81 protein-coding genes and 1 pseudogene (1 of these 82 cut by a window edge) are annotated in these 84,879 nt (G+C 67.5%); 38 read left to right on the top strand and 44 right to left on the bottom strand.

Going from position 1 to position 84,879, the window contains the following annotated elements; all coding sequences use genetic code 11:
* On the top strand, positions 1-1,217 hold the 3' portion of the coding sequence (locus tag AC3FOF_RS24680; protein WP_488728072.1) for a filamentous hemagglutinin family protein. Its footprint begins 11,236 nt before the window's first position; only the last 1,217 of its 12,453 coding nucleotides appear in the window; the start codon falls outside the window, past its left edge; the stop codon is at positions 1,215-1,217.
* Positions 1,218-1,418: 201 nt separating this feature from the next.
* Complete coding sequence (locus tag AC3FOF_RS24685; RefSeq protein ID WP_488728073.1) at positions 1,419-2,087, top strand: RNA polymerase sigma factor; 669 nt, start codon at positions 1,419-1,421, stop codon at positions 2,085-2,087.
* Between the two features lie 439 nt (positions 2,088-2,526).
* Here the strand turns inward: AC3FOF_RS24685 and AC3FOF_RS24690 are convergent, their stop codons facing one another.
* Complete coding sequence (locus AC3FOF_RS24690) at positions 2,527-3,732, bottom strand: substrate-binding domain-containing protein (RefSeq protein ID WP_488728074.1); 1,206 nt, start codon at positions 3,730-3,732, stop codon at positions 2,527-2,529.
* A gap of 275 nt (positions 3,733-4,007) precedes the next feature.
* On the bottom strand, positions 4,008-5,207 hold the full coding sequence (locus AC3FOF_RS24695; protein ID WP_488728075.1) for a substrate-binding domain-containing protein: 1,200 nt from the start codon (positions 5,205-5,207) through the stop codon (positions 4,008-4,010).
* Between the two features lie 584 nt (positions 5,208-5,791).
* Between AC3FOF_RS24695 and AC3FOF_RS24700 the strand changes: the two genes are divergently transcribed.
* The 3 genes from AC3FOF_RS24700 to AC3FOF_RS24710 are packed head-to-tail and all read left to right on the top strand — an operon-like array spanning position 5,792 to position 7,946.
* The gene (locus AC3FOF_RS24700; protein WP_488728076.1) at positions 5,792-6,508 is read left to right on the top strand and encodes a hypothetical protein; all 717 of its coding nucleotides are present in this window, start codon (positions 5,792-5,794) and stop codon (positions 6,506-6,508) included.
* Positions 6,505-7,485, top strand: coding sequence for a type II secretion system minor pseudopilin GspK (gspK, locus tag AC3FOF_RS24705; protein WP_488728077.1), 981 nt, complete (start codon positions 6,505-6,507; stop codon positions 7,483-7,485). The genes AC3FOF_RS24700 and gspK overlap by 4 nt, the downstream gene beginning before the upstream one ends.
* The gene (locus tag AC3FOF_RS24710) at positions 7,485-7,946 is read left to right on the top strand and encodes a lytic transglycosylase domain-containing protein (protein ID WP_488728078.1); all 462 of its coding nucleotides are present in this window, start codon (positions 7,485-7,487) and stop codon (positions 7,944-7,946) included. Before gspK ends, AC3FOF_RS24710 begins: the two co-directional genes overlap by 1 nt.
* Before the next feature lie 17 nt (positions 7,947-7,963).
* Here the strand turns inward: AC3FOF_RS24710 and AC3FOF_RS24715 are convergent, their stop codons facing one another.
* Genes AC3FOF_RS24715 through gspG form a run of 6 tightly spaced genes read right to left on the bottom strand, consistent with a single transcriptional unit; the run spans position 7,964 to position 12,052 of the window.
* Positions 7,964-8,656, bottom strand: coding sequence for a type II secretion system protein M (locus AC3FOF_RS24715; protein ID WP_488728079.1), 693 nt, complete (start codon positions 8,654-8,656; stop codon positions 7,964-7,966).
* The gene (gene gspL, locus AC3FOF_RS24720; RefSeq protein WP_488728080.1) at positions 8,653-9,951 is read right to left on the bottom strand and encodes a type II secretion system protein GspL; all 1,299 of its coding nucleotides are present in this window, start codon (positions 9,949-9,951) and stop codon (positions 8,653-8,655) included. Before gspL ends, AC3FOF_RS24715 begins: the two co-directional genes overlap by 4 nt.
* 60 nt (positions 9,952-10,011) lie before the next feature.
* Positions 10,012-10,686, bottom strand: a complete 675-nt coding sequence (locus AC3FOF_RS24725; RefSeq protein WP_488728081.1) for a PulJ/GspJ family protein — start codon at positions 10,684-10,686, stop codon at positions 10,012-10,014.
* Positions 10,664-11,059 carry a type II secretion system minor pseudopilin GspI gene (gspI, locus tag AC3FOF_RS24730; RefSeq protein ID WP_488728082.1) on the bottom strand — a complete coding sequence of 132 codons (396 nt, stop codon included), beginning with the start codon at positions 11,057-11,059 and terminating at the stop codon, positions 10,664-10,666. Before gspI ends, AC3FOF_RS24725 begins: the two co-directional genes overlap by 23 nt.
* Before the next feature lie 25 nt (positions 11,060-11,084).
* Complete coding sequence (gene gspH, locus AC3FOF_RS24735) at positions 11,085-11,582, bottom strand: type II secretion system minor pseudopilin GspH (protein WP_488728083.1); 498 nt, start codon at positions 11,580-11,582, stop codon at positions 11,085-11,087.
* 17 nt (positions 11,583-11,599) lie between these two features.
* Complete coding sequence (gspG, locus tag AC3FOF_RS24740) at positions 11,600-12,052, bottom strand: type II secretion system major pseudopilin GspG (protein ID WP_488728084.1); 453 nt, start codon at positions 12,050-12,052, stop codon at positions 11,600-11,602.
* A 161-nt stretch (positions 12,053-12,213) separates the two neighbouring features.
* On the opposite strand from gspG, the gene AC3FOF_RS24745 reads away from it, so the two are divergent.
* The 3 genes from AC3FOF_RS24745 (at position 12,214) to AC3FOF_RS24755 (ending at position 15,755) form a co-directional block, all read left to right on the top strand.
* On the top strand, positions 12,214-12,786 hold the full coding sequence (locus tag AC3FOF_RS24745) for a hypothetical protein (RefSeq protein WP_488728085.1): 573 nt from the start codon (positions 12,214-12,216) through the stop codon (positions 12,784-12,786).
* A 504-nt stretch (positions 12,787-13,290) separates the two neighbouring features.
* The gene (locus AC3FOF_RS24750) at positions 13,291-13,626 is read left to right on the top strand and encodes a hypothetical protein (protein WP_276267779.1); all 336 of its coding nucleotides are present in this window, start codon (positions 13,291-13,293) and stop codon (positions 13,624-13,626) included.
* On the top strand, positions 13,626-15,755 hold the full coding sequence (locus AC3FOF_RS24755) for a putative bifunctional diguanylate cyclase/phosphodiesterase (protein ID WP_488728086.1): 2,130 nt from the start codon (positions 13,626-13,628) through the stop codon (positions 15,753-15,755). Before AC3FOF_RS24750 ends, AC3FOF_RS24755 begins: the two co-directional genes overlap by 1 nt.
* A 57-nt stretch (positions 15,756-15,812) precedes the next feature.
* Here AC3FOF_RS24755 and gspF read toward each other — a convergent pair whose 3' ends face one another.
* The 4 genes from gspF to AC3FOF_RS24775 form a co-directional block, all read right to left on the bottom strand.
* Complete coding sequence (gene gspF, locus AC3FOF_RS24760; protein ID WP_488728087.1) at positions 15,813-17,018, bottom strand: type II secretion system inner membrane protein GspF; 1,206 nt, start codon at positions 17,016-17,018, stop codon at positions 15,813-15,815.
* A 15-nt stretch (positions 17,019-17,033) separates the two neighbouring features.
* Positions 17,034-18,536 (bottom strand): type II secretion system ATPase GspE, encoded by a 1,503-nt coding sequence (gspE, locus tag AC3FOF_RS24765; protein ID WP_488728120.1) that lies wholly within the window; start codon positions 18,534-18,536, stop codon positions 17,034-17,036.
* The gene (gspD, locus tag AC3FOF_RS24770; protein ID WP_488728088.1) at positions 18,536-20,815 is read right to left on the bottom strand and encodes a type II secretion system secretin GspD; all 2,280 of its coding nucleotides are present in this window, start codon (positions 20,813-20,815) and stop codon (positions 18,536-18,538) included. Before gspD ends, gspE begins: the two co-directional genes overlap by 1 nt.
* Positions 20,816-21,094: 279 nt before the next feature.
* Positions 21,095-21,349, bottom strand: a complete 255-nt coding sequence (locus tag AC3FOF_RS24775; protein WP_017230652.1) for a type II toxin-antitoxin system Phd/YefM family antitoxin — start codon at positions 21,347-21,349, stop codon at positions 21,095-21,097.
* Between the two features lie 644 nt (positions 21,350-21,993).
* Here AC3FOF_RS24775 and AC3FOF_RS24780 point away from each other — a divergent pair.
* Genes AC3FOF_RS24780 through metC form a run of 5 tightly spaced genes read left to right on the top strand, consistent with a single transcriptional unit; the run spans position 21,994 to position 26,462 of the window.
* The gene (locus AC3FOF_RS24780; protein WP_017230653.1) at positions 21,994-22,842 is read left to right on the top strand and encodes a transporter substrate-binding domain-containing protein; all 849 of its coding nucleotides are present in this window, start codon (positions 21,994-21,996) and stop codon (positions 22,840-22,842) included.
* Entirely contained in the window at positions 22,842-23,588 is a 747-nt protein-coding gene (locus AC3FOF_RS24785; RefSeq protein ID WP_488728089.1) for an amino acid ABC transporter permease, read from the top strand. Before AC3FOF_RS24780 ends, AC3FOF_RS24785 begins: the two co-directional genes overlap by 1 nt.
* Positions 23,575-24,387, top strand: coding sequence for an amino acid ABC transporter permease (locus AC3FOF_RS24790; protein ID WP_488728090.1), 813 nt, complete (start codon positions 23,575-23,577; stop codon positions 24,385-24,387). Before AC3FOF_RS24785 ends, AC3FOF_RS24790 begins: the two co-directional genes overlap by 14 nt.
* Positions 24,374-25,234, top strand: a complete 861-nt coding sequence (locus tag AC3FOF_RS24795; RefSeq protein WP_276267650.1) for an amino acid ABC transporter ATP-binding protein — start codon at positions 24,374-24,376, stop codon at positions 25,232-25,234. The genes AC3FOF_RS24790 and AC3FOF_RS24795 overlap by 14 nt, the downstream gene beginning before the upstream one ends.
* Before the next feature lie 34 nt (positions 25,235-25,268).
* Positions 25,269-26,462 (top strand): cystathionine beta-lyase, encoded by a 1,194-nt coding sequence (gene metC / locus AC3FOF_RS24800; protein ID WP_488728091.1) that lies wholly within the window; start codon positions 25,269-25,271, stop codon positions 26,460-26,462.
* A 139-nt stretch (positions 26,463-26,601) separates the two neighbouring features.
* Here metC and AC3FOF_RS24805 read toward each other — a convergent pair whose 3' ends face one another.
* The 6 genes from AC3FOF_RS24805 to AC3FOF_RS24830 form a co-directional block, all read right to left on the bottom strand.
* Positions 26,602-28,014 (bottom strand): NCS2 family permease, encoded by a 1,413-nt coding sequence (locus tag AC3FOF_RS24805; RefSeq protein WP_017230659.1) that lies wholly within the window; start codon positions 28,012-28,014, stop codon positions 26,602-26,604.
* Positions 28,015-28,373: 359 nt separating this feature from the next.
* On the bottom strand, positions 28,374-28,673 hold the full coding sequence (locus AC3FOF_RS24810; protein WP_017230660.1) for a hypothetical protein: 300 nt from the start codon (positions 28,671-28,673) through the stop codon (positions 28,374-28,376).
* A gap of 14 nt (positions 28,674-28,687) precedes the next feature.
* Entirely contained in the window at positions 28,688-28,891 is a 204-nt protein-coding gene (locus tag AC3FOF_RS24815) for a hypothetical protein (RefSeq protein WP_017230661.1), read from the bottom strand.
* A gap of 127 nt (positions 28,892-29,018) precedes the next feature.
* A complete protein-coding gene (locus AC3FOF_RS24820; protein ID WP_488728092.1) occupies positions 29,019-29,447 on the bottom strand; it encodes a YkgJ family cysteine cluster protein in 429 nt (142 codons plus the stop codon).
* 16 nt (positions 29,448-29,463) lie between these two features.
* Positions 29,464-30,609: a DUF1275 domain-containing transporter gene (locus tag AC3FOF_RS24825; protein ID WP_276267646.1), complete on the bottom strand. Its 1,146-nt coding sequence runs from the start codon at positions 30,607-30,609 to the stop codon at positions 29,464-29,466.
* Positions 30,610-30,696: 87 nt separating this feature from the next.
* On the bottom strand, positions 30,697-31,512 hold the full coding sequence (locus tag AC3FOF_RS24830) for a fused MFS/spermidine synthase (RefSeq protein ID WP_276267645.1): 816 nt from the start codon (positions 31,510-31,512) through the stop codon (positions 30,697-30,699).
* 236 nt (positions 31,513-31,748) lie between these two features.
* Between AC3FOF_RS24830 and AC3FOF_RS24835 the strand changes: the two genes are divergently transcribed.
* Positions 31,749-32,462 (top strand): hypothetical protein, encoded by a 714-nt coding sequence (locus AC3FOF_RS24835; protein WP_488728093.1) that lies wholly within the window; start codon positions 31,749-31,751, stop codon positions 32,460-32,462.
* Here AC3FOF_RS24835 and AC3FOF_RS24840 read toward each other — a convergent pair.
* The 4 genes from AC3FOF_RS24840 to AC3FOF_RS24855 form a co-directional block, all read right to left on the bottom strand.
* Positions 32,453-33,529 carry a tetratricopeptide repeat protein gene (locus AC3FOF_RS24840; RefSeq protein WP_488728094.1) on the bottom strand — a complete coding sequence of 359 codons (1,077 nt, stop codon included), beginning with the start codon at positions 33,527-33,529 and terminating at the stop codon, positions 32,453-32,455. The two genes, AC3FOF_RS24835 and AC3FOF_RS24840, sit on opposite strands and share 10 nt — an antisense overlap.
* 81 nt (positions 33,530-33,610) lie before the next feature.
* Positions 33,611-34,777, bottom strand: coding sequence for a CaiB/BaiF CoA transferase family protein (locus tag AC3FOF_RS24845; protein WP_488728095.1), 1,167 nt, complete (start codon positions 34,775-34,777; stop codon positions 33,611-33,613).
* A 57-nt stretch (positions 34,778-34,834) separates the two neighbouring features.
* The gene (locus AC3FOF_RS24850) at positions 34,835-35,806 is read right to left on the bottom strand and encodes a tripartite tricarboxylate transporter substrate binding protein (RefSeq protein ID WP_017229160.1); all 972 of its coding nucleotides are present in this window, start codon (positions 35,804-35,806) and stop codon (positions 34,835-34,837) included.
* A 77-nt stretch (positions 35,807-35,883) separates the two neighbouring features.
* Positions 35,884-36,648 carry an enoyl-CoA hydratase/isomerase family protein gene (locus tag AC3FOF_RS24855; protein ID WP_488728096.1) on the bottom strand — a complete coding sequence of 255 codons (765 nt, stop codon included), beginning with the start codon at positions 36,646-36,648 and terminating at the stop codon, positions 35,884-35,886.
* 73 nt (positions 36,649-36,721) lie between these two features.
* On the opposite strand from AC3FOF_RS24855, the gene AC3FOF_RS24860 reads away from it, so the two are divergent.
* The 4 genes from AC3FOF_RS24860 (at position 36,722) to AC3FOF_RS24875 (ending at position 39,540) form a co-directional block, all read left to right on the top strand.
* Positions 36,722-37,405, top strand: coding sequence for a GntR family transcriptional regulator (locus tag AC3FOF_RS24860; RefSeq protein ID WP_017229162.1), 684 nt, complete (start codon positions 36,722-36,724; stop codon positions 37,403-37,405).
* 186 nt (positions 37,406-37,591) lie between these two features.
* Complete coding sequence (locus tag AC3FOF_RS24865; RefSeq protein ID WP_276267641.1) at positions 37,592-38,212, top strand: flavin reductase family protein; 621 nt, start codon at positions 37,592-37,594, stop codon at positions 38,210-38,212.
* Positions 38,213-38,454: 242 nt separating this feature from the next.
* Positions 38,455-38,934 (top strand): nuclear transport factor 2 family protein, encoded by a 480-nt coding sequence (locus AC3FOF_RS24870; RefSeq protein ID WP_488728097.1) that lies wholly within the window; start codon positions 38,455-38,457, stop codon positions 38,932-38,934.
* Positions 38,935-38,979: 45 nt separating this feature from the next.
* Positions 38,980-39,540: a helix-turn-helix domain-containing protein gene (locus tag AC3FOF_RS24875; RefSeq protein WP_017229165.1), complete on the top strand. Its 561-nt coding sequence runs from the start codon at positions 38,980-38,982 to the stop codon at positions 39,538-39,540.
* Positions 39,541-39,567: 27 nt separating this feature from the next.
* Here the strand turns inward: AC3FOF_RS24875 and AC3FOF_RS24880 are convergent, their stop codons facing one another.
* From AC3FOF_RS24880 to AC3FOF_RS24900, 5 genes are all read right to left on the bottom strand, one after another.
* The gene (locus AC3FOF_RS24880; RefSeq protein WP_276267638.1) at positions 39,568-40,209 is read right to left on the bottom strand and encodes a LysE family translocator; all 642 of its coding nucleotides are present in this window, start codon (positions 40,207-40,209) and stop codon (positions 39,568-39,570) included.
* A gap of 130 nt (positions 40,210-40,339) precedes the next feature.
* A complete protein-coding gene (locus AC3FOF_RS24885) occupies positions 40,340-41,452 on the bottom strand; it encodes an NAD(P)H-dependent flavin oxidoreductase (RefSeq protein ID WP_488728098.1) in 1,113 nt (370 codons plus the stop codon).
* Between the two features lie 50 nt (positions 41,453-41,502).
* Entirely contained in the window at positions 41,503-42,702 is a 1,200-nt protein-coding gene (locus AC3FOF_RS24890) for a YbfB/YjiJ family MFS transporter (RefSeq protein ID WP_488728099.1), read from the bottom strand.
* Entirely contained in the window at positions 42,695-43,582 is an 888-nt protein-coding gene (locus tag AC3FOF_RS24895) for a LysR family transcriptional regulator (RefSeq protein ID WP_276267635.1), read from the bottom strand. The genes AC3FOF_RS24890 and AC3FOF_RS24895 overlap by 8 nt, the downstream gene beginning before the upstream one ends.
* A 153-nt stretch (positions 43,583-43,735) precedes the next feature.
* Positions 43,736-44,659: a LysR family transcriptional regulator gene (locus AC3FOF_RS24900; RefSeq protein WP_488728100.1), complete on the bottom strand. Its 924-nt coding sequence runs from the start codon at positions 44,657-44,659 to the stop codon at positions 43,736-43,738.
* A gap of 147 nt (positions 44,660-44,806) precedes the next feature.
* On the opposite strand from AC3FOF_RS24900, the gene AC3FOF_RS24905 reads away from it, so the two are divergent.
* The gene (locus AC3FOF_RS24905; protein ID WP_488728101.1) at positions 44,807-45,820 is read left to right on the top strand and encodes an aldo/keto reductase; all 1,014 of its coding nucleotides are present in this window, start codon (positions 44,807-44,809) and stop codon (positions 45,818-45,820) included.
* A gap of 12 nt (positions 45,821-45,832) precedes the next feature.
* Here the strand turns inward: AC3FOF_RS24905 and AC3FOF_RS24910 are convergent, their stop codons facing one another.
* From AC3FOF_RS24910 to AC3FOF_RS24920, 3 genes are all read right to left on the bottom strand, one after another.
* Positions 45,833-46,147: a CppA family protein gene (locus tag AC3FOF_RS24910; RefSeq protein ID WP_276267632.1), complete on the bottom strand. Its 315-nt coding sequence runs from the start codon at positions 46,145-46,147 to the stop codon at positions 45,833-45,835.
* A gap of 534 nt (positions 46,148-46,681) precedes the next feature.
* Entirely contained in the window at positions 46,682-46,909 is a 228-nt protein-coding gene (locus AC3FOF_RS24915; protein ID WP_017227100.1) for a helix-turn-helix domain-containing protein, read from the bottom strand.
* 6 nt (positions 46,910-46,915) lie between these two features.
* Positions 46,916-47,494 (bottom strand): DUF2975 domain-containing protein, encoded by a 579-nt coding sequence (locus AC3FOF_RS24920; protein WP_488728102.1) that lies wholly within the window; start codon positions 47,492-47,494, stop codon positions 46,916-46,918.
* A 234-nt stretch (positions 47,495-47,728) separates the two neighbouring features.
* Here AC3FOF_RS24920 and AC3FOF_RS24925 point away from each other — a divergent pair, with 234 nt between their 5' ends.
* Complete coding sequence (locus tag AC3FOF_RS24925; RefSeq protein WP_017227098.1) at positions 47,729-48,124, top strand: DUF4156 domain-containing protein; 396 nt, start codon at positions 47,729-47,731, stop codon at positions 48,122-48,124.
* 161 nt (positions 48,125-48,285) lie between these two features.
* Here the strand turns inward: AC3FOF_RS24925 and ppk1 are convergent, their stop codons facing one another.
* A complete protein-coding gene (gene ppk1 / locus AC3FOF_RS24930; RefSeq protein WP_488728103.1) occupies positions 48,286-50,421 on the bottom strand; it encodes a polyphosphate kinase 1 in 2,136 nt (711 codons plus the stop codon).
* Between the two features lie 361 nt (positions 50,422-50,782).
* On the opposite strand from ppk1, the gene AC3FOF_RS24935 reads away from it, so the two are divergent.
* From AC3FOF_RS24935 to yedA, 3 genes are all read left to right on the top strand, one after another.
* Positions 50,783-51,607: a HEAT repeat domain-containing protein gene (locus tag AC3FOF_RS24935; protein WP_488728121.1), complete on the top strand. Its 825-nt coding sequence runs from the start codon at positions 50,783-50,785 to the stop codon at positions 51,605-51,607.
* A 150-nt stretch (positions 51,608-51,757) separates the two neighbouring features.
* Positions 51,758-51,943: a hypothetical protein gene (locus tag AC3FOF_RS24940; protein WP_035811931.1), complete on the top strand. Its 186-nt coding sequence runs from the start codon at positions 51,758-51,760 to the stop codon at positions 51,941-51,943.
* A gap of 431 nt (positions 51,944-52,374) precedes the next feature.
* Positions 52,375-53,253 (top strand): drug/metabolite exporter YedA, encoded by an 879-nt coding sequence (gene yedA / locus AC3FOF_RS24945; RefSeq protein ID WP_017227095.1) that lies wholly within the window; start codon positions 52,375-52,377, stop codon positions 53,251-53,253.
* Between the two features lie 42 nt (positions 53,254-53,295).
* On the opposite strand, the gene AC3FOF_RS24950 is transcribed toward yedA, so the two are convergent.
* Complete coding sequence (locus AC3FOF_RS24950) at positions 53,296-53,988, bottom strand: GntR family transcriptional regulator (RefSeq protein WP_488728104.1); 693 nt, start codon at positions 53,986-53,988, stop codon at positions 53,296-53,298.
* A gap of 456 nt (positions 53,989-54,444) precedes the next feature.
* Here AC3FOF_RS24950 and AC3FOF_RS24955 point away from each other — a divergent pair, with 456 nt between their 5' ends.
* A complete protein-coding gene (locus tag AC3FOF_RS24955; protein WP_488728105.1) occupies positions 54,445-55,464 on the top strand; it encodes a zinc-binding alcohol dehydrogenase family protein in 1,020 nt (339 codons plus the stop codon).
* Between the two features lie 322 nt (positions 55,465-55,786).
* Here AC3FOF_RS24955 and AC3FOF_RS24960 read toward each other — a convergent pair whose 3' ends face one another.
* The gene (locus AC3FOF_RS24960) at positions 55,787-56,767 is read right to left on the bottom strand and encodes an alpha/beta fold hydrolase (protein ID WP_488728122.1); all 981 of its coding nucleotides are present in this window, start codon (positions 56,765-56,767) and stop codon (positions 55,787-55,789) included.
* A gap of 231 nt (positions 56,768-56,998) precedes the next feature.
* Positions 56,999-57,607, bottom strand: coding sequence for a TetR/AcrR family transcriptional regulator (locus AC3FOF_RS24965; protein WP_017228922.1), 609 nt, complete (start codon positions 57,605-57,607; stop codon positions 56,999-57,001).
* Positions 57,608-57,873: 266 nt separating this feature from the next.
* On the opposite strand from AC3FOF_RS24965, the gene AC3FOF_RS24970 reads away from it, so the two are divergent.
* The 6 genes from AC3FOF_RS24970 to fahA all read left to right on the top strand — a co-directional run bounded on the left by AC3FOF_RS24970 (position 57,874) and on the right by fahA (position 64,847).
* Positions 57,874-58,266, top strand: a complete 393-nt coding sequence (locus AC3FOF_RS24970; protein ID WP_017228923.1) for a helix-turn-helix domain-containing protein — start codon at positions 57,874-57,876, stop codon at positions 58,264-58,266.
* A 694-nt stretch (positions 58,267-58,960) separates the two neighbouring features.
* Positions 58,961-59,920 (top strand): MBL fold metallo-hydrolase, encoded by a 960-nt coding sequence (locus AC3FOF_RS24975; RefSeq protein ID WP_488728106.1) that lies wholly within the window; start codon positions 58,961-58,963, stop codon positions 59,918-59,920.
* A 102-nt stretch (positions 59,921-60,022) separates the two neighbouring features.
* The gene (locus tag AC3FOF_RS24980; RefSeq protein ID WP_488728107.1) at positions 60,023-61,801 is read left to right on the top strand and encodes an FAD-dependent oxidoreductase; all 1,779 of its coding nucleotides are present in this window, start codon (positions 60,023-60,025) and stop codon (positions 61,799-61,801) included.
* Positions 61,802-61,821: 20 nt separating this feature from the next.
* The gene (locus tag AC3FOF_RS24985) at positions 61,822-62,061 is read left to right on the top strand and encodes a DUF2783 domain-containing protein (RefSeq protein ID WP_488728108.1); all 240 of its coding nucleotides are present in this window, start codon (positions 61,822-61,824) and stop codon (positions 62,059-62,061) included.
* A 72-nt stretch (positions 62,062-62,133) separates the two neighbouring features.
* Positions 62,134-63,474 carry a homogentisate 1,2-dioxygenase gene (gene hmgA / locus AC3FOF_RS24990; RefSeq protein ID WP_017225367.1) on the top strand — a complete coding sequence of 447 codons (1,341 nt, stop codon included), beginning with the start codon at positions 62,134-62,136 and terminating at the stop codon, positions 63,472-63,474.
* A 110-nt stretch (positions 63,475-63,584) separates the two neighbouring features.
* A complete protein-coding gene (gene fahA, locus AC3FOF_RS24995) occupies positions 63,585-64,847 on the top strand; it encodes a fumarylacetoacetase (RefSeq protein ID WP_488728109.1) in 1,263 nt (420 codons plus the stop codon).
* Positions 64,848-64,907: 60 nt separating this feature from the next.
* Here the strand turns inward: fahA and AC3FOF_RS25000 are convergent, their stop codons facing one another.
* The 9 genes and pseudogenes from AC3FOF_RS25000 to AC3FOF_RS25040 form a co-directional block, all read right to left on the bottom strand.
* Complete coding sequence (locus AC3FOF_RS25000) at positions 64,908-65,369, bottom strand: ApeP family dehydratase (protein ID WP_488728123.1); 462 nt, start codon at positions 65,367-65,369, stop codon at positions 64,908-64,910.
* A 4-nt stretch (positions 65,370-65,373) separates the two neighbouring features.
* On the bottom strand, positions 65,374-66,177 hold the full coding sequence (locus tag AC3FOF_RS25005) for a beta-ketoacyl synthase chain length factor (RefSeq protein WP_488728110.1): 804 nt from the start codon (positions 66,175-66,177) through the stop codon (positions 65,374-65,376).
* Positions 66,178-66,185: 8 nt separating this feature from the next.
* Positions 66,186-67,394: a beta-ketoacyl-[acyl-carrier-protein] synthase family protein gene (locus tag AC3FOF_RS25010; protein WP_488728111.1), complete on the bottom strand. Its 1,209-nt coding sequence runs from the start codon at positions 67,392-67,394 to the stop codon at positions 66,186-66,188.
* A gap of 109 nt (positions 67,395-67,503) precedes the next feature.
* Entirely contained in the window at positions 67,504-68,352 is an 849-nt protein-coding gene (locus AC3FOF_RS25015; protein WP_488728124.1) for a polysaccharide deacetylase family protein, read from the bottom strand.
* A 23-nt stretch (positions 68,353-68,375) separates the two neighbouring features.
* Positions 68,376-70,847 carry an MMPL family transporter gene (locus tag AC3FOF_RS25020; RefSeq protein WP_488728112.1) on the bottom strand — a complete coding sequence of 824 codons (2,472 nt, stop codon included), beginning with the start codon at positions 70,845-70,847 and terminating at the stop codon, positions 68,376-68,378.
* Positions 70,844-71,437, bottom strand: a complete 594-nt coding sequence (locus tag AC3FOF_RS25025) for a LolA-related protein (protein ID WP_430869592.1) — start codon at positions 71,435-71,437, stop codon at positions 70,844-70,846. The genes AC3FOF_RS25020 and AC3FOF_RS25025 overlap by 4 nt, the downstream gene beginning before the upstream one ends.
* Before the next feature lie 75 nt (positions 71,438-71,512).
* A complete protein-coding gene (locus AC3FOF_RS25030; RefSeq protein WP_017226118.1) occupies positions 71,513-72,484 on the bottom strand; it encodes a lysophospholipid acyltransferase family protein in 972 nt (323 codons plus the stop codon).
* Positions 72,481-74,285: pseudogene (locus AC3FOF_RS25035) on the bottom strand (ApeI family dehydratase). The gene AC3FOF_RS25030 and the pseudogene AC3FOF_RS25035 overlap by 4 nt, the downstream one beginning before the upstream one ends.
* Before the next feature lie 25 nt (positions 74,286-74,310).
* Positions 74,311-75,060, bottom strand: coding sequence for a COG4648 family protein (locus tag AC3FOF_RS25040; RefSeq protein ID WP_488728113.1), 750 nt, complete (start codon positions 75,058-75,060; stop codon positions 74,311-74,313).
* Positions 75,061-75,441: 381 nt separating this feature from the next.
* Between AC3FOF_RS25040 and AC3FOF_RS25045 the strand changes: the two genes are divergently transcribed.
* From AC3FOF_RS25045 to AC3FOF_RS25075, 7 genes are all read left to right on the top strand, one after another.
* Positions 75,442-75,702 (top strand): phosphopantetheine-binding protein, encoded by a 261-nt coding sequence (locus tag AC3FOF_RS25045; RefSeq protein ID WP_017224059.1) that lies wholly within the window; start codon positions 75,442-75,444, stop codon positions 75,700-75,702.
* Positions 75,703-75,798: 96 nt separating this feature from the next.
* On the top strand, positions 75,799-76,542 hold the full coding sequence (fabG, locus tag AC3FOF_RS25050) for a 3-oxoacyl-ACP reductase FabG (protein ID WP_017224058.1): 744 nt from the start codon (positions 75,799-75,801) through the stop codon (positions 76,540-76,542).
* A gap of 29 nt (positions 76,543-76,571) precedes the next feature.
* Positions 76,572-77,927, top strand: coding sequence for an NAD(P)/FAD-dependent oxidoreductase (locus tag AC3FOF_RS25055; protein WP_276266330.1), 1,356 nt, complete (start codon positions 76,572-76,574; stop codon positions 77,925-77,927).
* 11 nt (positions 77,928-77,938) lie between these two features.
* On the top strand, positions 77,939-79,066 hold the full coding sequence (locus tag AC3FOF_RS25060; protein WP_488728114.1) for a chorismate transformation FkbO/Hyg5 family protein: 1,128 nt from the start codon (positions 77,939-77,941) through the stop codon (positions 79,064-79,066).
* 94 nt (positions 79,067-79,160) lie between these two features.
* Positions 79,161-79,976: a lysophospholipid acyltransferase family protein gene (locus AC3FOF_RS25065; RefSeq protein ID WP_488728115.1), complete on the top strand. Its 816-nt coding sequence runs from the start codon at positions 79,161-79,163 to the stop codon at positions 79,974-79,976.
* 106 nt (positions 79,977-80,082) lie between these two features.
* Positions 80,083-80,874: a glycosyltransferase family 2 protein gene (locus tag AC3FOF_RS25070; RefSeq protein WP_488728116.1), complete on the top strand. Its 792-nt coding sequence runs from the start codon at positions 80,083-80,085 to the stop codon at positions 80,872-80,874.
* Positions 80,875-81,027: 153 nt separating this feature from the next.
* A complete protein-coding gene (locus AC3FOF_RS25075; RefSeq protein ID WP_488728117.1) occupies positions 81,028-82,116 on the top strand; it encodes a Rieske 2Fe-2S domain-containing protein in 1,089 nt (362 codons plus the stop codon).
* 16 nt (positions 82,117-82,132) lie between these two features.
* Here the strand turns inward: AC3FOF_RS25075 and AC3FOF_RS25080 are convergent, their stop codons facing one another.
* Positions 82,133-82,879 (bottom strand): IclR family transcriptional regulator, encoded by a 747-nt coding sequence (locus AC3FOF_RS25080; RefSeq protein ID WP_035816543.1) that lies wholly within the window; start codon positions 82,877-82,879, stop codon positions 82,133-82,135.
* Between the two features lie 749 nt (positions 82,880-83,628).
* Here AC3FOF_RS25080 and gltA point away from each other — a divergent pair.
* Positions 83,629-84,879 (top strand): citrate synthase (gene gltA, locus AC3FOF_RS25085; protein ID WP_488728118.1); only part of this gene is annotated, 1,251 nt, incomplete at its 3' end.

Here is an 84,879-nt window from a genome sequence, read left to right on the forward strand (position 1 = left end):
AACGCTACCTCGACCCCGCCAACCGGTTGCCAGCCGCCACGCCGCTGGACGGCTCGGGCAAGGTCGCCAGGACCTACGAAGGCGAATTGGCTGCATGGCTCACGGAGCGCTACGGTTATGCGGGCACCGGTGCCGAGGCCCTGGCTTATTTCAATGCACTCGCACCCGAGCAGCAAAGCGTGTTCCTGCGTGAGGTCTACTACGCCGAACTGAAGGCCGGCGGGCGCGAGTACAACGATCCCGACAGCCGGCGCTATGGCAGCTACCTGCGCGGGCGCAACGCCATCGCGGCGCTGTTCCCCGAGCGCGATGCCCAGGGCGGCAAGATCGCGCGCACGGGGGACATCACGATGTTCGGCGGCTCAGGCATCCGCACGCTGTTCGGCGGCGGCATCCAGATGCTGGCGCCGGCAGGCCAGATCGTAGCGGGCGTGCAGGGCACGGTACCCCCGGCATCCTCTGGCATCGTCACGCAAGGCGCGGGCGACATCGATCTGTACTCCAAGGGCAGCGTGCTGCTGGGCCTGTCGCGCATCATGACCACCTTCGGCGGCAGCATCCTGGCGTGGTCGGCCGAAGGCGACATCAACGCGGGGCGGGGCTCCAAGACGACGGTGGTCTACACGCCGCCCAAGCGGGTGTACGACGACTACGGCAACGTGAAGCTGTCTTCGCAGACGCCATCGTCGGGCGCCGGTATCGCCACGCTGGCGCCGATTGCCGACGTGCCGGCCGGCGATGTGGACCTGTACGCCCCGCTGGGCACGATCGATGCCGGCGAGGCGGGCATCCGCTTCTCGGGCAACATCAACCTGGCGGCGCTGCAGATCGTCAACGCGGCCAATATCGTGGGGCAGGGCAAGGCAACGGGCCTGCCGACGATCGCGGCGGTGAACGTCGGTGCGCTGACCAATGCGAGCGCGGCCGCGGCGCAGGCGGCGACGGCGGCGCAGGACGCAACGCAGCGCGATCGCGCCGCGGCCCGTCAGAATCTGCCATCCATCTTCACGGTGCGGGTACTGGGCTTTGGCAACGAGCAATCGCCGCCTACTGAAGGCGAGCAGAGAAACGTGCCGCCGCGTTCCGGGCAGCTCGGCCACATCCCCTACGACGCAACGAGTCCGGTGCAGTTCGTGGGCGTCGGCGGGGACTTCGATGTCAGGCAGGTAGCGCGTCTGACCCCGGAGCAGCGCCGCCAGTTGCAGCAAGACCGCTAGGGCGGGTATCGGACGTGCCTTTCCCGGCCTGTCGCCGCACTCGCGAGACAGGGCTTGGGATCGCTTCGCCCTTGATTCAGGCATGGCTTGCTATTGCAACCGCTTGCCTGTCGTCGGGATGTCATCGGGGCGGCAACGTCCGCTTTCGGTGCCGGTCATGCGGCAGGCTTTGTCGATATGGAAGATGGAGGCAGATCCGTCATGGACCTGAATAACGAATCCTGCGTGGAGGGGGGCGACGCGGTTGCCGACGCAGCCGGCGCCACCGCCGTCGAGGGCAACCGCGGCGTGATGCTGCGCGAGTTCCTGGTGACGAACTATGACCGCCTGCACCGCCGGCTCCTGCGCCATCTGCGGTGTCCCGATCTGGCCAGCGAGTCCCTGCACGATGCCTGGCTGCAACTAGGCAACCGGAGGGTCTGCGCGCAGATCCAGAGTCCCGAGGCCTATGTGTACCGCGTGGCCCGCAACCAGGCGGTGGACCGCCTCCGCGCCGACCGGTCGTGGCAATATACCGGTGACGCCGACACCGAGCTGGAGTACATCGTGGACGCCGCGCCCGGTCCGGCCACCATTGCCGAGGCCCGCTCCGATCTTGTGGCGGTGGTCGATGCCCTTGGGCGCTTGCCGTATCGCCATCAGGCGGTCCTGGTCGCGCTGCGCGTCGAGGAGCAGACCCGCCAGGAGGTGGCGGCCTTTCATCGCCTGTCGATGCGCCGCGTTGACAATATGCTGAGGCGGGCCCTGGACCTGTGCGCCGAGGGTACTGGACGGACCGTGACGGCGGGCGCGAACGCGTCCCGCTGTGCGTTGCCGCGATGGCGGATCAAGCGGGGCGCCGCCGGCGTCGCGATCTCTCCGGTAGAGTAGCCACGAGATGAAGGTCGGCCGCGGCTGGGTTTGAGGGGCTGTGGTGCCATGTCTAACTGCCAAAGCGCTCTCGGTTTGCATGCGCCAGCTCGACAATTGAGTTGCAGCAGACACTACAGCGCATCGATACGTAACCAAAACCGATCTTCCGAATCCGCCCCGCCGTGTTGCCTTCGACAGCACGGTCATCCAGCGCCGCACAATCCGTGCACGTCAGGCGTTGAATGGATGCAATCTTTGCTCGCCGTCATCTTTGTCTGCCGTTCCATATGTTCGCTTTCCAAATCCGATTATTGAGTTGTCTCTGCAGCGAGTCTAAAAGAAAGAGGGCTATGAGGACTGGCGTCGCCACAAACAGAAACCCCACACTCGAACGGTGTGGGGTTTGTCAGAGAGCTGCCGGCATTGCACCGGCAGCTACTGCATCAATCCGCGCGTATCAGCGGCCGGCCTTGCCCGAGCAGGCCGTGGCGTTGCCCAGGTTCAGGTTCTTGCTGCTGTTGTTGGTCAGCAGGTTGTCGCGGACCGCGGTAACGATGGTGATCGGCAGCTTAACGAAGCCGTTGCCTTCGATACGCGACGTATTGTCGTTGACGCCGCTATAGGTGTAGTGACGGTCCAGGAAACCCAGGATCTTGCTCAGCACGCTGCTGTTGCTGTAGCACGTCACGTGGTCGAGGAAGGTCAAGCCCGAGATCGGGTAGCCGTCGGACGGGTTGGCGACAGTCGGAGCCCAGCTAACCGGGTCGGCGAGATTGAGGCCCAGCGTCAGGTTGGTCAGAGCCAACGCGGTGTTGGCGGATGAGGGCGTGTAGCGTACGAGGCTGTTCTTGTTGCGCAGCATTGCAGCCATCAGATTCTTCGTAGCCGCGGTCGAAGTCGGTGCTAGTGTCGTGTTGATGTATGCCGGGCTGAGGTAGCCGATGACGTTGGTGCCTGCATCGACCGCATCACGTACACCGGCGCTCAGGTTGGCGGCAGAGAAGCGCAGCTTCGCCGACGCGGAAAGGAGATTCACCACGTTCGAGAAGCTGGTGGTGACTGGGAAGGCCACATCCGAGTTGCCGGTGGCACCGGTGGTGCAAACCGCGTTCAGATGGCGCGTGAAGATCTCGGTGGTGCCGCTGCTGTCGCCGCGGTACACGACGTTGATCGGCGAGTTCGGTAGCGAGGCGAGCACCTGGTTCCACGTGCTCAACTTGCCGGAGAAGATGCCGCACAACTGGTTGGTGTTCAGCGTCAGCGCGCTGGCGCCCGTGATCTTGAAGGGAATACCGACGGCGGTGCCAACCGACGGCATTTGCACCACGGCGCCGTCGATGGCGAAACGGTTCATCATGAAGGTGCTAAGTTCGATCGACGACAGCACGGAATTGCTGCCGGCGAAGTGAACCACAGCATCGTTGCGCGGCGGCGAGTAGGTGTCGTTGAAGGCGGTCGCCACGTTGGTCAGCAGGGCCATCTTGCCGGCGCCGCTGCCGGTGGAGGCGTACAGGTAATCCGGAGCAAAGGCGCCGATTTCAGCTTTGTACAGGAACTCGGGCGCCGATGCGCCGCCGCCGACCACGTTCTGGGCCATGGCCGACGAGGCCGAGAAAGCGACGGCCAGGCAGGCCGCGTTGATCAGTGCGTGCGTCAGTTTCACAGTGCAACTCCCGTTGATTGGGTGCATAGCGTTGATGTCGATGCATGGCCGCCATTGGTGGCCACTCGAGTGCTTGGACGGATTGGCTCGTGTGGTGACGATAGGCTTGAATTTGCGCGGCTTTCTGGCGGAATGCAGATGTATCATTATCTTGCTGTCGTCTGCCGCCAACACCAATCGCCATGTACGGAAACGTAGAGATTGGCCCGGCGATACGCCGGGCCAATCCTGTCTGCCGGCATTGCACCGGCAGCTACTGCATCAATCCGCGCGTATCAGCGGCCGGCCTTGCCCGAGCAGGCCGTGGCGTTGCCCAGGTTCAGGTTATTGCCGCTGTTGTTGGTCAGAAGGTTGTCGCGGATCGCGGTAACGATGGTGCTCGGCAGCTTGGCGAAGCCGTTGCCTTCGATACGCGACGTGTTGTCGTTGACGCCGCTATAGGTGTAGTGACGGTCCAGGAAGCCCAGGATCTTGCTCAGCACGCTGCTGTTGCTGTAGCACGTCACGTGATCGAGGAAGGTCACGCCCGAGATCGGGTAACCACTGGCCGGATTGGCGGCCGTCGGGGCCCAGCTATTCGGGTCGGCGAGGTTGGTGCCCAGCGTCAGACCAGCCAGGGCCAGCGTGGTGTTGGCGGAATTGGGCGCGTAGAACGTGCTGTTGTTCTTGTTGCGCAGCAATGCGGCCTTCAGGTTCTTCGTGGCGGCGGTCGACGACGGCGCCAGCGTCAGATTGATGTAGTCCGGGCTGAGATAGCCGATGACGTTGGTGCCTGCATCGACAGCGTCACGCACGCCGGCGCTCAGGTTTGCGGCGGCGAAGCGCAACTTCGCGGACGCCGAAAGCAGATTCACCACGTTCGAGAAGCTGGTGGTCACCGGGAAGGCCACATCCGAGTTGCCGGTGGCACCGGTGGTGCAAACCGCGTTCAGGTGGCGCGTGAAGATCTCGGTGGTGCCGCTGCTGTCGCCGCGGTACACGACGTTGATCGGCGAGTTCGGCAGCGAGGCGAGCACCTGGTTCCACGTGCTCAGCTTGCCGGAGAAGATGCCGCACAGCTGATCGGTGCTCAGCGTCAGCGCGCTGGCACCCGTGATCTTGAAGGGAATGCCGACGGCGGTGCCGACGGACGGCATCTGCACCAGATTGCCGTCAGTGCCCGCGCGGGTGTAGCCGCTGATGTCCGTCGACGACAGCACGGAATCGCTGCCGGCGAAATGAACCACCGCGTCGGTGCGCGGCGGCGTGTAGGTGTTGTTGAAGGCGGTCGCCACGTTGGTCAGCAGGGCCGTCTTGCCGGCACCGCTGCCGGTGGAGGCGTACAGATAGTCCGGAGCAAAGGCGCCGATTTCCGCCTTGTACAGGTACTCGGGCAGCGATGCGCCGCCGCCGACCACGTTTTGGGCCATGGCCGACGAGGCCGAGAATGCGACGGCCAGGCAGGCCGCGTTGATCAGTGCGTGCTTCAGTTTCACAGTGCAACTCCCGTTGATTGGGTGGAAAGCATTGATGGATCGATGCATGACTTCACTTGCCGCGGGCGCCGTTTGGACGGTGCTGAAGAGATCGCCGCCCGCCAGGAGATTGTTGGCTTGCGGGATGAAGAAGGCGGGTTGAAACGGTGAAGAGACGACGACGCTGGCTCATGCAGTTTCGTCATTTGGCGAGCGGGTAACAGCGCGTGCCGGATATGAAGCGCGTTCGTTGTCGTGGCGCGCGGCATGTGCGTATCGCTATGGCTGCGAGGCAGGCCTTGTAGTTCCTCGGCGCTCATGGAATTGCGGAGGCACTGCGCCGGATGCTGCCGGGGCTCCGATACTCTCCGCACGGACGCGATCTTCGCAGATTTCGTCACGGGTGTGCAAATCTTGCTTTGTAAATTGGCGACGACGCGGCCGATACGAGCCGCCGGATACAGGGTGCTTTTGGAGGTAGGGGTAGCGGCCGCGCCTTTGCGAATCGCGTTGCGCCATGCACCGGGGCATTCGGGGAGCGCTGCGGGCACTCTGGCATAGAGGTCCGTTCAATGAAGCTGGCATTGCATCCAAACGAGGCGCGCATGATCACCGTGCAGTCGTATCTGGACGAGTTTGGCGATGGACTGGCGCCCGGCCGTTTGCCGCAGGCGCGTTGTCCGATCTGTCATCGGCCGCTGCTGCTGATCGCCGCGCGCAGCGCGCGCATCCGACCGCGCTTTAGCCACGATACGCACAAGCGCGCGCGTTGTCCGCTGGTGCGCAATGGCGATTCGCCCGAGGAGATCACGGTAGCGGCGCAGCCCGACAGCCTGCTGGCGGAGCGGAATCTCAACCGGTTCCTGGGCAAATGGCAGTGGCACCTGGACTTGATGCGCCACGCGCATTGTGTGCCTTCGCTGACGATACATCGCTTTATTTCCCTGATCGATGTGGCGACGCATCGCAATCTCTGGGCCTATCCGGACCTGCGCGAGGAGTGCGTGCCGTTCGTGCTGCTCTCCTACGCGGGTTTCATGCGCGGCGAGCGTGGCTATCGCACCGGCGGCAGCTGGGTGCGCTTCTGGTTCGACGCCAGCGTGCGCGATGTGAGCGATCTGCATGTGCCGCGCCCGCACCCGCCGCTTTTTTTCCGCACGCACTATGCGCGGCCGCGCGCCACTCCGCTGCCTGCGCAGCACCATCTCTTCCATATCGAGGAGGTGAGCCTGGCGCCGGGTTTTCTCGACAGGCCTGTGCCGCAGGTATCCGTGACCGATATGGAGGCATTCTGGGCACGCCTGGCGCGCCGGCGGTCATGAGGCGGGCGCAGCGGGGGGCGGCGGTGGTCACGGCGCTGTTGATCGTCGCGCTGGCCACCACGCTGGTGGCCACCATGTTCGCGCAGCAGCAGGCGGCCACGCGCTCGGTGGAGGCGCATCGCCTGCGCGCGCAAGGGGAGGCCATGCAGGGCATCGTGGTGGAGCGGGCGCGGCTGTTGCTGCGCGACAGCAGCCGCACGGCGTCCGTCGACCACTTGCGCCAGCGCTGGGCGCAACCGTTGCCGCCCACGCGCGTGGCGGCGTTGCTGGGGCCGCAGGCCGCGCGGCTGGCCGGCTTCGCCGACAGCGGCCAGGCGATGACGATCGGCTCGCGCGTGCTGGATGCGCAGGCGCGCTTCAACCTGGCCACGCTGATCGCGCCGGCGGAAGCGGGCAGGCCGGCCAGCGTGCGTGCCAGCGGCGTCGCCTTGTACCAGCGGCTGTTGACCTCCTTGTCGCTGAATCCGTCGCTGGCATCGGTGACGGCCGCCTACGTGTTGAAGAGCCTGTCGGGCACCGGCGGGGGAGGGCAGCCGTTGCCGCTTGCCCGGATGGCGGACCTGCTCGCCATTCCCGGCTACACGCCCGATGCGGTGCGCGCGCTGATGCCCTATGTGGCGATCCTGCCGGTGCCGACCTCGGTCAACCTGAACACCGCCGGCGCCCAGGTGCTGGCGGCGGCGATTCCCGGTCTCACCGTGTCGCAGGCCGGTGCCCTGGTGGCGGACCGGGAGCGGGCGCATTTCCGCGATGTGGGTGACCTGAGCATCCGGCTCAAGGCGATTGCGCCTGGATTGCCGGAGCCGCAGGGCTTGCTGCTGGAGACGCGCAGCCAGTATTTTCTGGTGGAGGGGGAGTTGCGCAACGAGCGGGCCCGGCTGCGGCTGGAGGCCCTGGTGCGGCGCGACGGGATTGGCGAGGCGGTGCGCACGCAGGTGGTGTGGTCCGCCGATCCCGCCACGCAGGAGCTGGAGTGATGCGCGGGCCGTGCTGCATCGGCCTGGCGCTGCTGGCGGCGGCAGGCGCGCCGGCGCGTGCGGATTGCTTCGAAGGCGCGGGCGTCTACCACGGCGTGAACCCGGTGATCCTGCGCGCGATCGCGTGGCAGGAGTCGCGTTTCCGGCCCGATGCGGTCAACCGCAATGCCAACCAGTCGGTGGACATGGGGCTGATGCAGATCAACTCCATCCACCTGCCGGAGCTGAAGCGCTATGGCGTCGACGCAAAGACGCTATACGACGGCTGTGCCAGCATCTATGTCGGGGCATGGCACCTGCGCCGGAAAATGAACAAGTACGGCAACAGCTGGGCGGCAGTCGGCGCCTACCATTCCGAGACGCCGGCGCTGCGGGATGGCTACGCGGCCTCGATTGTGGCGATTATCCGCAAATGGTCCGCGCAGCCCGGCGGCGCGCAATGGCGCCCGCCGGCAGACTGAACCGGCCCCCGCCACGGCTAGCGGTTGCCTTTGCCGGGCGGCGCCAGTTCCGCATTCAGCGCGACCTGCCCCGCTTGCGCGCCGGGCAGCGCCTTTGCCTCCAGTTGCACGGGCTTGATGCCATATTCCCTTCGCACGGCTTCCAGCCATTGCATCCATGCGTGGAAGGAGGCGCGGGGCACCTGGACCCGCAGCGTGTCGTCCCCAGGCTCCACGCTGGCGCCCGCGATGCCGTGCTGCATCAGCGACGCCGCCAGTGCGGCCTTCCATTCGGCGGGGCGGTGCGCGGGTGGATCGGGCAGCGCGCGCAAGGTGGCGGCCTGGGCGCCAAGCGCCTGCATTTGCACGGCCTGTTCGCGCTGGCGCGGCAAGTCGCGCTCGAGGCTTGCGATGGCGTTGGCCGCCGGCTCCCAGCCGCCCAGCCAGCCGGCGGTGGCGCCGACCACCAGCGCGCACAGCAGCAGCGCGCGCCGCTCGCGCGGGGCGCGCGCCAGCCAGGCGGCGCGTGCCCGTGCCAGGTGCGGGGAAGCGTGGTCAGCAAGCCCGCGCAATCGTTCACGGGGCGATGTGGCGCGATCACGTGCTGCGGCAGCCGATCCGGGCGGATCGAAGGCATCGCGGGACGTGCCTGCCGCAGCGGCGGTCGGGTTGCGGGCGCCAGGGTTGGCCGGCAGCATGGCAAGCCGCTTGTCGTCGGCGGGGGTGTTCATGTGCGGCTCCTCAGGATCCATTGGCCGTCTTCCACGCGCGCGCTGAGGCCGGCGTTTTCAAGGCGGGTGCGCAGCGCCTGCGCGTCGATCCGGATGTCGTTTCCGGAGGCGCTGCCAAAGCGCACGCGCAGGCTGCGCTCGCGGTAGTCCAGCTCGCTGACCGCGGTGAGCGGCACCGGCGCCAGCGCCTGCGCGAAGCGGTCGGCCAGCACGGCGAAGTCGCCGGGCGCGGGCTGGCCCTTGGCCTGGCGCAGCAGATCCAGTTGCTGCCGCATCTGTGCCGGCGCGTCGACGATGGGGCTGGCCTTGGGGAAGTGCTCGCGCAGCACGCCGTTCATGGATGCTGCCAGGGCATTGTGCTGGCGCTGCAGGGTCCACCATTGCGCATTGACGCCGGCCAGGCAGAGCAGGACGGCGGCCAGCGCCAGACTGAGCGGCCACGCGAGCGATGCCGTGCCGGGCGCGCCCCCGCGGCTGTTGGCCGCCAGCGCGAACTGGCAGGCATCCATCTGCGGGAGCGCGCGCGCGCCGGCAATCCACAGCGGCCAGCCGGCGGCCCGTGCCTCGCGCCCGGCGGGGAGTTGCGACAGCAGCGTCTCGCCGGCGTACAGCGCGGCGCCGGCCAGCGGGCCGCGCAGCCAGGCGAGGGCTTCGTCGGGCGCGAGGACGATCCCATAAGCGCCGTCGTCGGGCTGGCGTACGGTGAGCAGCCAGCAAGGATGGTGCGCCTCGGAGCCGGCAGCGGGCGCGTTGTCGGCGCCGGCTTCGGTGGCCGCGGCTGGCGGCACGGCGGCAGGCGCTGGCTCCACCGCGACAGCGCCTGCCGCGTGGCCGCTGGCCGGCAGGCATAGCGCCGCCGGCAGCAGGCGCAGGCGCCGCCGGCCAAAGGCCTCCAGCAGCAGGCCCAGCCAGGCGGCGCCGGTGACCGCGAGCGTGGCCTGGCCATCGGGATGACGTGCCAGCACGGCGATATGGCAGTGTTCGGCGTCGCGGATCAGGTGCTCCTCGACCAGTCCCGGCAGGGTCTCGCGCAGGCGCGTCCCGGCAACGGCCGGAAGCGGTACGCGCAACAGCAGGACATCGCGCGGGTCGGCCAGGAGTACCGTTTCGCGCGCTGGCGGCAGCTCCGCGGCCACGGCGTGGCCGCTCCGCAGCAGTTGGCCTTCGGCGTTGGCGACGGCGTAGGGCAGCGCGTAGCGCCCCGGATCCGGCAGGCTGGCCCCGGGGCGTGCGGACGATAGCGGCGCGGGACAGGCGGGCAGGCGGACGTAGCAGGTGGCGGCGGACTCGGTCATGGGCTCGGTGCTCGCGGCGGCGGTGGCAGGCGTAGAGGGATTGGGGGGAGGGCAGGCGGCCTATGGGCCGGGCGCCAGGACACGGCGGTAGGCCGTAGGGGCGGCGCCTGCCAGTACCACGATCTCCAGGCCGGATACGCGGTTGAGCGGCAGCGCCGGGGCCGTGCCGGCCAATAGGGGCGGCGGGCGGACGCCCCCGTCCCGCGCGGCCCAACCCGCGCCGGACATGCTGCCGGTGTTTTCGCCAGGATCGATCCAGCCACGTATGCGCAGGCTGGCGGCGCGCTCCAGCAGCGGCTGCCGTTGCGCGGGGGTGGCATCGAGCGCGGCGCGCGCGCCTTCGCGGCTGGACAGCGGGGCGGAGAGGCTGCGCCAGAGGATGCCGTCGGCGACGCGGTAGCCCACCACCTGCCAGCGCGTGGGCTGGCCGGGCTGGCGCAGGGCGCGCACGATGCGCAGCTGCGCGCCGTCGAACTGGATCGCGCCGGCGCCCAGCTGCGCGTCGGGCACGGCTTCGGCGAGGTCGTAGCCGAGCTGCGCGAACAGGCGGTCCAGTGCGCGCGTATCCGCCATGCTGTCGCCCACGGCATGCTGGCTGCGGATGATGCCGTCGAGCGAGCGCCAGGAGACCACCGCGATGATGGCGAGGATGGCGATGGCGATGATCATCTCCATCAGCGTGAAGCCGCGGCGCGGGCGCGCGCGGCCGCGCCTACCGCCCTGGGCGCGAGCCATCGGTCATCACCGTTGCGAGCTGGGCCAGCCGCGTGCCCGCGTCGTCGTTGCCGTTGCCTTCGGGGTTGCGGTAGACCGAGATCACCACCAGCCGCAGCAGCGGGTCGGCGGTGCCGCTGACGATTTCCTCGCAGCGCAGCGCCACCCGGCCCTGGTCGCAGGCAAAGCGGCGCGTGCCGGGTTCCGGCCAGCGCCTGAGCAGGCGCAGCTCGGCCAGGCGGTTGGCCGCGCTCCATTCGGCCACGGTGCGCGCGCGCAGGCTGTCGCTGGTGTCGGCCAGCAGCCCCGCCGCGCGCAGGCAGGCGCCCAGCGCGACGGCGACGATGGTCAGCGCGACCAGGACCTCGATCAGTGTGAACCCCGTTGCCGGCATGGGCGGCGGCGCCGTCGGCGTTCGCTTACTGCACCACATAGCGGCCCGGCGCGGTGGTGAGGATGCTGGCACGCGCGCCATCGCGCTCCAGCGTGATGGTGAGCGTGGGTTCCACCGGTTCGCGTCCAAGCACGACCCTGACCGCGCCTGCCTGCGGCGCGGCATCCGGCTGGGCGACGATCAGCGCCGAAAGCGGCGCCCCCCAGTTGCCGGCGTGCAGCATCTCATCGCGCAGGGGCTGCCAGCGTTCGCCGTCGCGCAACAGGAAGCGGTAGCCCCGCGGCGTTGCCTCCCACGCGATGGGCTGCGCGCGCAGCCTGGCCTCCTCGTGCGCATTCTGCAGCAGCGGGATCAAGCGCTGGGCCTGCTGTTCCAGCAGGTTGCGCGGGCTGGGCTGCGCATTCACCACGACAAGCCCGCTGACGATGCCGATGATGACCACGACCACCATCATCTCCAGCAGGGTGAAGCCGCGCACGGTCCGGCGGACCCGCGGGCGGGCGATGACGCGGCTGCCTGCCATGGGGCTCACGGCGCGGCCTATTCCCATGAGCCGATGTCGGCGTCGTTCCCGGCGCCATTGGGCTGGCCATCGGCGCCGAAGCTGAAGATGTCGATCTCGCCCCGTACGCCGGGATTCATGAACTGGTATGGATGGCCCCAGGGGTCCTTGGGCAGCTTCTCCAGGTATCCGCCGCCTTTCCAGTTGGCAGGCACCGGCTCTACCGCAGGCCGGGCGATCAGCGCCTGCAGCCCCTGATCGCTGGTGGGGTAGCGGGCGTTGTCGAGCCGGTACAGCTTCAGCGCCTGCATGATCGAGGCGATATCCTGGCGGGCCGCCACGCGGCGCGCCTCGTCCGGCCGGCTCATGATCTTGGGCACCACCAGCGCCGCCAGCACGCCGAGGATGACGATGACCACCATGATTTCGATGAGAGTGAAGCCGGCGGCGGAACGTGTCCGCATTGCCGTTGGCGCCTTGGGCGAATTCATCGTAGTTTCCGCAAGAAGTCTGTCATGCGTACGCGGTACAACAGCGGCTGGGGCCATGTACCGGAACGGGCCAGGGTGATTCTGTCGAAAGCGTGGGGCAAGCCGGTTACGCGCCCTGCGCGGGTTTTGACACCAAAATTTCATATGAGAGGCTTGCCGCCATGATCCAGCCGAACATCCCGCGCTTGCCCGGCGCAGCACGCCTGGCCCGCCTTGCGCATGCGGCGGTCTGGCGCGGGCGGCTTCTTACCGCGGCCTGCGCCCTGGCCTGCCTGGTGGTGGCGGGATACTGGGCGATGCGCTTGCACGCTGCCCGGCAAGCGGGCGCGCCGCCGGCCAGGCCCGTGGCGGCGCCGCTGGTATCGGGGGAGGGCGCGCGGCTGTTCGGCGCTCGCCCGGCCGAGGATAGCGACCTGCCGGTGATCGTCAGCGGCGTCATTCGTGCCGGCAGCGATGGCGGAATGGCGGGCGGCGCCGCCGTGCTGGCGGTGGATGGCAAGCCGCCGCGGCTGGTCGTGGTCGGACGCGAAGCAGCGCCGGGCCTGGTGCTCGTGGCCGTTGGCGAGCGCCTGGCCGTGCTGTCGCGCAACGGTGTGCGGCGGGAGGTGCGGATGGTGGCACCGGCGAGGGTGCCGGTACTGGCGTTCACGGCGGGCGGGCGCGAGCGGGATGGCGGCGTGCCCGCCGTTGCGAGCAATGTGGCGCGGGCGGGCTCGAGCGCCGCCGTCAAATAGCCGGTTGGCTTCCGCCTCCTGCCCGCAACCTTGACACAATGCAAACCGGCGCCAGATTCTTTTAATCGCCGGGGAGTACCGGCGGTAGAATGATTCCCGTGCGTGCCGGCGCGTTCAGGATTTTCTCCCGATATTCCTGCTGCCGCGCGAGATGCTGGCCGACAGGGGTTGTCCACGTTTTCGCCCGGTTTTCTCACCCGGTTGCGCAACGCTCCCGGGCGGTTTATGCGCGATGCGCGGTCATGGAGCGCGGCCATCCGTTCCTGCGGTGGCTACCCGCTTTCAGAGAGGGTGGCATCCCGATGTGGGGTAGTGAATCGGGATGATTTGTGCTAGAACTCGTCCGGACAAGCAGGAGCCGTTTGCCGGAAAGCCTGCGTCGGCAGGAACCCTGCGGATAACTTTGCCGTCATGCGGCCAAGGTTAGGCAATGGGGAGCATATTTGATCTCCGCCATGTGCCCCACCCGGGTGGAAGTCAAAATCAGAAAAGGAAAATCTCCGAATGGAGAAGCGTCGCCATATTCTGTTTCGCGCCCACATCAAAGAGTTCGTGTTACCGCCGATCAGCGATGGGCTTGTGCTGGGGCGCCGGTCTCCAATCGGGCATGTGGCGGTTGGCCGGGCACTCGATCTCCTGTCCACGACACCGTTCGAGCATGTCGAACTGGACGACGACGTGATCGCCGATCTGCTGGTGCGTCGCGCCATTCTGCGCAAGGTGCCCATTCATCAATTGAAGGCTTTCGTGCTTGAGGAGATCAAGCCTACGATGGGCGTGGAAGAAATCATCCACTTCAGCCTTGAAATCGAAATCATCCTTGACCATAAGCTAACGTAATGACCGGACTGCAGGCTAAGGATTGCATCGACCCATGCGGCTGGCCGGTGGATGCCTATCAGCGGTATCGCGATATTCGCGAGAGCCTGCCGGGAAGCGTCCGCGTGTTCCCGGTATTCGCGGAGACGGGCACATTCCAGGGGCTGGTGACGGATCGGCAGGCCATGCTGTTCCCGGGGAGAATATTCGCGGACCTGCTGGTGCGGCGCATGCCGGCACCCCTGCACCCGGACGATGAGCCGGTTCGCGCGCTGCACCGGATGCGCGAAGAGAAGCTGGACTACCTTGCCATTGTCGACGCCCATGGCGCCTACGTCGGTGTCATCTCGATGCAGAGTGTCCTGCTTGCGTTGTCGCAACGCGAGGAAGCGCATCATCTGGAGCGGGAATCGCTGATCGATCAGTTGCAAGGCGAACTGGTCAATCGCCGCATCGCCGCCGACATCGTCGAGTCCGCCAGCGACGGCGTGATGGTGACAGACCAGGCGTTGAAGATCCTGCTGGTCAATCGGGCTTTCCTGGAGATGACCGGGTATCCCGAGGACAGCATGCTGGGCCGCCGGCCCGGATTTCTCCAGTCGCGCCGGCACAATTCCGCTTTGTTCCGGGACATGCTGTCGGCCGTCGGCAGGGATGGCCAATGGGAAGGCGAGGTATGGCTGCGCCGCGCCGACGGCTCGATCTGCCCCGGCTGGGCCACGATCAAGAGCGTCGTCTGCGATATCGCGGGAAGCCGGAACTATGTCGTCATGTTCTCCGATATCGACCGGCGCGAAAGCCTTCGTGCCCAGTACCTGAGCCTTGCCTATTACGATTCCCTGACCGGATTGCCGAATCGGCAGCTGTTTCAGAACAGGCTCGACCACGCGATCGAGCATGCGCGCCGCAACGGGGTTGGCTTCTCATTGCTGTTTCTTGATCTCAACCATTTCAAGGACGTCAACGATGCACTGGGCCACACTGTCGGCGACCGGCTCCTGAAACACGTGGCGGAGCGGTTCAAATCGCTGGTGCGCGACGTCGACACCGTGGCGCGCCTGGGTGGAGACGAATTCACGTTCATTCTCCACGGGACCGTGGAACCGGCGCATGTCACGGGCCTGGCGAAGCGCATCTTCAGGGCGCTGGCTGCACCGGTCGTGCTGGACGGCATGCAGATCTACGCGTCCGCAAGTATCGGTGTCAGCCGCTACCCCGTGGACGGTACCACGGCGGAAGCCATTGTCATGAATGCCGATGCGGCCATGTACAAGGCGAAGGACGAGGGCAACGGGGTGTGCCGTTTCTACTCGACGGCATTCCACGACCGGCTTTCGGAACGGCTGGATATGACCAACGCGCTCCATCGCGCCCTGGAGCAGAACGAATTCTCGCTGGTCTGGCAGCCGCAGATCGCCCTCGCCGACGGGCGCGTGGTGGGTGCCGAGGTGTTGCTGAGATGGGCGCGCGATGGCAGCAGGATGATTTCCCCGGCGCTATTTATTCCCATTGCCGAAGAGACCAGCCTGATCGGCGCCATCGGCGAGTGGGTGCTGGAGGAAGCGTGCCGGCAGGCGAGGCAGCTGCGTGCGCTGATGCAAGACCGCGATTTCCGTATTGCCATCAATTTCTCCCCGGTGCAGTTGCGCTCGCACGGAGAGCAATCCGTGGCGGATGTGATCCGGTCGCATGGGCTGGACTGCGCCCGCTTCAAGATCGAGGTCACGGAGAACTCCATCTTCTCGTCGCAGGACGGCATGCTTGCCTTTGTCCGCGAGCTCGATGCCGCCGGCATCGCCATATCGATCGACGATTTTGGTACGGGCTACTGCAACCTGTCGGCCCTCAAGCATTTGCCGGTGCACGAGATCAAGATCGACCAGTCCTTCATCACGGACATGTCGACGTCCCCCAGCGATCGGCAAATCGTGATCGCGATGATCAAGATGGGCCATACGCTTGGCCTCCAGGTCGTCGCGGAGGGGGTGGAAGACGCCAGCCAGCTGGAATTGCTGAGGGAGCTTGGCTGCGACATCGGGCAGGGTTACCTGTTTGCCCGCCCGATGCCGCTGGATGAGCTTGTGGCGTTCCTGTCGTCCGCGCAGGCCGGGCGTGGCCCCGTGTCTGTTCCGGAGCAGGCGCAGACGTAGCGCGTTGCGCGGGTGAGGGGAACGCTCTGCGCGGACCGCAGCGATATGACGCCCGCGTCAGCGCACCATCTGGTTGATTTCCAGGATCGGCATCAGCACCGCAAGCACGATCATCAGCACCATCAGGCCCATGCCGAGGATCAGGGCGGGTTCGAGCAGGCCGGTGATGAACAGCGTGCGCCGCTCCAGCTGGCTGGCCTCGCCCTCGGCGGCGCGCTCGAGCATCTCGGGCAGCTTGCCGGTGGCTTCGCCGGAGCGGATGAGGTGGATCAGCACGGGGGGAAACTGGTTGGCGGAGGCCAGCGCGCGGGCCAGCGAAGTGCCCTCGCGCACGCGCGAGATGGCGTCTTCCACGTTTTCGCGCAGGGCCACGTTGTTGAGCGTTTCGCCGGCCGCCTGCAGGGCGCGCAGGATAGGCACGCCCGCACTGGTGAGAATCGCCAGGGTGCTGGCGAAGCGTGCCGTGTTGTAGCCGCGGACCAGCTTGCCCAGCAGCGGTGCGGTGAGCAGCCAGGCATGCCAGCGGTGGCGCGGGCCGGGCCAGGCGAGGATGCGGCGGACCAGCCACCAGGCGCCGATGCAGCCGAGCGCCGCCAGCCAGCCCCAGTCCCGCGCGAAGTCGCTGCAGGCGAGCATGACGGTCGTGATCGTCGGCAGTTTCTGCCTGGTGGTGGTGAACACGCCCACCACCTGCGGTACCACGTAGGTCAGCAGGAAGACGACGATGCCGAACGCGACCACGGTCACCACGGCAGGGTAGGTGAAGGCGAGCTTGATCTTCTGGGTCAGGGCATTGCGGTTCTCGATATAGTCCGCCAGCTTGGTCAGCACCACGTGAAGCTTGCCGCTATGCTCGCCGGCGGAAACCAGGGCTCGGTAAATGTCGGGGAAATCGCGCGGGTGCCGGGAGAGCGCCCCGGAGAACGACTGGCCGGAGACTACCTCGGCGCGGATCGCGCCGATGAGTTCGCGCACATAGGTGCGCTCCGCCTGGTCCGCCAGCGCGCCCAGCGCGTCGTTGAGCGGCAGGCCCGCGGTCAGCAGGCTTGCCACCTGGCGGGTAAAGATGGCCTGCTCCTGCGTGCCCAGGCGGCTGCCGAAGGCGCCCCGCCCGGCCGGCGCGGCGCTCACCACCATGACCTTGAGCGGGGTCAGGCCGCGCGCGCGGAGCAGCCCGCGCGCGGCGCGGTTGCCCTCGGCCTCGACCATGCCGCGATGGGTCTTGCCGCCGAAATCCACGGCTTCGTAGCGAAAAGCTGGCATGGCGGAATACTCCTCTCAATCCTTGCTGACGCGCAGCACTTCTTCCAGCGAAGTCAGGCCGGCATCGATCCAGCGCTGGCCGTCCTGGCGCATGGTGAGCATGCCGGCGGCAACGGCCGCAGCGCGGATGTCGGCATCCGCGCTGCGCTGGTGGATATGCCGGCGCACCTGGTCGTCGACCACCAGCAGTTCGTAGATGCCGGAGCGGCCCTGATATCCGGTGGGGCCGCAGCGGGCACAGCCGCGCGGGTGCCAGAGGCCGTCCTGTTCCCATTTGCACGCCGGGCACAGGCGCCGCACCAGCCGTTGCGCCAGCACCCCGAGCAGGCTGGAGGCCAGCAGGTAGGGCTCCACGCCCATATCCGTCAGCCGGGTGACCGCCGAGGCGGCGTCGTTGGTGTGCAGGGTGGCAAGCACGAGGTGGCCGGTGAGCGAGGCCTGGACGGCGATCTGCGCGGTTTCCAGGTCGCGGATCTCGCCGATCATGATGACGTCGGGGTCCTGGCGCAGGATGGCGCGCAGCGCCTTGCCGAAGGTCATGTCGATGCGTGCGTTGACCTGCGTCTGGCCGATGCCGTCGAGGTCGTACTCGATCGGGTCCTCGACCGTCATGATGTTGGTGGCGGCGGCATCCAGCCGCGACAGCGCGGCATACAGCGTGGTGGTCTTGCCCGAGCCGGTGGGCCCGGTGACCAGCACGATGCCGTGCGGCTGCTGGATCTGGCGGTCGAAGTGCCGCAGGGTGTCCGCGCTCATGCCGAGCCTGGCCAGGTCCAGCCGGCCGGCATCCTTGTCGAGCAGGCGCAGCACGGCCCGTTCTCCGTGCCCCGTGGGCAGGGTGGATACCCGCACGTCCACGGCCCGGCCGGCAACCCGTAGCGTGATGCGCCCGTCCTGTGGCAGGCGTTTCTCGGCGATGTCCAGTTGCGCCATGATCTTGATGCGGGAGATCAGCGCGCCGTGCAGCGCTTTGTTGGGCCGCACGATGTCGCGCATGGTGCCGTCCACGCGCTGCCGTACCACCGAACTCTGCTCGAAGGCCTCGATGTGGATGTCCGACGCGCCTTCGCGCGCGGCCTGCGTGAGCAGGGCGTTGATCATCCGGATGACCGGGGCATCGTCCTCGGCTTCCAGCAGGTCTTCGACGGCCGGCAGTTCCTGCATCAATCGCGACAGGTCGACTTCGCCTTCCACTTCGCCCACCACCTGGGCGGCGGAGCCTTCGTTGGCGGCATAGGCCTCCGACAAGGCCTGCTGCAGGGCTTGCGGGCTCAGCATGACAAGGCGGTCGATGCCGAATGTCCGGACGGCCTCGGCGATAGCCCGGGCAGGGGTGTCGGCGCACAGCCAGGCTTCGGGCACCGAACCGGGGCGCGGCACCACGAGCAGCCTGGCCGCGCGAGCCCAGGCATAGGGCACCAGGCGCGCACCAGTGGCGCGCCGCGCAGCAGGCCCGGCGGCCGGCGCGGGGAGCGTGCCAGGGGCGCCATGGTCCTGGCGTGCCGCGGGCGTGGCCATCATCCGCCTCGCTCGCCGGGGCTTGCGGCCTGGCCGCCGGTGCCGTGCCACCCCGGCGGCATCGACAGGCTGCTGCCGGTGGCGGGCGGACGGGCGGGAGGCGCCTCGCGGCGATTGCCTAGCGGCAGCGGCGTGCCGTCCGGCTGCCCGGACGCCGCCGGCAATTGGGGCGTGTCGTCATCGCGCACGAACCAATTGTCGCTCGGGTAGCGCGCCCCCTCGTTGCGCATATAGTCGTAGCGCGTCATCACGACATCGCGCGCGGATTCGGGCGTGCGCACGATGGTGGGCCGCAGGAACACCATCAGGTTGGTCTTGCGGCGCTGTTTGTTCTCGTAGCGGAACAACGCGCCCAGCAACGGCAGATCGCCCAGGCCGGGCACCTTGTCCACGCCTTCGTTGTAGGAGTCCTGCATCAGGCCGCCGAGCACGATGATGTCGCCGGTATCGACCATGACCGAGGTTTCCAGCGCACGCTTGTTGGTGGTGGGCCCGTTGTTGCCGCCAGCGGAGATCACATCCGACGTTTCCTGGTAGATCTGCAGCTTGACGCCATCCCCATCGGTGATCTGCGGGCGCACCCGCAAGGTCAGGCCCACGTCCTGGCGCTCGATGGTCTGGAATGGCGTCACGCTGGCCGCGCTGCCGGTCTGGGCGTAGGAGCCGGTGACGAAGGGCAGGTTCTGGCCGACCATGATGCGAGCCTCTTCGTTATCCAGCGTCATCAGGTTCGGTGTCGAGAGGATATTGACGCCTTTCTGCGTGCTGAGCGCGCGCAGCAGCGCATTGAGGCCGAGCTTGTTGCTGATGATGCCGACATTGAGCCCGCCCGCGCTGGCCACGTTTGCCGCCAGCGACGGCAGGATGCCGCCGCCGTTGACCGCGCCCGCGCCCACGGTGACGATGTTCTGCCCGCCGCTGCCGAGATTGGTGCCGCCGAACAGGCGCCCGTTCTGCACCTGCCACTGGATGCCCAGCTCGGCGGCGTTGTCCGAGGTGATCTCGACGATCATGGATTCGACGTAGACCTGGGCCCGCCTGGTGTCGAGTTCATCGATCAAGGCGCGCAGGTTGCGGTAGACCGGCTCCGAGGCCGTGATCAGCAGCGAGTTGGTGGCAGGGTCGGCCTGGATGGTGCCGCCGGTGGTGGGCGCGGCGGCCGCGCTGCCCTGGCTGGCGCCCATGCTGGCGCTGCCGAGGCCGCCGCTGGTGGCGGCGCCAGGCCCGCCGCCCAGGCTCCCGCCCGCGCTGCCGCCCGCGGGAAGGGGGGGCATCGAGGGGTAGGAGCCGCTGCTGGCTGCCGCCTGGCCGGTGCCGGTGGCGGCCGACATCGATAGCGTGGCGTCCGCCGCCACCAGTGCCCGCAGCGTTTGCGCCAGGGTGGTGGCGCTGGCATTCTTGAGCGGCACCATATACATATTGCCCGGACGGCTGGAGGGACGGTCCAGCTTGGCCGCCAGCGCCTTGGCCTGGTGCAGCCGCTCCGCGCTTGGTGCCCGGATCAGCAGCGTGTTGCTGCGCGGCTCTGCCACCACCGATACGCGCAGGCCGGCCTCGCCGCCACCGCCCGCGCCGCCGGCGGCGCTATTGCCTCCGGCGGCGCCCGGATCGAGCATGCGCTGCAGCAGCACGGCGACATCGCTGGCGATCACATGGCGCAGCGGCACCACCTCCACATCGCCGCCCGCCACGCCCTTGTCCACCGCGGCGATGATATCGGCGATGCGGCGTACATTGTCCGCGTAGTCGGTCACAACGATGGTGTTGTTGTTGGGGTAGGCATTGATCACGCTGTTGGCCGTGATCAGCGGGCGCAGCACGGGTACCAGCGTGGCTGCGGACTCCCGCTTGAGACGGAACACCTGCGTGATGACCTGGTTGCCGCGCGCGCCGGCGCCGCTCGCGTTGCCGACGACCGTTTCCATCGCCTGGAGCTTGGCGTCGGCCTCGGGCACCACCTTCAGCATGTTGCCGTCCTCCACCATGGCGTAGCCCTGCAGGCGCAAGGCCGACTGCAGCGTGCGCATGGCCTGGGCCGTGGTCAGCGGCTTGTCCGAGGACAGGCTGAGCGAGCCCTTGACACGCGGGTCGACCAGCACGGTCTTGCCATGTGCGGCGGCGACGGCCTGCACTACCTGGGCAATCTCGGCGTTTTCGAAATCCAGCGTGACGCGCCGCTGCGCCTGCACCGGGCCCTGCTCCGACAGCGCCCCTTGCGGCAGGCTCAAGGTCAGGGCAAGCAGTGCGCAGGCGTGCGCGAGATTGCGTTTGAGGTTCATGTTCCGTATGCGGGATGGCCGCGCCTGGAGCCGCTCTGGCACGGTGACCGTGAGTTGCCGCGAATGCCGCCGGGCTGGCGCTGCCGCGGGTTGGCGGCGGAACATCGCTGAAGGCATAAACTATCCTGCCAGTGCAACAGAACCATGGCGGCGAAAGGCCAGTTCTTGCCATCATGGTGTCATGTTGCACAGCGAGGAGATGCGCGCTCGCGGCACGGTTGCGGCGGCGCGCCAGGCCGCCGCGGCGCCCTTGTGGGGATGCCACTGCTTCGCCTGCGCTCAGCCGTTGTGGCATGAAGCGCTGTTGATGCCGACCCGCCCGACGGGATCGACGGCGTATCGGTTCTCGGCCTGCTCCGCACGGTTGTGGGCGAGCAGCGTGCACATTTCTATCCAGCACTCCGCGGACACCAGGTAGGCGTGCGGGCGCTGGTGTTTCGTGATCAGTACCGGTTGCTCCTGCGCGGCCTCCAGCGCGCGGGAAGGGTTGGCACTGAATTTCGTTACGTTGATGAACCACTGGCTTTCCGTCATGCCCTGACCTTTTGATGTAAAGACGAGACGACCGCCCTGGCCAAAGGAAATCCATCGTCCGCGATGATCGCGGCAAGGGCCTTGCGGGCGGCTGGCGAAATGTGGTGTTGCGTGATGTGTTGCGTCAGCCGGCAGTAGCGGTATCAGATCCGCTACACGGCCGGGCTTATCGGCTGGCTGCCCGGCGCTTCAGGGCCGGACGCCGCCGTCGTCGCGCAATGCCCGGTGCCGGCGCGATGATGCTTCCGCCTGGGGTCACGGAATTCTTCTTGTGCCATTGCGCATTCCCTTGAAAGAGCGCCTGCCTCATTAGTTAAGACGTTTCATGAGACATGAAACCCGCAGTTTTTTTGTTGCGCGGCTATTCGCCAGGTGCCGGCACATGCAGCGAGCACGCTCAGCGAATCCCTTCGCGCATGGATATGCGCCCCGGCCCGGGCAATGCCACCGCACCCGCGCGCAGCGCATAACGCATAACGCATAACGATCCCCTCTTTTATTCGTTCCGTGTGCGCCGCCGCTTGCGTACAGTTTTGCTGACCGTCGGTGCCAGCCGGCGCCACCCCAGCCGGCTGGCACCGACGGTGCGCCGCGTGCGCAAACCACGACTTCGCCCACAAGAATTCGAACAACCCGAACACACCATGACCCGCACTCTTTCGCTGCGCTCCCAGCGTCCTATCGTCCTTGCCGCAACCTTGCTGGCCGGTACCTTCATTGCCGGCGCGGCGCATGCCGACGCCACGCTCGACAAGATCCGCCAGCGCGGCAGGATCGTGGTCGGCATCATGTTGTCCGGCAGTGCCTTCGGCTCCATCGATCCTGCCACGCAGAAGCCCGTCGGCTTCAATGCCGAGCTGGCGCAGGACCTGGCAAGGCAGCTCCACGTGGAGCTGGAAACCGTGCAGGTGCAGCCGTCCAACCGCGTGCAATTCCTGCAGCAGGGCAAGGTCGACGTGCTGATCGCGGCAATGGAATACAACGCCGAGCGCGGCGAGCAGCTGGGCCACGTGCCGACGCCCTATTACCGCGTGGGGGGCGCCGTCATCGTGCCAAAGCAGAGCGATATCCGCCGCTGGGAAGACCTCAAGGGCAAGACCGTGTGCATCTCGCAGGGCAGCAGCTATACGCGCCCGGTGCAGGTGGAATACGGCGCCATTCCGAAGGGCTTCAAGGGGTCGGCGGAATCGCTGCTGGCGCTGCGCGGCGACAACTGCGCCGGCGCCGTGCACGACAACACGCTGCTGCAGCCGCTGGTGCGCGGCAATCCGGAGTGGCAGAACTACCGCATCGTGCTGCCGGAGCTGAATCCCGCGCCTACCGTGGTCTGGACCCGCAGGGGCGAGCAGGACACCATCCAGGCGGTCGATCGCATCGTGCAGAACTGGCACCGCACCGGCTGGCTGATCGCCACCGAGAAGAAGGCCGGCATCCTGCCGCCTTCGCCGGCGCTCATCGAGCTGCACGACAGGTTCAAGGGCGGCCGTTCCTGATGGATGCCGCGATTGCCTCGCTGGTGGACGGAGCGCGCCATCTCGGCCTGAACTATGCCTTCCTGGCCGATGCCTATGACCGCGGCGCGTTCGCGCATGGCGCCTGGGTCACGGTGCAACTGGTGGTTTGCACGCTGGCAGGCAGCCTGGTGGCGGGCGTGGCCATGGCGGCATTGCTGACCTCCCGCCGTCCGCTGCTGGCGGGCGCCACCCGGGCCTTTGTCGAAGTCACGCGCAATACGCCCACGCTGGTGCAGCTCTACTGCGCCTTCCTCGTGCTGAATATGCTGATCACGCACGCCTTGCAGGACGCGCAGCGCAGCAATCCGCTCACGCCATTCCTGTGGGTGGTGGTGGTGCTGTCGCTGCACAAGGGGGTATTCCATGCCGAAGCCCTGCGCGCCGGCATCGAAGCGGTGCCCAAGGTCACGCTGGAAGCGGCGGCCTCGCTGGGCTTCGATCGCCGGACCCTGCTGTGGCGCGTGCAACTGCCGCTGGCGGCGCGCTTCGCGCTGCCGGCGCTGGTCAACAATTCGGTGGAGCTGGTCAAGGCCACCGCGGTGGCCTCGGCCATTGCGGTGGGCGATATCACCTATGCCTCCATCATGATCTGGACCCAGCGCGACAACGTGCTGGAACTGATGGTGCTGCTGCTGCTGTTCTTTGGTTTGCTGACCTGGGTGGTCAGCCATGCCGGGCACTGGCTGGAACACCGACTGAGGATGCCCGGCTATGGCAACCGCTGATTCCAACTTTGCGGGTTCGCCCGCATCGGCTTCATGGCCGCGCGCGGGCCGCTTCGCCGCGCTGCTGTGGTGCCTGCCGCTGCTGGCGGTGGGTCTTGCGGCTACCCGGCATCCGGACCTGGCGCGGGCGCTGGCCAGTGCCTGGCAGTGGTCGCCCGCGCTGGTGCGCGGCTTCCTGGTCAATATCGGCGTGAGCCTGCTGGCGATCGCGCTGGGCACGGCCGGCGGGCTGCTGGTCGGCGCCTTGCGGATGTCGCCGGTGACGCTGCTGTCGCGCCCCGCGCATTGCTATGTGCAGGTGTTCCGCAACGCCCCGTGGCTGGTGCTGATCTATTTTTCCACCTATGTTTTTCCGTTCGAGCTGAATATCGGCAGCCACATCGTGCCGTTTCCCGACTGGTTCAAGGTGGTGGTGGGGCTGGCGCTGCCGGCCAGCGCCAACGTGGCCGAGGTGCTGCGCGGCGCGGTGCAGTCCATCCCGCTCACGCAGTGGGAGGCGGCCAGCTCGATGGCGTTCTCGCGCTGGCAGATCCTGCGGCTGATCATCGTGCCGCAGTGCGTGCGCCGCATGCTGCCGCCGTGGATGAACCTGTACGCCACGCTCACCATGGGCACCGCGCTGGCCTCGCTGGTGGGCGTGCACGACCTGCTCGATACCGCGCAGATCGCCAGCAATACCGTCAACCAGACCGCCTTTACCGTGCTGATCTACTTCACCGTGCTGGCGCTGTTCTTTGCCTGGTGCTACCCGATTTCCCGCTTCACCCGTTTCCTGGAACAAAAACATGCTGTTGCCTGAACACGCTGGCGGACCCGTGCTGTCCGCCGTCCCCACGGCTGCCGCCGCACCGCTGGTTGCGCTGCAGGACGTGCACCTGGCCTTCGGCGGCAACGCGGTGCTCAGGGGCATCGACCTAGAAGTGCGGCGCGGCCAGGCGGTGTCCATCATCGGCCCGTCGGGCTCCGGCAAGTCCACCATCCTGCGCTGCCTGACCGGCCTGCTGGAGCCGCAGCAAGGCAAGGTCACGGTGGGCGGCGTTTCCGTGCGCGGCCTGCGTACCGAGGCCGAGCGCATCGCGCTGCGCAAGCGCGTGGGCTTTGTCTTCCAGCAGTACAACCTGTTCCCGCACCTGACCGTGCTGCAGAACCTCACCATCGCGCCGGTGCGCGTGCTGGGCCGCAGCCGCGCGCAGGCAGAGGCGACGGCCATCGGGCTGCTGCGCAAGGTGCGCCTGGCCGACAAGGCCGGGGCTTACCCGGGCGAGCTGTCGGGCGGCCAGCAGCAGCGCGTGGCGATTGCCCGCGCCCTGGCGATGGAGCCCGAGCTGATCCTGTTCGACGAGGTGACCTCGGCGCTCGACCCCGAAACGGTGGGCGAGGTGCTGACCGTGATCGGCGACCTGGTGGACGAAGGGCTGACCTGCCTGCTGGTGACGCACGAGATGCGTTTTGCCGAGGAGATCAGCGACGAGGTGTATTTCACCGAGGGCGGCCTGATCGTCGAGCATGGCCCGGCCCGCCGCATCTTCAGCCAGCCGCGCAGCGAGCGCACGCGCGCCTTCCTCAACCGCGCGCTGGGGGCACCGGCCCGGCCGCCCGCCGATCCGTTCGTCGCCAGTTTCGACAAGCTGCGCTTTGCCATCTGACGGCGTGCCGCCAGCCAACCCACAACGAACAACCATGAGCCATCATCGCGATACCCGACTGATCCACGCCGGCACGCCGCCCTTCAGCCAGGGCCACGGCCCGGTCAATGTGCCGGTGGTGCGCGCCAGCACCGTGCGCTTCGAGAGCGCCGCCGCCTATGACGATATCCGCGAGCGCCATGCGCGCGGCGAGCGCGTCAGCGCCTACGGGCGGCAGGGCATGGAGACGCACCGCGCGCTGGAGGACGCGATTGCCGCGCTGGAAGGCGGCGACCGCACCTTCCTCGTGCCCTCGGGCCTGGCGGCGATCTCGCTGACCTTCGTGGCGCTGCTGTCGCCGGGCGATCACGCGCTGGTGGTGGACAGCGTCTATGCGCCGGTGCGCCGGCTGGAGCAGACCCTGTTGCGCCGCCTGGGCATCGAGGTCAGCTACTTCTCGCCGGGCCGGGACGATGTGGCGGCGCTGATCCGGCCCAACACGAAGCTGCTCTACCTGGAGTCGCCCAGTTCGCTGCTCTACGAGGTGCTGGACCTGCCGCGCCTTGCCCAGATCGCGCACCGCCATGGCGTGGTGGTGGCGGCCGACAATACCTGGGCTTCCGGCCACGTGCTGCAGCCGCTGGCGCTGGGCGTGGATGTGTCGATCCTGGCCGCGACCAAATACATCAGCGGACACTCCGACCTGATGCAGGGCGCGCTGGTGGTCAGGGATGCAGCGCTGGCGCGCCGCCTTGCCGACGCCTACGACGGGTTCGGGCTGGCCATCGGCGCGGACGATGCCTACCTGGCGCTGCGCGGCATCCGCACGCTGGCGGTGCGCCTGGCCCAGCATCAGCGCAATGCGCTGGCAGTGGCGCACTATCTCGAGGCGCACGCGGCGGTGGGCAGGGTGTTCTATCCGGCCTTGCCGTCGGACCCGGGGCACGCGTTGTGGCTGCGCGACTTCTCCGGCGCCAACGGGCTGGTGTCGTTCTCGCTGCCCGGGGCGGACGCCGCCGGGGCGCGCAAGCTGGTGGATTCGCTGCGCCTGTTCGGGCTGGGCGCCTCCTGGGGCGGCTATGAAAGCCTGGTGCAGGTGGCCGCGCCGGAACGCCTCGCCGAGCACTCGTACTGGCGCGGCACGGAACCGGTGATTCGCTTGCATATCGGGCTGGAAGCGGCGGATGACCTGATTGCCGACCTGGAGCAGGGACTGGCGGCGTTGCCGCAAAGGCGCGCCGCGGCCTGAGACAGGCAGGGCTGGCCGGGCTGCCCGAAAAAAGGAAGCGGTGCGGGGTGTTTGCCCGCTTCCAAAAAAGCCAGTGTCATCGTTGCGCTGGCTTTCAGTACGCTTTGGCCTGGCGCGGGCCGCGCCAGGCTATCGGGGCTCAGATCGCCCAGCCGCCTCCATAGAACACGGCCAGCGCCAGCGCAATGCCGACCGTGCCGACGTTCAGCTTGCGGAACTCGCCGGCCACGATGCGGCCGATCACCAGGGTGCAGAAGCCCAGCATGATGCCGGTGACGATATTGCAGGTGAGCACGATAAAGACCGCGCAGACCAGCCCGGCCATGGCGTCGACCATATCGTCCATATGCAGCTTGCTGACGCTGCTGAGCATCAGCAGGCCGACATACATCAAGGCCGGCGCCGTGGCGTAGGAAGGCACCAGCGCGGCCAGCGGCGAGAAGAAGATCACCGCCAGGAACATCAGGCCGACCACCACCGCGGCCAGGCCGGTCTTGGCGCCGGCCGCCACGCCCACGCTCGACTCGATATAGGCCGCCGCTGGCGCGCCGCCGAAGAAGGCCGAGAAAATCGAGCTCAGCGAATCCGCGGTCAGCGCGCGGCCGCCGTTGTGGATCTGTCCTTTCTCGTCGAGTTGCCCGGCTTGTCCCGCCACCGCGCGGATGGTGCCGGTGGCATCGAACACGGCGGTCATCACCAGGGCCAGCACGCTGGGCAGCACCGCCAGCGACAATGCGCCCTTGATATCCATCGCGCCGATCAGCGAGGCATGGCCCGGCGCGCTCAGCGAGGGCAGGGCGAACACTCCGGAGAACCTGACGGCGGGATCGAAGGCCAGTCCCAGCGCGGAGATGGCCACGATCACCAGCAGGATGCCGCCCGGGACGCGGCGCTTTTCCAGGCCGAAGATCGCCGCCAGCCCCAGCACCGACATCACCACGGGGAATGCGGTGATCTTGCCCAGCGCGACCGGCAGGCCGGCGCCGGGGTTCTTGACCACCAGGCCCACATCGCTGGAAGCGATCAGCAGCAGGAACAGGCCAATGCCGATCCCGGTGCCATGCGCCACGCCGGCGGGCAGGTTGCGCAGGATCCAGGAGCGCACGCCGGTGACGGAAATGGCGGTAAAGACCACGCCCATCAGGAAGATCGCGCCGAGCGCGACAGCGGGCGTGAGCCCTTGCCCCAGCACCAGCCCGAAGGCGGTAAAGGCGGTCAGCGAGATCGCGCAGCCGATGGCGATCGGCAGCCTGGCCCACATGCCCATCAGCAAGGAGCCGAACGCCGCGGTCAGGCACACCGCGACAAAGACGGCGCTGGTGTCGAAGCCCGCTTTGCCGAGCATGCCCGGCACCACGAACACGGAATAGACCATGGCCATGAAGGTGGTGACGCCGGCCACCACCTCGCGGCGCTGCGTGCTGCCGCGCGCGCTGATCTGGAAGTATCGGTTCAGGAAGCCCGTGACCTTGGTGGCTTCGATCGCCTCTGCGGCGTCGATGGCCTCGGTGCCGGGGGCGGCGGCACGGCCGGGGAACGGCTGTTCAAGCATGGCGGAGTGTCTCCTTTGTGATGCACTGGGGCGGTGGCTGGGCACGCGCATCCAGGCTGTCTCGCTTTATCGTTGTCGGTACCGGAGCCGGCACGCCATCCGCGGCACAACGCAAGGTTGCGCTGCGGGCAGCACTGCATGGTTCCGGTACGCCGCTGTCAGCCAGGTCTTCGCCACTCCGTGCTGGCGCCCCTGGTCAGACATGGCGCAAGACTAAGGGAGGGCGGGGCGTTTCCCCATAACCGGCCGCGCATGGCGGGCATTGCGATTTTTGTATGGGGAGGCAGGCGAGTGCCTGCCGCGGCACCGGGTTGGCTATCCAGTCAACCGATCGGCAAAATAAGCGGCGAAGCGATTCGTCAACCGATACGCGTTCTGAGTCCGATGCGGCGCAGGACTGCCTGGATGGCATCCGTGGCACCGCCTCTTGCGCGCGCGTCGTTCAACACGGCGCGGACCCGCAGGGCCAATGCTTGCGCGATCAGCAGGGCATCGGCATGCTGCGGGCTCGATCCGCTGCGCGCGTAGAGGTCGACTTCGTTCAGCGGCGTGCTGCCCTGGTAGACGAAGAGCCGTACTTTCGGCAGATAGCCGCCGTCGGCGAGCGCCTTGGCGCGCGGCATGACGCGGTAGGAAATCTCATTGTGCGTGGATGGCATGACGGCATTCACGGTCAGGCGTCGCGCTTCAGGGGCGACGTGGCAATGCCGACTTCAGGCCGGGTGGCGTAGTCGACGCCGTGCCGCTCCAGATAGTCGCGGATCAATTGCCGCACCACTTGCGAGGGCGTTTGGTCCTGCGCCGCGCATAGCGTTTCAAAGGCTTTCTTCTTCACCGGGTCGATCAACACGGTGAGACGGGCGGTCTTGGATTCCATGCGGTCTGTCGTGGCGCTTCATGATAATAGAATTATCATTATATACAACTGCGTGGTGGCGTAACAGCACACAGGCGCGTGCCGGGCCATCGCTGGCGATGACGGATCGGACCCGCACCGGCGCGCCTCAGACCAGCACGTGGCGCGTTTCCTCGAAGAAGCGGAAGATCCGCCGCTCCATCTCCGGATCGATCATCGCCTCGGGCCGCTTTCCATGCGGGCAGGCCAGCCGTGGCGTGGTCCCGAACAGCCGGCAGATCAGCGGGCGCTCGGCGTACACCTGGCAGCCGTTGCTGCCAAGGTGCGGGCAACTCAGTTGCGCAAGCGCCGCTTCATGCTCGGCATCGCTCTTGACGGGAAGCCTCGACATCTCTTCGGTGGAAGTGGTCACCGGTCCACAGCAGTCATGGCATCCGGGGACGCACTCGAACGCGGGGATGCGGGAGCGGAAGAACCTGATTTTCTGGCTGGTCATTTGCATTTGACGCTTTCCCCGTTTTGCTTTCCGCACCACACCGAATACCAAGCCGAATACCGCGCCGGTTGCCATGACCATGCCAGGCGCATGGCGCTCAGGAAAACCGGCGGGCGAGCCATGCCGCTACTCCTGCCGCCGCGGCCATCCATAGCACGATAACCGCGGCGCCCGCTATCCAGTTGACGGGCGCCTCGGCCGTGGGGCCGGCCGCGGCCCGGTGCTGTTCCATCACTGCGGGCGGGATCAGCCGGATGGCCACCAGCACGCCGAGAGGCAGCAGCACCACATCGTCCAGATGGCCGATCACCGGAATCCAGTCCGGCACCAGGTCGATGGGCGACAGGGCATAGGCAGTGATCAGGCGGGCAACGCCTTTCGCGTACCACGGCGTGCGGGGATCGCGCGCGGCCAGGCGCAGGGCGGGAAGCTCCCGCCTGACCTCGCCCTCCCATGCGCGTGCGCGCGCCGCCAGCCGCTGGAGCAGGTCCCGGCGCAACAAGCGGTGCCGTACGTCGTCGATGACGGGCACCGCGGCGAGCGCGAGCAGCAGGGTGGCCAGCGGCAGGGTGGAGCTGAACCCGATATGCTTGAACCCCAGCGCGCCGATCACGCCGCCGGCGAAGAACAGGGAAACCAGCACGGCGAGTACCCGCAGCTTCTGCCGGTTGGCCAGCACCGGAGGATGGCCGTTGCCCGCCCTGGCCAGGTTCCAGTAGAAGAGCTTGCCGAGTTCGATGCCGATGTCGGTCACCATGCCGGTGACGTGGGTCGTGCGGATCTCGGCATTCGATATCTTGGTGATCATGGCATTCTGCAGTCCCATGATGAAGCAGAGCACCATCACGGTCGCCGGCACGAACAGCCATTCGTGGTGTTCGAGATTGCTTCCCAGCAAGCCGAAACACACCAGCAAGGCCGATTCCAGCATCAACGGCAGCGCGTATTCGCTGTGCAGGCGTTCGCGCCGTCCCCAGTTGATCAGGATCGCGGAGCATGCGGCACCCGCCAGGAACGAAAGCAAGGCCCCGAGCCCGTCGAGGATGAGCCCGATATTGCCTAGCGCCAGGTTGTCGGCCATGGCGGAAACGATGCCCGACATATGCGAGGTGTACTGCTGTACGGCGAGAAAGCCCCCCGCATTGGTCGCGCCGGCGACAAAGGCAAGATAGCAGGCCAGTTGCCGGTTAGCCTGGGGGCTGCGCACCCTCCCGGTCAGTTGACGCAAGTACGAAGTCGGCATGGTTGCTGTTCGTGGGCAAGGCTGCGCGTTGTGCCGGCAGTGGATGCAGGTTCGGGCGGTGCGCTGCCGTCGTCCGCCGGCGGATTTTCAGTTTGCCAGCTTGCGCCAGAAGCTGCTGTCCGCGGCGAACTGCCTGCCCCGCTTCATGCGGCGCGCGGCGGAGCGCAGGTTCAGGGGGTGCGCCATCTCCAGGATGCGTGCCCGCGCGAGCAGCGCATCCAGCGACGGGAGCGCCCATTCCCCTTTCCATGCGAACAGCGTGTAATTGCAGCTATCCTCGGACAGCGAAACGACGAACGAATCGCCGAATACCGAGCTGACCTCTTCCAGGTAGAACGGAATGTCCTCGTCGCTTTCGAGGTAGTTGGCGACCAGCACGCCATCGTCGGCGAGCCGCCTGTGGCAGGCGGCGTAGAAATCCGCGGTACCCAGCCGTGCCGGCATGCCCGAGGAAACGAAGCCATCCACCAGGATCACGTCCGGCCGCGCATCCTGGCCTTTGACGTAGTCCGCACCATCCGCGCAGACCACTTCGAAGCGGTCGTCGTCGGGCGGGATAAAAAACGTATCGCGCAGCGCGATGACCGCCGGGTCGATCTCGATGGCCACCAGCCTGGTCGCCGGCAGGTGCCGGTAGCAGTACTTGGCGAGCGAGCCGCCGCCGAGTCCGATCATCGAGATCCGCGCTGGCGATGGCCGCAGCAGCAGAAAGCCCATCATCGTCCGCGTGTATCCGAGCACCAGCTTGTCGGGCTCGCGCACCGACATCATGCTTTGCGTTGCATGCACGTCGAAATGCAGGGAGAGCGCATGCTCGGTTTCCAGCACGACCGGCGTACCGTCGCCCGGCGCCTCGGCGAGAAACTTCAGATAGGCTTCAAAGGAGGTCAGCGTGGGATCCATCTGGCGGGGGTGGTCCGCTCGCAAGCCTGGCAGCGCCGGCGGGTGGACTCGTTTAGTCGCATAGCATGGTAATAGCATTATCATACAGTACTATTCAGAGTCGCATGAGAGGCCACCCGCCGCGTTGCGCCGCGCCGGCCGGCCTGGCGGGGCCAGGAAGGCGGGCCCGGCAGGCTGGACGCTCTGCGGGCTTCGCTCATACACTGCAACGCTCAACCGGCCCACCGAGCGATGCCATGCAAGTGATTTTCCGCTGCGATCCCCTGTTGCAGGACATCCTGCCGCGCCCCCTGCCGGCGCAGCAGGCGCTGCCGGACTGGGTGCGGGCAATGCGGCCCAAGGCCTTCTCGGCGTTGCACGGGCGGGATATCCGCACGGTCAAGCAGTGCCCGCCGTTCATCGACGCCATGACGCTGGGCTTCGTGATCGTGCTGCCGTGCGATGTGCGGGTGGAGCGGGGCGTGTTTTCCTGGGACTGGGCCTTGCCGGAGCCGGGCATCGACGGCCATCCGCGCGCGCCGCTGAGCTTTCACGTGCCGGAGCAGCTGGCCGGTTCGCCGCTGCATGCCGGCGCGGTTGCCCTCAAGTTCAACAGTTTCTGGACCATCGAGCTGCCGGCCGGCTGGTCCTTGCTGGCGATGCATCCGGCCAACCGGCTGGACTTGCCTTTCCGGACCCTGAGCGGCCTGGTCGACGCGGATCTTTTCCATGACGTCGGCATCAATTTCCCGGCCCTGTGGACCGATCCGGATTTCGAGGGCGTGCTGCCCAAGGGCACGCCGGTGGCGCAGTGCTGCCCGGTGCCGCGCACGCCGCTCGAGTTTTCCTATGCGGCGATCGACGGGGAGAGCGCCGTTCGCTACGAGAAGCTGGCCGCGGACGTGCTGACTACGCCCGGGGTCTACCGCAAGCGCTTTCGCGCGCCGCGCGAGCGCGGCGGTCAGTCCTGAGCATGGCCAAGGGTGGCCAGCAAGGCGCGCAGCGCACCCAGGTCCGCCCATAGACGGCCATGCGGCCCTGAGCACAGGGCTTGCGCGATGCGGCCGAAGGTGCCGGGCTCCACGCGGAAGGCATGGGCATATGCGGCCAGGGCCGCATCGGGCTGGCGGTCCGCCTGCAGCACGATGCCGAGGTTGACCGCCGCCGGCGCGGCATCCGGGCGGCAGGCCAGCGCGCTGCGCAAGGCGGCCTGGGCGCCGGCCAGGTCGTGCCGGTCCTGCCGGACCAGGCCGAGCTTGATCCAGCCGTCGTAGTCGTCCGGGTGCGCGGCGAGCAGGGTTTCCAGCGAGTCCTGCGCGGCAGCCAGCTCACCCAGTTCCTGTTGCGCAATGGCCAGGTTCAGGCGGGCCTCCCTGCTGCGCGGCTCCAGTGCCGCGGCATGGCCAAAGGCGCTGGCCGCTTCCGCCAGCCGCTTTTGCCCGTACAGGACCTTGCCCCGCTGGAAGTGCGTGCGCGCGGCGTTGCCGTCAAGCGCGATGGCGCGGTCCAGCGCGGCCAGCGCGGCTTCCGGCTGGCCGGCCTGCCGCATCGCGTCCGCCAGTTCGATCCAGGCCGGCGCGAAGCCCGGCGCGCGCTGGATCAACTGGCCCAGTTCCGCCAGGGCGTCCGCGCTGCCCATTTGCCGGCGGGCGACACAGGCGAGGTAACAAGGCTCGACGGCATTGCCGCTCAGCGCGCAGGCCCGCAGCAAATGCGGCAGCGCCTGTGCCGGCGCGCGATCCGCCAGCGCGGCACGGCCGGCGATCAGCAGCGACGGCAGGTGGTCCGGGCGCAACGCCAGGCTTTGAGCGATATGGTGCCGTGCCTGCGCGGTCTCCCCGCGCTGCATGGCGATCAGCGCGTTCAATTGCAATACCGCGGGATGCGCCGGATGGTGCCTGGCCAGGGCGGTGGCGCATGCCGCGGCGGCTTCGGCCCGGTCCTGGTTCAGGTGCGCAAGGGCGGCGGCCAGCCCGGCTTCCAGGCTGGTTTCCTGTCCGTCTTCAGGCGTGGCTTGATCCGTACTCTGCCTGGTCATGGCGCGCGGGGTCGTTGGGTTGCCGCAAGCTTAACCGGTCTGGCTTGCCGGCGGCATGCGCGCAGCCGATTCGCCCTGGATTCAGGCCGGACCGAATTCCGCCAGCAGGCTGGCGCGGTGCTCGTCCAGCCTGGGCGAGCGCCTGAAGGCGGTGCCGGTGCCGGGCGCGCTGCCGACCTTGACCGGGTTGCCGGCCAGGGTGATGGGACGGTTCTCGCCGATGCTGGCCTGCAGCAGCATTGCGCGGGCCTGCACATGCGGGTCCTGCACGATGTCGGCCACGCTCTGCAGCGGACCGTGCGGCACCCCGGCACGCTCCAGCGCGGCCGACCAGCCGGCGCAGCCGGCCTCGGCAAGGCGGGCTTCCATGCAGGTCTTCAGTTCGGCATGGTGCTGGTTGCGCGCCACCACGGTGGCGAAGCGCGGATCGGCGGCCAGCTCCGGCTGGCCGAGCGCGGCGCAGAGTTTCTGGAACAGGGTGTCGTTGCCCGCGGCGATGACGATATGGCCGTCGCCGGTCCTGAACATGTCAAAGGGCGTGATGGAGGGATGGCGCGTGCCCAGCGGCGCGGGCACGGCGCCGGTGGCCGAGTGCCGCGCGATGGCGTTTTCCAGCAGCGCGACCTGGCAGTCGAGCATGCCGATATCGACGCGTTCGCCCAGGCCGGTGCGGCTGCGCTTGAGCAGCGCGGACTGGATGCCGATGGCGGCATACAGCCCGGCGCCCAGGTCGCCGATGGAGACGCCCACGCGCACCGGGTCGCCGCCGCTCTGGCCCGTCACGCTCATCAGCCCGCCCATGGCCTGTACCACCATGTCGTAGGCGGGCCTGTCCCGGTAGGGGCCGGTCTGCCCGAAGCCCGAGATCGAAGCGTAGACCAGGCGTGGATTGGCGGCATGCAGCGCCTCCCAGGTGAAGCCGAGCTTCTCCATCACGCCGGCGCGGAAGTTCTCCACCAGCACGTCGGCGCTGGCGATCATGGCCGCCAGCACGGCGCGGTCGCGCGGCGATTTCAGATCCAGCGCGATGGATTCCTTGTTGCGGTTGACCGAGGCGAAGTAGGCGGATTCCCCGTCCACGAAAGGGCCCACATGCCGCGAATCGTCGCCGCCGTCGGGGTTTTCGATCTTGATCACGCGCGCGCCGAGATCGGCCAGCATCATGGTGCAATAGGGACCGGCCAGCACGCGGGTCAGGTCCACCACGGTGAAGCCCGCGAGCGGGAGGTCTGCGGCAATGCGATTCATGGAAATCCTCTTGGGCCGGAGCGGCCCGTGTATGGCGAATGGAGAAGACAACGGCGCTCAGTCGATCCGGGCGCCGCTGCTGAGCGTCAGCTCTGCCACGGTCTTGCCCTCGCGCTGCGCGAACGCCTTGAACTCGGCAGGAGATGCCGATGGCGAGACCTCCTCGCCGCGGCTTGCCAGCTTTGCCCGCAGGTCGGGCCGCGCCAGCGCCCTGGCCGAGGCGGCGAAGAGCTTCTCGATGATGGCGGGAGGCGTTTGCGCCGGGGCAAACAGGCCGTACCAGCCGCTTATGTCGTAGCCTTTGATGCCGGCTTCCGCTAGGGTGGGATAGTTCGGCAGCACCGGGGAGCGCTTGGCCGAGGTCACGGCAAGGCCGATGACTTTGCCCGTATCGATCATCGGCTGCACCGAGGCCGGTGTGGCGAAGGTGAATTGCGCGTCGCCGGCGGCCACGGCCTGCGCGGACGGCGCGCCGCCCTTGTACGGCACATGGGTGATCCGCACATCGGCCAGCCTGGCGAACTGCAGGCCGGCCAGGTGCGTGATCACGCCGTTGCCGGACGACGAGTAGTTGAGCTCGCCGGGATGCTGGCGGGCTTTTGCCAGCAGCTCGGCCACACTGCCGATGCCGGCGCCCTTGCTGGCGGCCAGCAACAGCGGCGACGCGGTCAGGCGCGTGATGGGCGCGAAGTCCGTGGGCTCGTAACGGATGGTCTTGTACAGCACCTTGTCGCCGCCCATCAGGCTGGCGGTGGCGATATACAGGGTGTAGCCATCGGCGGGGGCCTTGGCCACGGTGTCGGCGGCAATGGTGGTGCCGGCGCCGGGTTTGTTGTCGACGATGACCGGCTGGCCCAGTTCCTTCGAGAGCGCATCGCCATACAGCCTGGCCACGTTGTCGGCGCCGCCGCCGGCGGGGAAGCCGATCACGATGCGGATCGGCTTGGATGGGAAGGCGTCCGCCGCCAGCACGGGGCCGGCCAGCGCGGATGCCATCAGGAACAGCAGGGTAGGGTGCCGCTTGATCATCGTCGTCTCCTGTTTTGTTTTTTCGCGCCGATGCGCTGGTCTGCTTCTGGTGTGCTTCCGGATGGCTTCGCCCCGGGCTAGCGGCCGGTGAAGGCCGCCGGCCGCTTCTCGCGCCACGCGGCCGCGCCCTCGCGCAAATCGGCCGACGCTCCGGCGCGCGCGATGTCACGTTCCAGGGCGGCTACGTCCAGCGCCCCGCGCGCGATCTGGTTCAGGGCCTGCTTCATGCCCAGCAGGGCGATGGGCGCCATGCCGGCGAGCGTGGCGCTGAGTTCTTCCACCCGCTGCGCCAGCATGTCGGCCGCGACCACCTCGTTGAGGAACCCCACCCTCAGCATCTCGCCGGCATCGAGCCGCGCGGCAGTCAGGAAAAGGCGCTTGGCGGTATCCACGCCCAGCCGGCTGACATAGCGCTCCAGCCCGCCGCGATAGAAATGCAGCCCCAGCCTTGCCGCTGGCATGAACATGTCGCAATGGGGCACGCCCACGCGGAAATCGCAGGCCAGGCAGAGATCGGTGGCACCGCCGTACACGCCGCCGTTGACCGCGGCGATGGTGACGGGGCGCGCGGCTTCGATCAGGTCGATCAGCTCGCCGAAGGCCGGCGCCCCCGCCTCGTCGGCATTGGCCAGGGCGCCGATGTCGTAGCCGCTGCAGAAATATTTGCCCGTGCCGGTGAAGCGCAGCACCAGAACGTGCTCCATCGCGTTGACGGAGTTGATATGCTCGCGCATTACCTGCAAATCCCCCGGACTCAGCCGGTTGGCTACCTCGGGTCGTTTTAAAGTGATAGTTGCAACGCTTTTTTCGATGCAGAGATGCGGTTCGCCGTTTGTTTGCATATAAGATTGATGTTTAGATATATTGAAATTGATTTTAGATATGCCCAAAGAGCCTTCAAATCGAGGTTTACCCGTGCAGTCTCTTCAGGACCGGATCCGCGAAGCCATCGAGGAAGAGATCCACGCCGGCAAGCTGAAGCCCGGATCGCAGCTCGACGAGCGCGCGCTGGCCGAGCAGTTCGACAGTTCGCGCACGCCGGTGCGGGAGGCCTTGCTGATGCTGGCCGCGCAAGGCCTGGTGACGATTGCCCCGCGTGCCGGGATCTTTGTCCATCAGGCAACCATGGCCGAACTGGTCGCCATGTTCGAGACGCTGGCGGAGATGGAGGGTGTGGTGGCGCGTCTGGCCACGCAGCGCATCGGCGCGGCGGGCAGGGCGGCGCTGGTGTCGGCCTTCGAGCAGGGGCGCGCCTATGTGGAGGCGGCCGACATGCCCGGCTATGTGGAGGCCAACCGCGCATTTCACGACGTGCTTTACCACGCCACGGCCAACCCCTACCTGGCCGATCAGATCCGCATGCTGCGGCGGCGCCTGGCGATCTACGGGCGCCATCGCGGCTTGATCAATCCGGCCCGGATGCCGGGCTCATTCCATGAGCACGGGCTGATCGTTGCGGCCGTGCTGGAGGGCAATGCGGACGCGGCGGCGAGCGAGATGCGCGCGCATATCTCAGCGGGCGGCAAGGCCGTCGCCGACCTGGTACTGATGGCGCAGGACGCCTACTGCGAGTCCGCCGGCAGCACCGTAGCGCGCTGACAAAAGGCGGCGGGCAGGCGTGGCAGGCGCGCGCCGGCGACAACTGGTAGCATGGCAGGCAGCTTGCCCGGACGGGGAGGCGGGGCCTGGATTCCGGGTTCCCGCGCCCGTTCGCCGCGGCCGTCAGGCGGGGGCGCACCGCGCGGCCCCCGGTCTTCAACGCTGTCTTCCCGACTATCCTGCCTCGTGTCCGCCGATATCCATTTCTATGAGCCCGCAAAAGGGCATGGCCTGCCGCATGATCCCTTCAACGCCATCGTCGGGCCCCGGCCGATCGGCTGGATCTCCTCGCGCGGCGCCGACGGGATCGTCAATCTCGCGCCCTACAGCTTCTTCAACGCCTTCAACTACACGCCGCCCATCGTCGGATTTGCCAGCATCGGCTACAAGGACAGCGTGCGCAATATCGAGCAGACCCGCGAGTTCTGCTGGAACCTCGCCACGCGGCCGCTGGCCGAGCCCATGAATGCAAGCTGTGCGGCGGTGCCGCCGGAAGTCGACGAGTTCGTGCTGGCTGGCCTCACGCCAGCGGCATCACGCGCCGTCTCGGTGCCGCGCGTGGCGGAAAGCCCGGTCTCGTTCGAGTGCAGGCTCACGCAACTGATCCAGCTCGAAGGCGTCGGCGGCGAGAAGGTGCCGACCTGGCTGGTGCTGGGGGAGGTGGTGGGCGTACATGTCGACAAGGCGCTGCTGAAGGACGGCATCTATGACACCGCCGCCGCCCGGCCCATCCTGCGCGGCGGCGGCCCGGCCGATTACTTCGAGATCGGGCCCGAGGCACTGTTCAAAATGTGGCGTCCGCGCTGAAGACAGCCGCGGGAGTCGTTTCTGGCGGCTGATTTCCGGGGATCGAGGCCGTGTCGAGGCGCACCTTGACAGACAGACCTGTCTACTCAAATAATGTAGACAGGTCTGTATCATTTCGTGAGCGACCGGTGAGCCGAATGTGCCGCCGACGCGCCAGTCATGCGCTGCGGGCCATGGTTCGGATCCCCGGACCCGCTTCGGCCACCCCGGCCGTCGCGCCTTAACGCCGCCAGGAGAAACCGATGTCGTCGCATGCCGAAGTCCGTCCGCCGTTGCCCCCATTCACCCGCGAGACCGCCATCCAGAAGGTGCGCGCCGCCGAGGACGGCTGGAACAGCCGCGACCCCGAACGCGTGGCGCTGGCCTATACCGCCGACAGCGCGTGGCGCAACCGCGCCGAATTCGTCAACGGGCGCCAGGCCATCGTCGATTTCCTGGCGCGCAAGTGGCAGAAGGAACTGGACTATCGGCTGATCAAGGAATTGTGGGCATGGGAGGGCAACCGCATCGCGGTGCGCTTTGCCTACGAGTGGCACGACGATTCGGGCAACTGGTACCGCTCCTATGGCAACGAGAATTGGGAGTTCGACGAAGCCGGCCTGATGCAGCGGCGCTTTGCCTGCATCAATGACGCGCCGATCAACGAAAGCGAGCGCAGGTTCTTCTGGCCGCTGGGACGGCGTCCCGACGATCACGCGAGCCTGAGCGATCTCGGCCTGTAAAGCGGCATCATCCGCCCACGCTTTGAACCAAGGAGTCTTTCAGCCATGGCCACGCCTTCCGCCCGCGAGCGCATCCTGGATACCGCGGCCCGCCTGTTCTACCAGGACGGCCTGCGCGCGACCGGCATCGACAGGATCATTGCCGAATCCGGCGTGGCCAAGATGTCCCTGTACCGGCATTTCGCCTCGAAGAACGAATTGATTGCCGCCTTCCTGCAGCGGCGCCACGAAAGCTGGATGGCCTGGTTCGAGCAGGAGGTGGAGGCGCGCTTCGCGGCCAGCCCGGGGCTGGACGTCATTGCCGACGCGCTGGCCGGCTGGTTCGGTGGCGGGGATTTTCGCGGCTGCGCCTTTATCAATGCGGTAGCCGAGGCGGGCGCATCGGGCGAGGGGAGCCAGGTCGCGCAGTCCGTGGCGCACAAGGCGGCGCTTGCCGCCTTCATCGGTACGCTGGTCAGGCGGCTCGGCCTGCCGGAGCCCGAGGCGGTGACGGAAGAAGCGATGCTGTGCGTGGAGGGCATGATCGTGCGCTTCCAGATGACGGCCGACCCCGGCGTTGTCGATGCCGGCCGGCGGCTGCTGCGCCGGCTTCAGCAAGCGGGTTGAAGGGCGGGCCGATGCCCGCCTGCTGCCCTATTGTTTCAGCGAGGCGATCAGCCGGATGCCGAGCAGCGCCATCACGCCACCCGCCGCACGGTCGAGCCAGAGCTTGAAGCGCAGGTAAAAGGCGCGCGGGCGCGCCGACGACAGCGCCACCGCCACGATGGCGTACCAGCCGGTCTCGATGGCGAAGACCATCAACGGCAGCGCCAGCAGCAGCGGCGCCGGCACCTCGGCCGGCAATAGCGCGGCGAAGACGCTGGCATACACCACGGCGGTCTTGGGGTTGCTGAGTTGCGTGGCCAGTCCGCCAAGCAAGGCGCGGCCGCCGCCGGGGGCCTGCACGGTGCCGCTCTGCTGCGCGCCGGCCGCCATCGCGAGGGGCTCGCTCGCGCCGCGCCAGATGCGCATGCCCAGGTAGACGAGATAGACGCCGCCGCCGACCTTCATCGTCATGTAGAGCCAGGGCACCGCGGCCAGCAGCAGCTTGAGTCCGAGCAGCGCGGCTGTCGCGAACACCACGCCCCCAAGTCCCATGCCCACTGCCATGTGGAGTGCGTCCGCGCGCGAGCGGGCAATGGCGGCGCGGGCCACCATCACGAAGCTGGGGCCGGGGCTGACGGCGCCGAGCGCCAGCGCTCCGCCAATGGCCAGTATGGATGTCAATGCGTTCATGGGGTTGTCTCGCGGGGGATCACGTCGTCAGGGAAGGGCGCGCCAAGGCGCGGCGCCTTGGCGGCATGGCTGCCATGGTAGCAGGCCACCTGCACGCGCCGGCACTGCGTGCATGGCACAGGCGCTTTTTTCAGTTCGCGCCAGCCTGCAGGCGGCTCAGTCCGGCCACCGTCTCCGCCAGTTCCGCCCGCAATCTCGCCACCAGCTCCGCCGCCGGCAGGCTGCGCGACAACTGCGCCGCCTGTCCCGCCCACTGGGCGGCAAAGGCGGCATTGCCGCGTGCCTTGGCTGCCGCATGCAGGGCCTTGCCGGCATCGTAGGTAAGCGGATAGTCGGGAATCGGCGGGCAATCCCGTGCCTCGCCCAGTCCGGTCAGGCGGTTGACGAAGCCGCGCGCGCGCCGGCCCGAGATGGCGCTGGTCAGGGTGGTGCCGGCTGGCTGGCCTGCCAGCAGGGCCGCGCGGTATGCGGCGTCGGCCGCGGACTCCGGGCAAGCCACGAAGGCGGTGCCGAGCTGCGCCGCCTGCGCGCCCAGCGCCAGCACCGCCGCGATGCCGGCGCCGTCCATGATGCCGCCGGCGGCCACTACGGGCAGGCTGGTGTTGCGTGCCAGCAGGCGTACCAGGGCCAGGGTGCCCAGGCCTTCGTCACGCCCTTCGGCCTTGAAGGTGCCGCGATGGCCGCCGGCCTCGATGCCCTGCGCCACGATGGCGTCGATGCCGGCGTCTTCGATCCGGCGGGCTTCGTCCAGGCTGGTGGCCGTGGCCATCAGCACGATGCCTGCCGCACGCAGCGCGTCGGTCCAGGCCTGCGCGGGCAGGCCGAAATGGAAACTCACCACCGCCGGCCGTTCTTCCAGCAGCATCGCGTACATGGCTTCGTCGGCGACAAAGCTGGTGTAGATCTCGCGCAAGGCGGCCGGCGGCGTGGCGCCGAACTCGGCGAAGTACGGCGCCAGGTAGGCCAGCCACTGTGCCTCGCGCGCCGGGTTGGCGATGGCGGGCGCGTGGCAGAACAGGTTGATGTTGAAGGGCTTGTCCGTCAGCGCGCGGGTTTCGCGGATGGTCTTGCGGGCACTCTCGGCATTCATGGCGCCGACGCCGAGCGAGCCCAGGCCGCCGGCATTCGATACGGCGGCAGCGAGCGCCGGGGTGCTGACGCCGGCCATCGGCGCCTGGATGATCGGCGTGGCGATGCCGAGCAGGGAAAGCAGCGCGCGGCGCTGTGTGGATGGGCTGTTCATTGGCAGGCTCCTACGCATGGGTTGAATTGTTGCGATACCGGGGGTGTCTGCTAAAGGAAGCATGCGGCGGTCGACGCCAGCAAGGCGACGGTGGCCGCGGCAAGGGGGCCGGCAAAGCTCTGGGCGTGCGCCATCAGCGCATTGGAAACCAGGGGGCCGGCGATCTGGCCGACCCCATAGGCGGCGGTCATGGCAGCCAGCAGGTTGAACCTGACGGCGTGCGCCATGCGCTTTGCCGCCGGCATGGCGATGGTCACCGTCCCGACGAAGGTGCCGCCCACCAGCAGTGCGCTGGCCAGGTAGGACGGCGCCGCCTGGCTCAGCGCAGGCAGGATGACGCCCACGGCTTGCACCAGCAGGTTGAGCGCGAGCGCACGCCGCGTGCCGAGGCGGTTGTGCAGCGCATGCCAGAAGAAGCAGGAGGGTGCGGCGCCAAGGCCGAAGGCCGCCCAGATATGGACCGGATCGATATGGCCGAGCGCGTCGCGTACGAACAGCGGCAGGTAGGTCGCGGTCACGATGTAGCCAAAGCCGGCCAGGCCGTAGCTTGCCACCAGCGGCCATGGCCCGGGGCCCCCGGTCCTGGCGGCGGGATAGCCGGCATGGCCCGGCGCGTTTGGTGACGGCGGCGGCTGCGGCGCACGGCTGGCCCCGAAATGCGGCCATGCGGGCAGGGCCAGCACGGCGGAGCCGGCGCAGAGCGTGCTCCATAGCACAGGGCTGTGCCAGCCGGCGGCGTTGCCGGCCGCGATCAGTTCGGCGGAGAGCAGGATGCCGGCACCCACGCCCGAGAACAGCAGAGGCGCGCTGTGCGCCTGGCCCGGCAGATGGAACAGCCAGACGGAGGCGGCGATCAGCGCGATCGCGCTGAATACGCCGGCCAGGAAGCGCACCGCGATGAAGAACCCGGGGGCCGCCGGCAGCGCCAGCGCCAGCAGGCACGCGGCGGTGCCGAGCAAGGCCATGCGGCACAAAAAGGGCGCGGCGCGCTCCGGGCTGCGGGTCATGGCGAGGGCGCCCGCCAGGTAGCCCGCATAGTTGGCCGAGGCCGCCAGCGAGCCTGCGCTGACGCTCAGCAGGCCATCGCGGACCATGAGGGGATACATGCCTGTGAACGCGAAGCGGCCAAAACCCATGCCCACCGCGAGCACCAGCGCGGCGGCCAGCGAGGGCAGCAAGGGCAGCCACGCTGCCAGGGCGGTGCGCGCCGATGCGTCCCCGCGCACCGGGCCGGAGCGGATCCTAGCCACGCTGCAACTCCTGCAGGAAGGCTTCGTACGCCGAGGTGATGAACCCCGAGCGCCGCACCAGGAAGGTGTGGGCGGTACGCACCGGCACGGTCTGCAGCGCCGTAGCATCGGGATGCAGCGCAAGCAGCGACCTGGGCAGGATGGCGACCGCCGAGCCGGCCGCCACGCAGGCCAGGATGGCGTGATAGGAAGCCAGCTCGAGCATATTCGGGGCAGGCCGCGGGGTCTCGGCGCCGCCCGCCAGCCACGCCTCGGCGCACATGCGATACGTGCAGCCGCGTGCGAAGGTGGCCAGGCTGCGCGGCAGGATGTCCTGCGGCGCACGCACCGGCGGATGGCCGGGCGGCAGCACCAGCAGGAGTTCCTCGGTGAAGAGGAAGGCGCCTTCGAGGCCGGGGCCGAGCACGTCCATGTCGAGCGTGGCCGGCGTCCCTTCGGCGGGGTGGGCGACCACGGCGCAATCGAGCCGGTGCGCCAGCAGGGAATCGATCAGGGCCTGCGTGGTGCCGGTCTGGATTTCGATCTGCACATCCGGCCACTTGCCGTGGTAACGCGCCAGTGGCCGGGGCAGCCGGCTGGCCGCCGAGCTCTCCATGCTGCCCACCCGCAGCTTGCCGGTGGGAACGTCGCGGCGCATGGATTGCCGGGCTTCCTCGGCCAGGGCCAGCAGTTGCTCGGCGTAAGCGAGGAAGCGCTGGCCTTCGGGCGTCAGCGTCATGCGCTTGCTGTCGCGCAGGAACAGCGCTACACCCAGTTCCTCCTCGAGCTGCTTGACGCGCGTGGTCACATTGGACTGCACGCGGTCCAGGCTCCTGGCGGCACGGGTGACGCTTTGCTCAAGCGCCACGGCCCGGAAAATCTCAAGTTCGGCCAGATCCACGGCAATCCTCTTGTAGACAGAGACTTTTGCGTTCTTAAAAGAAGAACGTATTTTTTCCTACTATCATTTATAAGGATGAATAAGTCAAGGAAGTCCTACACCCGGCAGGGCGGCGCAGGGACAGCGGATAAAGTGGAGTAGCGCCGGAGGCGGTCAGGGCAACGGTGGTGGCGCAAGCTCGGCCCGGAAGATTTCCGCCGCCCATTCGATAAAGGCGCGGACTTTCGCCGTCAGGTGGCGGTTGCGCGGATACATGGCCACCAACGGCAGCGTGCCGGCGTTCCAGTCGGGCAGCACGGGCACCAGCCGGCCGCTGGCCAGGTGTTCCCGGATCATCCGGTTGGCCGGGCTTTGCATCAGGCCCATGCCGGCTACGGCCGCGGCGATATAGGTGTCGGCATCGTTTGCCGCGACCCAGTGCGGCCGGTTGATTTCATAGGCCTCGTCGCCGCGCCGGAAGTCGAAGGGGAATATGCGCCCGGTCTTGGCCGAGAAGAAATTCACGAAGCGATGCTGGTCGAGGTCCGCCAGCGTGGCGGGCGTGCCATGCCGTTGCAGGTAGCAGGGCGCCGCGCACGTCACCACCGCCAGTTCGCCCAGGTGCCGCGCGGCCAGGCTTTCGTCATGCACCAGGCCGCCGCGAATCACGCAATCCACGCCTTCGGCGATCAAGTCGACCGGACGGTCGGAACTGCCCAGTTCCAGCACGATCTGCGGGTAGCGGCGGAAGAATTCCGGCAGTGCGGGCGCGATCATGTGGCGGCCGGTGGCGGCGGGCACGTCCACCCGGAGCCGTCCCGCGGGCGTCACCACGGCATGGCCGAGCGCGCCTTCCAGTTCATTCATTTCCTGCAGCATCGCCACCGCGCGCTGGTGGTAGACCATGCCGTCGTCGGTCAGGCTCAGCCGGCGCGTGGTGCGATGCAGGAGCCGCGCGCCCAGATGCGTCTCCAACTCCTGGAGGATGGTGGTGACACGTCCCTTGGGCAGATGCAGCGCGGTCGCCGCACGGGTGAAGCTGCCAAGCTCGACCACGCGGACAAAGACTTCCATGGACTTGAATCGGTCGATGCTCATGGGGGTGTAGGTCGCTGATTGTTTTGATTGGTGTGAACAGTGATTTCTCCGAATCGTAGTTTATTCGGAAAGAACCGCACAATAGACTGGCTTCATCGCACAACCGATCAACGAACCGATCAACGAACCGATTGAAGGAGAAGCAAGATGACCGCATTGCGCAACGTTCCCGCCATTGCCCTCGGCGCGCATGGCCCGCAACAGATTTCCGCCCTTGGCCTGGGCTGCATGGGCATGTCGGATTTCTACGGCGCCAGCGACGACGGCCAAAGCATCTCGACCATCCACGCCGCGCTCGATGCCGGCATCAACCTGCTGGATACGGGGGACTTCTATGGCGCCGGCCATAACGAAATGCTGATCGGCCGGGCGCTGAAGGGGCGCCGCGACCAGGCGCTGGTCTCGGTCAAGTACGGCGCGCTGCGCTCGCCGGACCATGGCTGGCTGGGCATGGACGGCCGACCGGCAGCCGTGAAGAACTTCGCCGCCTACAGCCTGCAGCGCCTGGGCACCGATTGCATCGATATCTACCGCATGGCCCGGCACGATCCGTCGGTGCCGGTGGAGGAGACCATCGGCGCTGTCGCCGACCTGGTGAAGGCTGGCTATGTGCGCTACATCGGCTTGTCCGAAGTGGGGCCGGACATCATCGAGCGCGCCCACAAGGTGCATCCTATCAGCGACCTGCAGATCGAGTACTCGCTGCTCAGCCGCGGGCCGGAGGCCAGGATCTTCCCGCTGCTGAAGGTGCTTGGGATTGGCGTGACCGCCTATGGGGTGCTGTCGCGCGGCCTGCTTGGCGGCTCCAGGCCCAAGGGGCCGGAGGACTTTCGCAGCCACCTGCCGCGCTTCAGCGGGGAGAACCTGGATCACAACCGGCAACTCGTGGACGCGCTCCAACAGGTTGCGCGGGGGCTGGGCGCCACCAGCGTGCAGGTGGCGATCGCCTGGGCCCTGGCCAAGGGGCGCGAGCTGGGTGTGCAACTGGTGCCGCTGGTCGGCTCGCGCACGCTGCAGCAGCTGGAAGGCGCGCTGGGCGCGCTGCCGCTGACGATGTCCCCCGCGGATATGGCCCGCATCGAGCAGGCCGTGCCCGGCGATGCCGTGGCCGGCACGCGCTACGGTGCCGAGCAGATGGCGTTTCTCGACAGCGAACGCTGAGACCGCGCAGGCCTAGCACGGCTGCTGCCGCGGATGCTCCTGGTTCAGCGAGCCGTGCTGCGCTGGTGCGGGTCTTGCAAGCAGTTGCCGGATCGAGGCCAGGTAGCGCTCCCCGACTTCGCGGCTGGCGCGGGTGGCCTGGCTGCGCAGGGCGCGGCGGCTCGGTGGCGTCACGTTCAGGCTGCGGCAGATCGTCGACAGGTAAGGCTTGCGGTCGCCGGTCAGCCGCTGCGCCGCGGCCTGCAGGGCGGCGTCGCCAATTCGCGCACGCAGCCAGGCCAGGACTTGCCTGTCATATTCGTTCTGTACCCGGACCAGGTGTTCCATGATCGGCTCCTGTGAATTCTGGGAAAGACTGTCGGCTACTGTTCATGCATACAGTACCTGTAAATATATACAGTATTCCCGGATTTGCAAGGGCGCGATCGGCAAGGCTCTTGGCCGATCCCGGCGATCCGGCGCTAGCTTCCCGGCAGCTCCCGCTCCGGGATCCTGCCGGTCTCGCCCGCCGTGGTTCCCTGCGGCCGACGTTCCCGCAGGGCGGGGTGATTCTTGTCCGCCCAACGTATCACTTGCCACAACGCGAGGATGCAGATGACTGCGTAGCTGCAATAGGAAAGGATGAGCATGTGCGCCTCGCTCCGTGCCCGCTTGGGGGCGAGTGGTTGAAGTAGCTGCGAGTATGCGCAATGACGCACTCGAAGCGATATCACTCCATGGGGGGGCTCGCGCGCCACTTGCCGCAAAGCCATGCTGGTGGCCGTTCCTGCCGCCACGCCCGAGCCAGGCGAGACAATTGTTTGCAGTTCGGGCGGCTTGCTTCAGCGAAATGGCGCGTGACGGGCGTGCCAGGCGGGCAAGCTAGGCTTGATCATCCGCGGGCGCATCCGCGCGGTATTCCAGCAGATCGCCTGGCTGGCAGTTCAGCGCTTCGCAGATTTTTTCCAGCGTATCGAAGCGGATGCCCTTGACCTTGCCGGATTTCAGCAGGGAAAGATTGGGCTCGGTGATGCCGATGTACTGGGCAAGTTCGCGCGATTTCATCTTGCGCTCGGCAAGCAGGACATCAAGTCTGACAAGAATGGTCATGGCGTCTCAAACAAAGCCTTCGTTCTCCCGGGCGATACGGGCCGCTTCGACCATCGCCCAGGCGATCGCCAGCAGCAAGCCGCCCAGCAGGCCCAGCGCAAAATCGCCGAAGTTGACGATCACCAGCATGTAGGGGCCGGGGCCATCGCCGCTGACCAGAGCCAGGCCCAGCAGCGTCTTGGTGAGCGGAACCACCGCGCTGAACGCCGTCACCATCAGCGCCACGCGGCGCAGGCGCAAAGCCGTTTCCATCGTGAAGACCATACCGTGCGCGAACGCGGCGAAGAGCTTGCGCGCCTCCATCAGGCCGCCGACGAGCACGCTCGCCGCACCCGCCGTGATGACGAAGCCGGCCAGGCGGTACGGCATCGACACCAGTACCCGGTACTCCGCTGCCCGGATCTCCAGGAACCGGCGGAGGTGCTGCTCGAGCGCTGCATCGGACAGCCAGAACCAGAGGGCGATCATGCCGGCCAGCGTCATGGCGATGCCGCAAAGCGTGAGCCATTGCATCCGGCGTGCAATGGTGCTGACGCGGCACATTGCGGCGTCAGCCGGCAATGAAGGGGCAAGCGGACTTGGCATGCCAGTCTCCTGATGGGATTGCATGATACGAATATTTGCTGTAAAAAGGAAAAATATTATCGTTTTGCGATAATTTATATTCGTTGGAGATTAAATTATATGCGCTCTATCGTTGTTCTTCGCCGCCTGCGCCTTCATCTGGCATGCGCGCTCGTGCCTGCTACTGCGCTGGCGATATCTTCCGGTGCGCCCGCGCACGCCGCGGGCGCCGGGCTTCCTTCGAGGCCATGGACGATGCGCATCGGCGTCACCAAGGCCATTGCATGGCTCGGGGCAGGTTGCGTGCTTGCCGCTTGCGCGCCCACGCAACTGGCCAGTCCGGCCGCCACGGCGGTCAGGATCACCCACAACGAGCCGGGCGCGGGATGTACCTACCTCGGGGATGTCACCGGCAGCCAGGGCGACTTAGTACGGGGCGCCGTGACGTCGAATGCGGACCTGGAAACCGGCGCGCGCAATGACCTCAAGAACAAGGCAGCGGCAATGGGCGGCAATGTGGTGTACCTGCTTACCCAGCGCGCTGGCCAGACCGGCGGCAAGGATCGCCTGGAGCAGACCAATGTGACGCTGTCCGGCAATGTGTACCGCTGCGCTGCGGTGGCCTCGCCCGGATCGCGAATGCCCGGCTGAGGCAGGCTGCCCGACTGGGCGCTGCACGGTAAACGCCTCGGGTGCGCGCCGGCATGGTGCCAGGGATGCATGCTGTCGAAGCGGGCGTGCCCGGCCTGGCGGCAGCCTGCGAAAATCGCCAGGCCGTCGCCGAACGACGCCGCGCGGTATATCAGGCCGGATCAGGCCAGCGCGCCGATCAGCGTGCTCTGGGCCGAGATGCCGCGGCGGCCGCGGCGGCGCCGGTAGTTGCCATCCGAATCCATTTCCCAGGTGTCGCGGGTGTCCTTCAGGTAGAGTTTCAGGCCTTCCTCGATGACGCGCTTCTTGAGGGCCTTGTCCAGCACGGGGAAGCACACCTCGATGCGGCGGAAGAAGTCGCGCTCCATCCAGTCGGCGCTGGACAGGCGGACGTCTTCCGCCTTGTCGTTGTAGAAGTAGAAGATCCGCGCATGCTCGAGGAACTGGCCGAGTACCGAGTGCACCCGGATGTTCTCCGACAGGCCCGGTATGCCGGGCCGCAGCGCGCAGCCGCCGCGCACGATCAGTTCGATCCGCACGCCATCGCAGGACGCCTGGTACAGGGCCTGGATGATCTTGGGCTCCAGCAACGCGTTCAGCTTGGCGATGATCAGTCCCTTGCGGCCGGCCTTGGCATGCTTGCCTTCGCGGCGGATGGCGTCGAGCAGCGCCGAGTGCATGGTGAAGGGCGATTGCCATAACTGGGCGAGGGTGCCGGGATGGCCCAGGCCGGTCAGCTGGGAGAATACGTTCGCCACATCGTCCGCGATGGCTTCCTTGCAGCTGAACAGGCCGAAGTCAGTGAAACGCCGGGCTGTCTGCGAGTGGTAGTTGCCCGTGGACAGATGCACGTAACGCCTGAGTTTTTTCCCCTCGCGCCGCACCACCATGGCCATCTTGGCATGCGCCTTGTAGCCGACCACGCCGTACACCACATGGGCTCCGGCCTCCTCGAGCTGCGCGGCCCAATTGATATTGGCCTCCTCGTCGAAGCGGGCCAGCAGTTCCACCACCACACTGACTTCCTTGCCCCTGCGCGCGGCGCCGATCAACGCCTGCAGCAAGGCCGAGTCGTTGCCGGCGCGGTACACCGTCTGCTTGATCGCCATCACATCCGGGTCTTCCGCGGCCTGCCGTATGAAGTCGACCACAGGGGAAAACGACTGGTACGGATGGTGCAGCAGGATATCGCCGTCGCGGATGGCGTGGAACATGTCGGGCTGGTTCACCAGCGTCTTCGGCAGCCCTGGCCGGCACGGGGGATACTTCAGGTCGTCGCGCTCGACGCTGTCGGGCACCGGCAGCAGCCGTACCAGGTTGACCGGGCCATTTACGGCAAAGACCTCGGGGTCCTCCAGGCCGAACTGGTTCTGCAGGAACCGCGTCATCTCGTCGGAGCAGTTGTCCGCGACTTCAAGCCGTACCGCGTCGCCATAGTGCCGCTGCGGCAATTCGCCCTGCAGCGCCGCGCGCAGGTTCTTGATCTCTTCCTCTTCGACGAACAGCTCGCTGTTGCGGGTGACACGGAACTGGTAGCAGCCGCACACGCGCATGCCGGGAAACAGTTCGCCCACATGGGCGTGCAGGATGGACGACAGGAACACAAAGCCGTGTTCGCACCCGGAGACCTCCTTCGGCAGCAGGATCACGCGGGGCAGGGCGCGCGGCGCCTGCACGATGGCCGCGCCCGCCTCCCGGCCGAAAGCGTCCCGGCCTTCGAGCTCCACGGCGAAGTTGAGGCTCTTGTTGAGTACGCGCGGGAACGGGTGCGCCGGATCCAGGCCGATCGGGGTCAGCACCGGCATCAGCTCGCGGAAGAAATAGTCGCGGATCCACTCGGCCTGCTGCTGCGACCAGTGCGGGCGGCGGAGGAAGCGAATTTCCTGCTGGTCCAGTTCGGGGATCAGCACTTCGTTGAGCAGGCGGTACTGCTCCGCCACCAGCTCGTGCGTACGGGCGCTGATGAGCGCATAGACCTGCCTGGCGTCGAGCCCGTCCGGGCCGGGAACGGCGGCCTGGAGCTTGATCTGCTCCTTGAGCCCGGCGACGCGGATCTCGTAGAACTCGTCGAGGTTGCTGCTGAAGACGCAAAGAAAGCGCAGGCGCTCGAGCAGGGGGATATCGCGGTTCTTCGCCTGCGCGAGCACCCGCCGGTTGAATTCGAGCAGGCCTGCGTCCCGGTTCAGGAACATCGGATGCGCGCCGGACAGGAAATCCGGCGGCGCGCCGCGAGCATCACCCGCGGGGAGGGGCAGGGAAGGGACGACCTGTAGCGGGGCAGCCGAGCCTTCAGCCATGATGGGCTTCAATCCTTTCTCTGGTGTGGATCATCGGGAAACGATGAACTGGTAGCGTGATATTACCGCGCTGCGAGGTACGGGAGCCAGTGGTGTGCGCAAACTGTCCCTTGTGTGTGTCGCGCAACGTACAGGGCGCCGCCGTCTTGATGTTGGAGGGGCGGAACCGGGGCCGCTGGTGGTGCGCGTTGCCTCTGCATGGCTGATCGGCGCAGTGCTGGCATCGCCATTGGCGCAAGCCCGGGTTCGCCTGATGGACGAAGCGCCTGTGACAACGTGGCGCGCGCGCCGGCCGAAATCGAAGAACGGATCGCGTCCTTGAAGGCGCAGCCCCCTGACGAACGGCGCCGCGCTCGCCAGCCTGCGCGATGCACGGGCCGTGCCGTTTCTTGCCGGGGCGTTGCGGGACGGCGACCACGAGGTTCGGTGCAAGGCGATCGAAGCCATCGGCCGTATCGACGCGACGGGCCATGCCGCCCTGATCCTGGGTTGCCTCCAGGATCCGAACCGGCCAGTCCAGCAGTCGGCAGCCGAAGCACTCTGGCTGCCCGGCGGCGCCGTAACACCGCCGGAAGCGCTGGCCTTTCTGTGCGCCCCCGATGCGGATGCGCAAGTGAAGGCATCGCTGGCGAAATCGCTGACGCGCCATGGCGACCCCGCAGTCATTCCGCATCTGATCGACGCGCTCGCCACCACGCAGGCAGATGCGCGCGCAGGTCTCGTTGAAGCCTTGCGGGAACAACCCGATCCGCGTGCGATGGCGCCGCTGCTTGGACTGCTGAGTGACGACGACGGGGTGCGCAGCGAGGCGGCGTTGGCGCTGGCGGCTATCGGCGACGATAAGGCGGTCGCGCCATTGGCGTCGCGGCTAGAGCGTGAGCCGTCGCCGGACGTCCGGCGCCGGGTTGTCTGGGCGCTGAGCTTCTTCACGCCCGGCAAGGTGCTGCCGTTGCTGACGGGCAGCTTTGGCGACAGCGATCCCCATGTGCGGCAGCAGGCTGTCCAGGCGCTGGCCGAGATCTGCGACGTGGCAGAGCTGCGCGCTCTGCTGTCGGCACTGCCGAAACGGCTCGACGATGTGAGGCAAGCGCTTGAGGAGGCGATCGAGGCACTCGAATGCGACGCGACGCTCGGCGAGCGTGGCAGATCCCGCCGCGTCAGCATCGGAACGGTGCACTACGCGTAGCAGGCCGCACTTTGGGCTGTCCAATGCCGCCTTTCACCACCCGTTGTGGCTTTCTCGCATACGTACATTCACCTAATGCTGCGCTGCGCCATTCCTTTTGCTACAATTAGGGAAAACCCGATGAGGGTTATCCCTGAAAGGAAGAAAGCCATGAACACCCATACCGACATCAAGATGACCGACCAACTCGAACGCGAACTGATGGAACGCGAACTTGGTCCCCGCAGCCCCGCTTTCGTCGAAGACGTGAAGAGCGCCATCGCCGCCGTCCAGAGCCTCGTGGCCCGCCTGCAAAACCAGGCACGCAAGGCCAAGGTCGTTTTTGCAAACGGCTGATCGCCTGAGCACTGACTGACACCAAGCCCGAAGTTACCAAGAAGTCTGAATCGTTATTGTTGCGGTAGTGCGCTGTAGTTGTTTTTGTTTGTAGCTGATTGTTGATACATGTAGTTTTGGTTTGACGAGTACCACTGTTGCTCGCGGGCGTGCGCCAAGGCATGCACCCGGACGAGGGCAGCCGGGCACTACGTGAAACCTGCGTGGGGATTTTCCACGCGGCAAGACCGGCCAACGCGTCGCTCCATGGAGCGCAACGCATTTTGGCCGGTTTTTTTATTGGTGCGCCGGAATCGCGGAATCGCGGGCGTTTTCGCTCATGGACATTCTCTTGCGAAATCGGCTCACAAGCCTTGCGAGACATTTTCCTTTTACTGCCGCACAGGATGGCGCTATCGTGGAGGCCCCCAAAAGAGCCTCCCGCGCCCCCCATGTCTCCCCGCCTGCTGCTCTGCCTGACGATTACCTACCTGGTATGGGGCACGACTTATCTAGCCATCCGCTTCACGCTGGAGAGCTTTCCTCCCTTCCTGATGATGGGTTCGCGTTTTCTGTGCGCGGGTTTGTTGCTCGCCCTGTGGCTGTGGTACCGCGGCGCTTCCATGCCGACGCTGCGGCAGTGGCGCAACTGCGCGGTGCTGGCTGGCTTCCTGCTGGTCGGCGGCATGGGGCTCACGGCGGTGGCCGAGCAGACCATCTCCTCCGGCGCGACGACCGTGATGATCGGCTCGATGCCGATCCTTGGCTTGTTCTGGGGATTCTGCTTCGGCGCGCGGCCGCGCTGGTATGAGGGGCTGGCCATCGCACTGGGCAGCCTGGGCATCCTGGTGCTGACCGGTGGCGCCGAATTCCGCGCCAGTCCTGCGGGCGTCGGGGCGCTGTTGCTTGCCATCGCCAGCTGGTCGTTCGGCTCGCAGCTTCCCGGGCGCATGGACCTGCCGCGCGGCGCGGTTGCGTTTGCCGCCGAGATGCTGTTGGGCGGGGTCGCCTTGCTCGCCATTTCCACCGTGACCGGCGAGCCATGGCCGCGGGCGGTCAGCAGCCAGGCGTGGTGGGCCTGGGGCTACCTCGTGGTGGCCGGGTCCCTGGTGGCGTTTTCCGCCTATATGTACCTGGTGGCCAATGTTTCGCCAACGATCGCCACCAGCTATGTCTACGTGAACCCGCCGGTGGCGCTTGCCGTGGGCGCGTGGCTGGGCGGAGAGCAGATCGCGCCGCAGACCTGGGGGGCGGTAACGCTGATCCTGGCCGCGCTGGCTGTGCTCAGCCTGGGCGCCTGGCGTGGCGCCAGGGTGGCCGCGTCCACATGAATCCCGGATCCGGCCCTGGGAAACCGCTGCAATGGCGGTGCCTCAGGACTGGGATTGTTCCTCGATCCACATCGACAGGCGCGCCTTGTAGGCCTGCTGGATATGCCGGCGCGTGATCTGTTCGGCCAGCGCGGGGTCGCGTTGCTCCAGCGCTTCCACCAGGGCGATATGGTCTTCGTAGGAGACGCGTGCGCGCCCCGGCAGCGCCAGCGTGGTCCGGCCCAGCAGTGCCATCGACTCGTGCAGGGAGCGCAGGGTCTTGAGCAGGTAGCGGTTATGCGCGCAGCGGTGCAGGGTTTCGTGGAAGAGGCGGTTGTTGGTGGCGAGCCTGTCCGGCTCGTCGGCGATGGCGAGGTCGCGCTGGACGATATCGCGCAGCAGGGAGATTTCCACATCGGTGGCGTGGCGCGCGGCAAGCGCGGCGGCGGTGCCTTCCAGCATCTCGCGCATGACGTAGAGCTCGCTGACCATGCTGGCGTCGAGCCGGGTCACCATCATGCCGCGGTTGGGCTCGTTGACCACCAGGCCTTCGGATTCCAGGCGCGACAGCGCTTCGCGCACCGGCGTGCGCGACAGGCCCAGCGCGGCGGCCAGTTCCACTTCGCGCAGGCGGGTGCCGGAGGGCAGTTGCCCTGCCTGGATGGCGTTGCGCAGGTGCTGGTAGGCCCGCTCGGCGCGGGGCAGGGATTCATCGGGACCGGTGCCTGCGGCGCCGTTGGGATCAGCGGAAATCATGGGAGACTGCGAAAGAGCCGTGGTCGTAGCGTTGTCGTTGCCGGGCCGTGCGCGGCAGCCTCGCAGGGCCGCCGGATTGCCCGGTCGCCATCATGATACGCGCTCCAGGTCCGGCAACATCACACTGGCGGAATATCCGTCACCATGGGGCCCCGGCATTGCGCGCCGATGGCCCCGAGATGCCTGTCCGGCCAGGCCGCGGGCGCGTTCGATCAAGTACTCCGCGATTCGCATGACGTTTGGCGGAGATCCGCCACGGCAATCCGATTTCGGCGGAGGGCAGATCCTGGCGGCGGCAACGCCATCCGCACAGGGTGGCGGCACCGGATTTTCCTGAATTCCAGGAAATTGATTGTTTTATTTTCCGGCTAATCGGCGAGGGCGATCAGGGTTACGCTCAGGTCATGGCGCGATCCCGTGCCGCAGAACCGCAGAACCTGCTTGATGGAGCCCGCAATGAAAGCCGTTGGCCTGACCCGTTACCTGCCGATCAACGACCCGCAATCCCTGGTCGACGTCGAGATCGCCACCCCCGTGCCGGAAGGGCGCGACCTGCTGGTCAAGGTGGAGGCCATTGCCGTCAATCCGGTGGACACCAAGGTGCGCGCGCCCAAGGGCAAGGTGGAATCCGCACCCCGCGTCCTGGGCTGGGATGCGGCCGGTACGGTGTCCGCCGTGGGCCCGGATGTGACCTTGTTCAAGGTGGGCGATCCGGTTTTCTATGCGGGCAGCATTACCCGGCCTGGCGCCAATAGCGAATACCACCTGGTGGACGAGCGCATCGTCGGGCATAAGCCCGCTTCGCTCGATTTCGCGCACGCCGCGGCGCTGCCCCTGACCGCCATCACGGCCTGGGAGGCCTTGTTCGATCGCCTGGGCGTGTCGCCACGGGGCGAACATGCGGGGCGCTCCGTCCTGGTGATCGGCGGAGCAGGGGGCGTAGGCTCCATCGGCATCCAACTGGCCAAGACGCTGGCGGGGCTGACCGTCATCGCCACCGCGTCACGCCCCGAGTCGGCCGCCTGGTGCCGCAAGCTGGGCGCCGACCACACCATCGATCATCGCGGCGACATGCCGGCGCAACTGCGCGGCCTCGGCTTTGCCGAAGTCGACTACATCCTCTGCTTCAATGATACCGACCGGCATTTCGGCGCGATGGCGGCCGTGATCGCCCCGCAGGGCAAAATCTGCTCGATCGTGGAGAACAGCGGCGCGCTGCCGGTGGGCGACCTGAAGACCAAGAGCGCCAGCTTTGTCTGGGAGTTCATGTTTACCCGTTCGATGTTCGGCACGGCGGACATGGTGGAGCAGCACCGCCTGCTCAACGAGGTGGCGCGGCTGATCGATGCCGGCCGCTTGCAGACTACCCTGGGCGAGCATCTCGGCCGCATCGACGCCGCCAACCTGCGGTGTGCCCACGCCATGCTGGAGGGCGGCCAGACGATCGGCAAGCTGGTGCTGGAAGGGTGGTTCTAAGGCCAGGGTATTACGGGCGTTCCAGGTCTTGGGGCGGGTGCCATTCGAGCAAGTGGCCTCGCATCTCCTGAATCCTTAGCACCACGACTGCCTCGCCGCTTGCAGCAGATTGCCATGTTTAGAAACCTGCTCGCTTGACCCTTGGGGTTGTCCTTGCTGGGCCATTTCTGCTCTTGCGGGTGCTGGTACGCAATTAACCGCCATTATTTTCAATCGTCCGCCTGCTGCGGGTTCGTGGCATGCCACGAACCCGCTTTGTCTGCAGGGCGCGGTAGAAAACCCTGGCGGATGTCTAGTCCAGGCAGCTTGAGCAGGGCATGCGTCATGCGTGCAGCGCGGCATGCGCTACCCCGCTTGTCCTGGCATGCCGCGGCAAGGCGGCCATGGAGCCGAGAAAATCCACCGTGCTGGCAATGACCCCGGCGTCGCGCAACACGCGCCGGTGCCCAAGTCCTTCGGTGGTCATCAACTTCGCGCCGGGCCAGGCGCCCACAATCGCCGCGCCGTTCTCCCAGCAAACCTCATGGTCCTGCCGGTCGTGGACGACCAGGGTAGGGGGCACCGGGCGGATGCGGCCGAGCGCCGGCACATTGAGCGCCGACCATGGCATGCCCAGCCAGCGCTCGCTGCTGCGCTGCATGCGGGCCAGGATCGCCGGGCCGATGCCGAGCCGCCAGGCCAGGGCCGCTGCGGCGCGGTGCATGTCGGCCGGCGGCGCGATCATGACGGCGGCCTGCAAGTGCAAGCCTTCGCGTATCGCCAGCGCCAGCGCGGCACTCCCGAGGGAATGCGATACCACGGCGTGTATCGGCCCGGCATGCCATGCCGTGGCCAGCAAGGCGCGTGACATCTCCACCACGGAGGTCTGGTCCGCGCCACGCGCGCCTGCGTCGGAAGCGCCATGCGATAGCGCATCGAATGCCACCACGCGCATGCCCGCCGCCAGCAGGGGGGCAACCAGGGGCTGCCACTGGGCGGCATGGCCACCCCAGCCGTGCGCCAGCAGCACCGCGGGGCCGCTGCTTCCCCAGCGGTAGACGCGCACCCGGCGGCTGGCTCCCTGTCCGGTCACCAGCGCCCAGTCCATCCGCGCCTGCGCCAGCAGTTCGCGGCCTGCATGGTCCGGGCCGGTGCCGCGCGGAGGCCGGAACCATTCGCGTTCCAGCGCCCGCGCAGCGCCTGGCGGATACAAGTGTCCGGCCAATTGCCAGAGCAGGCGCGACCAGTGCCTTGGCGTGCCGGCGCCGCGCGCCGCATGCCGAGGCTGATGGGGTGGGGAAAGCGTTTGCGTCACGACGGACATCTCCAGCGAAACCTGCAATTTTCGGGTCGGTTTTGGCATGCGCAATCTCTCTCTTTTACATAAAAGACCGACCAGTCGTGCTATTTTTAATATAAAAAAATATGACGTTGATTTGTCGTCCCATGCGTGTCTGCACGCATGCCTCATGGGCTCTTTTTTCCCTGTTCCGGTGCAAAAAGATCCCCGTTCAGGTGCGCGAAACCCCCAGCCCCACAGCCATGTGCAGCCAGGCTAGAGACCAGCCGGCAGCGCAAGTTCGGCGCGCCTGAGCAAGCCTTCGAAGGCCCGGCAGGCCATGGTCTCGGCATCTTGGCGCCCCAGCAGCTTGAACGATTGCTGGAACGCCATGCCGATGCCGATCATCTCGAAAGCGAATTGCCGCGGATCCTGAGCGGCGGAGAGGTCGCCTTCTTCAATGGCATCGGCCACCACCCGCGCAATCGCGCTGTGCCAGTCCTTCATCGACTGCACCACCATATCGCGGATGGCACCCGGGCGGTCGCGGTACTCCTGGCCCAGGGCCATGAACAGGCAGCGCCCCTTGGTAACCGATCCCCCGAGCCATAGCAGGTAGCCGTCGAACAACGCCTGCAGCCGCCGGCTGCCGCGCGGCTGGCGCATGGCCGGCCGCACCACGATGTCGGAGAAACGCTCGAGGGCCAGCCCGAGCACCGCCTGCTGCAGGGCCTCCTTGGACTTGAAGTGGGCGTACAGCCCGCTCTTCGACATACTGGTGTCGGCGGCCAGCGTGGCGAGCGATAACTGCTCGAAACCGACCCGCGCCGCGGTGTCGAGGGCCTGTTCGATGATGGCTGCGCGCGTGATCTGACCTTTTTGCATGATTGTAAGAATAGCACGACCGGTCGGTTTGTCAACGATCCGCCTGTGCGCCGTCGTCAACCTATTGCCGGGTAGCTCGTTATGTCACACGGAGGCAGATGATTGTGCTCTATCGGACCTATTGACAGGTGCGGCAGAGCCTGCGCAGGGCGCTTGCAAGAAATCTGCACAAAGTGTTGCCTTGATTACATACGGAACGCTTTGCGTGCTCTATACTCGAATGCACGTCCGCGCACTTTTTTTTTCACTGGTGACTGGAGACCGACATGAACAGTACAGCCGTGCCTAGAGGCGCTAGCGAACCGTTCCGGCAACTGCGGGCGTTGCGCCGAGCGCGAAAGCTCAAGCAGGAAGACGTCGCCCGTAAGGCCGGAATTTCCCGGGAAGCTTACTTGCGGGCCGAATCGGGTCAAGCCGACCCCCGCATGTCGACTTTCCTAGCGGCTTGCGAGGCGCTGGGGCTTGAAGTGGTGCTGGCTCCCCAGCACCTTGCCGCCGACGTCAACGCGTTTATTGCCAGCCGCAATGGCGGCGTCACGGCCGCTTCGATGGCCGGGCAAGCGCCTGCCGCCACCCCCGCCGCCGCGAGCCCCGCACCTGCCTCCCCGGTCGGTTCGGGTTTTGCGTCGAGCCCGGGCGAAGGTCACAAGCCAGCCTGATTGCGTGCATCCGTTCCGGTCGGGTCTGCGGCCGGAACGGACCCAAGCGGGCCATACCCAAGGCGGATGCGCCCCCACGCGTCTGCCTTGGGGTGGCTTGCCTTGTATGCCTGGGGGGGGCGCGTCCGCGACCGCCAGGGGCCGCTGGCATACGCCCGCGGCGTGCTATCGCCGCCCACGGTCATCAGGCCGGGAGGAGGCAGCGTCGCGCTGCCTCCTCCGCTGCGCCTCCGGAACTGCCGCTTCCTTCCCTTGCTGTCTTTCTTGCGTTCTCCCACGGAGTAACGCCGCACCCGGCTGCTTGCTGCCCGGGCCGGGCAGAACATCGGCTTTGCGTTACGCGACGAAGCGGCGCATCCAGCCCTTTAGCGTCTAGCCCTTTCCAGGTTTCCCGCCGTTTCCCATCTTCCCGCCTAACCTTCTAGCAGGGCTGGCGCTCCTTGTTTTTCATGGCCCGCCGCCCGTGCGGCATCTCATTGTGGTTTGACACGCCCGAAAGCTGAGATTACGATATAGTAAATCGATTACGTATTGTGTAATTTTTGGTGGCGATACCGGCGCGCGCAGCTGGTGGAAGATCGCCGCGAGCGTGATCGCCGGTCGCCTGGAGTCCCCTGCGGCGCCATCCTGCCGTGCCACGGCAGGGTTGCCCTGCATCCCGCGGGGCGCCGGTTCCACTAAAAGAGGAGCAACCATGAGCAAGGCCTTCGCATCGCAGGCGGATCTGCAGGAAAAGCAGGTCACCTTCACCAGGCTGTCGGATAACGCGTACGCGTATACGGCGGAGGGCGACCCGAATTCCGGCGTGATCATTGGCGATGACAGCGTTCTGATCGTCGACACCACCGCTACGCCGGCGATGGCGCAGGACTTGATCGCTCGCATCCGCGCCATTACCGACAAGCCCATCAAGCATGTGGTGCTGTCGCACTACCACGCGGTGCGGGTGCTGGGGGCCTCCGCTTATTTCAAGGAAGGCGCGCAGAACGTGATCGCCAGCCGCGGCACCTACGAGATGATCGTGGAGCGCGGCGAGGCCGACATGAAGTCCGAGATCGAGCGCTTCCCGCGTCTGTTCGCCGGCGTCGAGACCGTGCCGGGCCTGACCTGGCCCAACCTGGTGTTCGAACGCGAACTGACGCTCTATCTCGGCAAGCTGGAAGTCAAGATCATGCATCTTGGTCCGGGCCACACCAAGGGCGACACCGTGGTGTGGATCCCTGCGCAGAAGATCCTGTTCTCCGGCGATCTGGTCGAGTACGACGCCGCCTGCTATTGCGGCGATGCGCAGCTCGAAGAATGGCCGGCCACGCTCGAGGCGCTGCGCGCGCTGGGGCCGGTGGCCCTGATCCCCGGCCGTGGACCGGCCCTGACGGACCCCGTCATGGTCGGGCGCGGCCTGGATTACACCCGTGACTTCGTCAGCACGCTGCTGCAGCGCGGCAGGGAGGCCGTGGCGCAGAAGCTGGACCTGAAAGGCGCCATGGCGCATACGCGCGCGGCCATGGACCAGAAGTTCGGCCAGGTCTTCATCTATGAACACTGCCTGCCCTTCGATGTGGCGCGCGCCTACGATGAAGCCAGCGGCATCAAGCATCCGCGCATCTGGACCGCGCAGCGAGACAAGGATATGTGGAAGGCGCTGCAGGAGTGAGGCGAGGCGGAGGACGATGATCCGCGGCGGCGCGGCTGCGCCGCTGCCCCATGGCGATAGCCGCAAGAGCCGCGCCAGCGGTCATGGCTGGATGGAGACACGATGGATACGAACTACCAGGCCCGTACCTTTGCGTACCAGCCCTGTGCCGAACAGCACGCGCCGCAGCCGGGCGCCGATGCGCATCCCACGCATCCGGTGGTGGTGATCGGCGCCGGCCCGGTGGGACTGGCCGCGGCCATCGACCTTGCCCAGCGGGGTGTGCCCGTGGTGCTGCTGGACGACGATTGCACGCTGTCGGCCGGCTCGCGGGCCATCTGTTTTGCCAAGCGCACGCTGGACATCTTCGACCGCCTGGGTTGCGGCCAGCGCATGGTCGACAAAGGCGTCAGCTGGAACGTCGGCAAGATCTTCTTCGACCGGGACCTGGTCTACAGCTTCGACCTGATGCCCGAGAGCGGTCACCACCGGCCTGCCTTCATCAACCTGCAGCAGTACTACGTGGAAGGTTTCCTGGTGGAGCGCGCCGCGGAACTCGCCAATCTGTCGGTCCGCTGGCGGCATCGCGTGGCCGGGCTTGCGCAGGACGCTGGCGCGGTGACGCTGGACGTGGAAACACCCGATGGCAACTATGCCCTGCGGGCGCGCTACGTGGTGGTGGCCGATGGCGCGCGCAGCCCGGTGCGCCACGCCATGGGCCTGGAGAGCAAGGGCCGTGTCTTCAAGGACCGTTTCCTGATTGCCGACGTGAAGATGGCCGCGCCATTTCCGAGCGAGCGCTGGTTCTGGTTCGACCCGCCGTTCAACCGCAACCAGTCGGTCCTGGTGCATCGGCAGCCGGACAATGTGTGGCGCATCGATTTCCAGCTCGGCTGGGACGCCGACCCCGATCTGGAAAAGCAGCCGGAGCGCGTGACCCCGCGTATCAGGGCGCTGCTGGGCGAGGATGTGGCGTTCACGCTGGAATGGGTCAGCGTCTACACCTTCTCGTGCCAGCGCATGGACAGCTTCCGTCACGGCCGCGTGCTGTTTGCGGGCGACGCCGCCCACCGCGTCTCGCCGTTCGGCGCGCGCGGCGCCAACGGCGGGGTGCAGGACGCGGAGAACCTGGCCTGGAAGCTCGCGCTGGTGTTGAGCGGCAACGCGCCCGATGCCTTGCTCGACAGCTATGCCAGCGAGCGCGAGTACGCCGCCGACGAAAATATCCGCAACTCGACCCGTTCGACCGATTTCATTACGCCCAAGACGCCCGCGAGCCGAGTCTTCCGCGACGCCGTGCTGATCCTGGCGCGCCATCATGCCTTTGCCCGCCAGCTGGTCAATAGCGGACGGCTCTCGGTGCCGGCGGTGCTGGCCGGATCGGTGCTGAATACGCCGGATGGCCCGGACGCGACAGGCGAGGGGATGTTTGCCGGGCAAATGGTGCCGGGCGCGCCGTGCGCGGATGCGCCGGTGCGAGCGCAGGGCCAGGCCGCGTGGCTGCTGGGCCAGTTGGGCGAGCGCTTTACTGCCATGGTCTTCGCGGGGCCGGGCGGCTTGCCGGTGCCGCTGCTGACGGATTTGCTGGGGCTGGCGTCCGCCGCGACGCCGCTGCGGGTGCTGTGCGTGACCCCGGCGGGCAAGGGGGGCGCTACCGCCGCGCATCCGGCGCCGGCAGGCGTAAGCCTGATCGAGGACAGCGAAGGCTTGCTGGCGCGCCGCTACGATGGCCGTCCGGGCACTGCCTACCTGCTGCGTCCCGATCAGCACGTATGCGCGCGCTGGCGGTCATGCGATCCGGACCGGGTAGGGGCTGCGCTGCGGCGCGCGCTGGGATGGGAGCAAGGCAGTGGCGGCGTGGCCGGCGTTGCTGCCGGCGCCACCGCCGCTGCGATTGCGTGAATTGCCTGGGAGACCTGCCAATGCCACTGAACACCGAACCCAACCTGGCTCGTCCGGACGATTTCTACGAGGCGCTGATCGACATGCACCGCGACCTGTCCGACGCCCAGAGCCAGTCCGCCAACGCGCAGCTGATCCTGCTGCTGGCCAACCACATCGGCGATCTTGCCATCTTGCAGGAAGCCATGGAGCGCGCCCGCGCGGGCGCGCTCGAACGGGCTGGCCACCAGCCCGCCGCCCAACCGGCGGCCGCGGCCTGAGGCTGCGCGGCCAGCCGCTTCTCATATCGAGAGAACGAGTACGTGAGTACCAGAGAGAGGAAGACTCAAGACATGACGCAGACGCAACTGAACGTTCCGGCGCATTTGCCCGAGCATGGCGCACCTGGCTACCAGTCGGGCTTTGCCAACGAATTCGCCACCGAGGCGCTGCCCGGAGCCTTGCCGGTGGGGCAGAACTCGCCCCAGCGCGCACCCTACGGGCTGTATGCCGAGCAGCTCTCGGGCACGGCCTTCACGGCGCCGCGCGCGCACAACCGGCGCAGCTGGCTATACCGTATCCGCCCGGGCGCGATGCACGAGCCGTTCACGCGCATGGCGCAGTCGCGCCTCGTCAGCCGCTTCGACGAGGTGCCGCCGTCGCCCAACCAGATGCGCTGGAGCCCGCCCGCCATGCCAAGCGAGCCGACCGACTTTGTCGACGGCATCGTGACCATGGCCGGCAATGGCGGCCCGGAAGCCATGAACGGCTGCGGCATCCATCTGTACCTGGCCAACCGGTCGATGACCGACCGCTTCTTCTACAACGCCGACGGCGAGATGCTGATCGTGCCGCAGCAGGGCCGCCTGCGCCTGGCGACCGAGATGGGCCTGCTGGAAGTGGAGCCGCAGGAAATCGTGGTGGTGCCGCGTGGCGTGCGTTTCCGCGTGGAACTGCCGGACGGCGAAGCGCGCGGCTATATCTGCGAGAACTATGGCGCGCTGTTCCGCTTGCCGGACCTGGGCGTGATCGGCTCGAATGGCCTGGCCAACCCGCGCGACTTTCTCACGCCGGTAGCGTGGTACGAAGACCGCGAGGGCGATTTCGAGCTGGTGGCGAAGTTCCAGGGCAACCTGTGGCGCGCGCCGATCGGCCACTCGCCGCTGGACGTAGTGGCCTGGCACGGCAACTATGCCCCGTACAAGTACGATCTGCGCCGCTTCAACACGATCGGCTCGATCAGCTTCGACCATCCGGACCCGTCGATCTTCCTGGTGCTGCAAAGCCCCTCCGATACCCCGGGCGTGGACAGCATCGACTTCGTCATCTTCGGGCCGCGCTGGCTGGCCATGCAGGATTCCTTCCGCCCGCCCTGGTTCCACCGCAATATCGCGAGCGAGTTCATGGGCCTGATCGAAGGCGTGTACGACGCCAAGGCCGAGGGCTTCGCTCCTGGCGGTGCCAGCCTGCACAACTGCATGAGCGGCCATGGCCCGGACGCGGAGACCTTCGCCAAGGCCACCGCCGCGGATACGTCGCAGCCGCACCGCATCAGCGATACCATGGCCTTTATGTTCGAGACGCCGGCCGTGATCCGGCCGACGCCGTATGCAGCGGAATCGGCCGAGCTGCAAGCCGACTACTACCGGTGCTGGCAAGGGCTGAAGAAGCATTTCAACCCGAATCAGCGCTAAGCCCGGATGCCCGGCTGGCCGCGGCCGGCCGGGCCGATGATGTTCGCTTCCCGGGTGCCCGTGCAGACAACCATGCCGGCACCCCCTTGTCATTCCTCTCGGAGCCCCCGATGACCACTGTCCAGCAGAGTTGGATCGAATCCGCCAATGATGGCGTTACGCATTTCCCGCTGCAGAACCTGCCCTACGGCATCTTTTCCTCGAACGGGCAGGGCCCGCGCGTGGGCGTCGCCATTGGCGATTTCGTCCTCGACCTGGCCGTGCTGGATGCGGCTGGCTTGTTGCCGGCTTCGACCAAGGGCGTCTTCGGCGGCGCCACGCTCAATGCCTTCATCGCGCTCGGCAAGCCGGTCTGGACCGAAACGCGCCAGCGCCTGACGGCCTTGCTGTCGGCGGACGACGACACCCTGCGCGGCAAGTCCGCGCTGCATGAGCAGGCGCTGGTGCCGATGGCCTGGGCCACCTTGCACCTGCCGGTGGATATTCCCGGCTACACCGATTTCTACTCCTCGCGCGAGCACGCTACCAACGTTGGCCGCATGTTCCGCGACCCGGAGAACGCGCTGCTGCCGAACTGGCTGGAGATTCCGATCGGCTATAACGGCCGCGCCAGCTCGGTGGTGGTCAGCGGCACGGAGCTGCACCGCCCGAACGGGCAGATCAAGCTGCCGAACGAGCCGCGCCCGATCTTCACGGCTTGCCGCAAGCTCGACTACGAGCTGGAGATGGCCTTTATCGTCGGCAAGCCTTCGACGCTGGGCGAGCCGGTCAGCACTGCCGAAGCGGCCGGGCATATGTTCGGCATGGTGATTCTCAACGACTGGAGCGCGCGCGATATCCAGCAGTGGGAATACGTGCCGCTGGGACCGTTCAACAGCAAGGGCTTCGGCACTTCTATCTCGCCCTGGGTGGTGACCATGGACGCGCTCGAGCCGTTCCGCCGCGACAATCCGGTGCAGTCGCCCGAGCCGCTGCCTTACCTGCGGCAGCCGCAGCGCAATGCCTATGACATCGCGCTCGAAGTCTCGCTGCGCCCCGAAGGCGCCGCGCAGGCCACCACGATCTGCCAGACCAATTTCAAGGCCATGTACTGGACCATGGTGCAGCAACTGGCGCACCACACCGTGTCGGGCTGCAATGTCCGCGTGGGCGACCTGATGGGCTCCGGCACCATCAGCGGCACCACGCCGGATTCCTACGGCAGCCTGCTGGAGGCGACCCGCAACGGCGCCGAGCCGCTGACGCTGGCGGACGGCGCCAAGCGCGGCTTCCTGGAAGACGGCGACGAAGTGGTCATGACCGGCTGGTGCCAGGGCGAGGGCTATCGGGTCGGGTTTGGCGAGGTGGCGGGCAAGATCCTGCCGGCCCGCTAAGCGGACGCAACGGTCCCGGGGCGCTCGTTGAGCGCCCATCCGGCAGGAAGCCAGCGGCAATCACGTGGCCGGCGGCAGGGGGACATCGAGGATGACCGCCGCGCGGCCGGCCAGCAGCAGCTGGCCGGCCGCGCTCACTTCGAAGGCATAGAGGATGTTGCCCTCGCTGCCGCTGATGCGGCGGGCTTCCACCTGCAGCGGCGCGGCGATGTCGTCAAGGCGTGCTACGTGCAGTTCCAGCTTGCGCACGCTGGCCAGGTAGCCCAGGCGCGGGCGCTGCCCGGGCTGCCGCAGCGCGGCACCGTGGGCGGCCATGGCCTGCGCCGCGTATTCGATGCCGCAAACGGCCGCCAGGCGCCCGTTGGCGCGCAGCGGATTGTCGGCATGGGTATGGCTGCTGGCTTCGCAGCGGATGCATTCCGGGTTCCAGTCGAGCACGCTGTCGAGCAGGCACATGGCGCCCTGATGCGGAATATGCGCGGCGATCCACGCGCGTCCCAGCGCAGCGGCTTGCGGATGCATCACGTCACGCGGCTTCGGCCGGGGTAATGGCCACCCGCAGGCGCAGGTCGTCAAGGTAATCGATCACCACCTCGCGCGGGCCGCCCAGCGCCAGCGCCTGCAGCATGGGCAAGGCCCGCGCCGCCGGCACGGCCTGGCGCAACTGTTCCAGTTCGGGCAGCGGCATCCGGCTGGCCGGCGCTTCGGCCAGCGTGACATCGAGGCGCGCGATCGAACGTGCGCCAGGCTGTGGCAGCAGCACCAGCGCCAGGCCGAACGCATCCGGGATGGGACGGTGGCTGCGCAGCGGCTCCGGATAGTCCGTGTCGTAGGCAATCAGCAGGCAGGCTTCGCCGTCCACGGCCACCTGGCACAAGCTGTCCAGCAGGCCGGCGCCAAAGCTGCCGTCGCGCGCGCACAGCACGTTGGAGGAGGTCATGGCGCCGGAGGCAATGCCCCAGTAACCCGCGGCCGCGTTATGCACCGAGTTGTGAAAACGGGTCGGCGAGATCAGCGGATCCTGGCTGGCCAGCGCCTCGCAGATGGCGTGGTAGTTGTAGCCGTCGCCGCTGGAGGCGCTGAACACCGTCGGCAGGGCCGCCGCGTCCATGCCGCTGGCTGCCACCGCCTGCTGGCCCACCGCCAGGGCCAGCTTGACGCAAGGGCCGGTACGGCGCCGTTCGGCCGGCGGCAGTCCGGCCGGTGGCGGCAGTTCGGTCGGCTGGTTGGCATAGGGCAACGTGCCTGCCAGCACGGCGGCGCCGTGCTGCCAGTCCTGGAAGCCGGGGCCCAGCAGGCCGATGCCTTCGATGAATGCGCTCAGTTGCATGGTCAGGTTCAGGCTGGCGAATCGGCGCGGCCGAACAGCAGGCTGCAGTTGGAGCCGCCGAAGCCGAAGGCATTGCTCAGGACCCGGCGCATGGGCTGCTCGCGGTTTTCCAGCAGGTAGTCGAGCGGGAGTTCCGGATCCGGTTCGGTGGTGTTGATGCCAGCGGGCATCAGGCCATGGCGCAGCGCCAGCGCGCAGATCGCCGCCTCGATGGCGCCGGCCGCGCCCAGCGTGTGGCCGGTCGCGCCCTTGGTCGAACTGCACGGGACGGATGGCAGCAGGTCCAGCATGGCCCTGCCTTCGGCCGCGTCGTTGCTGCGGGTGGCGGTGCCATGCAGGTTGACGTAGTCGATCTGCGCCGGTGCCAGGCCGGCACTGGCCAGCGCCTGCGCCATCGCCATGCGGGCACCCAGTCCCTGCGGGTGCGGCGCGGACATATGGTGCGCATCGCTGGACTCGCCGATCCCCAGCAGCAGGATGTCTTCGCCCGCGCGCGCGGCGCTTGCGGCGGGCAGCCGCTCGAGCAGGCCGAAGGCGGCGCCTTCGCCGATCGAGATGCCATTGCGCTGTGCATCGTAGGGCCGGCACGGCAGGCCGGACACCAGCTCCAGCGAATTGAAGCCATACAGCGTGGTGTGGCACAGCGAGTCGACGCCGCCCACCACGGCGGCATCGATCAGCCCCGCCTCGAGCATGCGGCGCGCCGAGACGAACACCTTGGCACCGGACGAGCAGGCCGAGGAGATCGATACCGCGGGCCCGCGCAGGCCGAAGTAACGGCGCACGAATTCCGGCAGCGAGTAGGGACTGTGGCTGCCGCGGTAATGAAAGTCCGCCGGCAGCGCGCCGGTGCCGGGGTCGCGCCGGCGGTAGGCCAGCTCGGTCTGCAGGATGCCCGCGGTGCTGGTGCCGAGGAATACGCCGATGCGGTGCGGGCCGAAGCGCGCCACGGCCTCGCGCACCCGTTCGGCGAAACCATCCTGTTCCAGTCCCAGTTGCGCCAGGCGGTTGTTGCGGCAGTCGAACTCGGCATGTTCCGCATGGAGCACGGTCTCATCCACCCGCCCGACTTCGCCGATATACGTGTCCAGCCTGATATCGCTGAACGCGCAGGGCACAAGACCGCCGCGCCGCGCGCGCAGTGCCGCCAGGGTGGCGTCAAGGCCATGCCCGAGGCAGCTGGTGGCGGTGAAGTGCGAGAAAAGAAGGGGAGACACTGCGTGCTTGGATTCGTTTGCGCGGTGGGCGGATTGTATCAAATGGCCTGTGCCGGCAAGGTCACCCGGCGGGCGGCCTGGCGTGCTCGATCGAGGCGGCAAGGGGCACTCACGATGTCACCGCCGGCGCAATGGCGGGCACGGCATCCCGCAACGTCACGCAACGCAGCCCGGCACGGTCGATGGCCTGCAAAACGCGCGGCAGCACCTCCAGCACCAGCGGCCGGCCGGCACGGTCTTGCCCCGGATTACCGTCGTGCATCAGCAGGATGTCGCGTTCGGCCAGGCCCCTCAGCAAGCGTGCCGCGACGCGGTCGGCGTCGCCGCCGGCGACGGTGTCGAAGCCGCGCCGGGTCCAGCTGGCCAGGTGCAGGCCGAGCCGGCACAGCACGGGCTCGAGGAGGGGGTTGCGCAGGCCCGCGGGGGCGCGGAAGAAGCGCGGCGCGACGCCGCCGAGTTCGGTCAGCACCTGCTGCGCCGCGCCGATATCGCGCATCAGGCGGGCCGGGCCGAACAGGGAAAAATGATGGCGATGGTCCAGGCTGTGGTTCTCCACCGCGTGGCCCCGCCGGACGATTTCCCGCACCAGATCGGGATGCCGCGCGGCACGCGCGCCGATGCAGAAGAAGGTGGCGCGTACCTGGTGCCGGTCCAGCAGGTCCAGTACGTGCGGCGTCAGTTCGGGATCGGGTCCGTCGTCCAGGGTCAGGGCCACGCAGCCCTGCGCCGAGGGCGGCAAGGCCAGCAGGTTGGGGCCCAGCCATGTGCTGCGGGGCCACAGTCCCGCCGCCGTCAGCAGCAGGTGCGAGGCAATCACGCCACCGGCGGCCCAGGGCACGGCGGCCGGTGTCGCGATGACCGCCGCGGCGGCCCCCGCGTGTACCGCGAGCGCGCCGCTGACCAGGGCGCCAGGGCGCCACGGGCGGGCATTGGGGTGGATGGCTGGCTTGGCTTGCATATCGTGGGGTGCGGTCGTGCGGCTCATGGCTGGCGCCTGGCGGACGCGGACAACAGCGCCGGCGGCGCCAGGATGGCCGAGAACAGCAGCGCCAGCACCGCACCGGGGCCGACTGTCATGCCGAAGGCCTGCAGCAACGGCAGGCTGGAGAAGGCAAGCAGGCCAAATGCCGCCACTGTGGTCAGGTTGGCCAGCATCAGGGACACCAGCGTATGCGGCGAGATGGCCGTGGCTTGCCGTCCGCTGCCATTGAAGAAGAGCGCGTAGTTCGAGCCTACCGCGACCAGCAGCAGCATGCCGACCAGGTGCAGGATGGTGAGCTGGCGTCCGCTGGCGGCGAGCCCGGCAACCACCACCAGCGTGGCCGCCGCCAGTGGCAACAAGGTGCTCAGCACCCGCCGGGGCGAGCGCAGCGCAATCGCCAGCAGTACGGCGATGGCCGCCAGCCCGCCGAGCGACAAGTGCAGCGCCTCCCGCATATAGCTGGCATAGAGATGATCGGATTCGTTCTTCAGGTCGACAAAGAGCGTGTCCGGCAGTGCCGCGCGCGCGATCGCGGCGCGGATCGGCGCGGCATCGAGGCTGGAGGCGGAGGCTGCTCCTGGCTTGTCCTGCGCGGCGGCCGGCGCGCGCAGCGGCAGGGTGGCGCTCCAGCGCTCGCCATGGCGCGTCAGCAGCGCATCGATGGCCAGCGCCATCGACGTGCCGCGCAGGTCGTCGCGCCGTAGCAGGGGCGCGCTGCGTGCCTGCTCGGCTTCGTCCAGGAAGGGCGCGAACAGGCCCGGTTTCACCGGTTGCCCGGCGACCGCCGCCTGCAGCCTTTGCGCCAATGCCTGCCGGGGCGGCAGGCTGGCCTGGCGCGCGCGCTGGGTGGCCATGCTGGGGAGGTAGCGCGCCGGGCTCTCATAGCCGGCGATCACACCTTGCGCTACCAGCGGGTCCAGTTCGCGCGCTACCCGTTCGGCGCCCTGCAGCACGCTTTCCTGGCTCGGGCCGGACAGCACCACCAGGTAGCGCACGTCGGGCGCGCCCAGGTCGGCTCGCAGCGAGGCATCGAGCGCCTGCTCGCGCGCGGGCACCGGGCTCAGCGAGGCCAGTTCCTGGCTCCATAGCGCGCCGCGCGGCATCAGCAGCACCGCGCCGGCTGCCAGCAGCAAAGCCGCCATCGGCCAGCGCAGCCGGTGGGCCTGCGCGGCGGCGCGGGCCAGGCGTTGGCCCAGCGGGGCCACATCGCGCATGCGCAGACTGGTGGGCGCCAGCCGCGGCAGCACGAAGCGCGTGACCAGGGCCGCGGTGGCCAGGCCGGCGATGGAATACAGCCCCAGCTGCGCCAGCCCGGGGAAGCCCGATAGCAGCAGCGAAGCGAAGCCGCAGATCGAGGTCAGCACGCCGAGCCGCACCGTGGGCCAGAACGCGCCCACCCAGGCGCGCTCATCGCGCCGGCCGGCATGCGTGTACTGGGCGGACTGCACGAACAGGTAGATGGAGTAGTCGACCGCCTCGCCGATCAGCGTGGTGCCGAAGCCGAGCGTCAGCCCGTGCACCACGCCGCCAAAGCCAAGGCTGACCGCGGCCACGCCGGCGAGCGCGCCGGATACCACCGGTACCAGCCCGAGCAGCAGGGTGGGCAGCGAGCGGTACACCAGCAGCAGCAGCGTGACGATGATGCCGATGCCCAGCGTGGACAAGTGCTCGACTTCGCGCTTGATGGTGTCGCGCGTGCTGACCGAGAAGACGCCGGGGCCGGTCATGAGCAGACGGTAGGGCACGGTACCGGCCTGCGGTGCCTGCCGGGCTTGCTGCGCGTGTTCGAAGGCCTGGCGGATGGCGGCGATGGCGCTCGCCTGGCCGTCGGTGTCGGAGCCAGCGCTGGCGGTTTGCGCCAGCAGCACGGCACGCTGGCCATCGCGCGACGCCCATGCGCCATCGCGCAGCGGCACGCGCTGCGCGCTATCGAGCTGGCCCAGCAGGGAAGTGATTTCGCCGGTGGGGTCGCGCGGCAGCAGCGTCTTGGTGAAGAGCCCGGCTGGCGATGCAAGCAGGTCGAAGGTGTCTGCCACCGCCGCCTTCAGCCCCTCGGGCAGGAAGCGCTCGGGCGTGACGGTGGGGCTGAGCAGGTAGCGATGGGTATAGAGGAAACGCTGGTCGGCGGCCTGGTTGACGGGCTCGCCATTGCTGACCGAGGAAAACCGCGGGTCGGCACGCAAGCTTGCCGCGATGGCCTTGGAGAGCGCGGCGCGTCCGGCCGCGTCGCCGCCTTCGATGCCGACCAGGATCAGCCGGGAGACCAGCCCTTCGCGCAATTGGTCCACCAGCAACTGCTGCTCCGCGCTGGGCGCGCGCGGCAGGAAAGCCGACAGGTCCGCGGTGAAGCCGGTGCGGGCAACCACCGCCGCACAGGCCATCAGGAACACCAGCCACAGGCCGACGGCGAGGCGTGCCGGCCCCTGGGACAGGCGCGCGCGCCAGCTATCGCGGCGAGCCTGCTCCGTCATGGCGCGGCGACCGGTTTGATCTTCATCACCGAGCGGTCGCCATCGGCCTGCACGATCTCCACGCTGTCGAGCGTGTCCCGCGCGCCGTCGATGCGGATCTGCCTGACGATGCCCGCCATGCGCGAATCGGCCGGCGTCAGGGTCAGGGTCCAGCGCGTGGCGCGGCCCTGGATGCCCAGCCGATAGTAGCGCTCGAGCGCGTTGCGGTTGCCGGCCAGGGTGCCGCGGATGCTTTCGATAAAGGCCGCCATTTCCGGGTAGTTCTGCAACGGCAGCACGAACTGCTTGCCGGCTCGCTCCACCGTGAGCATGTCGCCGTCCAGCACCAGGTTCTCCGGCTTGGGCGCGATGGTGCGTTTCTCCAGGTGATCGGGCGCCAGGAACACCAGCTCGCCCGAGGATTCCACCGGGCGTTCCAGCATGGCGAGATACTTCTTTTCGGTAAAGGCCACGCGCCCGCTTTTGCGCTGTGCCAGCACGGACATCAACTGGTCCACGCCCCACGCCGCGGCCGCGGTGGCGGGCGGCTCCGCCGCGCGGGCAGGCGGTGGCGCGAGCGGGCCGATCGCGCCGGCAATGCAGGCCATCATGCAAAGGCGCGCAAGGAGGCGCGCACGGCGCGGCGCGTGGGCATGATGGCGGGTATCGGGTGATCGAGGCATGCGTCAGGGCTCGTTGCTGGGCGGCGGCTTGCTGGACAGCGGCGGACCGGCCTGCCAGAAGTCGTAGAAGTTGAACCAGTTATACGGCGCGCTGCGGCAGTGATGCTCCAGCCTGCCCACATAGCGCGTCAGCGCGGCCTGTACTTCCTGCTCGCGCTGGCCGCGCGCTACATGGGAAAAATCGGCCAGCGCCTCGAAGTGAATATCATAGCGGTTGCCGCCGCGGTACAGCCCGGTCATGAAGATCACAGGGCGGCGCAGCATGGCCGCCATGCGCAGCGGACCAGTGGGAAAGCCCGCCGGCGCGCCCAGGAAGTCGCACTGCTGTACCGGATCGGTGGCGCGCTGCGAGAGCGTGCGGTCGGCCAGCATGCCGATCAGGAATCCGCGCTCCAGGTACTCGCGCACCTTCAGCATGGCATCGACGCGGCCAAGCGAAATCACATCCTGGCGCATGGCCGGGTTGATGGCTTCGAGCACGTCGTTGAGCTTGCGCGCGTTCTCCTCGTACATGGTGATCGCCACCTGCATGCCGGGGCGCTGGCGCCCCATGGCGCGGATCACTTCGAAGCTGCCCAGGTGCGCGCCCAGCAGGAAGGCGCCGCTGCCCCGCGCCATGGCTTCGTCCACCAGCTCGCCGCCATGCACGCGGATGTCGAACAGGTCGAAGCGTTCGTTGAGCAGGTAGATCCGGTCGTGGATGGTCGAGGCGAAGGTGAAGACGTGCCTGTAGCCATCGCTCCAGCCCGCATAGCGTCCCAGCACGCGGTCCAGGTAGGCGCGCGAGGCGTAGCGCGCGGTGGGAGAGAACAGCACGAAATAAGCGGCGACGAGGCGCAGCACGGCGCGCCCGAAGCGGCGCCCCAGTCCCAGCGACAGCCAGCTCATGATGCGCAGCAGGGTGGTGTTGCTGCGTTCCTCCCGGCTGGACCAGTCTGCGCTGGCCGCTTGCCGTCGCTTTGCTGGCCACATCATGCGCCGGTTTCCCCTGCCTGTGGCGCCGCTGCCGCGGGCGTCAGCGTGCCGCTTGCCACGGTGCGGCCGCCCGCGCCGAGCGTGAAGTGGATGGTGCCGCGCGCATCGGTTTCGTGCCGGATCGTCACCCGCTCGCCGGGGGATACCGGGCTCAGGAACTTGACCGTGCCGATCTGGAAGATCTCCAGGGGTTGCGCCAGCGCGGCGCCGATCGCCATCACCGCCTGATCGAGCAGCACCACGCCCGGCACCACCGGGTGGCCGGGAAAATGCCCGGCCAGCGCGGGGTGGTCAGGGGCAATGACGAAGCCCGGCAGGGTGTGCGCTGCGCTCGGCTCCTGGCGCGCGTCGGGGCGGGACTTGGGCATCATGCGGGGCCGCCGTGCGATTGCGCCGGTCGGGCCCGCTGGCCCGCCAGCAGCCTTGTCACCAGCGGCGCCAGGGTGTCGTGCGGCAGCTTGCCGGTGGCATTGCGCGGCAAGGCGTCGACGAACAGCAGCGGGCGCGGCATGAAGGCGGGATCGATGCGCTCGCGCAGTGCGTGCAGTATCTCTGCGGCCCGCAGCCGCGGGGCTACCACCAGTGCAATCAGCCGGCGCACGTGGGTTTCGGGCAGTTCGCCGGGGGGCGCATCCGGCATGAAGAAGACGCCGTCGTCGACCCCCGCGATGGCATTGATCTGATGGTTGAGGAATGCCAGCGAGGTACGCTTGCCGGCGATATTGATCAGGTCTGCCTTGCGCCCATGCAGCAGGAAGCGGGTCTCGTCCAGCAGCTCAAGCGCATCGCCCATGGCGACGGCTTGTTCCACGTGGCCGCCCGATGCCCAGACCTGGTCTTCTCCGTCGGCTTCGCCGCTCTCGCGCGGCCGCACTGCCAGGGTGAGCGCGGGAAACAGCTCCCAGGCGCTGGTGTGCGCGGTGCGGCGGGTGGCGATCTGGCCGGTTTCGGTGCTGCCGTAGATTTCCATCAGCGGCGCCGCCAGGCGCGCTTCCGCCTCGGTAGCCAGTTTTTCCGCCAGTGGCGCGGTGGCCGACAGTACCAGGTCCGCGGGCGGCAACTCGCCGCCGGACAGCAGCAGGGCGCGCAGATGGACCGGCGAGGTCACCAGCACGCGCGGCCGCGGCACGGTTTCCAGCGCGGCGCGGATATCGGCGGGGTAGAAGGCAGGCGCGGCGCTCAGCGCGATGCCGCCTTGCAGGGCCAGCAGGACGGTGGACTCGAAGCCGTACATATGCTGGGGCGGCACGGTGCCCACCAGGGTGTAGGCGCGGCCGTCCTGCAGGCCAAGGCGTGCCGCCGCGGCGCGCACATTGCGCACCAGGAAGCCCCAGGTCTTGCGGTGCGGTACCGGCTGTCCCGTCGAGCCCGAGGTGAACACGTAAGCCATGACGCGATCGCCGGGGATCAGCGGCACGCGCGGCTCGGCTCCGGCGGCATCGGCGGCGTGGCCATCGTGCGCGGGGTAGCCGGCGAAGAGGAAGCGCGGCAGCGCGATATCGCAATCCGGCGTGTCATGCAGGCAGAAGGTGCCGGGCGCGAACGAGGCGAGCTGGCGCACCATCTCCGGCGTATGGGTGGACGGCAGCAGGCTGATCTTGCCGGCCACCAGCGTGGCGCACAGGCCGACGGTGAAGCAATAGCGGTCGGCGCAGGCATTGAACACGTAGCCGCCCGCGGGCAGTTCGCCGGCAAGCCGCATGACGTCGGCCAGGAAGCGGCGCACCGTCACCGCCTGGCCAGGAAGGTAGGCAATGACGCTGTCCAGCGAGGTATGGGAAACAAGAGGAAAAGAGGGCATGGTGTCGATGGGCTCGGCGCGGGCTTCAGCGCGGCAGGCCGGCGCGCGCGGCCATGGCTGCCCGGTAGCCGCGGATCGCTTCCATCACGCCGGCATGTTCCAGTCCCGGCAGGGCAAGGCGGCGGCAGCCCGCTTCAGCCGCGAACATCGATGCCACCAGCACCGGGCTGCACAGGTTGGCGAAGGTGGACCAGGTGCCGATGGGCGCAAGCGCGAACAGGACGGTGGACAAGGTGGCCATCAGCGCGAAGAACAGCGTCCACGCTACCGTGACCGTGCGGGTGTAGCGCCGCACGGCGGGCGGAAGCGTTCCACGCACAATGGTGGCGAACTGCGTGCAGAGCGGCGTGTGCCCGTGCCGCAGGCTGCGGCCGAACATCCAGCCCAGCGCGGTGTTCGCGCCCATGTGCTGCAGATAATAGGTCCAGCCGAAGTGCTGGGAAAGTGGCACCCGCAGCGTCCACAGGCCGGCGCAGGCCAGCGCCAGCAGCATGAGCAGGGGGAGCCGCCAGGTGGAACGCCACCCGATGCCAAGCCCCATCAGGATGAACGGCGCGGCGCCAAGCAGCAGGCCGGCCACTTCGGCGCCCGGCTGTTGGGCCACCCGGTGCAGGGTGTACTCATACGAGATAAATAGTGCCGCAATGGCGACTCCGGCATAAGGGCGGCCCGAAGGAGAAGCAGAGCCATGTGCGCTGGCGGCCATTTTTTCGGGCGAGCCGGTGCGCGAGTCGGGCGCAGGCCGGTCGGTCCGGCCGATGGGGTTGCAGGTCAAGGAAGAATCACTGAATGGCATGGCAGCGCTATTTGGGTACGGCTTGTGGCGCTCGTCCCGCCGGCCGGAGGGGTCATGCCCCAAAAGGGTACCGGACAGGATGGCCCGGCGCATGCTGCGCGGCGGGAAGCGAGACGAAAGCTTATAGCGTGAAGACCGGTGGATTGGGGGCGTTGTTTCCGGAAGTGGTCAACAATGTTGTTACCAAACTTCTCTTAGGTAGTGGGATTTTTCGCCGCTTGGTAGCATGTCCCCCAAAGACGGTGCCGAAGTATACAACAGCCGTTTCACCTGACGCATGCACCGGGCCGTCCATGATATGCCGGTGACGGACCGCCTGGCTTGCATGCGTGGCCTGCCCCTAATTGCTACGTTGTCACGATGACCGAACTCGAACACGAAATCGCCGAACTGATCATCGGAGAACTCGATATTACCGAGATCAAGCCCGAAGACGTCTGCGCCGACACCCCCCTGTACGGCGATGGCTTCGGCCTGGATTCCATCGACATCCTGGAGATCGCCCTGCTGATTTCCAAGAAATATGGTTTCGAGCTGCGCTCCGACAATCCGGACAACCACAAGATCTTCGGCTCGCTCGGCAGTCTGGCCGCCTACGCGGCAGCGAACCGCACGCGTTGAGATGCCGGTCGCCTGGCGAAGGCGAAAGGCGAAGCGCCCGCGGAAAAGCGGCCGGCCCGTGTCATCGTAAGCAGGCAGCCGCCTGCGGGAGTGTGGATGGAGCAGCAAGAGAAACAGAAGCCCAGGCTGGCACTGGTGACCGGCGGCAGCGGCGCGCTGGGGCAGGCCATCTGCCTCGCGCTGGCGCAGGCCGGTCATGAAGTCTGGGTGCATGCCAACCGCAATCTTGGTCAGGCCGAGGCGGTTGCCGAAACCATACGCGCCGCTGGCGGCCGGGCACATGCGACCGCATTCGACGTGACCGATGCCGATGCCACCGAGGCTGCCTTGCAGCGCATCCTGGCGGACGGACCGGTGCAGATCCTGGTCAATAACGCCGGCATCCACGATGACGCCCCCATGGTCGGCATGACCCGCCAGCAATGGCGCAGCGTCATCGACGTCTCGCTCAACGGGTTCTTCAATGTCACCCAGCCCTTGCTGATGCCGATGATGCGCACCCGCTGGGGGCGCATCGTCAACATGGCGTCGGTTGCGGCGCTGATGGGCAATCGCGGGCAGGCCAACTACGCGGCCGCCAAGGCCGGGCTGATTGCCGCCACGCGCTCGCTGGCCATCGAGATGGCCTCGCGCGGGGTGACGGTCAATGCCGTGGCGCCCGGCGTGATCGAATCGCCCATGATTGCCCAGGCCTTTCCGATCGAGCGTATCCGGCAACTGGTGCCGGCGGGTCGCGCCGGCAGCGCGCAGGAAGTGGCCGGCATGGTTGCCTATCTGATATCGGATGCGGCGGCCTATGTCACTGGCCAGACGCTCTCCATCAATGGCGGCATGGCCTAGGCCGGCCGTGGTTTTTTCAGGAAGCACATATGGATAGGAATGCCCGTCCCGGCGCCGGCAGCGCCATGCCCGCCGTTCGCCAATGCGATGTGCTGGTCATCGGCGGCGGTCCCGCCGGCTCCACCGCGGCGGCCTTGCTGGCGGAACGGGGCTTCAAGGTCGCGCTGCTGGAGAAGTCGCGGCATCCACGTTTTCATATCGGCGAGTCCCTGCTGCCGGCCAACCTGCCGCTGTTCGAGCGTCTCGGCGTGGCCGATGAGGTGCGCGCCATTTCCATCGAAAAATGGGCCGCCGAGTTTGTCTCGCCGTGGCACGGGCAGGGCCAGGCATTCGAGTTCGCAGAGGCCTGGGACAAGTCCATGCCCTACGCCTACCATGTGCGCCGCTCCGAATTCGACGCGTTGCTGTGCCGCAATGCGGCGCGCAAGGGGGCGGAGGTCATCGAGGGCTGCCGGGTGTGCGAAGTGGCGTTCCTGCCGCAGGAGTCCGGGGCGATGGTGCGCGCGATGCGCGATGACGGCGGCCAGGACGACTGGCGGGCGCGCTTCGTGGTCGACGCATCGGGCCGCGATACCTTCCTGGCCAACCGCTTCAAGACCAAGCAGCGCAACCCCAAGCACAACAGCTCGGCCCTGTACGGGCACTTCCGCGGCGCGCGCCGCCATCCCGGCAAGAACGAAGGCAACATCACTATCTTCTGGTTCGAGCACGGCTGGTTCTGGTTCATCCCGCTCTCGGACGGCACCACCAGCGTGGGCGCGGTGACGTGGCCGTACTACCTGAAGCGCCGCGACAAGCCGCTCAAGGACTTCTTCGCCGACACCATCGCGCTGTGCCCGGCCTTGGCCGAACGCCTGGCGGGCGCGGAACTGGTCGCCGAGGTGGAAGCCACCGGCAACTATTCTTATGTGACGGAGCAGACCTATGGCCCCAGCCATGTGCTGCTGGGCGATGCCTATGCCTTTATCGATCCGGTGTTCTCCTCCGGCGTCATGCTGGCCATGACCAGCGCCTTCGCCGCCGCCGATGCCATCGATACCTGCCTGCGCGAGCCGGCCGGGGCGCGGGCCGCACTGCAGCGCTTCGATAAGGTCGTGCGCCACGGCCCCAGGCAGTTTTCCTGGTTTATCTACCGCATCACCACGCCGACCATGCGCGATCTGTTCATGGGCCCGCGCAACATCCTGCGCATGAAGGAGGCGCTGCTCTCCGTGCTGGCCGGCGACATCTATGGCAAGACCCCGATCTGGCGTTCGCTGCTGGCCTTCAAGGTGCTCTACTACGGCGTCGCGCTGGTGAACTGGCGGCGTTCCTGGGGTGCCTGGCGGCAGCGGCGCCGCAATATCCGCCCGCTCGACGAGACCGGCGCGGCGGCCAGCCAATGAAGCGCGATGCCATGACAACGGCGCCCCTGCGACTGGCGCAATACACGGCCTCCAGGCTGGCGGCACCCCCGCCGGGGTGGCTGGAGGGCGCCCTGGGGGCCGTCTGGTATGGCCCCGGCAAGCCACCCGCGGCCCTCGCTGGAGCGGGGCTGCCGCTGGCGCGCGTGGCCACGCCGCCGCTGCAGGCGGACCCGGTCGTTTGCGAGATCTGGCATGGCGCGGGAGACGGTGGCCGCGCCGCCCTGCCGGAACCAGCCGGTGAAGCCGGCGCAGCACCTGGCACTGCTCGGCATGGCGTGGTGGATTTCCGCGTGGACGCCGCGCTCGGCCTGCTGTTCGGCAGCGTCATGCTGTCCGAGGCGGACTTCGCCGGAGCCCCTGCCGCCATGCTGCAGTGCGCAACCGAGCGGGCCTATCGCGACATCTTCGGCTTGCTGGATGCGCAGGGCTATCCATACCTGGTGCGGGTGTGGAACTACGTGGCCGACATCAATGCCGAGGAGTCCGGGCTGGAGCGCTATCGCCAGTTCAATATCGGGCGGCAGGATGCCTTCATGGCCTGCCGCCGGGAGGTCGTGGGCAATGTGCCGGCGGCCTGCGCGCTTGGCGCGGTGGGCCAGCCCGCCGCGCAGCGCATGCTTTCGATCGCTTTCCTGGCCAGCCCGCGCGCGCCGGTCGCCGTGGAGAATCCGCGCCAGCTCAGCGCTTATCGCTATCCCGCGCAATACGGACCGCGCAGCCCGACCTTTGCGCGCGCCGGGGTGTGGCGATGCGGCAAGGAGGGCGGTCGCGCCGCTACCGTGCTGTTCGTGTCCGGCACCGCCAGCATCGTTGGCCATCGCACGGTGCACGCCGGCGATGTGGCCGCGCAGACGCGCGAGAGCATGGCCAATATCGCCGCCGTGCTGGAGCAGGCCGCGCGCGACGGGCACGCACGCCTTGGTTTGACGGACCTCGTCTACCGCGTCTATGTGCGCGATCCGCAAGACGCCGGCACCCTGGCCAGCGTGCGCGCGGAACTGGAAAGGGCGGCGGGGCGGAGTGTGCCGGCAGCCTATGTGCAGGCCGATATCTGCCGCGGCGACCTGCTGGTGGAAATCGAAGCCTCGGCCGGCCACGGGCTGGCAGTGCTCGGGTGACGGCCATGGCCCGCCACGCCGGCGCAGTGCGCCGCGCGCCATTTGTCCGCGCCAGGCCGGGCCGGGAAAGCGTCTGCCCCGCGAGGACGGCCTGATGCCGCGGCAACTGCGCGCTTACCTGCTGGCCCGGTCCGCTGCAGCAGCCGAGCATGCTGCGTTCTATGCGGGCCTGCTGTTGCTGGCCTCGCTGTCGCTGCTGTGGACGCCCTTTGCCGTCATCTGCCGCTGGATACTGCCGGCCGCGCAGGGGCAGCGGCTCGGCCGCTTCGCCAACATGGGCATGTTCCGCTTCTATCTGTGGGCCCTGGCAGCGATGGGCGCATGCCGCTTCGACCTGCGCGAACTGGACAGCTTGCGGGGCGGGCCGCCCCTGGTGCTGGCGGCGAATCATCCCGGGCTGCTGGACGCTTTACTGGTGCTGTCGCGATTGCCGGGCGTGGCCTGCATCATGAAGGCCGGGGTGGTGGATAATCCCTTCCTCGGCGCTGGCGCGAGGCTGGCCCGCTATATCCGCAACGATACGACGGTCGGCATGATCCGGCGCGCCGTGCAGGAACTGCGGGAGGGGGGGCAGGTGCTGGTGTTCCCGGAGGGCACGCGCACCATCCGCCGGCCGGTCAATGCCTTCAAGGGCGGCGTCGGGCTGATCGCCAAGCGGGCCGGAGTGCCGGTGCAGACGCTGTTCATCGAGACGGACTCGCCCTTCCTGGGCAAGGGCTGGCCGTTCTTCCGCAAGCCCGACATGCCGGTCTGCTACCGTGTCAGGCTGGGCCGCCGCTTCGACCCGCCCGAGAGCGAGCGCGGGTTCATGGCCGAGCTGGCGCAGTATTATGAAGCGGAGCTGTCTAGCCCCGAGCAGGCGCCGCAGCGTTCCGCCGCCGTGGAGTGCGCCACCGCGCCTACTGCCTGAGCGGCCGGCTCATGCCGCCGGGGCCGCCAGGGCTGGTGGGGCGGCGGCCGGCGCGCATTATCCATTTTTTCGCTTCTTATCGTGTACCGATCTGTCCTTTATCCTCATGACTGAGTCCTCCACCACGCATCTCGTTCTGATTCCCAGCTACAACCCGGGGGACAAGGTTCGCGACACGGTGCGCGAGGCACGGCGCCATTGGTCGCCGGTGTGGGTGGTCGTGGATGGCAGCACCGATGGCAGCACCCAATGGCTACGCCAGGAGGCTGCTGCCGACCCGGGCTTGCGCGTGATCGTGTTGCCCTGCAACCAGGGCAAGGGCGCGGCGGTGCTGCGCGGGCTGGAATTGGCCGCGGCGGAAGGATTCACCCATGTACTGACCATGGACTCCGACGGGCAGCACCCGGCCGGCCTGATCGCGCCCTTCATGGCGGTGTCGCAGCGCGACCCGCAGGCCATGGTGCTTGGCCGCCCGGTGTTCGACGCCAGCGCGCCGAAGGTGCGGGTTTACGGGCGGCGTATCTCCAACGCCTGGGCCAACCTGGAGACGCTGTGGGCCGGCATCGGCGATTCGCTCTATGGCTTTCGCGTCTACCCGATCGCGCCGTTGCGCGCGGTGATGTACGGGCAGCGCTGGATGCGGCGTTTCGATTTCGACCCCGAAGTGGTGGTGCGCATGTGCTGGCGCGGTGTGCGGCCCCTGAATCTGGATGCGCCGGTACGCTACTTCAGCGCCGACGAGGGGGGCGTCTCGCACTTCAACTATCTGCGCGACAACGTCCTGTTGAGCTGGATGCATATGCGCCTTCTCTTCGGCTTCCTGGCCCGCCTGCCGCTGCTGGCCTGCCGCCGCCTGCGGGCGCGGCGCGGCGCGGGGCCCCGCATCACGGCGCCCTGACGCCATGGGCGTGCGGCCTGCGGCCCACGCTGGCCATCGGCTGCAGGTTGCCGTACATCCTTTGCGTCACCTTCGGGTAGACTGAGCCTCTTGCGAGTTCCCGCCAATGCAGTCGGCAGACCGAGGTTACAGTATTGCAAGGAGAAGCGCCCCATGCATGCAGTCCCGTTGCTTGATAGCAGTGCAGACGATTCCCCCGTCTCAGCCCCCTTGCGCGACCTGCGTCGCGTCACCATCCATCCCGATCACTGGTATCCACTGGCCTGGTCGCGCGAGGTCAAGCGCGGCAAGGCCCATGGGGTGCGCTTCGCGGGCGAGCCGATCGTGCTGGTGCGCACGGAGTCGGGCGCGGTATTCGCGCTGGAGGACCGCTGCGCGCACCGGCAGGTGCCGCTGCATGCGGGGGTGGTCGCGGGCGAATCGATTCGCTGCTGCTATCACGGCTGGACCTATGACTGCACGGGCCGCTGCATCGACGTGCCTTACCTGGGCCGCGAACGGTTGCCCAATGGCGTGCGCGCCTATCCGTGCCGCGAGCTGGAAGGGTTGATCTTCGTGTTTCCCGGCAGCGCGGTGCTGGCCGACGAGACGCCGTTGCCCGCGCTCGGCTCGGTGGCCGACAAGGCCTACAAGACGCGCCGCTTTGGCCGCGAGGTCAAATGCCATTACTCGTTCATGCACGAGAACCTGATGGACATGAACCACCAGTTCCTGCACCGGCGGCAAATGGGACAGATGCGCGCCCGCTCGCTCGCGCGGCGGCGCGGCGAAGGCTGGGTCGAGGTCGACTACACCTTCGCGCGGGAGGCTGGCCGGCAACCGGTCGGCGAGGCGCTGGTATTCGGTGGCGGCAACAAGGGCGGGGAGGACCACAAGGATGTGATGACGGTCCGCACCTGCTACCCCTACCAGACGCTGCAGATCCGCACCTCGGATGCGACGCTGGTGATGGACCTGTGGATCGTCTACGTACCGCTGGACGCGGAGCAGCGGACCAACCGCACCTTCGGGCTCCTGTCGATCAAGAGGCCGGGCATACCCGGCGTGCTCGATCTGGCATGGCCGCTGCTGGTATGGTTCACCGAGCGAATCTTCAAGGAAGACCGCTGGATCGTCGAGCGCGAGCAGGAGGCGCATGACAAGCAGGGGGCGGACTGGAACCACGAGGTGTTCCCCGTCATCAACGAACTGCGCGATCTGCTGCGCGAGTGCGGCGCGCCGGAGAAGCCTGCTCCTGCCTGACTGGCCCTGCCCGGATCTACCGGTTGCGCTCGTCGCGCTCCAGCGTCGAGCAGGCCGTTCTCAGCATTGCCGCATAGCGTTTCAGTTCGGGCTCGATGCGATAGACCGGCCCGGCGATGGAGATCCCGTAGCACTCGCCCGACAGCCGCAGCGGCCAGGCGATCGCGCCCACGTCGGGCAGCGACTCGCCGAGATTGATAAAGCAGCCCTGTTCGACGGATGTCTTCAGCTCGGCCTCGAGCTGCCCGGCGTTGCCAATCGTGCGCGGCGTATAGCGTTCGAAGCCCAGTTGGGCGATCAGCGCGCGGCGCTCGTCCTCCGGCATGGCGGAGAGCAGCGCCTTGCCGATCGAATTGGCGTGCAGGTCGCGCCGTTCGCCGGCGGTGGCGATATAGCGGATCGCGTGCGGGGATTCGAGCACGTCGAGATAGACCACCCACCGGCCTTCGTGCAGCTTGCCGATCACCACGGTTTCGCCGGTGGCGGCACGCAGTTCATTCATGGTGCCGTGCACGCGGTCCAGTACCGGGTCGTGCCGCGCGATCTGCTGCGCCATGGCCAGCAGCCGGCCGGTGGGATAGTAGCCCTGGCGGCGGCCGGTCTCGTAGAGATAGCCCAGCGAGGTGAGGGTGCGGATCAGCGCCAGGCAGCTCGACGCAGGCACCGCCAGCAGGCGGGCCAGCTCCGATAGCGAGAGCGCGCGCCGCTCGCGCGCGAAGGTCTCGATGATCTCGATCACGCGCAGCGCCGTTTTCACGTTCATTGCCGGCGCTTTGTTGTCGTTGGCGGTCATGGCTGGGACAGGTCCCGCGCTTTGGTGGAAGACGCGGGCCCGGGTCGGTCGGAAGAGAAGCGCACATCATAGTCGATCGGCTGGCGGGGCACGCCAGGCCCGGCGCAATGGCTCGCATTCAGGCCAAGGGCGTGATCGGGTAGCGTGCCATCCGATCCGCAGCCGGGTAGCCGCCCTGCGTGGGCTGCGCGCCGAGCGTGCCCGGTCCATGCGCGGCCGGAAGATATCCATCGGGCGCGTGGTGCTCGGGTCACCACGAAAAGCGCCTCGCGAATCCCGGGGAGGATACGGCGAGGCGAAGGCACGAGGCGATGAGTCCGGCTCGTACCGCGTCAGGTTGCTTCGGCTAGCGTGCGGCGGATGTCTGCCGCCGCACCAAGTCGGGCCGGGACGCCGGGATGGGGCGCATGCACGCCACGCTCCTCCCTGTCTCTATTTTCATTTCATGAAAAAATTGAATGTAATTTGAGATTTTAAATCATATTGGGAATGCTCCATGCCTGGCTACACTGCGCAGCAAGGCCGTTGGGTACTGAAGGATCAGGGTGCCGGGTGGCTGGTATTTGCCGTAGTCTTACTGGGTGAACCGTCCGATTCTGCCGCCAGCGGGGGAACCGGGCCGTGAACTCGATACTCCGCCTCTGGCGCGTCGCAAAAACGCCGCGCCGGGCCGGAATCTTGTTAATTTGAAGATGCAAAGCATTGAAGGGAACAAAAAAATGACGCCGACCGATGTGAAAGCCACGCTATCGTTTTCCGATGGTTCCCCCAGCGTCGAGCTGCCGGTTTACAAGGGCACGGTCGGCCCCGATGTGATCGATATTCGCAAGCTGTACGGTCAAACCGGCAAGTTCACCTATGATCCCGGTTTCATGTCGACGGCTTCGTGCAATTCGAAGATCACCTATATCGACGGGGACAAGGGCGAGCTGCTGTACCGCGGCTACCCGATCGAGCAGCTGGCGACCAAGTGCGACCACCTGGAAACCTGCTACCTGCTGCTCAAGGGCGAACTGCCCAACGCCAAGCAGAAGGAAGAGTTCGTTGGCGCCGTGATGAACCACACCATGGTGCACGAGCAGTTGCAGTTCTTCCTGCGGGGCTTCCGCCGCGACGCGCACCCGATGGCGGTGCTGACGGGCCTGGTGGGCGCCATGAGCGCGTTCTACCACGACGCCATGGACATCGACGATCCGCACCAGCGCGAAATCTCCGCGATCCGCCTGATCGCCAAGATGCCGACCCTGGTCGCGATGGCATACAAGTACAACATCGGCCAGCCGTACATCTATCCGCAGAACGACCTGTCCTACTCGGGCAACTTCATGCGCATGATGTTCGCCACGCCGTGCGCCCCGTACCAGGTGAACCCGGTGCTCGAGCGCGCGCTCGACCGCATCTTCATCCTGCACGCCGATCACGAGCAGAACGCCTCGACCTCCACGGTGCGCCTGGCGGGCTCCTCGGGCACCAACCCGTTCGCCGCCATCGCCGCCGGCGTGGCCTGCCTGTGGGGCCCGGCCCACGGTGGCGCCAACGAGGCCGCCCTCAAGATGCTGGAAGAGATCGGCAGCGTCGACAACATCACCGAGTTCATCAAGCAGGTCAAGGACAAGAACTCGGGCGTGCGCCTGATGGGCTTTGGCCACCGCGTGTACAAGAACTACGACCCGCGCGCCAAGCTGATGCGCGAGACCTGCTATGAAGTGCTGAACGAACTGGGCCTGCACAACGACCCGCTGTTCAAGCTCGCCATGGAACTGGAAAAGATCGCGCTGGAAGACGAGTACTTCGTCAGCCGCAAGCTGTACCCGAACGTGGACTTCTACTCGGGCATCGTGCAGCGCGCGCTGGGCATCCCGACCTCGCTGTTCACCTGCATCTTCGCGCTGGCCCGCACCCCGGGCTGGATCTCGCAGTGGGAAGAGATGATCACCGATCCGGAATACAAGATCGGCCGTCCGCGCCAG

The sequence above is a fragment of the Cupriavidus sp. 96C5-1 genome, from assembly GCF_057798855.1.

Coding starts and splice junctions, on each gene's coding strand:
- AC3FOF_RS24685 (WP_488728073.1), top strand. CDS start 1,419: ATGGACCTGAATAACGAATCCTGCGTGGAGGGGGGCGACGCGGTTGCC.
- AC3FOF_RS24700 (WP_488728076.1), top strand. CDS start 5,792: ATGATCACCGTGCAGTCGTATCTGGACGAGTTTGGCGATGGACTGGCG.
- gspK (WP_488728077.1), top strand. CDS start 6,505: ATGAGGCGGGCGCAGCGGGGGGCGGCGGTGGTCACGGCGCTGTTGATC.
- AC3FOF_RS24710 (WP_488728078.1), top strand. CDS start 7,485: ATGCGCGGGCCGTGCTGCATCGGCCTGGCGCTGCTGGCGGCGGCAGGC.
- AC3FOF_RS24715 (WP_488728079.1), bottom strand. CDS start 8,656: ATGAACACCCCCGCCGACGACAAGCGGCTTGCCATGCTGCCGGCCAAC.
- gspL (WP_488728080.1), bottom strand. CDS start 9,951: ATGACCGAGTCCGCCGCCACCTGCTACGTCCGCCTGCCCGCCTGTCCC.
- AC3FOF_RS24725 (WP_488728081.1), bottom strand. CDS start 10,686: ATGGCTCGCGCCCAGGGCGGTAGGCGCGGCCGCGCGCGCCCGCGCCGC.
- gspI (WP_488728082.1), bottom strand. CDS start 11,059: ATGCCGGCAACGGGGTTCACACTGATCGAGGTCCTGGTCGCGCTGACC.
- gspH (WP_488728083.1), bottom strand. CDS start 11,582: ATGGCAGGCAGCCGCGTCATCGCCCGCCCGCGGGTCCGCCGGACCGTG.
- gspG (WP_488728084.1), bottom strand. CDS start 12,052: ATGAATTCGCCCAAGGCGCCAACGGCAATGCGGACACGTTCCGCCGCC.
- AC3FOF_RS24745 (WP_488728085.1), top strand. CDS start 12,214: ATGATCCAGCCGAACATCCCGCGCTTGCCCGGCGCAGCACGCCTGGCC.
- AC3FOF_RS24750 (WP_276267779.1), top strand. CDS start 13,291: ATGGAGAAGCGTCGCCATATTCTGTTTCGCGCCCACATCAAAGAGTTC.
- AC3FOF_RS24755 (WP_488728086.1), top strand. CDS start 13,626: ATGACCGGACTGCAGGCTAAGGATTGCATCGACCCATGCGGCTGGCCG.
- gspF (WP_488728087.1), bottom strand. CDS start 17,018: ATGCCAGCTTTTCGCTACGAAGCCGTGGATTTCGGCGGCAAGACCCAT.
- gspE (WP_488728120.1), bottom strand. CDS start 18,536: ATGGCCACGCCCGCGGCACGCCAGGACCATGGCGCCCCTGGCACGCTC.
- gspD (WP_488728088.1), bottom strand. CDS start 20,815: ATGAACCTCAAACGCAATCTCGCGCACGCCTGCGCACTGCTTGCCCTG.
- AC3FOF_RS24775 (WP_017230652.1), bottom strand. CDS start 21,349: ATGACGGAAAGCCAGTGGTTCATCAACGTAACGAAATTCAGTGCCAAC.
- AC3FOF_RS24780 (WP_017230653.1), top strand. CDS start 21,994: ATGACCCGCACTCTTTCGCTGCGCTCCCAGCGTCCTATCGTCCTTGCC.
- AC3FOF_RS24785 (WP_488728089.1), top strand. CDS start 22,842: ATGGATGCCGCGATTGCCTCGCTGGTGGACGGAGCGCGCCATCTCGGC.
- AC3FOF_RS24790 (WP_488728090.1), top strand. CDS start 23,575: ATGGCAACCGCTGATTCCAACTTTGCGGGTTCGCCCGCATCGGCTTCA.
- AC3FOF_RS24795 (WP_276267650.1), top strand. CDS start 24,374: ATGCTGTTGCCTGAACACGCTGGCGGACCCGTGCTGTCCGCCGTCCCC.
- metC (WP_488728091.1), top strand. CDS start 25,269: ATGAGCCATCATCGCGATACCCGACTGATCCACGCCGGCACGCCGCCC.
- AC3FOF_RS24805 (WP_017230659.1), bottom strand. CDS start 28,014: ATGCTTGAACAGCCGTTCCCCGGCCGTGCCGCCGCCCCCGGCACCGAG.
- AC3FOF_RS24810 (WP_017230660.1), bottom strand. CDS start 28,673: ATGCCATCCACGCACAATGAGATTTCCTACCGCGTCATGCCGCGCGCC.
- AC3FOF_RS24815 (WP_017230661.1), bottom strand. CDS start 28,891: ATGGAATCCAAGACCGCCCGTCTCACCGTGTTGATCGACCCGGTGAAG.
- AC3FOF_RS24820 (WP_488728092.1), bottom strand. CDS start 29,447: ATGGTCATGGCAACCGGCGCGGTATTCGGCTTGGTATTCGGTGTGGTG.
- AC3FOF_RS24825 (WP_276267646.1), bottom strand. CDS start 30,609: ATGCCGACTTCGTACTTGCGTCAACTGACCGGGAGGGTGCGCAGCCCC.
- AC3FOF_RS24830 (WP_276267645.1), bottom strand. CDS start 31,512: ATGGATCCCACGCTGACCTCCTTTGAAGCCTATCTGAAGTTTCTCGCC.
- AC3FOF_RS24835 (WP_488728093.1), top strand. CDS start 31,749: ATGCAAGTGATTTTCCGCTGCGATCCCCTGTTGCAGGACATCCTGCCG.
- AC3FOF_RS24840 (WP_488728094.1), bottom strand. CDS start 33,529: ATGACCAGGCAGAGTACGGATCAAGCCACGCCTGAAGACGGACAGGAA.
- AC3FOF_RS24845 (WP_488728095.1), bottom strand. CDS start 34,777: ATGAATCGCATTGCCGCAGACCTCCCGCTCGCGGGCTTCACCGTGGTG.
- AC3FOF_RS24850 (WP_017229160.1), bottom strand. CDS start 35,806: ATGATCAAGCGGCACCCTACCCTGCTGTTCCTGATGGCATCCGCGCTG.
- AC3FOF_RS24855 (WP_488728096.1), bottom strand. CDS start 36,648: ATGCAAACAAACGGCGAACCGCATCTCTGCATCGAAAAAAGCGTTGCA.
- AC3FOF_RS24870 (WP_488728097.1), top strand. CDS start 38,455: ATGTCGTCGCATGCCGAAGTCCGTCCGCCGTTGCCCCCATTCACCCGC.
- AC3FOF_RS24875 (WP_017229165.1), top strand. CDS start 38,980: ATGGCCACGCCTTCCGCCCGCGAGCGCATCCTGGATACCGCGGCCCGC.
- AC3FOF_RS24880 (WP_276267638.1), bottom strand. CDS start 40,209: ATGAACGCATTGACATCCATACTGGCCATTGGCGGAGCGCTGGCGCTC.
- AC3FOF_RS24885 (WP_488728098.1), bottom strand. CDS start 41,452: ATGAACAGCCCATCCACACAGCGCCGCGCGCTGCTTTCCCTGCTCGGC.
- AC3FOF_RS24900 (WP_488728100.1), bottom strand. CDS start 44,659: ATGAGCATCGACCGATTCAAGTCCATGGAAGTCTTTGTCCGCGTGGTC.
- AC3FOF_RS24905 (WP_488728101.1), top strand. CDS start 44,807: ATGACCGCATTGCGCAACGTTCCCGCCATTGCCCTCGGCGCGCATGGC.
- AC3FOF_RS24910 (WP_276267632.1), bottom strand. CDS start 46,147: ATGGAACACCTGGTCCGGGTACAGAACGAATATGACAGGCAAGTCCTG.
- AC3FOF_RS24915 (WP_017227100.1), bottom strand. CDS start 46,909: ATGACCATTCTTGTCAGACTTGATGTCCTGCTTGCCGAGCGCAAGATG.
- AC3FOF_RS24920 (WP_488728102.1), bottom strand. CDS start 47,494: ATGCCAAGTCCGCTTGCCCCTTCATTGCCGGCTGACGCCGCAATGTGC.
- AC3FOF_RS24925 (WP_017227098.1), top strand. CDS start 47,729: ATGCGCATCGGCGTCACCAAGGCCATTGCATGGCTCGGGGCAGGTTGC.
- ppk1 (WP_488728103.1), bottom strand. CDS start 50,421: ATGGCTGAAGGCTCGGCTGCCCCGCTACAGGTCGTCCCTTCCCTGCCC.
- AC3FOF_RS24940 (WP_035811931.1), top strand. CDS start 51,758: ATGAACACCCATACCGACATCAAGATGACCGACCAACTCGAACGCGAA.
- yedA (WP_017227095.1), top strand. CDS start 52,375: ATGTCTCCCCGCCTGCTGCTCTGCCTGACGATTACCTACCTGGTATGG.
- AC3FOF_RS24950 (WP_488728104.1), bottom strand. CDS start 53,988: ATGATTTCCGCTGATCCCAACGGCGCCGCAGGCACCGGTCCCGATGAA.
- AC3FOF_RS24955 (WP_488728105.1), top strand. CDS start 54,445: ATGAAAGCCGTTGGCCTGACCCGTTACCTGCCGATCAACGACCCGCAA.
- AC3FOF_RS24960 (WP_488728122.1), bottom strand. CDS start 56,767: ATGTCCGTCGTGACGCAAACGCTTTCCCCACCCCATCAGCCTCGGCAT.
- AC3FOF_RS24965 (WP_017228922.1), bottom strand. CDS start 57,607: ATGCAAAAAGGTCAGATCACGCGCGCAGCCATCATCGAACAGGCCCTC.
- AC3FOF_RS24970 (WP_017228923.1), top strand. CDS start 57,874: ATGAACAGTACAGCCGTGCCTAGAGGCGCTAGCGAACCGTTCCGGCAA.
- AC3FOF_RS24975 (WP_488728106.1), top strand. CDS start 58,961: ATGAGCAAGGCCTTCGCATCGCAGGCGGATCTGCAGGAAAAGCAGGTC.
- AC3FOF_RS24980 (WP_488728107.1), top strand. CDS start 60,023: ATGGATACGAACTACCAGGCCCGTACCTTTGCGTACCAGCCCTGTGCC.
- AC3FOF_RS24985 (WP_488728108.1), top strand. CDS start 61,822: ATGCCACTGAACACCGAACCCAACCTGGCTCGTCCGGACGATTTCTAC.
- hmgA (WP_017225367.1), top strand. CDS start 62,134: ATGACGCAGACGCAACTGAACGTTCCGGCGCATTTGCCCGAGCATGGC.
- fahA (WP_488728109.1), top strand. CDS start 63,585: ATGACCACTGTCCAGCAGAGTTGGATCGAATCCGCCAATGATGGCGTT.
- AC3FOF_RS25000 (WP_488728123.1), bottom strand. CDS start 65,369: ATGCATCCGCAAGCCGCTGCGCTGGGACGCGCGTGGATCGCCGCGCAT.
- AC3FOF_RS25005 (WP_488728110.1), bottom strand. CDS start 66,177: ATGCAACTGAGCGCATTCATCGAAGGCATCGGCCTGCTGGGCCCCGGC.
- AC3FOF_RS25015 (WP_488728124.1), bottom strand. CDS start 68,352: ATGCAAGCCAAGCCAGCCATCCACCCCAATGCCCGCCCGTGGCGCCCT.
- AC3FOF_RS25020 (WP_488728112.1), bottom strand. CDS start 70,847: ATGACGGAGCAGGCTCGCCGCGATAGCTGGCGCGCGCGCCTGTCCCAG.
- AC3FOF_RS25025 (WP_430869592.1), bottom strand. CDS start 71,437: ATGATGGCCTGCATTGCCGGCGCGATCGGCCCGCTCGCGCCACCGCCT.
- AC3FOF_RS25030 (WP_017226118.1), bottom strand. CDS start 72,484: ATGATGTGGCCAGCAAAGCGACGGCAAGCGGCCAGCGCAGACTGGTCC.
- AC3FOF_RS25045 (WP_017224059.1), top strand. CDS start 75,442: ATGACCGAACTCGAACACGAAATCGCCGAACTGATCATCGGAGAACTC.
- fabG (WP_017224058.1), top strand. CDS start 75,799: ATGGAGCAGCAAGAGAAACAGAAGCCCAGGCTGGCACTGGTGACCGGC.
- AC3FOF_RS25055 (WP_276266330.1), top strand. CDS start 76,572: ATGGATAGGAATGCCCGTCCCGGCGCCGGCAGCGCCATGCCCGCCGTT.
- AC3FOF_RS25060 (WP_488728114.1), top strand. CDS start 77,939: ATGACAACGGCGCCCCTGCGACTGGCGCAATACACGGCCTCCAGGCTG.
- AC3FOF_RS25065 (WP_488728115.1), top strand. CDS start 79,161: ATGCCGCGGCAACTGCGCGCTTACCTGCTGGCCCGGTCCGCTGCAGCA.
- AC3FOF_RS25070 (WP_488728116.1), top strand. CDS start 80,083: ATGACTGAGTCCTCCACCACGCATCTCGTTCTGATTCCCAGCTACAAC.
- AC3FOF_RS25075 (WP_488728117.1), top strand. CDS start 81,028: ATGCATGCAGTCCCGTTGCTTGATAGCAGTGCAGACGATTCCCCCGTC.
- AC3FOF_RS25080 (WP_035816543.1), bottom strand. CDS start 82,879: ATGAACGTGAAAACGGCGCTGCGCGTGATCGAGATCATCGAGACCTTC.